The following is a 115,343-nucleotide window of genomic DNA, read 5'->3' as shown; positions in this document are numbered from 1 at the left end:
GCTGCGAACCTCCGTTTCAAGAAAGCGGAAATCCTCAATTGTAAACCCCTGCAGCCTGGAGGGGTCATGCGGCCAGATGAAAATCGAAACAACATCAAAAGAACGCTCTGTTTCGCCCAGATATTTTTCGCCCTGAAACATCAAACCTTTATAAGTAATAAAGAAGTTTTTACGTGGGTTATTTGAATCATCATGAAAATAATATTCTGCTTTTTCGTGGGCAAGCTCCAATTTCCTTTTCGGATCAAACAAATATTTAAATCCTTTATAAATAAGATAAAGAACAACTGCAAGTATAATCAGTCTCAGTACTAAAACAATCATTTTAACGCCCCCCAACAATCCTTGTCTTCTATACGTACCGGGGGATAGAAAGGTTCCAATTTTCTTTTCTTTTTTTGTGTTTTTGATACACTGAACAGAGAAGGAGAGGGAAAATGATGAACTGGACTAAATTGTATGATATGCAACATGAACTTGACCGCTTTATTGAGCGTGAAAATAACATTGAAAATCAGGAAGTAACGGATAAAAAAATACTGGCGCTGCTCGTTGAAGCAGGAGAACTGGCTAATGAAACGAGATGTTTTAAATTCTGGAGTAAAAAAGGCCCTTCTGAGAGATCAGCAATTCTTGAGGAATATGTGGACGGGATCCATTTTCTTTTGTCTATCGGGCTCGATCTGGAATTAAGATATACAGAGCAGGCAGAAGTGCATTCAGGCAGTGATTTGAGTGATTTGTTCCTTGACTTTTATCATTCAGTTACTCAATTCAGAAGCTATCAAAGCCAATTTAATTACGACGGAATGTGGGATCGGTATTTGAAAATCGGGACCGTACTCGGCTTTTCAGTTGATGATGTCATGAGTGCATATACTGACAAAAATGAAATCAATATTAAGCGTCAGCAGGATGGCTATTAATCAGCTTTGTGAATAATCTGACGAAATGGTATAATTTTGACTGATTGAAAAATTAGGGAGGCGAAGAAATGGCTGAATACAATGAACAGCTGACGATGCTTAAAGACTTAACGGATGCTAAAGGTATTCCGGGTAACGAACGTGAACCGAGAGAGGTTATGAAAAAATACATAGCACCATTTGCCGATGAAGTGACAACGGACGGAATCGGCAGTCTGATCGCCAAAAAAACAGGTGAGGCAAATGGACCGCGTGTGATGGTTGCCGGTCACCTGGATGAAGTCGGATTTATGATCACGCAGATTGATGATAAAGGATTTTTGCGCTTTCAAACCGTAGGTGGCTGGTGGTCACAGGTTATGCTCGCTCAGCGCGTAACGATCGTAACGAAAAAAGGGGATATTACCGGGGTCATTGGTTCTAAACCACCTCATATCCTCCCTCCGGAAGCGCGTAAAAAACCGGTTGATATTAAAGACATGTTTATTGATATCGGTGCTTCTTCCCGTGAAGAGGCAATGGAGTGGGGTGTCACACCTGGTGATATGGCCGTTCCTTATTTCGAATTTACTGTCATGAACAATGACAAGATGCTTCTTGCGAAAGCCTGGGATAACCGTATTGGCTGTGCGATTGCAATTGATGTGATGAGAGCATTGAAGGACCAGCAGCATCCGAATGAAGTGTTCGGAGTAGGTACGGTTCAGGAGGAAGTGGGCCTGCGTGGTGCACGTACGGCGGCAGCAACAGTGAAGCCGGATATCGGTATTGCGGTTGACGTAGGTATTGCCGGAGATACGCCTGGTATTTCGTCTAAAGAAGCCAGCTCTAAAATGGGTGACGGTCCGCAGATTATCCTTTATGATGCATCGATGGTTGGTCATAAGGGGCTGAGAGATTTTATTACGGATATTGCTGATGAGCATGGTATTCCGTATCAGTTTGATGCGATTGCAGGCGGAGGAACGGACGCTGGATCGATTCATCTTTCTGCGACAGGTGCACCGTCGATTGCGATTACGGTTGCTTCGCGTTATATTCATTCGCATGCTGCGATGATTCATAAGGATGATTATGAGAATGCGGTGAAGCTGATTGTGGAAGTGATTAAGAAGCTGGATCGCGATGCTGTGAATAAGATTACGTTTGATTAAGTGAAGAGAGGTTGTCGGGTGGTAAATGTGCCACTTGGCAGCCTTTTATTATTGGCAAGCGTGCCCCTGCGCTCCAGACGGCGCTTTATTGTCTAGCTGCGACGGACAGGGACTAGCAAACTTCCCGTCCCCTCGTCCGATAAGTCAACATCAGCTCACTTCGTTCGCTGTGTTTCCTTTATCTCCGTCGGGGCCGGTCCAGTTTGTACGTCCCAAAACGCCCGCCTCCGCTTTTCCTAATGTCTAGCTGCGGCGACTAGCCCCTCGAGGTCATAAGTCAAAGATGAAAGAGGGCAAAGGTCAGCCCTCTTTTCATCTTAGCCTTATGCTTGTCGGGGCTGGACGAGTCGCCTCCGCTTTTCGGTAGCCGCGCGGTGAGCCAAGCTTTTGCTTCGCATTACGCTGTCTCACCTGTCGCTTCTATGCCGCAGGAGTCGCCGTCTGCAGCGAAGGACCACTGATGTGGGTTTTAGAGAGTGTGTGGAATTCACCATAATTGTAGTGGTGAAGGAAAAGACAAGGGAAAACATGGCTCTCCGCTGCAGGAGTCGCTGACTTTCGCTCCGGACCATTAATGTGGATTTTATAGAGGTTGTGAAACTATTTTGCTGTTGGTTCGTAATGTAGTTTATACGAAGTTTGAGTGATGAGGGAGTGTATGGGTGTGGAATTGGTTGAATATGCGCTGATATTTTTGGCTGCCGCTACGCCGTGGCTGGAAATTGCATTGGTGGTTCCTTTGGGGATCGTGAGAGGATTGTCGCCATTCTGGGTGATGGTAACCGGGTTTACAGGGAATTTGTTAACGGTCTTTTTATTAATTGTTTTATTCCAGAGGGTAAGGGAGTATATGGAGAAGAGAAATAAAAGTGAAAAGAAAGAAGGGAAGAGGCAGACGAGAGCGCGTAATATTTGGAATAAATACGGGCTGCCGGGGCTGTCCCTTCTTGGGCCTATTCTGATTGGTACTCATATTGCCGCGTTTATCAGCATGTCACTTGGTGCGGATAAAGCAAGAGTGTTATTCTGGCAAATCGTCAGTATTGCCTTATGGACGCTGATCTTCGGGTATGCTGCGATTGCAGGCGTTGATTTCCTGATTCGTGAATCTTAATGTTTTAAGCCGTTTTCCAGAAGCTCAAGCATTTTCTGCTGGTCTTCTCCTGAACTTTCTTTCCAGATAATTTCAAACAGGACGCCGAGCCCTGGGAGTAATTCTTCCTTTTTGCGCTCGATGGAATCGGAAATCGTGTCCTCAAGCTGGGCGGTTGAATTATCCTTTACATTGTGAATAACGGTTTCGCGGATGTTTAAATTCATTTTGATTCCTCCTCTCATATGATCTGAACTATTTTTCCCTGGAATTGTTTTGTTTATGCGGAAAAACTCCGCTATAATGAGGAAATCGGATAATCAGAGGAGAGAATGGTATGAGTGTGATTCAGTCCATGCAAAATGGGAAGGTAAAAGAGTGGAAAAAGCTTTTGACGAAAAAGGGACGGGATAAATCCGGTTTATTTCTTGTTGAAGGATATCATTTGATTGAAGAAGCAATACTTGCGGGTGCAGTTTCCGAAGTGATTGTTCGTGAAGGTGTGGAGATACCTGAAAAAGCAGATGAGCTCCCGGTTTCGATCGTGACAGAGGAAATCAGTGCAGCCCTCGCCGAAACAGAGCATTCACAAGGTGTATTTGCTATTTGCAGACAGCCCGCTCTGAATGTGGCAACGCTGACAGGGAAGCAGCTGCTAATCCTTGATTCCGTTCAGGATCCCGGAAATATCGGGACGATGATCCGGACAGCGGACGCGGCGGGAATAGATGCTGTCATTTTAGGAAAAGGGACGGCGGATCCTTATAATGCTAAAATCCTGCGTGCTGCCCAGGGAAGTCATTTCCACCTTCCGATTGTTAAAGAGGACATTCCATCTGTTCTTGCGTATTGTAAAAACAACGGTATTTCTGTTTTCGGTACGTCACTGCAAGAGGCACTTCCGTATAGAGAAGTGGACAGCCAAAAAGAATTTGCCCTCATCATGGGTAATGAGGGAGCGGGAATGAAGCAGGAACTGCTTGAGCAGACCGATCAGAACCTGTATATTCCGATCTATGGAAAAAGTGAATCATTAAATGTGGCGATTGCTGCAGGTATTCTACTTTATCATTTAAAGGGATAGAGATTCCCTCTTTTAATAATGGGCGAATTAGTATATACTTGTTGAGGATAAATCATAAAGACTTTGACGGAGAAAAGTAATCATGTGTGACTGCAAAAAGGGAAGGCGGATCATAGACTGAAAATCTGCCTGCACGAACGATGATGAAGTTCACCTCCCGAGTCGGCATCGGGACCGCTTGGTTTGAGCGTAAAGATGCACCGGCTAAACGCCGTTATCAGTCAATTGAGAGGATCAGTCTTATAGATAAGCCTGATCAATCAGGGTGGTACCACGGAATCAAAGCACTTCGTCCCTAGTTTTAGGGGAGAAGTGCTTTTTTGTATGGAAAGCTTTGTTATCAGTTGTTGACAGAGCCATCAAAAGGAGGAAAGACAATGGAAGAACGCTTAAAAGAATTAAGCCAGCAGGCGCTGGCGCAGGTTGAAGAAGCGCAGGATCTGAAAGCAATCAACGATGTACGTGTAGCGTATCTCGGAAAAAAAGGTCCCATTACGGAAGTATTAAAAGGAATGGGTAAGTTATCTGCAGAAGAACGCCCGAAAATGGGTGCATTGGCGAATGAAGTGCGCGACGAGATTGCAAAAGCCATTGAAGTTAAGCAGGAGGAGCTTGAAAGACAGGCAGTGGAAAAACGTCTTGCAGAGGAAGCGATTGATGTTACCCTTCCAGGCCGCCCTGTGCCAGCAGGTCATGCTCATCCGCTCACGACAGTGATCAGTGAGATCGAAGACCTTTTTATTTCAATGGGTTATACCATTGAAGAAGGACCTGAAGTGGAAAAGGACTATTATAACTTTGAAGCACTGAACCTGCCGAAAGGCCATCCGGCTCGTGATATGCAGGATTCATTTTATATTACTGAGGACATTCTGCTTCGCACGCATACATCCCCTGTTCAGGCAAGAACGATGGAGCGTCATGCAGGTAAAGGTCCTGTAAAAATCATCTGCCCGGGTAAAGTGTACCGCCGTGATAATGATGATGCGACGCACTCACACCAGTTCATGCAAATCGAAGGCCTCGTAGTGGATGAGAATATCCGTATGAGTGATCTGAAAGGAACGCTGAACGTATTTGCCAAAAAGATGTTTGGTGAAGACCGTGAAATCCGTCTGCGCCCAAGCTTTTTCCCATTTACAGAGCCTTCTGTTGAAATGGATATTTCATGTAAAATCTGTGGCGGTAAAGGCTGCAGCGTATGTAAAGGAACAGGCTGGATTGAAATTCTGGGTGCCGGTATGGTTCACCCTAACGTACTGCGTATGGCAGGATTTGATCCTGAAAAATATACCGGTTTTGCATTCGGAATGGGACCGGAACGAATCGCGATGCTGAAGTATGGCATTGACGATATCCGTCATTTCTACACAAACGATTACCGCTTTTTAGATCAATTCGGACGAAAAGAAATTCGATAAGGAGGGCTCCAGATGTTTGTATCATATAAATGGTTAGAAGAATATGTAGATCTATCGGGCATTACACCTGAGGAGCTCGCAGATAAAATCACCCGCTCCGGCATCGAAGTGGAAGGAGTCGAGGTTCCAGGTGAAGGAATCAGCGGTGTTGTCGTTGGACACGTGCTGTCATGTGAAAAACATCCTGAGGCAGATAAACTGAATATTTGCCAGGTGGACGTTGGTGAAGAAGAGCCTGTACAGATTATCTGTGGCGCAGCGAACGTTGGCGCAGGTCAGAAGGTTGCTGCAGCTAAGGTTGGAGCTGTTCTGCCGGATAATTTTAAGATTAAAAAAGCGAAGCTTCGCGGTGAAGCTTCTCACGGAATGATTTGTTCCCTGCAGGAACTCGGTGTTGAAGGAAAGCTTGTGACAAAGGAGTATTCAGAAGGAATTTTCAACTTCCCTCAGGATGCTGAAGTTGGAGCGGATGCGATTGAAGCGCTGATGCTTGATGATTCTATCCTTGAACTTGGTTTGACACCGAACCGTGCGGATGCGATGAGCATGATCGGGGTAGCGTATGAGGTCGGTGCGATTTTAGATCGTCTGGTAAAGCTTCCTGATTTGAGTTATGACACGGTTTCAAAACAGGCAGCTGATGACGTTAAGCTGACGGTTGAGGCGAAAAAAGAAAATCCTGTTTACCTGGCGAAGGTCGTAAAAAACGTAAAGGTAAAGCCATCACCACAATGGATGCAGAATCGATTAGTTGCAGCTGGTATTCGTCCTCATAACAATATTGTGGACATTACCAACTATATTTTGATTGAATATGGTCAGCCTTTACATGCATTCGACCTTGATCAGGTTGGCACAGGTGAAATCCTGGTCCGCCTCGCAAATGAAGGCGAAAAAATTAAAACACTTGATGAAGCGGAGCGCACACTTCAGTCTCATCACCTCGTTATTACAAACGGCAAAGAGCCAATCGCGATTGCCGGTGTGATGGGCGGCTATGACAGTGAAGTAACGTCTGAAACTGTGAATGTTGTCATTGAATCAGCCTATTTTGCTCCGTCATCGGTCCGCCAGACTTCAAAGGATCTTGGACTGCGCAGTGAAGCAAGCTCCCGCTTTGAAAAAGGTGTGGATCCGAAACGTGTTGCCCTTGCTGCAGAACGTGCTGCCCAGCTGATGGCTCAGTACGCAGAAGGGGACGTTTCAGAAGGAACCGTTGCCTTTGATGAGCTTTCAAAGGAAGAGAAGAGAATCTCTGTTTCTCTTGAGAAAATCAATCGCGTAACAGGAACGGACCTTTCGGAAAATGAAGTTCTTGATCTGTTCCGCCGCCTGCAGATTACGGCAGAAGAATCAGATGGCGTGATCCATGTTTCAGCACCAACTCGACGTGGAGATCTGGAAATTGAAGAAGATCTGATTGAGGAAGTAGCGAGACTGTATGGATATGATCTTATTCCAATGACACTTCCGGTTCACGCGACAAATCCGGGCGGACTTTCTGCGAGACAGCAAAAGCGCCGCTTAATTCGCCAGACAGCTGAAGGAGCAGGCCTTACACAGGCTGTGACGTATTCTTTGACAAACGAACAGAAAGCGACTGAGTTTGCGCTTGATACGACTGAGACAGTGAAGCTGTTAATGCCTATGAGTGAGGAGCGCAGCCAGTTGCGACTGAGCATCATTCCACAGCTGCTTGAGAGTGTCTCCTATAATCGCGCAAGACAAAAAGACTCTTCAGCCTTTTATGAAATTGGCTCAGTGTTCTTGAAAACAGCTGATCAGGAGCTTCCAAAAGAAGAGGAGCATCTTGCCGGAGCACTGACAGGCCTGTGGCAGCTGCATCCGTGGCAGGGTGAGAAGAAGCCTGTTGACTTCTATGTAGTAAAAGGAATCCTTGATGCGATCTGGGACCGTCTTGGGATTAAGGAAGAGATTCGTTATGAAACAGCCAAAATGGATCAGCTTCATCCTGGACGGACTGCAGCGATTTACTTTAAAGAAGAGCAGATCGGTATCGTTGGTCAGGTTCATCCGGTGAAAGAAAAAGAGCTTGATTTAAAGGAAACGTACGTATTTGAAGTGAAGCTTGAATCTGTGTATGCACACGATGCGGAACCTCTTAAATACAGTGCCATTCCGCGTTATCCATCTATTACACGTGATATTGCACTTGTAACGGATCGCACAGTAAACGCAGGCACGCTTGAGACCATCATTAAAGAAGCGGGTGGTAAACTGCTGAAATCCGTTCAGCTGTTTGACCTTTATGAAGGGGATCGTATGGAAGAGGGCAAGAAGTCACTTGCTTTCTCACTTCTGTATATGGATCCTGAACGTACACTGACAGATGAAGAAGTCGGAAACGTTCACAACCGTGTTCTCGAAGCGGTAAAAGAAAAGGCAGGAGCAGAACTGCGTTCATAATTAAACGAAAACAGAGCCCGTACTCAGATGAGTGCGGGCCCGTTTTATGTTATATCAGCTTTTTCGCCTTCTGGGTATTCGCAAAATGAACCTTCGCAAATGTGTACAGCTCTTCTTCGCCAAACTTTCTGATCAACTTTGCGGCAGCCTGGTCAACCTTTGCGCCGGCACCTTTAGGAATCGTAAATCCTGCTTTTTCGCTGAGCTGGTCCATTGCTTTAATGAAGGCATAGCGGGCGATGATGGAAGCTGAAGCCACTGCTAAATGAATCCCTTCTGCTTTCGTACTGAAATACACATTCTGACGATAGATTGTTTTTTCATTTTGAATATGGCGGTAATACACCTGCTTTTCTGCAAACTGATCAATTAATACACCTTCAGGCTTTTCCTGATTCATTTTCTTCAGTAAATGAAGAATGGCCTGGTTATGTAGTACGGCTTTAATCTTCCCCTGACTCCAGCCCTGTGCCTGCTTTTCGTTATATTTCTCATTCGGGAGCGTCAGGAGACTGTAGGGAATGGTGCGGATCAGATCCTTGGCGATTTTGACAATCGTTTCATCCGTTAAGTGCTTGGAATCCTTTACTCCAAGTTCCTTCAAAAGAGGAATCTGCTCTTTTTTTACATAAGCTGCCACAACAGTGATTGGTCCGAAATAGTCACCTGTTCCAACTTCATCCGTTCCAATCAGTGACATCGTTGCAATGTTCTGAGGCAGATCAGCCGATGAGGCCGCCGCTTTGACAGTCCGTTTGGCATCGGCAGTTCCCCACTTTGCTGCTTCAGTCTCCCCGTCCTTGCCCTGAAACAATACTTTTCCGGATTTATAGGCGGTTACTGAATAGGTAGGTGTTTTTGCTGCAAAAACGGCACCTTGAGGTGGATTTGATTTTAAACTTCTTTTATAATAGTCCTGCATCTTCTGCAGATCGCTTTGTGAAACAGTTAAAACAGTGTTTGGCATTTGGAAACTCCTTATTGTCTATTTGTACAATGTTGATTCAGATAAACCATGATATCAATGGACTTTAGATCGTCACTGTCAAAAACCGGATTGGATAGATTCATAGGATGATAAGCCTTTATTTTAAAAGTATCATGCAGTCCAGTGCTGAATTTGTCAGTTTGTGAATTGAAAATCCAATAAAAAGTAAATAATATCAACTTTTATTTTGATCTGCAAAATGAACATGTTATGATAGTGATTAGGATTCTTGAGAATGGGGGCAGCTGCGTTGTCGAATAACGGTAAAAATCGAATAAACGTTGACATCTATGGACAATCATACTCCATCGTCGGCAGTGAGTCCACGTCTCACATCAGACTTGTTGCCTCAATGGTTGATGATAAAATGAGGGAGATCAGCTCGATCAACCCTTCACTTGATACATCAAAACTGGCCGTTTTAACGGCTGTGAATGCTGTCCATGATTTTTTAAAGTTAAAAGAAGAAATCGAAGAATTAGAGAACGAATTAAAAAAACTAAGGGATTGAATGCTTGATGCTGGATTTGCTGCTGTTAGTCTTTCTTGTGACCGGCTTTATCATCGGATTACGCCGGGGCTTTATCTTACAACTTATTCATCTGGTCGGCTTTTTTATTGCCTTTTTTCTGGCTTACAAATACTACAGTGTTCTGGCACCGAAGCTGACGTTGTGGATACCTTATCCTGCTTTTGACGCCGGGTCACAGCTGGCCTTTATTGCAGACACGGTTAACTTTGAAGAGGCCTACTACCGGATCATTGCTTTTGCCATCATCTTTTTCGGTGCGAAAATTGTGATGCAGCTGATTGGATCGATGTTTGATTCCGTGGCTCAATTCCCTATGTTACGCCCGCTTAATATATTTGGCGGTGGGATTTTAGGGTTTGTTGAAATGTATGTGATCTTATTTGTCCTCATTTATATTGCGGCCATGGTTCCGATGAATTCAATTCAGGATACTTTAGCCGGTTCAGGAATTGCAGAATTTATTTTGCAGCAGACGCCGGTATTTTCAGAACAGGTAAAAGATTGGTGGCTGAATGCACAGGAGCCTTCATCGTAACATTTTCAAAAGCCCGGAATTCCATAACAAGGATTCCGGGCTTTTTTAAGAGAAGATAAGGTAAATTGACTATAAAAGTATTTTATAAGGAAAGGAACCTGTCCCATGAACAAAAAAGAAATCATCAGACTGCTTGAGAAAATTGCGGTATATATGGAGCTGAAAGGGGAGAATCCGTTTAAAATCAGCGCGTTCAGAAAAGCAGCCCAGGCACTGGAGACAGATCAGAGAAGCCTCTCACAGATTGAAGATGTTAAAGCCTTGAAAGGAGTCGGTAAAGGCACGGCTGCTGTCATTGAAGAATACATGGAAACCGGTCAATCATCTGTCCTTGATTCGCTTAAGGAAGAAGTGCCGGAAGGGTTAATTCCACTATTAAAACTTCAGGGGCTTGGCGGAAAAAAGATTGCCCGCCTCTATCAGGAGCTCGGTGTGGAATCCGCCGAAGATTTGAAGCGTGTCTGTGAGGAAGGCAAGGTTCAGCAGCTATCCGGCTTCGGGGCAAAAACAGAGGAAAAAATACTGGCAGCGCTTTTGAATGCCGGCAGCCGCCCGGAGAGACTGCCGATTTCAGCAGTATTGCCAATAGCTGAAGAGTTGGATGGATTTCTTGCAGGGATTGATGAGATCAGCCGCTTTTCACGTGCCGGCAGTTTAAGACGAAACAGTGAGACCGTAAAAGACCTTGATTATATTGCCTCTACAGATCAGCCGGAGAAGGTTAAAGATCAGATTTTAACCATACCAGGTTTAAAGGAAGTACTGTCAGCAGGAAACACAAAAGTTTCTGTCGTTCTGGAACGTGAGTATGAGCTGTCGGTCGATATCCGGCTTGTAGAGGATCAGGCATTTGCTACAACGCTCCATCATTTTACGGGCTCAAAGGATCATAATGTAAAAATGCGCCAGATAGCGAAAGAACGCGGTGAGCGGATCAGTGAATATGGCGTTGAAAACCTTGAGACAGGAGAAGTGAAAACGTTCGAAAGCGAAGAAGCCTTTTTTGCCCACTTTGGCATGACATTTCTTTCGCCTGAACTGAGGGAAGATGGCACGGAAACATCCCGGCATGAAGAAGCTGAAGCTCTGATCACCCTTGATGACATCAGAGGTGATCTTCACATGCATACGACCTGGAGTGACGGTGCTTATTCTTTGGAGGAAATGATTGAAGCATGCCGCCAAAAAGGGTACGATTACATGGCTATCACAGATCACTCCCATTACTTGCGTGTTGCCAATGGGCTGTCAGCTGAACGCTTAAGAAATCAGATCAGTGAGATAAGAGCATTAAATGAAAAGTATGATGATATCGAGATTCTTGCAGGAATTGAAATGGATATCCTTCCGGATGGGTCGCTTGATTATGAGGATGAGCTTCTTAAAGAGCTCGACATTGTCATTGCCTCTATCCATTCCTCTTTTACACAGTCAGAGGAACAGATCAGGGAGAGACTTGAAACAGCTCTTGTGAACCCACATGTTGATTTTATTGCGCATCCGACCGGCCGTATTGTCGGAGAAAGAAAAGGGTATCGTGTCAATATGGACTGGCTCGTGAAAAGAGCGGCAGAAACAAATACAGGCCTTGAATTGAATGCGAATCCACACAGGTTTGATTTAAACAGTGAATACGTAGCGCTCGCTCAAAAGCACAACGTACCTGTATTCATTAATACGGATGCCCATGATACGATTCATCTGGAATTTATGGAGCTTGGTGTTAAAACAGGTCGAAAAGGCTGGCTGAAAAAAGAGTCCGTTATGAATGCAAAAACGTTTGATGAGCTTTCCCGTTTTCTGAAACGCCATCAATAAGGAGAGAAAGCAATTGAATGAAAAGACTTTAAAAACGCTTGAATTTATTAAAATCAGACAACAGGTGCTTGAATTCGCCGCTTCTTCACTTGGTGCATACCGTATTGAAAAGCTTGCGCCATCTTCAAATCTGGAGGATGTGCTGCGCTGGCAGGATGAAACGGACGAGGCAGCTACCATTCTGCGGGTCAAAGGCGGCATGCCGCTTGGCGGAATTTTTGATATCAGACCGCACATTAAACGCGCTCAGATTGGTGGGATGTTAAGTGCTGCTGAACTCGTACAGGTTGCAAGTACGATCCGGGCCGGTAAAAATATCCGAAACTTTGTTGATCATATGATGGAAGAAAGAGAAATCCATATTCCGATTATTCTCGAAAAAAAAGAGAGTCTCGTTGTTCTGACTCCGCTTGAACATAAAATTTTTGAATCGATTGATGAAAATGGCGAAGTGCTGGATTCGGCAAGCCATGAGCTCCGTTCCATCAGACAGAAAATCCGTACAAGTGAAAGCCGGGTACGTGAAAAGCTTGAAAGTGCGATTCGTTCAAAAAATGCGGCGACCATGCTGTCTGATGCGGTCATCACTATCAGAAATGACCGTTACGTTATACCTGTTAAGCAGGAGTATCGCAGTCATTATGGCGGGATTGTCCACGATCAGTCTTCATCGGGGCAGACTTTATTTATTGAACCCGAATCCATCGTACAATTTAACAATCAGCTCCGTGAACAGCGGTTAAAGGAACAGGAAGAAATCGAAAAAATCCTGCTCGCGCTGACCCAGGACGTTCAAGAGGAAGCAGACAGCCTCCTTTTAACAGTTGACATTCTTGGTGAACTTGACTTTATGTTTGCAAAAGCGAAATATGGCCGAAGTATTAAAGCCACAAAGCCTGAAGTAAACGGTGAAGGTATCATCAATCTGAATAAAGCGCGTCATCCGCTGCTACCTATGGATGAGGCAGTGGCCAACGATATATACCTCGGAGAAGATTTTTCCGCGATTGTAATCACCGGACCGAATACAGGGGGGAAAACAGTCACGCTGAAGACGATTGGCTTATGTACGCTGATGGCACAGGCAGGACTTCCTTTACCGGTTTTGGACGGATCAAAAATTGCCGTATTTGAGTCTGTCTATGCTGATATTGGAGATGAACAGTCGATTGAGCAGAGTTTAAGTACGTTTTCTTCGCACATGGTGAATATTGTGGATATATTAAAACAGGCAGATGAAGGGAGCCTTGTCCTGTTTGATGAGCTTGGCGCCGGGACAGATCCTCAGGAGGGAGCGGCACTTGCTATTTCCATTCTCGATGAAGTTCATGGAATGGGCGCACGCGTTGTGGCAACGACCCATTATCCGGAACTTAAAGCTTACGGTTATAACCGCGAAGGTGTTGTGAATGCCAGTGTTGAATTTGATGTTGATACGCTGAGCCCGACTTACCGTCTTTTAATCGGAGTGCCAGGGCGAAGTAATGCATTTGACATTTCAAAACGGCTTGGACTTAGCGACCATGTGATCAATCACGCAAAAACATTCATCGGTACAGACTCCAGGGCTGTTGAAACGATGATAGCCTCTCTTGAAGCAAGTCGTAAAAGCGCAGAGACGGATTACAGTGAAGCGCAGGAGCTGCTGAAGGACGCTGAAAATATCCATCGTGATCTTCAAAAGCAAATGGCTGATTATTATCAGCGAAAAGAAGATCTCTACGAAAAGGCCCGCATAAAAGCCAATGAGATTGTTGAACAGTCGAAGGCAGAAGCAGAAAAAATTATGTCTGAACTAAGACAATTGCGCTTCGAAAAGCACGCGGACATTAAAGAGCACGAGCTCATTGAAGCGCGCAAACGGCTCGAAGGTGCTGCGCCTGAGCTGAAAAAGTCAGGGAAGAAAAAACAGCCTGAACAAACTAAACGAAAACTTCAGCCCGGCGATGAAGTAAATGTATTAAGCTTCGGTCAAAAAGGGATTCTGCTTGATAAAACAGCTGATAAAGAATGGGCTGTCCAGATGGGTATTCTTAAAATGAAAGTGGAAGAAAAAGATCTTGAATTTATTAAGGGTGAGAAAAAACAGGAACCGAAGCCACTCGCTACAGTGAAAGGGAAAGATTTTCACGTCAGCCTGGAACTGGATCTGAGAGGAGAACGTTTTGAAAACGCCCTGATCCGCGTGGATAAATATATAGATGATGCGCTTTTGGCAGGTTATCCGAGAGTATCCATCATTCATGGCAAAGGAACCGGCGCATTGCGTTCAGGTGTTCAGGAAAAACTTAAAAATCACCGTTCTGTCAAAAGAGTTCGTCTTGGTGAAGATGGAGAAGGCGGCAGTGGCGTAACGATTGTAGAGTTCAAATAGCTTTTCAGCGACGAACAATCGGGAGGGGATGGACCTGTCACCTCCTGGGTTTTCAAATCGGTTTTGCGAATCTGTGAGATGCCCTGGACATTCGCATCTCTTAAATAAATGAAACAGCAGGTGAATAATGATGGAAGCCTTTTGGAGTCATCCACTCGTGGAATCAGCCGGTTATTACAGTGTCGTCGTTTTATGTATGATTTTATTTCTGGCTGTTTTTGAGCTGGTCACTAAATATAATAACTGGGAAGAAATTAAAAAAGGGAATATGGCTGTTGCCATGGCGACTGGCGGAAAGATATTCGGAATAGCAAACATTTTTACGAGCTCAATTGATCAGCATGATACCCTTTTGGCCATGATTGGCTGGGGCGTTTTCGGTTATGTATTGCTACTCATCGCTTACTTTATGTTTGAGTTTCTGACACCAAGATTTAACGTGGACACAGAAATTGGTAACGGCAATAAAGCTGTCGGGTTTATTTCAATGATTATCTCGGTTGGGTTATCTTTTGTAGTCGGCGCGAGTATCATGTAAAGGAGAACAGTAATGGAAACACTTTCAAAAATATTAATCGGCTGCTGCGCAGTTTTTATTGTCATCGGTATTGTATACTGGGTCACAATGTAAAAATGACACGGGAAAAGCTTTAGTTGAGGAAAAGTGCACCATTCAGAGCGCTTTTCCTTCAATCCAAAACTTTTTCTGTGTCTTTTTTCATAGAAAAAATTGTAACCGCTTTCTCTATTGGTTATAATGAAATCAGAAATGGGAATTTTCTAAAAATTATCTTAAGGAGGTTGTTCAATGTCTGCACAGCCATGGCTGAACTTATATCCAGACACGATTCCCACAACACTGCAGTATGATCCAAAACCTGTCCATGCATATTTGACAGAGGCAGCGGTCACGTACCCCGACAAAAAAGCTGTTCATTTCATGGGGAAGGAATTCACTTTTAAGGAAATGCATGAGTCATCCTTAAAAATGGCAAAGTATCTTCAGGATATCGGTATTAAAAAGGGAGACAGGGTAGCGATTATGCTGCCAAATACGCCGGCGTCTGTCATTGCCTACTATGGTATTCTGTATGCCGGGGGAGTTGTTGTACAAACAAACCCGCTTTATACGGAACGTGAAATTGAGTATCAAATGAAGGATTCTGGAGCAAAAGCCATTGTTACGCTGGATATTTTATTCCCGCGCGTGTCCAAGGTTTTTAACGATACTGACCTTGAGCATATGATCATTACAGGGATTAAGGATTTTCTGCCGTTTCCCAAAAACCTGATTTATCCTTTCATTCAAAAAAAGCAATATGGTATTACGGTAAAGGTGGAGCATGCAGGAAGCAATCATCTGTTAACAGAAATTCTTAAAACGGCTACCCCGGATCCGGAAGTGCCATCGCTGAATTTTGAAGAGGATGTAGCAATTCTGCAGTATACAGGTGGAACAACCGGCTTTCCTAAGGGCGTAATGCTCACTCATAAGAATCTGATTGCAAATGCGTCTATGTGTGATGCCTGGCTGTACAAAAATAAAAAGGGCGAAGAAAGCATCATGGGCATCCTGCCGTTTTTCCATGTGTATGGTATGACAACGGTCATGATTCTTTCCATTATGCAGGGATACAAAATGATCCTTCTTCCGAAATTCGATGTTGAAACAGCATTGAAGACGATTCATAAGCAAAAGCCGACGATTTTTCCGGGTGCACCTACCATTTACATCGGCATTTTAAATCACCCTGATCTTAAGAAATACGATTTAACGTCTGTTGAATCATGCATAAGCGGTTCAGCTCCTCTGCCGGTTGAAGTACAGGAAAAATTCGAAAAGCTGACAGGCGGAAAGCTGGTGGAAGGTTACGGTTTAACTGAATCCTCACCTGTTACACATGCCAATTTTATCTGGGATCAAAAGCGGATCAAAGGAAGTGTCGGTGTTCCATGGCCGGATACAGATTCGAAGATTGTATCGATGGAAACGGGACAGGAGCTTCCCCCGGGAGAAGTCGGTGAAATTATCGTGAAGGGTCCACAGGTCATGAAGGGATACTGGAATCAGCCGGAAGAAACTGCGGCAATTCTGCGTGACGGCTGGCTTTACACTGGAGACCTAGGTTATATGGATGAACAGGGTATGTTTTATGTAGTTGATCGTAAAAAGGATATGATTATCGCCGGTGGATTCAATATTTATCCACGTGAAATCGAAGAAGTGATGTACGAGCATCCTGCAGTACAGGAAGTGGTAGCTGTTGGGGTACCTGATGCATATCGCGGAGAAACGGTGAAGTTGTTTGTTGTTTTAAAACAGGGAGCGCAGGCAACCCAGGAAGAGCTCGATGAATTTGCCCGCAAGAATCTGGCAGCTTACAAGGTTCCGAGAATTTATGAATTCCGTGATGAGCTTCCTAAAACAGCGGTAGGTAAGATTTTAAGAAGAAAGCTTGTTGAAGAGGAAAAAGAGAAGCAGGAGCAGCAAAAATTCACGTCGTAATGGCCTGATTTTACATGCGATTTTGCTTGACGCAAATCGCATTTCTTAGTAAGATGAAAATATGAATGAATCATCATTCATATTTTCGTCTTTTATTTTGTCTGAAAGGTGATGGCCTGATGAAGAAAGATAAACCAAAATATAAAATGATTATTGATGCAGCCGTTGTGGTCATTGCCGAAAACGGCTACCATCATGCTCAGGTTTCAAAAATTGCCAAGCAGGCAGGTGTTGCGGACGGTACGATTTATCTGTATTTCAAAAATAAAGAAGATATACTGATTTCTTTATTTGAAGAAAAAATGGGTCAGTTTGTCCAGTCAATCAGGAAGAGAATGTCGGATAAAACCGATGCCATTGATCAGCTGAAAATACTGGTAGACAGCCATTTTAATATGCTTGCAGAGGATCATCACCTTGCTATTGTAACACAGCTTGAACTGAGGCAGTCCAACAAAGATATCAGACTCCGGATTAATAAAGTGCTGAAGGAGTATCTCGTACTCGTTGATGAGGTGCTTCAAAACGGCGTGGATAACGGGGTGCTGTCTGAGGACCTTGATATCAGATTGGCAAGACAAATGGTCTTTGGTACGATTGATGAGGTCGCCACGTCGTGGGTGATTAACGATCAGAAATATTCAATCACCGACCTGGCTCCGGGTGTACATACCCTTCTTGTTAAAGGATTGCGCAAATAAAGGGGGATAAGAACATGGGATTTTTACGATGGGAGAACAATGAATTTATTTCAACAGCGACGATCAGCCGTCCCCCGGCAAACGCTTTGTCGGGTGCGCTGATTGAAGAGATTGATTCGTGGCTTGATGCAGTGGAACATGATCAGGATGTAAGAGTCCTTCTCATCCACGGTGAAGGCAGATTTTTTTCTGCAGGCGCTGACATTAAGGAATTCACTGAGGTTCCTTCCGGGGCAGAGTTTACTAAACTGGCACAAAGGGGTCAACGCGTATTCGAAAGAATGGAAGCGTTCTCAAAACCAATTATTGCCTCTATCCATGGTGCCGCATTAGGCGGTGGACTTGAGCTCGCAATGGGCTGTCATATCCGCTACGTAAGCGACACGGCGAAGCTTGGTCTGCCTGAACTGCAACTCGGTTTAATTCCGGGGTTTGCAGGCTCTCAAAGACTGCCGAGATATGTCGGTTTTGCTAAAGCAGCAGAAATGCTTTTATCGAGCGATCCGATATCAGGTGAAGAAGCTGTGCGTTGGGGTCTGGCCAATCAGGCGTTCCCGGAAGAAGAAGTATTCGAAAAATCGAAAGCGCTTGCATTAAAGCTGGCCCAAAAGAGTCCTGTTTCAGTGAAAGCGGCGATCGAGCTTCTTCAATATTCAAAACGCGGTGAATTTCAGGCCGGTGTTGATAAAGAAGCTGAACTTTTTGGAGAAGTATTCGTATCAGAAGACGCAAAAGAAGGCATTGGCGCATTCATTGAAAAAAGAAAACCTGTTTTTAAAGGAAATTAATATAAATAAATTTTGATGAAAAATCGGAGGGAATAACATGAATATTTACGTACTGATGAAAAGAACGTTTGATACAGAGGAAAAAATCTCAGTTCAGGGTGGAAAAATTGCAGAAGACGGAGCAGAATTCATCATCAATCCTTACGATGAATATGCAATTGAAGAAGCAATCCAGCTTCGCGATGAGCACGGCGGAGAAGTAACGGTTGTATCCGTTGGAAATGAAGAAACAGAAAAGCAGCTCCGCACAGCACTGGCAATGGGTGCAGATAAGGCAGTACTGGTTAATGTTGAAGACGATCTTGATGAAACAGATCAGTTTACAACAGCAAAAATTCTTGCTGAATATCTAAAAGATAAAGAAGCAGATCTGATCATCGGAGGAAACGTGGCAATTGACGGCGGTTCAGGTCAGGTTGGACCACGTGTGGCTGAGCAGTTGAATATTCCTTACGTGACGACCATCACAAGCATCAAAATCGAGGGAGATACAGTCACGATCGTACGTGATGTAGAAGGAGATTCAGAAACGATTGAAACCTCTCTTCCATTACTCGTAACAGCACAGCAGGGTCTGAACGATCCTCGTTATCCATCACTTCCGGGTATCATGAAAGCAAAGAAAAAGCCGCTTGATGAGCTTGAGCTTGATGACCTTGATCTTGAGGAAGAAGACGTTGAACCGAAAACGGAAACAGTTGAAATTTACCTTCCACCAGCGAAAGAAGCAGGACGTATTCTCGAAGGAGACGTTGACGCTCAGGTAAGAGAACTTGTTGATCTTCTGAGAAAAGAAGCGAAAGTAATCTGATCAAATAATCAAAAAAATGGGCTGATAGACTCGGAATGTCAGAGTCAAAGTTAGTAATAAACATGACAATAACCAGGAGGTTTTATCATATGAGCAAAAAAGTAGTGGTTTTAGCAGAATCCAGAGAAGGTGCATTAAGAAATGTATCGTTTGAAGCAATCGCAGCCGGAAAAAAAATCTCAGATGGCGGCGAAGTTGTCAGTGTCCTGATTGGCAGCCAGGTATCAGGACTTGCAGATGAGCTTTTCGCATATGGAGCGGATAAAGTTGTAACAGTTGAAGATGCAAAGCTTGAGCAGTATTCTTCTGACGGTTACGCACAGGCATTGCTTGCAGTCATTGAGCAGGAGTCTCCGGAAGGACTTGTGTTTGGTCACACAGCACTCGGAAAAGATCTTTCACCTAAGATTGCCGGCAGACTGAACAGCGGACTTGTTTCAGACGTAACATCAATTGAAGACGGGCCGGTATTCATCCGTCCGATTTACAGTGGTAAGGCATTCGAAAAGAAAGTCATTAAAGATGGACTGACATTTATTACAATCAGACCAAACAACATTGCACCTCTTGAAAAAGAAGAAGGCCGTTCAGGTGAAGTATCATCTGTAAGTGTTGACATTAAGGACCTTCGCACAATCATTAAAGACGTTGTTCGTAAAGCAACGGATGGTGTTGACCTGTCAGAAGCGAAAGTTATCGTAGCAGGCGGACGCGGAGTAAAGAGTGAAGAAGGATTCGAGCCGCTAAAAGAACTCGCTGATCTTCTTGGCGGTGCAGTAGGTGCTTCACGTGGAGCATGTGACGCTGATTACTGTGACTACTCACTGCAAATCGGCCAGACAGGTAAAGTGGTTACACCGGATCTGTATATTGCATGCGGAATTTCAGGTGCCATTCAGCATATGGCCGGTATGTCAAACTCAAAAGTCATCGTGGCGATCAATAAGGATCCGGAAGCGAACATCTTTAAGGTGGCCGATTACGGAATCGTTGGAGACCTGTTTGAAGTCGTACCATTACTAATTGAAGAATTTAAAAAAGTAAAAGTTTCATAATTAAATAAATGGGTGGGGCTAACTCTCAACAGAGCGTCCTGCCCTTTTATTTTGAGTCCATGATGTTAAGCATAAAGGTGGCGAAACCTTTTTCTGCCTGCTATACTCATTTTAGATTCGGAACCAATAAGGAGGAATTACGAATGGCAATTGCACACGCAACTGATCAAACATTTACTGAAGAAACAAAAGACGGTCTAGTACTTGCTGATTTCTGGGCAACATGGTGCGGACCTTGTAAAATGATTGCACCCGTTCTTGAAGAACTTGATGCTGACATGGGCGATAAAGTGAAAATCGTAAAGCTTGATGTGGACGAAAATCAGGAAACAGCAAGCAAATTCGGCGTAATGAGCATCCCGACTCTAGTCGTATTCAAAGACGGAGAAATTGTGGACAAAGTAGTAGGCTTCCAGCCGAAAGAAGCACTAGAAGAGCTTCTAAACAAACACGCATAAAACAAACCAAAAACCGGGCCCAGTGCCCGGTTTTTTCAATTATGTTTGTTGATATAGAAAATTGTTTAATTACATACTCTTTACTAACAATTGGTGTTGAAAGGATTTTCGATTGTACATAAATTAAGGATGCCTCCAGCGCAGTTTATCATTGCAATGAATTATTTTTTTCGGTTTCTTATTTTTAAATATAGCTATTGATAGAGTCGAACCACATAGGGCAGGGGAGCATCCGCAGACTCCTGTGGCGGAGGAGCGACAGGTGAGACAGCATAGTGCGAAGCACTAGCTGGCTCACCGCGCGGCCACGGAAAGCGGAGGATGCTCCCCTGCCCGGTTTGCTATAAAGATAAATTCCTTTATTGTCCACATCATCCCCTCACAAAAAACAACTTTAATTTTTGATTAAACATAACACACTAAAGTAAAATGGTAGAATAAGCCGGTCATCCAAGACTCGCAGTAAACAAGAAAAAATACTTCGAAAACATTTACCAGGAGGCCATCGACATGAACGATTTACTCAAAAATAAACTGGCCGTCCTTCCTGACCAGCCGGGCTGTTATTTAATGAAAGACCGTCAGGGAACCATCATTTATGTTGGTAAAGCCAAAGTGCTGAAAAATCGGGTCAGGTCCTATTTTACAGGTTCGCATGACGGGAAAACCCAGCGGCTTGTATCAGAAATCGAGGACTTTGAATATATCGTTACTTCATCCAATATAGAGGCACTCATTCTTGAATTGAATCTGATTAAAAAGCATGATCCGAAATACAACGTCATGCTGAAGGATGATAAAACGTATCCATTTATCAAGGTGACTGCTGAGCGGCACCCGCGTCTTCTGATTACAAGAAAAGTTAAAAGAGATAAAGGGAAATATTTTGGTCCCTACCCAAATGCACAGGCAGCGAATGAAACAAAAAAACTCCTTGATCGCATGTATCCGCTGAGAAAGTGCTCCACACTTCCGGATAAAGTTTGTCTTTATTATCATATGGGTCAATGTCTTGCGCCGTGTGAGTTCAAAGTGGAGGAGAGCACATACCGTCAAATGACGGAGGATATTGCCCGTTTCCTTAACGGTGGGTTTAAGGAAGTGAAAAAAGAGCTGAAGGTGAAAATGGAAAAGGCTGCTGAGAACCTTGAGTTCGAGCGTGCAAAGGAATTCAGGGATCAGATTATTCACATTGAAGCGACAATGGAAAAGCAGAAAATGACGATGAATGATTTCACTAATCGTGATATTTTCGGCTATTCGGTTGATAAAGGCTGGATGTGTGTGCAGGTTTTCTTCATTCGTCAGGGGAAACTGATTGAACGCGACGTGTCACTTTTCCCGATTTACGATGAAGCAGAAGAGGAATTTCTCACCTTTCTGGGCCAGTTTTATATGAAAGCGAATCATTTTAAGCCAAAGGAAGTGCTTGTTCCTCAAACGATAAATCGGGATATGGCAGAGGAATTGCTGGAGGTAACAGTAAAGCAGCCGGTCAGAGGCCAGAAAAAAGATCTTGTAAATCTGGCTTCAAAAAATGCCAGGATTGCGCTGCATGAAAAATTCGCCTTAATTGAACGTGATGAAGACCGGACGATCCGTGCGGTTGAAAGTCTTGGAGAGGCGATGAATATTTATCCTCCTCTCAGAATTGAGGCATTTGACAACTCAAACATTCAGGGAGCGGATGCCGTTTCCGCAATGGTTGTTTTTCAGGACGGGAAGCCGGACCGGAAAGAATACAGGAAATATAAAATCAAAACGGTTCAGGGTCCTGACGATTATGAATCCATGCGTGAAGTCATCCGCAGGCGATATACACGTGTCTTAAAAGATCATCTTCCGTTACCCGATTTGATTCTGATCGATGGAGGGAAGGGCCAGATTGAAGCAGCACGGGAGATCGTGGAGGATGAACTTGGGATTGAGGTTCCGGTTGCCGGTCTCGCCAAGGACGACCGCCATAATACGTCGCAGCTGTTGTATGGAAATCCACTTGAGATCATTCCATTAAACAGGCGCAGTCAGGAATTTTATCTGTTGCAGAGAATACAGGATGAAGTTCACCGGTTTGCGATCACGTTTCACAGGCAGGTACGTGGAAAGAACTCTATCCAGTCTGTGCTCGATGAAATTCCCGGTGTGGGGCCTCAGAGAAAAAAGCAGATATTGCGTTATTTTGGCTCTGTGAAAAAACTGCGGGAAGCGCCGCTTGAGGAGATTGTTAAGGCGGGAATTCCTGCTGCGACAGCAGAGAAAATTGTGGAGAAATTAAAGGAATAGTGTTGCTGTCTAAAAAAAGCAGTGCTATAATAAGTGAAAATTATACACTTTTTCTAAAGTGGTGATAGAGGTGCGGACGTCAAAAGTAGCACAGCAGAGGATGATGAACTCCTTTGAAGCTGTGTGAAAGGGGCGGACCGCCGAAGTGATCAGCCATTCATCAAGCTGATTGCTGGTTCTGCATTTAAGAGGTGCAGGGCTGTCAGGACATTGACCTGTTCTGGAGAGCTATCTCACCTGTGCGATATACGGACGATGTCTGTTAAAAAGCAATGGGGATAGCCTTCCTCATTGCTTTTTTTATTTCGCGGAAGGCTGAGAAATACAATATGAGAGAAGGAAATTAAAGTGGGTTTAGTTGTTCAGAAGTTTGGAGGAACGTCAGTAGGATCAGTTGAAAAGATCCATCATGTAGCCAATCGCGTCATTCAGGAAAAAGAGCGCGGGAATGATGTGATTGTCGTTGTGTCTGCAATGGGAAAAACGACCGATGAACTTGTCAGACTGGCAGGGGAAATGACTTCAAGGCCTGAGAAACGTGAAATGGATATGCTGCTGACTACGGGTGAACAGATGTCGATTTCACTCTTATCCATGGCGCTTCAAAACAGAGGATATAAAAGTACGTCCTTAACGGGCTGGCAGGCAGGAATACGTACAGAAGCTGTCTTCAGCAATGCAAGAATTACAGATGTTAAGACGGAGCGGGTAAAGGGACTGCTGGCTGAAGGCCGTGTTCTTGTTGTAGCGGGTTTTCAGGGAATGGATGAAAACGGTGAAATTACGACACTTGGCCGGGGCGGCTCTGACACGACCGCTGTAGCACTCGCAGCAGCACTGCGCGCAGACAGATGTGATATTTATACAGATGTTGACGGAGTATACACAACAGATCCGAGATATGTGAAGGGTGCAAGGAAATTAACAGCTGTATCTTATGATGAAATGCTTGAGATGGCGAATCTTGGTGCAGGCGTTCTGCATCCAAGGGCGGTTGAGTTTGCTAAAAATCATCAGATTACACTAACAGTCCGTTCGAGTATGGAAGAAGTGGAAGGAACGATTATTGAGGAGGATGCACCAATGGAAGGAAATTTGGTTGTACGAGGAGTAGCATTTGATCAGGGGATTGTCAGAATGACCGTTGTCGGTTTGCAGGATGAATTAACAGGGATGTCATCTGTTTTCACCGTATTGGCTGACAATCATATTGATGTGGATATTATTATTCAAAGTAAAACAGATACAGGGAAGGTTAATCTTTCATTCTCTATCAAAGAGGCTGCATTGCATGATGCGCTTGAAGTACTTGAGCAGCACAGAGAGCAGATCGGATTTGATCAGATTGAGCACGAGTCAGGATTAGCGAAGGTTTCCATCGTTGGGTCCGGCATGGTATCAAATCCGGGTGTGGCAGCGAAAATGTTCAGCGTACTTGCCTCAAACGGAATTCAAATGAAAATGGTCAGCACGTCTGAGATTAAGGTTTCTGCACTGGTAGATATGGAGAAGATGCAGGATGCGGCACAAATTCTGCATGACAGCTTCAGTCTGAGTGAGCTTTCAGCCGGGCAGGCACAATAAAATAAAGCGCCTGAGTTTTGCTCCAGGCGCTTTTATGTATGCTCAGACGCGGCTGTTGGCCTTTCTGGATGGAAGAGAATAAGGATCTCTTGAGTCAGACTTCAATTCAAACTGCACTTTGTTTTTCTTCTCTTTCTGAAAGACAGCTTCTGTCTGATACTGCTTCATCATCGCTATTTGTTCAGCGAGGAATCCGGCTTCAAGTGAAAATTGGCTTTCCTTTATTTTTAATCGTTCCTCGACGATAGAGCCGGACAATTCAAAGTGCATCTCATCATTTTTCTGACGGGTGATCGTCAGGCTGCCCCAGTTTGCGCGTTCGAAAAAGGCGATCAGTTCACCTTCATTTTCACATGGATATTTCCGGGCCATATTTTTTCCGGCCCAATACAGGATGTCCTTTGTATGCGTACCCAGCAGATCCGGGATAAGCTCGTCCCTAATCATGGTGAAGCCGAAATAATCGATTGGTGTTTCGTGTTCATTTGACATAAATAACCCTCACTTTCCACACATTTATTATATCGGGTCTCTGTTGAAAGTGTAAGGGCTGAAGGTGGAAATGGTTCATTTTAATTAAAAGGTCGAGAGAATATGCTTTTTTGCGATAATAGATTGTGAAAAATGTTTAATTGTGAATTTTGTGTGAACAAAACGCCCGGAACATGCATGATGAGTGTTTTTGAAGCGCTGTAAAGACAGAGTGTTCAGAATCGTTTTTATGTATACGTTTTCTTGACGCTCTAAACATAGAGGAGTACAATAAATTTGTCACATAAATGTTATACTGTGCGAAATTTTGTTGTCTGTGTTTTAATCTGGGGAACATTGGCAGCAGCTTTACTTAATCAAGAGGGGGTTTCATTCGATGGCAGAAAATCGAGAGTTTTACTGGAGGAGGCTGCATTCCTTAATGGGAGTCATTCCTGTTGGGATCTTCCTGATTGTACACTTAGTCGTTAACCATTTCGCAACTCGGGGTGAACAGGCTTTTAACGACGCAGCACACTTTATGGAAAGTTTACCATTTAGAATTTTCCTTGAACTATTTATTATTTTTATTCCATTATACTTCCACGCAATCTACGGAGTATACATCGCATTCACTTCGAAAAACAACACAAGACGTTACGGAACACTTCGAAACTATATGTTCATGCTCCAGCGTCTGACAGGGATCTTTACCCTGATTTTCGTTACATGGCACGTTTGGGAAACGCGTATCCAGGCAGCAATGGGAGCGGAAGTTAACTTCAACATGATGGAATCCATCCTGTCGAATCCATGGATGTTGGCCTTCTATATTGCTGGTGTAGTATCCACAACATTCCACTTTGCTAATGGACTATGGTCATTCTTCGTTTCATGGGGAATTACAGTAAGTCCTCGTTCACAAGTGATCTCAACATATGCAACAATGCTGGTATTTGTTGCACTTACAGTAATTGGTATTCGTGCAATTTTTGCATTCGTATAAATCGATCGGTATAGAAGTTAAGGGTTGAAATCAGTAAGGAGAGTGACAAAATGAGTAAAGGGAAAATTATCGTTGTAGGCGGCGGACTTGCCGGACTGATGGCAACGATTAAAGCAGCTGAAGCCGGAATGTCAGTAGATTTATTCTCTCTCGTTCCAGTAAAGCGTTCACACTCTGTATGTGCCCAGGGCGGCATTAACGGAGCGGTAAATACAAAAGGTGAAGGGGATTCTCCTTGGGAACACTTTGATGATACAGTTTATGGAGGAGACTTCCTTGCGAACCAGCCTCCTGTTAAAGCAATGTGTGAGGCAGCGCCTGGTATCATCCACCTTCTTGACCGTATGGGCGTTATGTTCAACCGTACACCTGAAGGTCTGCTTGACTTCAGACGTTTCGGGGGCACACAGCATCACCGTACAGCATTTGCAGGGGCGACAACAGGCCAGCAGCTGCTATATGCACTTGATGAGCAGGTAAGACGTCATGAAGTAGCCGGCCTTGTAACAAAATATGAAGGCTGGGAATTCCTCGGTTCTGTACTTGACGACGATGGCGTATGCCGCGGCGTTGTATCTCAGGATCTGAAAACAATGGAAATTAAAGCTTTCCGTGGAGACGCGGTGATTCTTGCGACAGGTGGTCCTGGAATCATCTTCGGTAAATCAACGAACTCTGTCATCAACACTGGAGCAGCAGCTTCTGTTGCTTATCAGCAAGGCGTGTATTATTCGAATGGTGAATTCATTCAAATCCACCCAACTGCGATCCCGGGTGATGATAAACTTCGTCTCATGAGTGAGTCAGCACGTGGTGAAGGTGGACGTGTATGGACGTATAAGGATGGAAAGCCGTGGTACTTCCTTGAAGAGAAGTATCCTGCCTACGGAAACCTTGTACCTCGTGACATTGCCACACGTGAAATTTTCGACGTGTGCGTGCGTCAAAAACTAGGTATCAACGGAGAAAACATGGTTTACCTTGATCTTTCACATAAAGATCCTAAAGAGCTTGACATTAAGCTTGGTGGAATCATTGAGATCTATGAGAAATTCATGGGTGATGACCCTCGTAAAGTACCGATGAAAATCTTCCCGGCTGTTCACTATTCAATGGGTGGATTATGGGTAGATTATGACCAGATGACAAACATTCCTGGCCTGTTCGCAGCCGGTGAGTGTGATTACTCGATTCACGGTGCAAACCGTCTTGGCGCAAACTCCCTGTTATCTTCTATTTACGGTGGGATGGTTGCCGGACCGAATGCAGTGAAATATATTAACGGACTTGAGCAGACAGCTGAAGATATGCCGGAAGAAATCTACACACGTTTTGTGAAAGAAAAGCAGGACGAGTGGGATGAAATCATGGCAATGGACGGCGACGAAAATGCTTATGTGATTCACAAAGAGCTTGGTGAGTGGATGACGGACAACGTAACGGTTGTACGCTACAACGACAAGCTGCGTGAAACAGATGAGAAAATTCAGGAGCTTCAGGAACGCTTCAAGCGCATTAATATCAACGATACAGCGAAATGGAGCAACCAGGGAGCAGTATTTACCCGCCAGTTAAAAGGCATGCTTCACCTTTCACGTGTTGTGACAATCGGTGCTCTAAAGCGTGATGAGAGCCGCGGTGCTCATTATAAGCCGGAATTCCCGGAACGTAATGACGCTGACTTCCTTAAAACGACAATGGCGAAATTCAATCCTGCGACGAACGCACCTGAATTCCATTTTGAAGAAGTAGACGTGTCACTGATTGAGCCGCGTAAGCGCGATTACTCCAAGAAGAAAGGAGCAAAATAATCATGACAACAGCAGATACAATGACAGAAAATAAGGTGATTAAGTTTGAGATTCACCGTCAGGATGATGGTCAGTCAGAACCTTATTTCGAAGAGTTTGAGATTCCTTACCGTCCAAATATGAACGTGATCTCGGCGCTGATGGAAATCCGTCGTAACCCTTTTAATAAAAAAGGTGAAAAGACGCAGCCGGTAGCCTGGGACATGGGCTGTCTGGAAGAGGTTTGCGGAGCGTGTTCAATGGTCATCAATGGCAAGCCTCGCCAATCTTGTACAGCACTTGTTGATCAGCTTGAACAGCCGATTCGCCTTGAGCCGATGAAAACATTCCCGGTCGTGCGTGACCTTCAGGTTGACCGCAGCCGCATGTTCGATTCACTGAAAAAAGTAAAAGCATGGATCCCGATCGACGGTACGTACGACCTTGGTCCTGGACCACGTATGCCTGAGAAAAAACGTCAGTGGGCATATGAGCTGTCAAAATGTATGACATGTGGTGTATGTCTTGAAGCATGTCCAAACGTAAACAGCAAATCCGACTTCATCGGACCTGCTCCGCTTTCACAGGTTCGTCTGTTCAATGCTCACCCAACAGGTTCAATGAACAAAAACGAACGTCTTGAAGCAATCATGGGTGAAGGCGGCCTTGCAAACTGTGGTAACTCACAAAACTGCGTGCAGGCTTGCCCGAAAGGCATTCCATTAACAACGTCTATCGCTGCACTAAATCGTGATACAAGCTTCCAGATGTTCAGAAGCTTCTTCGGTAGTGACAGAGAAGTATAATTAAATATCAGATCAGCCGGTTTCCTTTTGGGAGCCGGCTGTTTTTTGAGTTTGTGAGTTTGGAAGAGAAGTTTGTGAGGTTAACGGAAGAGTTCGTGAGGTTAGCCGGTGAGTTCGTGAGCTCCTGGGGAGAATTCGTCAGCTTGTATGAGAATTTGTGAGTTCCGTGACTAATAGACCGGGTTATGACAGTCTGAATTTGTCATTCTGCTCGTGGTTCGCAAAATTTTAGTAATGTTTCTAAAAATGTGCGGTGTGTTTCAAAATATTTTGCTCTGGGTTCGTATGATTATCCTGTCCTTTCCTCAAATTTCAATCGAGTTTCACGGGATTGTGTAAATAGACCCGCTGCTCTTTCCGGCTCTCCACATTTAAGGAGGTAGAAGTCTGTGAACCCTCATCTAAACTAAGTACCAATATAAAACTGACCCGCTTCATCAAACCTGTCACTTCTAACAAGCCCCGGATCTTAAAAGACCACCAATTAACTCCTCATTTGATGAAAAGACTTTCAATATAAGCATATTTAAGGTAAAATCAAGAAAATGAATGATCATTCATAAAAAGGGGAATCAACCATGAAAATCAGTTATATTGAAGATTTTGAAGCCTGGCAAAAGGAATTTACCTTTTCTTATCCTGTAAAGGTCCGCTTTTCAGAGACAGACCTTTTCGGGCATTTAAATAATACGGTACCGTTTGTTTATTTTGAGCAGGCGCGTATTGAATATTTAAAATCACTCGGTTTCATGCAGGATTGGGTCAACCCGTCTAACGAGACGATCCCGGTCGTAGCCAATCTGCAGTGTGATTATTTAAAACAGGTATTTTTCGATGAAGACATCAATGTGTTTGTAAAGGCCAATTCAGTTGGAAATTCTTCTGTTGATATCCATTACCTCGGTTTAAACCGTAAAAATGTCCCGGTTTTTGTTGGTCGGGGAACAATGGTTCAAATTTCAAAGACGACCGGTAAAGGAGTCGCCTGGACAGATTCAGAAAAAGAGCAGCTTCGTCCAACAGAGCAGCTGCAAAAATAGACCCGTAATCGTTCACTTCTTTACCCCTCACCTCATAAACTGAAGAAACGGGCTTCGGCAGGTGAGGGGGATACAGATGATGACGAGAAAAACATCGATTTTAACTAAGCGTGAAAAAGAGGTTTTTATTTTACTTTTAAAAGATAAAACAACGAAGGATATTGCGTCCGAACTTTTTATCAGTGAAAAAACGGTGCGTAACCATATTTCCAACACAATACAAAAGCTTGGTGTGAAGGGCAGATCGCAGGCGATTGTGGAGCTTCTCCGGCTGGGAGAGCTTTCTTTATAAGAGGAATATCAAGCTGATCAGGTGAGAGCTGTCTTTTTAAGGCAGTTTCTTTTTATTTATATGAAGTTCCGCTAAAAAGATTCTTGATCTTTATCGGTAAAAAGGTGACAATGACAGTAGAATGAAACGTTAGGAGTGTGTATGCTGATGGAAACGAAAGGTACTCAGGAGCTTCACCCAAAAGAGGTTGTAGCGGATATTGAGAAGGATCTTCGCTATATTTCCGGCATTATTAAACAAAAGGGAAGAGAGATCTTAAGCCAATATACGATTACGCCGCCTCAATTTATTGCGCTTCAGTGGCTTTTTGAGGATGGGGACATGACAATTGGGGAACTCTCGACTAAAATGTATCTTGCGTGCAGTACAACGACAGACCTTGTTGACCGGATGGAGCGCAACAGCCTTGTCATGAGAGTGAAGGATGAGAACGACCGCAGGGTTGTAAGAATTCACCTTCTTGAAGAGGGAGAACGTATTATCGAAGAAGTGATCAAAAAGCGTCAGCATGATCTCAATGAAGTGCTTTCTGATTTTTCAACAGAAGAAGTTGACGCACTGGCAAAGGCTCTGAATAAACTGCATGGTGAAATGAGATAAGAGTGAGGCGCTAGTATTGAGTAAAGCAATCGGAATTATGGATTCAGGCGTTGGGGGACTGACTGTTGCAAAAGAAGTGAGTCACCAGCTGCCAAACGAGACAATTTATTATCTTGGTGATACAGCACGCTGCCCTTATGGCCCGAGACCGGTGGAAGAGGTCAGGAGATATACATGGGAAATGGCGGAGTTCCTTTACCGTCAGGATATCAAAATGCTGATTATTGCCTGCAATACAGCCACGGCTGTTGCGCTTGAGGAAATTAAAACCGCTTTCGATATCCCGGTTATTGGTGTCATTTCCCCTGGAGCGAGATCAGCGGTTAAGTACACAAAAAACGATACGGTCGGGATTTTAGGTACGGTTGGTACGATCAAAAGTAAGGCGTATGAAGAGGCCCTTAAAGATTTGAGGCCGACAACGGTTACATATCCTCTGGCCTGTCCGAAGTTTGTGCCGCTCGTGGAAAGTGGAGAGTACAACAGCTCAATGGCGAAAAAAATTGTCGCTGAAACACTTTACGGGCTGAAGCAGACGAACATCGATACGCTCATTCTCGGCTGTACACACTATCCACTGCTGCAACCGCTCATTGAGCAGTATCTTGGGGGCGGTGTAAAAGTGATCAGCTCCGGTGATGAGACGGCAAGAGAAGTCAGTGCGATCCTTGCATACAGGGACGAACTGAATTCCCGACACGAAAAAATGAAAAACAAGTATTATACAACAGGCTCCCCTGTCATTTTCGGACAAGTTGCCCGGGAATGGATGAATGACCAACATATGACCATTCAGCAGATTAAATTACCGTGAGCCGATCACGGTTTTTCTATTTAAAAAAAACCTCTTAAAAGGTTGCGTATATACGTATAGAGTGGCTGAATGAAGCGAAAATAAAGGGAATCAGATTAAGTAGGAGGAATCATCATGCGTCCTGATGGAAGAAAACCGGCAGAGCTGAGAGAAATTAAAATTGATAAGGATTACCTCATTCATCCCGAAGGATCCGTGCTCATATCTGCAGGCAATACAAAAGTGATCTGTACGGCAAGTGTAGATGATCGGGTCCCTCCATTTATGAGAGGGCAGGGAAAAGGGTGGATCACTGCAGAATATTCCATGTTGCCTAGAGCGACTGGTCAACGTACGATCCGTGAATCCTCAAAAGGCAAGGTCGCCGGTCGAACAATGGAAATACAAAGGCTGATTGGAAGAGCGCTGCGTTCAGTCGTAGATCTTGAAGCACTTGGTGAGCGTACAGTCTGGATTGACTGTGATGTCATCCAGGCAGATGGTGGTACGCGAACAGCTTCTATTACAGGTGCTTTTGTGGCGATGACGCTGGCCATTGCGAAAATTGCTGAAGAAAAAAAGCTCGAGACGTTCCCTGTAAAAGACTTCCTCGCAGCCATCTCAGTCGGCATGACGGAAGAGGACGGAGCAGTGCTTGATCTTAATTACATTGAAGACAGCAAGGCAGATGTTGATATGAATGTCGTGATGACCGGAACAGGTCAGTTTGTTGAGCTTCAGGGTACGGGAGAAGAAGCGACTTTCTCTCACCAGGAACTGCTTTCCATGCTCGACATTGCACAAAAAGGTATTCAAGAAATTATTAAAATACAGGCTGAAAGCATCGGGGAAGCTGCTGATAAAATCAACCCGGGTGTCAATATATGAATACGATCATCGTTGCCACAAATAATGCAGGTAAAGCAGCAGAATTTGAAGCCATGTTTGCACCGCTCGGCTTTCAGGTAAAGACCTTAAAAGACTTTCCTGAGCTTGGTGAAGTGGAAGAAACAGGTGTCACCTTTGAAGAAAATGCCGTTCTAAAAGCTGAAACCATCGCAAAAAAGCTCGGCATCCCCGTTATCGCGGATGACAGCGGACTTTTAGTAGATGCACTCGATGGTGAGCCGGGTGTTTATTCAGCGCGTTATGCAGGTGAAGACAAAGATGATGAGGCGAATATTAATAAGGTACTCTCGAAGCTCGAGGGTATTCCTGATGAAAAAAGAACAGCCCATTTTCATTGTACGCTGGCCTTTGCATCACCCGACGTGCCAACCCGTACCTATACAGGCGTTTGCTCAGGCAGAATCACGCATGAAAAGATTGGGCAGGAAGGCTTCGGCTACGATCCGATTTTCTGGAGGGACGAAGAGCAAAAAACACTTGCCCAAATGACAAAAGATCAAAAAGCTCAAATCAGCCACAGAGGTAATGCCCTTAAAGAATTGAAAAAGGACCTGCAAAATCTGCTTAAATGAGGTGTTTGAATGAAAATACTTGTTGTGAGCGATAACCATGGTGACCGCACGATTCTTCAAAATGTGAAAGACTACTGGCGAGATCAGGTCGACTGGATGTTCCATGCCGGAGATTCTGAACTTCCGTTTGAATCAGAGGAAATGAGCGGCTTTGAAAAAGTCAGGGGGAACTGCGACTTTGACGTGATGTATCCTGAAGAGCGTGTAGTGGATACTGGACATCTCAAGGTATTTATTACCCATGGACATCTGTTTGGTATTAAATCATCTTTGAACAAGATCAGGTACCGGGCGGAAGAAACAGAGGCAAATATTATCTTATTTGGTCATTCCCATATGCTCGGAGCGGAGCTTGTGGATGGACGTCTGTATCTGAATCCGGGAAGCATCCGCCTGCCAAGAGACCGCAATGAACCAACCTATGCCGTCATTTCCGTAGAAGGGTCTGCGGTTGAAGTGGATTTTTATACAGACAAACATGAAAAGCTTCTTGATTGGAATGGAGAGTTAAGGGTAAACTGATAACGAGTCATTTCAGGCCTGCTGTATCAGGTCTGAAATGATCCATTTCATGAAGAGAAAAACAAATTGATAAAAGGTATTGACTTTTAAATGCTGTATTAATATAATAATAATTGTCCTTAACGGACGCCTACATAATGTCCCAGTAGCTCAGCAGGATAGAGCAACGGCCTTCTAAGCCGTCGGTCGGGAGTTCGAATCTCTCCTGGGACGCCATTATAATATCACTAACGCCTGCCATGCAGGGTTACATAAAGATCAAAGCGCTGCCGCAGGATAATCCTGCGGCAGTTTTTTTATAAAGTCAGTATTTATTGTTACGTAATGCAGACAAAAATAAATTTGTTTATATTTAAGCTTTTAAAGGGGAGATTCGGGTTGAATGATCAAAGTGCACAGAATAAAAAAGCCTGGGAATACAGAGCTTATGAATTTTGGATCCGAAGAGATGGTTTGCCGGAAAACAAAGCCCGAGAGATTTTAATTAATCCAATGTTACAGCTGAAAAAACATAAAATGTATTTCGCTGATGCAGCTGGAAAAAGGGTCGCTAATCTTTGCGGTTCTAATGGAAGAAAAGCTGTTCCACTCGCATTATTAGGTGCTGAAGTCACTGTTTTTGATCAATCCGAAGAAAATAAAAAATATGCTCTTGAATTAGCAGAGCACGCAAATACGTCTATAGAATACATCATTACTGATATTTATGACATTGACCTCAAAAAGTATACCGCCTATTTTGATATGCTTTATTTAGAAGGAGGGATATTACATTACTTTCATGATATTGAAAAGCTGATGTCTAAACTCTTTTCCCTTTTGAATGTAGGAGGATCAATCGTACTGAGTGACTACCACCCTGCTGGCAGATGTATTACCAGGAATTTAGACAATGAAAACAATTTTCACTTCAGTCCTTTTTATTTTGATGAAAAAATACAGCACGCTGATATTTCTTACAAACGTTTTTTTGATGAAGAGGAGCAGGAGTTCTTTCCGGATGTGTTAATCAAGCAGCACACTTTAAGTGATATCATTAATGCGTTGATTTCATCTGGTTTCACACTTAACAAATTTGATGAACATAAAGGCTGGGGTAACGAAAATATTCCGTGGGAGTTTACAATTATAGCTGGCAAGGAGGAAATGTCTTGAAGGTAAAAGCACTTTTCTTAGATTTTTACGGCACTGTCGTACATGAAGATGATGTCATTGTCAGAGATATTTGCAATCGGATTAAAGAAAGCTCGAATACCAACGCAACTGTTTCTGAAATCGGAGGTTACTGGTGGAAAGTTTTCTCTGATTCATTTACACAAAGTTTTGGTGATGATTTTCAAACACAAAGAGACCTTGAAATACAATCATTAAGACAGACACTCGCCCATTTCGATTCATCATTAGATGAAATTACGCTAAGTGAATGGATGTTTGAGCATTGGCAAAAACCGATGATCTTTACTGATGCAATCGAGTTTATTGAAGGTCTTCAGAATAAGCTTCCCGTTTACATCCTCTCAAACATTGACCGGACAGACATCTTATCAGCAATCTCTCTTCATCACCTGCCCTTTCAAGAAGTGATCACAAGTGAAGATGTAAATTCATACAAACCCCGCTCCGAAATGTTTGACTATGCGCTCAAGAAATATAACTTGTCGGCAGAAGAGGTTCTACATATAGGTGATTCCTTAAGAAGTGACATTGCCGGTGCCCAGAACCTTGGAATCAAAACCGTCTGGATTAACCGGACAAATAAACCCTCAGCAAAAAACATACAACCCGACTTCACAATTTCAAAACTGACCGAGATCCTGAACATTATCTAATTTGCAGGATCTTTTAAGGATTTACCTGTGTAATCTGACTGTGTAGTAGTCATTTTTCAAAAAAATCCTTAAGAAGTTTATCTATACAGAGGGCTGGACTCACCCGTAGACTCCTGCGGCAGAGAAGCGACAGGTGAGACGGCGTAGTGCGAAGCACTAGCCGGCTCACCGCGCGGCCGCGGAAAGCGAAGGGTGAGTCCAGCCCGGTTTTAAAAATCCATTTAACTCAAGCGAACTCCCCTATACTCAGCGCATTTCTGGATTTTTATTTTACCCAGTGCTACACTCAATGAACAGATAAGATTGACACGGAAGGTGGATCCGGTATGGATGATCAAACGAAATTTAAAGAAAACGTCATTCCGTTTCCAGGGTTAAAAGAACGTCTGGTAGAGCAGGCGCTGGAGCTTTTGCAGGGGCAGTACCATACAGAAGCGATACAGCTTTTAGAACAGGCAATAGAGATGGACCCGAATGACCAGGCTGTATGCACATCGCTTGCAGTCGCCTACTACGAAGACCGTCAATGGATGGATTCAAAATCAGTTTGCGAACGGATGCTGCGGGAAGGAATCGGGGAATACGAAGAAATTCTCGAGCTTCTTGTTATGAACCTCATACAATTAAGGAAACATGATGAAATCAAATCACTCATTCAGCCTCTGATTGATGAAGGAACACTTGCGGGTGAGCGTGCTGAACGCTTTACTCACTTGATGAACATCAGTGAAAAGAAAGCGAATGATTCCGAACGCGAGGAGAAATCGTTCGAATCCTTTCATTTAGAGAAAGGACTTGAACAGCAGACCATTCAGCTCGCTGCCTTATCAAGACAAAACATTCATCCGATCAAACAGGATCTGATTGATGCAGCTGAACACGATGATACACATCCCTTTATCAAAACTATGCTGCTTAACATTATGAGGGAGCAGTCGGTGAATGATGAAGTGGTTATCCGTAAATGGGGAATTGAGATTTCGGTTTGCCCGTCAGAACTCGTTGATCCATTTGATCAGGAACAGATTGATCGTGCAATCAGGTTGATTGAAGAGGAAGGACAGGAGCCTCATCTCGTCAATATTGCAATAGATCTCTTGAAGAAACACATTTTCCTGCTCTATCCTCTTTTATGGAGAGAGACGAAACCAGAGGCGATCGCTGAAGGATATGTTCGTCTTGCGAAGGAATATCTCGGGACTGAGGATGCCTGGGACGGCTATCAATTCAGTGGTCTGAAGCAGGAAATACAGTCTGTTGAAAAAGAAAATGACCTGTAATGGTTTGCGGTTGAAACACGTATAACCTGTGTTATAATTAAATGGTTGCATAATGGGATTCTTGATGTCAAAATTCAAAGAATCATTGATTTCATGAATTAAACATGAAACCATTAACTTAATAATAGATGTTTTGGAGGGAATTATTTATGTCAGCAAAATGGGAAAAGCAAGAAGGAAATGTAGGAGTTTTAACGGTTGAAGTTGACGCTGCTACTGTAAACAGCGGATTAGACGCTGCATTCAAAAAAGTTGTTAAACAAATCAACGTACCTGGATTCCGTAAAGGGAAAATGCCTCGTCAAATGTTCGAAAAGCGTTTCGGCGTAGAGTCTCTTTATCAGGATGCTTTAGATGAAATTCTTCCTGAAGCGTATGCAAAAGCTGTTGAAGAAACGGGTATTACACCAGTGGATCGTCCTGAAATCGATGTTGAGCAGATCGAAAAAGGCAAAGAACTGATCTTTACTGCTAAAGTAACAGTAAAGCCAGAAGTAAAACTTGGTGAATACAAAGGCTTAGAAGTGGAAAAGATGGATACTGAAGTGACTGATGGGGATGTTGATGCTGAACTGAAGGCACTTCAGGAACGTCAGGCTGAGCTTGTTGTGAAAGAAGAAGGAAATGTTGAAAACGGCGATACTGTTGTTCTTGACTTTGAAGGTTTCGTTGGAGACGAAGCGTTTGAAGGAGGTCAGGCAGATAACTACTCTCTTGAAATCGGTTCAGGTTCATTCATTCCTGGATTTGAAGAGCAGCTTGTAGGTCTTGCAGCTGGAGAAGAAAAGGACGTTGAAGTAACGTTCCCTGAAGAGTACCATGCTGAAGAGCTTGCTGGTAAGCCTGCAGTATTTAAAGTGAAAATCCACGAAATCAAAGCGAAGGAACTTCCTGAGCTTAACGATGAGTTTGCTAAAGATGCAGACGAAGAAGTGGAAACACTTGCAGAACTGAAAGAAAAGACGAAAAAGCGTCTTGAAGAAGACAAGAAAAACGCTGCTGAAACAGAGCTTCGTGACACGCTTGTGGAAAAAGCTTCTGACAACGCAGAAATCGACGTTCCAGACGCAATGGTTGACACTGAAGTTGACCGCATGATGCAGGAATTCGAACAGCGTCTAGGCGCACAGGGCATGAATCTTGAGCTTTACTTCCAGTTCAGCGGTCAGGACGAAGCAACACTTCGCGGTCAGATGAAAGAAGACGCAGCAAAGCGTGTTCGTGTGAACCTAGTTCTAGAAGCGATTGCTAACGAAGAGAACATTACGGTTACAGAAGAAGATGTAAACGAAGAGCTTTCAAGCATGACACAGCAGTTCAATATGACAGTTGATCAGATCAAAGCAGCGCTTGGTGGATCTACTGAAATCCTTGAAAATGACCTTCGCGTTCAAAAAGCGATCGATTTTCTTGTAGATAACAGCAAAACTGTTGCATAATAGTATATAGAGATGAAGCAAGGCGCGATCATATCGTGCCTTGTTTTATAACATAAGACCTACAATTGTTATACATAACTCGTTTTTTGGCAGCATATTGAAGAAATCATGTTAGTTTCGTCTTAGGTTTCACTGTGGTACAATTCATGCTACAGACAGTCACGGAGTTCCTGCGGCCTGCGGATCAAGATCCTGGCTGCGCGTCATACTGCGGTATGAGACTGAAAAAGGGGTGAATGGAATGTTCAAATTTAATGATGAAAAAGGACAGCTGAAATGTTCTTTTTGCGGAAAAACTCAAGAACAGGTTCGAAAGCTTGTAGCTGGTCCTGGCGTATATATTTGTGATGAATGTATTGAGCTTTGCACAGAAATCGTGGAAGAAGAGCTTGGTACAGAAGAAGAAGTGGAATTTAAAGACGTTCCTAAGCCAAAGGAAATCCTATCTATTTTAGGGGATTACGTAATTGGTCAGGAACGGGCTAAAAAGTCCCTTTCTGTTGCTGTATATAACCACTATAAACGGATTAAATCCAACAGCAAGGTTGATGATGTAGAACTTGCGAAAAGTAATATCTGCCTGATCGGTCCAACCGGTTCCGGTAAGACTCTGCTTGCGCAGACGCTGGCCAGAATTCTTAATGTACCTTTCGCAATTGCGGATGCAACATCACTGACTGAAGCGGGTTATGTTGGTGAAGATGTGGAAAACATTCTTCTGAAGCTGATCCAGGCTGCAGACTATGATGTGGAACGCGCTGAAAAGGGAATTATTTATATTGATGAAATCGATAAAGTGGCACGTAAATCTGAAAATCCTTCTATTACAAGGGATGTTTCAGGTGAAGGTGTACAGCAGGCGCTATTAAAAATCCTTGAAGGAACAACAGCAAGCGTTCCTCCACAGGGTGGACGTAAGCACCCGCATCAGGAATTTATTCAGATCGATACGACGAACATTCTGTTTATCGTCGGCGGTGCCTTTGACGGAGTCGATCAGATTATCAAACGCCGTCTTGGACAGAAAGTGATCGGATTTGGTTCCGGTGGCAGTAAAGATGATGTAACTGAACGTGAACTTCTTGCCAAGCTCGTTCCGGAAGACCTGTTAAAATTCGGTTTGATCCCTGAATTTATCGGACGTCTGCCTGTAACGGCAACGCTTGAGCAGCTTGATGAAGAAGCGCTAGTATCTATTTTAACCCAGCCGAAAAATGCTCTTGTTAAGCAGTATCAGAAGATGCTTGAGCTGGATGATGTTGAACTTGAGTTTGAAGAAGAAGCGCTGCGCGAAATTTCCCGTAAAGCCATTGAGCGCAAAACGGGCGCACGTGGTCTTCGCTCCATTATTGAGAATCTGATGCTTGACGTCATGTTTGATCTTCCATCCCGTGAAGATATTAAGAAATGTATCATCACTAAAGGGGCAGTGGATCAGACAGAGAGACCGATTCTTATTCTTGAAGATGGTACGAGACTCGAGCCTGATGATGAACAACGAACATCTGCCTAACGCTTAAGATACGAAAGCTGACTCGTTAAATTGCTTATCGAGTCAGCTTTTTTCTTCATGAAAACTCGTTTTGACGGATGTCGCATGCAATTAAGGGTAAAGTAACACTACTTGAGTTTTTCAGGCAGAATCGCCTGTTATGGAGGTGCCTTATCAATGACTGAAAAAAAACAATACACATTACCACTGCTTCCTTTACGCGGACTTCTCGTTTATCCTTCGATGGTTCTTCATATTGACGTCGGCAGAGAAAAATCCATTGCGGCACTGGAAAAAGCAATGATGGAAGATCACCTGATTTTCCTTTCAACTCAAAAAGACATGGCGATCGATCAGCCTGACGAAAATGATTTAGCTGAAATGGGTACTTTAACAAAAGTAAAGCAGATGCTTAAGCTCCCTAATGGCACGATTCGTGTGCTTGTTGAAGGGCTGGAGCGTGCCGCTATTACTTCTTACTCAGAAAAAGAGCCGTTTTTCACTGTGGAAATTGAAACGAAACCTGACGATCCTGAAAAAACACCAGAGCTTGAAGCGCTGATGAGAACGCTGACGGATTATTTTGAACAGTACATTTCTCTTTCTAAAAAGATTTCCAAGGAAACGTTAAATACCGTTCTGGATATCGAAGAGCCGGGGAGACTGGCTGATATTATTGCATCCCACCTGCCATTAAAGCTGAAAATGAAGCAGGAAATACTTGATACAACTAATATCAAGCAAAGATTAAACCGTTTAATCGAAACGATTAACAATGAAAAAGAAGTGCTCAGCCTGGAGAAGAAAATTGGTCAGCGCGTGAAGAAGTCTATGGAACGCACGCAAAAAGAATATTATCTTCGCGAGCAAATGAAGGCGATCCAAAAGGAACTTGGCGACCGTGATGGAAAAACAGGTGAAATTTCAGAGCTGACAAAGCGGATCCGTAAAGCTGAGATGCCTGAATCTGTTGAGAAAATCGCTATGAAAGAGCTGGACAGATACGAAAAAGTACCTGCCACATCAGCAGAAAGCTCTGTTATCCGTAACTATCTTGAATGGCTGATTACCGTTCCGTGGACGAATGCGACAGACGATGACCTGGACATCAAACGTGCTGAGAAAATTCTTGACCGTGACCACTATGGTCTTGAAAAAGTAAAAGAACGTGTTCTTGAATATCTGGCAGTCCAGCAAATGACGCAGTCACTAAAGGGGCCTATTTTATGTCTCGCAGGACCTCCGGGAGTTGGTAAGACAAGTCTTGCCCGTTCGATTGCTGAATCTATCGGACGAAAATTTGTCAGGGTATCACTGGGTGGTGTCCGTGATGAATCAGAAATCAGAGGTCACAGAAGAACCTATGTCGGTGCAATGCCTGGAAGAATCATTCAGGGAATGAAAAAAGCAACGACTGTCAATCCGGTTTTCCTTCTGGATGAAATTGATAAGATGTCCAATGATTTCAGAGGAGATCCGTCTTCTGCCATGCTTGAGGTGCTGGACCCTGAACAGAATAATACTTTCAGTGATCATTTCATTGAAGAGCCGTATGACCTTTCGAAGGTATTGTTCATTGCAACAGCCAATAACCTGGCGACGATTCCAGGTCCATTGCGTGACCGTATGGAAATCATCACAATCGCCGGTTATACCGAAATTGAAAAAATCAACATCGCTAAAAATCATTTATTGCCTAAGCAGCTGAAGGAGCACGGACTGTCAAAATCCCACCTTCAGATTAGAGATGAAGCGATCAAAGATATCGTTCGTTATTACACGAGAGAAGCTGGTGTACGTAGTCTCGAAAGACAGCTCGCAGCCATCTGCCGGAAAACGGCGAAAATCGTTGTCAGCGGAGAGAAGAAAAAAGTGGTTGTGACAACAAAGAGCCTTTCGGATTACCTTGGTAAAAAGAAATTCCGTTATGGACAGGCTGAAACTGAGGATCAGATCGGTGTGGCAACCGGACTGGCGTATACAACAGTAGGCGGCGACACGCTTCAGATAGAAGTTTCACTCTCTCCTGGTAAAGGGAAACTCGTGTTAACCGGGAAGCTGGGAGATGTGATGAAGGAGTCTGCACAGACAGCCTTTTCATTTGTCCGCTCTAAAGCAGAGCAGCTTAACCTTGAAGAGAATTTCCATGAAAAGCATGACATTCATATTCACGTACCAGAAGGCGCTGTTCCAAAAGACGGTCCTTCAGCAGGTATCACCATTGTCACAGCTCTTGTTTCGGCCCTCACGGATCGTCCAATCAGACGGGAAGTCGGGATGACAGGTGAAGTGACACTCCGTGGCCGCGTCCTGCCGATCGGGGGTCTCAAGGAAAAAGCACTCAGCGCCCACCGTGCAGGTCTGACAACCATTATTATTCCAAAAGAAAATGAGCGTGACATCGACGATATTCCAGAAAGTGTCCGTGAAGAATTAACATTTATACCCGTTACTCATGTAGATGAAGTATTAGAAAAGGCATTAGCAGGTGAATCAAAATGAAAATTACACAATCTGAAATCGTGATCAGTGCGGTAAAACCAGAGCAATATCCGGAAGGTGGACTTCCGGAATTTGCTCTGGCAGGCCGTTCTAACGTTGGTAAATCATCATTCATCAACAAGATGATTAACCGTAAAGCACTGGCGCGTATTTCATCAAAACCGGGTAAAACCCAGACATTAAACTTTTATCTTCTCAATGAAGCACTCTACTTTGTCGATGTACCGGGCTACGGCTACGCCAAAGTTTCTAAAACAGAACGTGCTGCATGGGGTAAAATGATTGAAACATACATGACCGGAAGACAACCGCTCAAAGCCGTCATCATGATCGTCGACCTCCGTCATCCGCCAACAAACGACGACATCATGATGTACGATTTTCTAAAGCATTTTGGAATTCCATGCCTGATCGTCGCAACAAAAGCCGATAAAATTCCAAAAGGTAAATGGCAAAAACACCTGAGCGTCACAAGAAAAACACTCGAAATCGAACCGGGAGACGAACTCATCATGTTCTCCTCAGAAACCGGCCTCGGCAAAGACGAAGCATGGAAATTTATCGAACGCAAAATGAAAGATAAGTAGAACAAGAGATTTCACAAGAGCATTATAAGAAGACAGTAAACTTAATGCCTTGTCGTGTCTGTCAGACAGTATCACTTCGATGATCAGAGATAAATATGTTATTTGTTTAACTTCCTTCTTTTTTTATAGGACTGATACGGAGAATTGCTACACCTTAGCGACGGGGACATCCGCAGACTCCTGTGGCGGAAAGGGTCAAGTGAACCCGAATGTGCGAAGCACAGGCGGGTTCACCGCGCGGCCGCGGAAAGCGGAGGATGTCCCCGTCGCGGTTTTTAGATAATAAACAAAAAGGAACAACGCCATAACAGGCTTGTTCCTTTTTTTGTTTCAATTTTGTCACATTCGGGCATACCTGTAACATAGAAGGTTCTGAAAATGAGCTGAACAGTTGAATTCAACATACCGGTCTGGTACTCTTGACTCAGAAGTCATCGTTATGCAGCCGTGCGAACCGGATTCAGTCCGGATGCTGCATAAGATCGTCAGTGAACGGGTTTCAATGCTTGTTCACATTTAAGCTCATGAAAGTGGTTACAGCATGTTATAATAGAAATAGTGATTAACTTCTGGGGGTGTCTTTCAAACATGCACATTTTAGTTGTAGGATTGAATTACAAAACGGCCCCTGTAGAGATTAGAGAGCGTCTTTCTTTTCAGGAAGCGGATCTAAGTAAAGCAATGACGGAGCTCCAGGCGAGAAAGAGCATTCTGGAAAACGTCATTGTTTCAACGTGTAACCGAACGGAAATTTACGCAGTCGTAGATCAGCTTCATACAGGTCGTTATTATATAAAGCAGTTTCTTGCTGACTGGTTTCAGCTTGATAAAGATGAATTCAGCCCTTATCTATTTATTTATGAAAAAGATGGTGCGATGGAGCACCTGTTTAAAGTAAGCTGCGGACTCGATTCTATGATCGTTGGAGAGACGCAGATTTTGGGACAGGTTCGTAAAAGCTTCCTTACTTCTCAGGAAAACGGCGCAACAGGTACTGTTTTTAATGAGTTGTTTAAGCAGGCGATTACACTGGCTAAAAAAGCACATGCTGAAACGGATATTGCATCCAATGCAGTTTCTGTGTCATATGCTGCTGTTGAGCTTGCCAAAAAGATTTTTGGCGATTTAAATAAAAAGCATGTATTAATCCTTGGTGCAGGAAAAATGGGTGAGCTTGCGATTCAGAATCTGCAGGGAAGCGGCGCAACAAAAGTAACGGTGATTAACCGCACGTTTGAAAAAGCTGTAGCACTTGCAGATAAATTTTCCGGAAGTGCAAAAGAATTGCGTGAGCTTCAATGTGCACTTGTTGAAGCGGATATTCTGATTACTTCAACCGGTGCAAAAGAAGCCCTCATTGATAAAGAAATGATGATTCACGTTGAGAGAATGAGAAAGGGTCGTCCTTTCTTTATGGTAGATATTGCGGTACCGCGTGACCTTGACCCATCAATAAATGAGCTGGACAACGTATTTCTTTATGATATTGACGATCTTGAAGGAATTGTTCAGGCGAATCTTGAAGAACGTAAACAGGCAGCTGAACAGATTGAAATCATGGTTGAAGAAACCATCGTTGCCTTCAAAGAGTGGCTTAATATGCTTGGTGTTGTTCCAGTCATTTCCGCTCTTCGTGAGAAAGCGCTGGCCATTCAGGCTGAGACAATGGAAAGCATCGAACGTAAGATGCCGAGTCTGACAGATCGCGAACGCAAAGTATTAAGCAAGCATACAAAGAGCATTATTAATCAGCTGCTGAAGGATCCGATCTTGCAGGCAAAAGAACTCGCTGCATTACCGGACGGTGACGAAAAACTTGAGCTGTTCATGAAAATCTTTAACCTGGAAGATCAGGTAAGAGATGCTGTTCAGCCGGTTAAATCTGTTGAAAAATCAACGTCAGCGGTTCGTCAGCCGGAGCTGTCCTTACAGCCATAGCTTGGGGGATTACAGATGTTTGAACTGTCCATGACCCGCCTTCATGAAGTCATGCTCATCCTTTATGCGGTGAGCGTACTGTTATACTTTATGGATTATCTGCAAAAAGACCAGAAGGCTAACCGTTTAGCCTTCTGGCTTTTAACGATTGTTTGGGTTCTTCAAACAATCTTTTTATTTTTATATATGATGAGAACAGGCAGATTTCCTGTTTTAACCTTGTTTGAAGGCATCTATTTTTACGCATGGGTGTTAGTCACACTGTCATTAGCGATTAATCGTGTAATGCGTGTAGACTTCACCGTTTTTTTTGTCAACGTCATCGGTTTTACTTTTATGGCGATTCATACTTTTGCGCCGGTTCAGGCATCCACCAATGCAGCGGCAGAGCGTCTGATGTCGGAGCTTTTACTGATTCATATAACGATGGCGATTGTTTCCTACGCGGCATTTTCGGTATCTGTCGTTTTTTCCATTTTATATTTGCTGCAGTACAGATTGCTGAAAAAGAAAAAGTGGGGACAGAAGCTTCAAAGAATTACAGATTTATCAAAGCTTGAAAAGGGCTCAGTTATATTAAACATAATCGGATTCCCGCTCTTACTTTTAAGCCTTATTCTCGGGGTTCAGTGGGCGGTCATTTCGTTACCTTATATGATTTGGTATGATGTGAAAATTATCGGGTCGTTTTTACTGCTTGGTATTTACGGTGTCTTTTTGTACCGGAGATTTGGCAGAGGGGAATCCGGCAGAACACTTGCCATTTTTAACACGATGGCTTTTCTCTGTCTGATTATTAACTTCCTGCTTGGAAGCCGATTATCGTCCTTTCATTTCTGGTATTCTTAAAAAAGCTTTATTAATCCGTTTACACAGGATATAAGGATAAAAAATTCTTAGTTGAAGATGAACAAAGTGGAGGTTTCTTTCATGCGAAAAATTATTGTAGGTTCCAGAAGAAGTAAGCTGGCCATTACACAGACAAAATGGGTGATTGAGCAGCTTAAACAGCTTGAGCCGGGAACAGAATTTGAAATTAAAGAAATCGTAACAAAAGGAGACCAGATTCAGAATGTCCAGCTTTCAAAGGTTGGCGGGAAAGGTCTCTTTGTAAAAGAAATCGAACAGGCAATGTATGACCATGAAATTGACATGGCTGTTCATAGTATGAAGGATATGCCTGCTGAGCTTCCTGAAGGATTGGTGATCGGCAGTATTCCTGTGCGTGAGGATGCACGCGACGCGCTGATTTCGAAAAACGGTGAGACATTGGCTGAGCTTCCTGCAGGAGCCATTGTGGGAACGAGCAGTCTTCGACGCAGTGCTCAGATTTTGGCTAAAAGGCCGGACCTGAATATTCAGTGGATCCGTGGAAATATCGATACGCGCCTAAAGAAGCTTGAAACAGAAAACTTTGATGCGATTATTCTCGCAGCTGCCGGTCTTTCCAGAATGGGTTGGTCAAAAGATATCGTTTCTGAGTTTTTATCTACGGAGGATTGTTTGCCTGCGATCGGGCAGGGTGCACTGTCGATCGAATGCCGTGAGGATGACACAGAGCTCCGCACACTTCTGGACCGTTTTACAGATCGTGAAACGTCTGCCACAGTGACAGCTGAACGTGCCTTCCTTCATAAAATGGAAGGTGGATGTCAGGTGCCGATTGCCGGTTTTGCTGAACTGTCAGGTAATGAAGTCACGCTCACGGCCCTCGTGGCATCTCCCGATGGACAGACGGTTTACAAAGAAGTGGTTTCCGGATCGGATCCAATGGAAGTAGGGTTAAGTGCAGCAGCGCTGATGACTGAAAAAGGGGCGAAAAAGCTGATTGATCAGGTAAAAGAAGAACAGGGAGAGTAAATGATGACAGGCTCCCTTTCGAACAAAACCATCCTGCTGACGCGTCCGATTGATCAGGCGAAAAGGGATCAGTTCATGATTGAAGAGCTGGGAGGAACAGCGTTGATTCTCCCAATGATCGAGACAAGAGCTTTGCACGGCAGCCATGGACAGTCAATGATTAATCAGCTCGGCACATTTGACTGGGTGATTCTGACCAGCCGTAATGCAGCGAAGTATTTCCTTGACCGGTTGACGGAAGCAGATGCTGTATCTGAATTACGGTTATGTAAAGTAGGAGCAGTTGGTCAAAAAACAGCTGCTTTTCTTTATGATCACGGGATAGAAGCTGATTTTGTTCCGTCGAGCTTCAAGGGTGCTGACTTTATTAAAGAATTTCCGGCTGATGAGGTAAGGGGATTGAACATGCTCTTTCCACAGGGGAATATTGCACGGGGTGAAATTGCTGCTGCTTTTGAGAAGGAAGGGGCAACCTGCAAAGTCTGGACGCTATACGAAACGTTCAAGCCAGACATTGACACAGAAAAGCTGTCGTCCATCACTCAAGTGGATGTTGTCACTTTTGCCAGTCCTTCAGCAGTGAGGCATTTTGTAGAAAGTGCAGAAAAAGCTGGTGCGCCGATTTTAACGCGTATGAAGGAAGGACGCGTTAAAATTGCCAGTATTGGGCCAACGACATCCTCAGAACTATTCAAAAGAGGTCTGCCTGTACATATGGAACCGGCAGACTATACAATAAAAGCGATGATAGAAAAAATAGCAGCGTGTATGGAATAACAGGAGGTTTTTGATGATGAAGGAACTTCAATTTGATCGTCACAGACGGTTGCGTTCTACTGATGGAATGCGTGCAATGGTAAGGGAAACCTGGCTTCGTCCTGAGGATTTCATCTATCCTTTATTTGTTGTGGAGGGTGAAGGAATCAGAAAAGAGGTTCCATCTATGCCTGGTGTGTATCACGTTTCCTTAGATGGTGTAATGGATGAGATTAACCAGCTGACTGAGTTGGGTATTCCTTCCGTCATTTTGTTTGGCGTGCCGAAGGAAAAAGACGCAGTGGGCAGTCAGGCTTATGCTGAAGAGGGAATTGTTCAGCAGGCAACCCGTTTAATTAAAGAGAAAGCACCTGAAATGGTCGTTGTAGCGGATACGTGTCTCTGTCAGTATACAGATCACGGTCACTGCGGCATTGTAGAAGGCGGAAAAGTGCTGAACGATCCAACGCTTGATCTGCTTGCTAAAACGGCTGTCAGTCAGGCGAAGGCAGGAGCGGATATTATTGCTCCTTCAAATATGATGGACGGCTTTGTTGCAGCGATTCGTCACGGTCTGGATGAAGCAGGTTTTTATGATGTTCCGATTATGAGTTATGCGGTGAAATATTCATCCAGCTTTTACGGACCGTTTCGTGATGCAGCGCACAGCTCACCGCAATTCGGAGATCGCAAAACGTATCAGATGGACCCTGCGAACAGACTGGAAGCGTTGAGAGAAGCAGAGTCTGACGTCCATGAAGGCGCAGATTTTCTCATTGTAAAACCTGCACTTTCTTACCTGGACATCATGAGAGATGTAAAGGACCGCTTTAACCAGCCGGTCGTTGCCTATAATGTCAGCGGTGAGTATTCCATGATTAAAGCGGCAGCAGCAAACGGATGGATCAATGAAAAAGAAATCATTCTGGAAAAGCTGACGAGCATGAAGCGTGCAGGGGCAGACCTGATAATTACGTATCATGCAAAAGAAGCAGCTGCATGGCTTCAGGAAAAGTAATCTATTCACATAAAGGAGCGGTACTATGCGTTCGTATTCGAATTCAAAAGAAGCTTTTGAGACAGCTTCAGCATTAATGCCGGGCGGTGTGAACAGTCCGGTCCGTGCATTTAAATCGGTTAATATGGATCCGATTTTCATGGAAAAAGGTAAAGGATCAAAAATTTACGACATAGATGGCAATGAGTATATTGATTATGTACTGTCATGGGGTCCTTTAATTTTAGGTCACGCAGATGATCACGTAGTCAGTGAAATTCAACAAACGGCTTTATCCGGTACAAGCTTTGGTGCGCCAAGCTTGTCTGAGAATAAGCTGGCACAGCTCGTCATTGACCGTGTCCCTTCTATTGAAAAAGTAAGAATGGTATCATCAGGTACGGAAGCGACAATGAGTGCCCTTCGTCTGGCACGCGGGTATACGGGCAGAGATAAAATCGTCAAGTTTGAAGGATGCTATCACGGTCACGGAGACAGCCTCCTGATTAAGGCGGGATCCGGTGTTGCGACACTCGGTTTACCTGATTCACCAGGCGTTCCGGCAAGCGTGGCGCAAAATACGATCACGGTTCCATACAATGATTTTGAATCCATTCAATATGTTTTTAAAGAATACGGCCATGAAATTGCAGGTGTAATTGTAGAACCTGTGGCTGGAAATATGGGCGTTGTTCCTCCGGTTGAAGGCTACCTTGAAGAACTGCGCAGCCTGACTGAACAGCACGGTTCACTGCTGATCTTTGATGAAGTCATGACCGGTTTCCGTGTCGGGTTTAATTGTGCCCAGGGCCATCTTGGAGTAACGCCTGATCTGACGTGTCTTGGTAAAGTAATCGGCGGCGGACTTCCAGTAGGTGCTTTCGGCGGTAAAAAGGAAATTATGGACCACATTGCACCGGCAGGGCCGATTTACCAGGCAGGCACCCTTTCAGGAAACCCGCTTGCGATGGCTGCAGGTTATGCAACGTTGTCTCAGCTGACAGAAGAAAGCTATGACCATTTTATCAAAGTGGGAGATCAGCTTGAGGAAGGCTTTACAAGACTTGCTGAGCAATATGGTATTCCACATTCTGTTAACCGTGCGGGGTCAATGTTAGGCTTCTTCTTTACAAATGAGAAGGTCATCAACTTTGAAACGGCAAAATCTTCTGATCTGAACATGTTTGGTGAGTTCTACCGTCTGATGGCGGAAAATGGTGTATTCCTTCCGCCTTCCCAGTTTGAAGGCTGGTTCCTGTCCACCGTTCATTCTGATGAAGATGTAGCAAAAACACTTGAGGCAGTAGAGACAGCATTTAAGCAGCTGTCAACAAAATAAAAAAGTGGGAAGAGAGTGAAACCGGCTGTTGGTTTCACTCTCTTATTCGTTTTTATATCATTCATCGGAGCATGCTCATTCAAAAATAGTTTGATACACTAAAAGAATACATAGCAGGAAGCGGGATGAATGACATGAAAGTTCGTTTTATTGTAACACTGGTTATCGCTGTGATAGCAGGATGGCTGTTTACTATATTAAATATATTTTTACCCTGGCTCCTTGGGCCCTTGATGGTAATGATCATCTTGAAGAACACGGTTTCTTATGAATTTGTCTGGCCGGATATCCTGCGGAGTATCGGGCTTGTGATTATTGGGATTCAGATGGGTACTTCTTTTACAGCGGAGGCAGTAAAGCTGATGGGTCTGAATTTGCCGCTAATGCTTGTCCTGACACTGCTTGTAACCGGTTTTGCCACGGTATGTGCGTGGTTTTTAGCAAGGCTCACCGGTTATTCATTTGAAACGGCAGTACTTGGCGGTTTTCCGGGAGGACTTTCACAAATGGTGTTGCTGAGTGAGGAGATTAAAGGGGCGGACGTATCGGCGGTTGCTTTTATGCAGACGATCCGGATTCTGATGGTTATTACCGTAGTTCCGTTTCTTGCAACCTATTTTTTCCCCGGTGGTTTATCATCTCAGGTGGATTCAACCGTTACAGTTATTCCCCAAATAAGAGATCTGATTATTCTGGGTGCTGGAATTACGCTGCTGATCCTTATCATGAAGAAGCTGCACTTTCCCATTCCCTTCATGCTCGGACCGCTTTTGGCAGTCACTCTTTTTAATGTTTTTATCGGAAATGAATTTCTTGTGCTGGATCCGCTCGTAGCAGCAGCACAGGTAATGCTCGGCACTCATCTCGGGCTTCAGATGACCGGCCTCAGAAAGCTGATCTCGGTCAAACCGCTGGCCTATGTTGTGATGATTAACCTGCTGCTCATTACATTTTGTATTTTTCTTGCGTGGGTGATGAATCAGCTGTTTTCTTTTACACTGATTGATACGTTTCTGAGCGCGGCTCCAGGGGGGGTTGCGGAGATGGCGATTACGGCTTATGAGGTTGGTGCAGATGTATCAACGGTGACAAGCTTTCATTTGTTCAGGATCTTTTTTATTTTATTTGCTGCAGCACCGCTGACTGTTTATCTACTTAAAAGGAGGAAAGTGGTCTGATAAAATCATCATGATTCCTTTCATTTGAACATAGATTAAAAGGAAATGTTTAAATGAGAAGGAGGATACGATGAACAAAAAAATGTCGTATACGTTGAGTGAGACGATCCGTTTTGATCAAAACCATATTCTGAGTGAGCTAAGATCCCTTTCTTTTGAACCGAGTGTATCCATTACCGAACACCAGGATCAGGTGCTGGTGGAAGGAACGCTATTACTCGCGGGTGATGGTCTGTTTCATCAGGGTGAAGACCTGTCCGAGCAGTACCGTTCAGCTGCTCTTGTACAAAAAGTAAAAACAGATGAAAGTAAAATGACCTTTGAGCATCATTTTCCGCTTTCGATCTCTATTGCTTCAGAGAGGGTAGCGAATAAGCACGATGTAGAGGTTTATATTGAGCACATTGATTATGAAATGCCGGTTGAAGGGATCCTTCATTTAACCGCGGAGCTGGCTGTTGAAGGGGTAGCTGAAAAAAAGGAAGTGCCGAAAAAAGAAGCAGCTGCCGAGGTGAGGGTGCTGCCAAATCCATTAAATGACTGGAATGGGGAACAACCAAAAACCCGTACAGAAGTGAAGCCTGAAGAGCAGGAGTCAGTAGCCCTCGAAGAATCAGCACAGGCAGAAGCTGAGCCTGAAGTGCAGGAAGTTGAACAGAGTGACTTCCAGGAAGAGCCTGTGACGAGTGATGAAGAAGAGCTGATAGAAGAAATAGTGGAAGAAGTTTTAGCAGAAGCTGAAGTTGAAGAAGCACTGGCACTCATTGCTGAGGAAGTCAGAGAGGCTGAGGTTGTGGCTGAGATTGAGGTCGAAGAGGAAAAGGAAACCGCTGACATAGATGAGCAGGAGGACAGTGCCTTTTCAAGATTTATTCATACGCTTGAGGATCAGCAGGCGCAAATAAAGATACATATCGCTCAGCAGGATGAAACACTTGAGATGGTCGCTGAACGATATGGTGTCACGCTGATTCAGCTCATGAAGACGAATCAGTTTGAGTCCAGAAGACCGTTTAATCGCGGTGAGCTGATCTGGGTGCCTTCTGTTCAGACCCATTCAAAATAAAGAACACAGGCGACTCCTGCTAAAAACGCCAGCAGCAGTACATCAAAAGTCGTTGGCAGAATAATGAGCCTTACACTCTGAAATACACAGAGCGGGATGATAAACACCTGGCATGTATCACGGCATTTTCTCCACCAGGGTGGCTTTGGTTTTGGAAACAGACGCTTTTTCCCCATTGTATCGATCCTTTCTATTCATTCCTTTATCGTATGATGAGAGAATGAATTTTGCGATTTTATTTGACTCCTGGATTGAAAATCGATTAAGATAAGGTATATATACGATGCATTGACCGGGAAGAGTAAGCGACCCATCGTTCTTCAGAGAAGAAATTCATTTGGTGAGAGAATTTCCAGATCAGATCCCGCTGAAGTCACCCGTTAGCAGCCTTGATGAAATGACTTGTATGGTCAGATTAGTTACAGGCCGGTTTGAAGCCGTTATTTGAATTAAGTGCACGGGCATAAGTCTGTGTAAAAAGGTGGTACCGCGAATCCAAATCCCTTCGTCCTTTTATGGCGAAAGGGATTTTTTTGTTTTTCCGGAATTTCCGTAAATGATGTTATGTACACAATTCAACTGAACTGGAGGAAGCAATATGACAATGAATGAGACAACCATGCCGACGAAATATGATCCGAAGGCAATAGAAGAGGGCCGTTATGAATGGTGGCTGAAAGAAAAAGTATTTGAGGCAAAGAGTGAAGCTGATAAAACTCCTTACACGATCGTCATTCCGCCTCCGAATGTAACAGGAAAGCTGCACCTTGGACATGCCTGGGATACAGCGCTTCAGGATATTTTAACGCGTATGAAGCGGATGCAGGGATACGATGTTCTATGGCTTCCGGGTATGGACCACGCAGGGATTGCCACTCAGGCGAAAGTGGAGCAGAAGCTGCGTGAACAGGGTACAACACGCTACGATCTTGGACGTGAAAAATTCCTTGAAGAATCATGGAAGTGGAAGGATGAATATGCGGGTCATATCCGCGAACAGTGGTCGAAGCTGGGACTTGGACTCGATTATTCACGTGAACGTTTTACACTTGATGAAGGCTTATCGAAAGCTGTTCAAAAGGTGTTTGTGAACCTTTATGAAAAAGGGCTGATCTACCGTGGTGAGTATATTATCAACTGGGATCCCGCGACTAAAACGGCTCTATCTGACATCGAGGTTATTCATAAGGATGTACAGGGTGCGTTTTATCACATGCGCTATCCTTTAACGGACGGCAGCGGATCGATTGAGATTGCGACAACCCGTCCTGAAACCATGCTTGGTGATACTGCGGTTGCGGTACACCCGAATGATGAGCGCTATCAGCATTTAATCGGAAAAACAGTTACGCTTCCAATCGTTGGCCGTGAAATTCCGATTGTCGCTGATGACTATGTGGATATGGAATTTGGATCAGGAGCGGTAAAAATCACCCCTGCGCATGATCCTAATGACTTTGAAATCGGGAACCGTCATGATCTTGAACGTGTTCTGGTCATGAACGAAGATGGCAGCATGAATGACAATGCCGGAAAGTATAAAGGCATGGACCGTTTTGAATGCCGCAAGCAGATCGTCAAGGATCTTCAGGAGTCAGGCGTGCTGTTTGAAATTGAAGATCACCTTCACTCTGTTGGTCACTCGGAACGAAGCGGAGCGGTCGTTGAGCCGTACCTTTCAACGCAGTGGTTTGTTAAGATGGAGCCGCTTGCCAAGCAGGCGATTGAACTGCAAAGTCAGGAGGATAAAGTAAACTTTGTTCCTTCGCGTTTTGAGAATACGTATTTACGCTGGATGGAAAATATCCGTGACTGGTGTATTTCACGTCAGCTCTGGTGGGGTCACCGTATTCCTGCCTGGTACCATAAAGAGACAGGGGAAATTTATGTAGGTGAAGAGGCACCTTCTGATTCTGAGAACTGGGAGCAGGACAACGATGTGCTTGATACATGGTTCTCATCAGCTTTATGGCCGTTTTCAACAATGGGCTGGCCGGATGAGGAGTCAGCGGATTATAAGCGCTACTATCCTACCTCTGCCCTTGTAACAGGCTACGATATCATCGCGTTCTGGGTATCCCGTATGATTTTCCAGGGAATTGAATTCACAGGCGGCCGTCCGTTCAAGGATGTGCTGATTCATGGGCTTGTCCGTGATGAAGAAGGACGTAAGATGTCCAAGTCACTCGGCAATGGGGTGGATCCGATGGACGTAATTGCTGATTACGGTGCCGACTCTCTTCGTTACGTGCTGACAACCGGCTCCTCACCGGGTCAGGATCTGCGTTTCTCTATGGATAAAGTAGAGTCCATCTGGAACTTTGCCAATAAGATCTGGAATGCATCCCGCTTTGCCCTCATGAACATGGACGGGCTGAAGTATGAAGAAATCGACCTTTCAGGCGAAAAGTCAGTGGCGGATAAATGGATTCTAACCCGTCTGAACGATACGATTGAAAACGTAACGAGTCTTGCTGACCGCTATGAGTTCGGGGAAGTTGGACGTACGTTATACAACTTCATCTGGGATGACTTCTGCAGCTGGTATATTGAGATGGCGAAGCTTCCATTAAACGGTGAAAATGAAGAGGCGAAGAAAACAACACGTTCAATTCTTGCTTATGTGCTGGACCAGACGATGAGACTGCTTCACCCGTTCATGCCGTTTATCACGGAGGAAATCTGGCAGAACCTTCCTCACGAAGGGAAGTCCATTACAGAGGCTGCATGGCCAACAGTGAACGAACAGTTTACAGATCGTGCTGCTGAAGAAGAAATGAAACTGCTGATTGATATTATCCGTTCCGTACGTAACATCAGAGCGGAAGTAAATACACCAATGAGTAAGCCGATTCAGCTGATGATCCGGACATCGTCTGAAGAGACGACAGACAGACTGAAGAAAAATGAAGCGTATTTAGAGCGTTTCTGTCATCCTGAAAATCTTCAAATCGGTACAGACATTCAGTCTCCGGATAAAGCTATGACAGCAGTCGTAACCGGTGCAGAGCTGTTCCTTCCACTCGAAGGTCTGATTAATCTCGACGAAGAAATTGCCCGTCTTGAAAAAGAGCTTGATAAATGGACAAAAGAAGTAGAGCGCGTGGAGAAAAAACTTAGCAACGAACGCTTTGTCAGCAAAGCACCGGAAGCTGTCGTAAATGAAGAGCGCGAAAAACAAAAGGACTATATGTCTAAACAGGAAGCAGTCAAAACACGTATTGCTGAACTGAAAAATAACTGATTTTTATGAGGGACGGACGGATTAGATGTCTGTCCCTTTTCCTGTAAAATTCAATGAATGTGAAAGGGAGAAATAAGATGATCACATCCTATGAGGAAGCAATCAACTGGATCCACGGGCGGCTTCGCCTTGGCGTTAAGCCAGGTTTATCAAGAATGGAATGGATGATGGAACGGCTCGGAAATCCTGAGAGGAAAATAAGAGCCGTCCATATTGGTGGAACGAATGGCAAGGGGTCAACAGTGACCTTTTTAAGAAATATTCTGCAGGCTTCAGGAAAAACAGTGGGAACCTTCACCTCACCTTATTTCGAAGTATTTAATGAGCGGATTGCAGTGAATGGGGCGCCAGTCCGTGATGAGGAATGGGTGAGCCTTACGCAGGACATTAAACGACTTGCAGATGAACTGGAGGAAACGGAACTCGGCGGGCCAACAGAATTTGAAGTCATTACAGCCATGATGTTTCACTACTTCGGCAACATCCGGGAGGTTGACTATGTATTAGTTGAAGTCGGTCTTGGCGGGAGACTTGATTCAACGAATATCGTTGTTCCCCTTTGTACATGCATTACTTCAATCGGTCTTGATCATACAGCGATTCTCGGTGACACATATGAGGAAATTGCTTTTGAAAAAGCCGGAATCATTAAGGAATCGGTACCGCTCATTTATTGTGTTAAGCATGCAGGTGCTAAACAGGTGATCAAAGAAACAGCTGATTCAAAACATGCAGCCGCTTATGAAGTCGGTGTTGATCCTGTACTGACTCCTTTAGACAAAGGAGGCCACGGTGAGTCATTCCTTTATCAGGATTCCATCCATCTGACAACAAGAATGAACGGACTTCACCAGATTGAAAATGCAGCGATTGCCATTAAGACGGCTGAAATTTTATCAGGAGCGGATTTATCCAAAGAGGCTATTCAAAAAGGAGTCGGGCACGCCTATTGGCCCGGAAGAATGGAAACGCTCAGCACCCGCCCACTCGTGATCATGGATGGCGCACATAATCCTGAGGGCATTGAATCATTGATTGACACAGTCAAAAGAAAATATGCCGATAAAAAAGTACACCTTCTTTTCGCAGCAGTGTCGGATAAAGATACATCAGGGATGATTCAACAGCTGGATAAGCTGGCAGATGAAATATCATTTACAACCTTTGATTTTCCAAGAGCGGCTAAGGCTGAAGCTTTATGTGAAAAGAGTACGCATCCTAATAAACGGATTGTCACTGCTGAGAGATGGATCAGTGAGATGAAGTCCGGAGAAGATCACTTATATCTGCTCACAGGGTCGCTTTATTTTCTTTCATCGGTTTATCACGAAATCAAGAAAATTCAAACTAGTGAAAATTAACGTGACGGAAGTCTCTTTTTTTGGTAATATCATTATATCGTGACTATTATCATATAAAAGCGGGGTGATATAAGATGAAAGATGTATCTGTAAAAGTAAAATGGGTATTATGGATTATGTGGGGTGTAATATTTCCGGCAGGTCTTTATTTTGCCTATCAGATCGACCCGATTGAACGTTTTGACTGGCAGATCGTTCTCAGTCTGATTGTCCTTGCTGTCATTTCTGCATATTTCCCTTTTAAAGTTGATAACTCGACCATCTTCATCATTCACTGGATCAACCTTGCCGCTTTTTTAATGTATGGGTTGCTGTATGAAATCATTTTAATGCAGCTCGTTCTGATTCCGCTTTTAATCCGTTCGAAAATGACGTGGAGGACACTTTACCGATTTGCTTTGAATTCAACCATGTTTATGATCATCAGTCTCATAGCCGGGACAGTTTTTTATGCAACCGGTGTTACTCCGGATGATCCTGTTCTGGCAGTCACGGCAGTATCTGCAGTCTATATTTTTATCCATATTTTTGTTAACCATATTTATTTATATTCTTTTCACTGGTTCGTAGGCAATCGCTATTCATTCTGGAGCTATGATACGAAGCTGGACTATGTGGCCACCATGCTGAGCATGCCGTTCGGTCTGGCGTATTTTTATCTTCTCATTACAATCGGAGCAGGTGCTACCTTTTTACTGGGTATCCCGTTTCTGGCTATTTCTATGATTTTACGTCTTTATAATACGTCTGAAAGAGTGAATACAGATTTAGCTAAATCAGCTCAAATCGGTCATCAGCTCGCTGAAAGATTAAAAGTAAATGAAGTGTTGGACTTATTTACAAATAAATTATCAGATTTAATGCCAATCGATTATTTGTATATTCTGGATGTTGAAACACAAAATAATCAGCTTGTTCTCCTGCGGAGAATGGAAAATGGCAAAATTGAATCGAACAACCTGTCACCTGTCCGTCTGGGAGAAGGGATTGCAGGTAAGGTTTGGGCATCTGGGAAAGCAAAGCTGTACAGTAAAAAAAGTGAATGGAACGAAGAAGTCGAGGGGTATATCCCTTCGGACATTGAAAGCATTATTTGTGTGCCGATCCAGAGAAATAAAAAAACAGTTGCTGTTCTGATGGCGGCTTCGAAAAAGAAAAACGCTTTTGGTGCTCATTTAATCGCAATACTTGAAATTTTATGCTCCTATCTTGCTGTAGCGATACAAAATGCAAGGAATCATCAGCGTACAGTCAAGCAGAGTGAGCGCTGTGCTCTAACCGGACTATACAATTTCCGTTATTTTGATGAAAAACTGAATGAAGAATTTGAAGCTTTACAGCGCGGGAAACTGAATGTGCTCTCACTCATTTTGCTTGATATAGACCATTTTAAGAGTATCAATGATACGTATGGGCATCAAAGTGGAAATGATCTGCTGCTCGAGCTTGCAAATATGCTTGTTGAGATTGCCGGGGAAGTAGGAGTCATCGCCAGATACGGCGGTGAGGAATTCGTCATCCTGTTGAGTGATATCTCTAAAGAAGAAGCAAAAATGATCAGTGAAAAAATCAGGAGAGAAGTTGAAAATAAAGTTTTTGAAATCAGGCATGACCTCAGTAAGAAACGGGAAAAATTGAATGTGAAATTCACCGTCAGCATTGGTGTTTCCTCTGCTCCGGGGGATACTGATTCAGCGAAGTCACTTTTAAGAAATGCTGATCGTGCGTTATATATTGGAGCAAAACAAAAGGGACGAAACAAAGTGGCAACTTATTCAAAATGAGCATTCAATCTATGGATGCTCATTTTTATGTATATAGAACTAAACATCTACTGTTGTTCGTTCTTTAATCACAGGATATACTAGTACCATAGTTAAATGTCTTTACATGTATTTATTTCCAAAAAATGAGCTTAAGGATTCATTCTCTATATTGATAATTTATTTCATGCAGAAGAAGTGTGGGTGAAGAAATGAACTGGTTAAAAATATCTATAACTATCGCTACTGCAATTACACTGGTCACGATGATTGTGATGTACCTTCATAACCCTGCATCTTATTCCAAGGCAGCTAACTCCTCCTTTTCATTAACAAAAGGGCCTTATGACGAAATGAAGGCTGATTTAACCAGTCAGATTGCAGAATGGAAAAACAGTGGAGATATTACTGTTACATATCAAAATGGATCATTTGCTGTATCGCGTTCATCATTTGAATTTGATTTAAGTGAGAGTTTTCAGACTATGAAAAACAGTTCAGAAAGTCCCTGGTATGCATTCTGGGACAGAACAGATGAAGTGGCTTTTCCTTTAACTGTTGAACTGGGTGATCTGCAAGTTTTAAATGAATACGATCAGGTCATTGATGTGGATGCGACTGTCGGGATGTTAAACGAAAACGCTTCCCGTCTGTCTTATGAAAACATTGCGGCTGTATCAGCAAGCGATGCCGATCAGCCCGGTGTTGTTTCGTTTTTTTCATTCAATACGCCTGATGCCGGCAAAACAGCTGACATTATACAGTCATTTGAAATAAGCGGTAAAACAACTTTTTCTTTTAATGAAACCTTTTCATCTGCTGATGATCAGTCTTTGCAGATTGCAGCGTCTTCACTGTACCAGGCTTTCTTAATGACGGATGCTTTGATTCAGGAGCGCCATACCATGTCAGAGCCGCCTGAATTTATCAAAGCCGGCATGGAAGCCTGGGTTTCTTCTCGGATGAACAGGGATCTGAAAGTTTATAATCCTTTTTCCTATCCGATGATGATAAAAGCTGACTCAGCAGGGGATCAGCTTGAGATTCAGATCAGCATGGTTGGAGGTACTCAAAAATATCAGGTTGAAACGACACATAATCAATTTATCGAGCCTAGAGTCATTCAGCGCTACAACCCTCTTTTGAAGCCTGGACAAAAAGTGAAAATCAGTTCAGGGAAAGAGGGGTTTCAATCTGAAACGATCCGTTACAGCCTGTTATCAGGAATTGACCCTGAAGTTGTGACTGCCGATTTTTATCCGCCTGTTCCTGCTATTACTGAGGTTTCACCTGAACAGGCTATACAGACTTCCGATGCACCTGTTGATGCTGCACCTGCACAAGGCGCAGTCAATGAAAGCCCATCAACAGGAGAAACGCAGTCAGGTTCAGAAGCAGATGAGGGTACAGTAACTTCCACGGTTGAGCCTGATGAAGAAAAAGTCACAGTTAAGCAAGAGGATCCTCCTAAATAGGAAAGGTTGAGTAGTAATGAGTATGGTAAATCGAAAGCGGCTTGGCGATCTTCTCACTGAGTCCGGTATGGTTACAGTTGAAGAAGTGAACAGAGCGCTTAATGAAAAGTCACAGAGCGAAAAGCTCGGGGACTGGCTGATTAAAGAGAGCATCATTACGGAACGGCAACTGATCGAGGTACTTGAATTTCAGCTTGGTATTCCTCATGTTGAACTAAACAGATACAAAATTGATACTGATTTAATACAGCTTATCCCGTCCGAACTGGCTAAGGAAAACCTCATTATTCCATTAAAGAAGGAAAGAAATAAACTTTATGTTGCAATGGCCGACCCGATGGATTATTTCGCAATTGAAGAATTAAGAATGGCGACGGGCTGTCAGATTGAACCGAGTATTGCTGCAAAAGACGATCTGAACCGTAACGTGATGAAATTTTATGATATTCAGAACTCAATGAATGAAGCACTTATGGACCTGGCTATGAATGAAAACGAATCGGAAGCCGATCTGACAAATCTTGATTCACCGATCGTCCGGCTTGTCAATCAAATCATTGCCGGGGCAGCGGCCCAGCAGTCAAGTGATATTCATTTTGATCCGCATGAAGATGAAGTGCTTGTCAGGTATAGAGTGGACGGCATGATGCAGACTGAGCGATCACTTCCTAAGCATATGCAAAATATTGTGATTGCCAGGTTGAAAATAATGGGCGGATTGAATATTACAGAAAGCAGGATTCCTCAGGACGGAAGAATTAAATCAGTGATCAATGACCATACGATAGATATCAGGATTTCTTCCCTGCCAACAATTTATGGTGAAAAGATCGTACTGAGAATTCATGATTTGAATAATGCTCTTACCGATTTATCTAAGCTTGATTTCACTACTGAAAATTACAGTCTTTTTCTGAATATGATATCTAAGCCAAATGGAATTGTATTAATTACAGGTCCTACAGGTTCTGGTAAATCGTCTACGCTTTATTCCGCCCTTCATTATTTAAACGAAGAGTCGGTTAACATTCTCACAGTAGAAGACCCGGTTGAATATCAATTGAAAGGCATTAATCAAATTCAGATGAATGAAGAGATCGGATTTACCTTCGCCTCCGGTTTAAGAAGTATACTTCGCCAGGATCCTGATATTGTCATGTTAGGAGAGATCCGTGACCAGGAAACAGCCGAGATTGCGATCAGAGCCTCACTTACAGGACATCTTGTTTTGAGTACATTGCACACGAACAGTTCAATTGAAACCGTTACCAGATTAATTGATATGGGCATTCAGCCGTTTCTGCTGTCTTCGTCACTAAGTGGAATAGTTGCACAAAGACTTGTCCGTAAAATCTGCCGGGACTGTAAAGAAAGTTATGTGCCCGATGAGAGAGAAAAAGCCCTCTTTGCAAAAGAAGGCGTGCACTACACTGAGCTATTCAGAGGAAAAGGATGTTCGTCCTGTAACGGAACAGGCTATAAAGGGCGGATGGCGATTCATGAGGTGCTTGAAGTGGATGATGAACTGAAGGATCTGATCATCAAAAAAGCCGGTTCAACCGCTATTAAAGCACATGCAGAACGTAAAAAGACTCCCTTTCTCGTTAAAGACGGTCTGCAGAAAGCAGCCGACGGTTTGACTACATTGAAGGAAGTTCTCCGTGTCACAACATTATCGTAGGGTGGGTTAACATGAGTCACTATGAAATCGATGATCTACTGATCAAAGCCTATAATCTTAAAGCTTCAGACCTGCATTTAACCGTGGCATCGCCTCCGATCTGCCGGTCAAACGGAGGCTTGAAGCCGCTTGGGGAAGCTACATTTATACCCGGAGATCTTCAGACGATAGCAAAACAGATGATTCCAAAGCACAGATACGAAGAATTTCTCCAAAAAGGGGAGATTGATTTCAGCTACAGTATCCAGAACGTATCAAGGTTCAGAGTGAATGTTTATAAGCAGCGAAACTCTATTGCCATTGCGATCCGCATCATTACCAATCTGATTCCGGATTTTACCGAATTGAAGCTGCCGCCTGTTATCAGAGGGTTATGTACAAAACCGCAGGGGCTCATTCTCGTAACCGGCCCGACCGGATCCGGAAAATCCACGACACTAGCAGCGATGATTGATTTCATCAATAAGCACCAGTCAAAGCATATTATTACTCTTGAAGATCCGATTGAGTATTTACATAACCATCAGCAGTCAATGGTCAATCAGCGTGAAGTCGGACTGGATACTCATACATTTGCCAACGGACTGCGGTCTGCTTTGCGTCAGGACCCTGATATTATTCTCGTTGGAGAAATGAGAGACCTTGAAACGATTTCTACGGCGATTACAGCAGCTGAAACGGGGCATCTTGTACTTGCCACTCTTCATACGAGCGGAGCAGCCCAGACAATAGACCGGATCATTGATGTATTTGAACCTCATCAGCAGGGACAGATCCGCACTCAGCTTGCCTCTGTTCTTCAGGCAGTCATCTCACAAAGGCTTTTTCCAAGTGCACGTGGAGACGGCAGAATGGCAGGGATTGAAGTGTTGATCAACCTTCCTTCCGTTGCAAACCTGATCCGGAGTGAAAAAACCCACCAGATCGCAAATGTCATTCAGACTGGACGTTCTCATGGTATGCAGTCGATGACAATGGCCATCCAGCAGCTTGTTCAATCCGGACAGGTAGATTATAAAGAGGTGCAGGCTTTCCTGACCACGGGTGATTACACATGACGGTATATAAATATACCGGCCGTACCTCTAAAGGTGTGCTGAAAAAAGGAACAATTGATTCCATTAATGAACAGGAAGCTAAAACAAAGCTGAGGGAACAGGGAATCAACGCAAGGGAAATAAAACCATCCAACAGCATTCTGCACAAGGAGATTTATTTAACTCCACCAGTCAGTCAGAAAGACTTCGTTCTTTTCTGCCGTCAGTTTGCAACGCTGATCAAAGCAGGGATTTCAATTGTTGAATCAACAGGAATCCTGGCCAATCAGGTCTCAGGAAAAGTGCTGAAAAAAACGTTGTGGCTCGTAAAGGATGAAATCCAGTCCGGTACGCCTTTTTCAACGGCTGTTGCCAAATATCCAAAAGTGTTTCCTCCAATTTTTATCAACCTCATCCGGGCTGGAGAGGCGACAGGGCGCATGGATGAAACGCTTGACCGGCTGGCGTCCTATTTTGAAAAACAATACACCCTGAAGAAAAAAGTGCAGTCAGCTCTCGCCTATCCAATTCTGTTATCTATTCTGACGGTCGGGGTTGTCATTTTCTTAATGACCACAATTGTTCCGAGATTCACCGTCATGTTTGAACAGGCAGGAAGTGAACTGCCTGCTATAACAGCTTTTATATTGTCGATCAGTGAGTTTATTCAATCGTTCTGGTGGCTCTTAGCCATCATCCTGATCGTAGTGGTTGGAGGTTCTGTCTATTTATATCAGTCCAACCCATCTGTAAGGTATTATGTCTCAGTATTTATCATTCGTATCCCGCTGTTTGGACCGCTTTTACAAAAAGCACTTATAGCAAGAATGGCAAGAACATTATCATCACTATTTTCAAGCTCTGTACCTATCTTACAGGCAATCTCCATTGTTCAAAGGGTCGTCAACAACCCGCCAATGGAAAAGGTGTTAGCAGAAGCCCGTACAAATCTTGAATCCGGTGGACGGCTTTCAGAGCCCTTTGAAAAAAGCTGGCTGTTTCCTCCTCTCGTTCATCAGATGACTGCAATCGGGGAAAAAACAGGGTCACTTGATTTCATGCTGGAAAACATCGCTTCTTTTTACGAAGCAGAAGTAGACAGAAGCGTGGACACGCTTAAGACACTCATTGAGCCCATCATGATCGTGATACTGGCAGCAGTGGTCGGAACCATCGTTCTCGCCATCATGATCCCGCTCTTCAGCTTATATAATCAGATCTGATCAAAACCGTATTTTAAGGAGGTGAACCTGCATTTCAAGGTCAATTGGATTTACTCTATGAATCTTTTAAAATTGCTGGAGGGGAAAAATATGAGAAAAATGTTTAAAACACTTAAAAACCAAAAAGGACTTACACTAGTCGAGCTGCTCGCTGTACTCGTAATTCTAGCCATCATCGCAGCCATTGCCGTACCAATTATTACAGGAATCATCAATGATTCACAAGAACGAGCAGATGCAGCAGAAGCACTAAACGTTATTCAGGCAGCAAAACTGGCTGAAAACGCCGGTGGGTTGGATTGTGCTGCTACCCCTGTAGAATGTACACCTGATGGTTTGGAAGACTATATTGATGCAGGTAATTTCACTTCTGTAACATCAAATGCAGCTGGTTTGTATACTATCAACGCGTACGTAGATTCTGATGGAGTTAACCAAGATTGGGATGAAAATAGATTAGCGGAAATTTTAGAATAAATTTTTTCGTTATTGATCTAATCTAGGCAATAGTATCAAAATCTTAATAAGTGGTTTCACACTATTTATTCCATTTTGAAATAGCACTTATGAAAGTTAAAACAATCAGTGCCGGGGACATCCGAAGACTCCTGCGGCAGAGAAGAGACAGGTGAGACAGCGTAATGCGAAGCATTAGCTGGCTCACCGCGCGGCCAAGGAAAAGCGGAGGCGGGCGTTTAGGGACGTGCAAACTGGACCGGCCCCGACGGAGATAAAGGAAACACAGTGAACGCAGTGAGCTGATGTTGACTTATCGGACGAGGGGACGGGAAGTTTGCTAGTCCCTGCCCGCCGCAGCTAGACAATGGAAAGCGAAGGAATGTCCCGGCACGGTTGATAAAATTCACCTTGATTAATAAAACACACCTAACTCGTCAGACAGGAGCGAATCACATGATTTTTCAAAAGAAAAAAACAGTCAGCATATTGATCCAGGATTACGTCATCAGACTCGCGATGACAGATAAACAAACATCCGGATCCATAGAAATTATTGAAAAAGTGATTCCCTCCGGTCTGATCGAAGAAGGTCAAATAACGGATGAATCGGGTTTTTATGATTTTTTTAAAAAACTAGTAGAGGAATGGGGCATAAAAAAACATAAAGTGCGTTTTTTTGTTCCCGATTCCTCTGTCCTGATGAAACCCGTTTCCATTCCAGCAGGGTTGAAGGGAACGGCAATCAGTGAACATTTCATGATGGAAACCGGACAGTCCATTCATTTTCCCTTTGAAAATCCACTGATTGATGTGATCCGTCTGGATTCACAGAGCAGAAGTGAGCCGGATGAAGTCCCGGGAATATTATTCGCTTCTCCGGAAGAAGATGTACAAACGTTTACCAATGTATTTGAAGATGTGAAGTTAATTCCCGAAGCGGCAGAAGTGAAAGCACTTGCTCTGCACCGCCTGCTTTTCTCTATGAATGCCCTCGACACAAGCAGGACGTATTTGATCAGTGACTGGTCGGTCAACGGATTGAATATAACGATCTTTTCAAATGGAATCATTGACTTTATGAGATACCAGCCAATTGAAACGATACTTGGGAACTGGGAGATTGAGCAGGACGGTAAACAAGTTCATATCAGGTTACCCGGCGATTCATTTTTATATGAGCAGCAGCTTGAGGACCGCATTACAGAACTGGAAAGACTGATGAATTTCTATCGTTTCTCATTACATAAAGGGGAAAAATCAGTTAATGAGCTGATTATTTCCGGAGATAATCCATTCCTTGAATGGATTACAGAAAAAGTGAATGAACGTTATGAGATCCCTGTGCAAATGATTGATCATCAGCGACTGCTGCCTCACTTTCAGGGGATGGAAGCGAAGCATGCCGCATTGCTTGGACTTTTTTTGAAAGGAGCAACCCGCTGAATGATTCATGAAATTAACCTTTTACCAAGAAAAGAACCTGCCATTACAGCAAAAAAACTGATTTTGATCATTGCCGCTGCTGTTTGGTTACTCGTCATGATCTTATTGGTTGTCAGCTTTTTCTCACATAAATCCGATATTCTCGTGCTTAATTCGGAACAGAGCAGACTGACGACAGAGCTGGCGCTGTTAAATTCAGCTGAACCGGCTGTGTTAACCGAGGGATCTAATTATTCAACTGCATTGAATGAGGCAGGGGAACTGGATAATGTGGTGTCTGTGTATTTAAAAGAGTTGGTACGCTATTTGCCGGAGAACGGGTATCTTATTCAATTTGAATGGAATGAAGATCTTTTAGTTGTTCAGCATCAGTTTGAAACACTGAATCATGCTACTTCATACATAAGCGGAATAAAAGAGTCTGACAAGTTTTCAAACGTAGCAGTGGAGAAATTGGAATCTTATTTCCCGGGTAATGAGCCGGAGGACTTTGATCAAATTCCAAGATATTTAGTAACACTGCACCTTACTATTCTTGAGGAGGAGGAAACAGATGGAGCTGAGTAAAAAAGATACCATCGTCATCATGTTAATTTTTCTCCTCTTTCTTCAATTAATTGTTTTTTGGCTGTTTTTTGTCCGTCCGCTTAATGAAGAAGCAGATAAACTGTCTGAACAAGTGGAAGGCCTGGAGGATCAGGTGGCGTTGAAAGGGCTTGAAAGTCAGCCGGCTGATCAAAATCAAAATAACACGCCTGTATCCATTGATAACAGGTTTCCTGTTACGCCTTCAGAAGAGCAGTTGTTGCTGGGAATGCAGCAAGCAGAATTAATGAGTAACACGAGGCTTGAGACAGTAGATTTTGTGATGGAGGACCCCGAGCTTACCGGGCTTGAAAGTGAGGAAGATTCTGCAGACCTGATTGATGGGGTAGTGCCGGATGACGATGTGACGGATTCACAGGAAGAAGATAAGCTTTTTAATCAGATGAATGGGTATGAGCAGTTAACATTTGAATCTGTCGTTTCAGCAGGTGATTACACGAGTCTTCTGATATTCATTGAGGAAATGGAGCGGCTCGAAAGGTTCATTCGCTTTAACGAACTTTATTTCACCCAGTCAACCTTGGAAGATATGCTCGTAAATGATTTGGATGAACCGATCATTTCATTGGAAATGGAAGTTTCCACTTATTATTACGGAAATGAACCTGGCCGGTAAAGGGGGGGCGAATAAATGACAATACTATTTACAGGTTATTTTACGGTCCTTGGGTTGATTTTCGGTTCGTTTTTTAATGTAGCCGGACTTCGGATTCCGAAGAAACAATCGATCGTTTCGCCCGGTTCCAGCTGTCCGGTTTGCAGACATAAACTGAGATGGTTTGAGCTCATTCCTTTTTTTTCGTACTTGATTCAAAAAGGGGTTTGCCGATCCTGCGGAACGCGCATTTCCCCGATTTATCCGGTGATGGAGCTGATCACGGGCATAAGCTTTGGTTATGCCTTTTATACAATTGGATTTTCACCCGAACTGGCAGTAGCGGTCGTTTTTATTTCTTTGTTAGTCATCATTTCTGTTTCTGATATGGCCTATATGCTTATCCCCGACAAAATCCTGCTGTTTTTTGCGGTAATCCTTGTACCTTTAAGGTTATTAGTTCCACTTGATCCATGGTGGGATGCACTTGCAGGCGCAGTGGCAGGTTTTGGCCTGTTGTTTCTCATTGCCGTTTTATCAAAAGGAGGCATGGGCGGCGGCGATATTAAGCTGTATGGTGTAATCGGCCTCGTACTTGGCGTGAAGCTGACGTTGCTTTCTTTCTTTTTCGCTACGCTGATTGGCACGGTGGCAGGCTTATTTATGATTTATTTTAAGAAGAAATCGAGAAAAGAACCTGTTCCTTTTGGTCCTTCGATTGCAGCAGGCTCGTTGATTGTTTATTTTTTTGGAGAGAAATTGCTTGAGTGGTACTGGTCTTACTTTATAATGTAATCGAATTATGTCACACCTTTTTCAGAACAGGACGACACGAGTCTTGTTCTTTTTTATTTTCTGCGTGTTAGGCTCTTGTTTACATGGACTAAAAGGAGCTGCTCAAATGAAACAGGGACCTCTCTCGAATCGAACAGAAAAGAAAGTCATCCGGTTTCCGGTAAACAGAAAACCCTCCACTCATAAAAAGAAATTCGTATTTATTCCAATTATTGCTGCAGCTGTCTGTTCAACTTTATTTGCCGTTCTCATTTTCAGTCTGACTGAATATCCGGACCAGGCCGAACCTGTCATTATGCTGTCAGAGCCTGGTGAAGCTGAGCCGGCAGTAAAGCAGGTATCTGAAACTGCGGAGATCCCGTCAATTGCTGTCTGGGTAGTGCAGGGTGGGGTGTTTAATGAAGCAGGAACAGCTGAGGAAATTTATCGTAAGCTCGCTGAAAAAGGTCCGGTTATCCAGACGATTCACGAGGAAAAATATGCGCTCTGGCTTTTTACAGGAGCCATTGAACAACAGGCGAAAGCATACGCAGAGAAAGTCGGAGGGGAAATTTATATAAAGGAAGTTCATAATCCCGCAGTCATGCTGACACTGACGGCTGAAGACAGACAATGGATGGAAGCTGCTTTTCAGGAGATCACAAGACAGCTTGCAGCACCTCAGCCATTCGAGCTGTCACTGAAAGATTATGAGCCTGTTCATCCTTCCCTTCAAACGCTGTGGACCAGGCTTACTCATCTGGAAAAATCAGATTCATCCACTCGCCATCAATCTCTGCTGGAAACCGTTAAGTCGATCTGGGATATGAAAGAAGAATGAAACGCAGGGGATATGCTATACTATAGCAGTCTCCTTTTTTAATTCCACGCAGAGGTGAAATCAATGATTATTTTAGCTTCACAGTCCCCCAGAAGAAAAGAATTAATGCAGCATCTGAACCTTCCTTTTACAGTGATTCCGTCATCGTTTGATGAGTCTTCCGTTACTGCAACATCACCGGAAAAGACGGTAGAAATACTGGCAGAGGAAAAAGCCCGCACTGTTGCAGCAGATTATCCCGAACAGATTGTCATTGGCTGTGACACAGTCGTATATGATCAAAAAATATTAGGCAAACCGGCTGATCAGAATCAGGCAAGGGACATGCTGCGGTCTCTCTCAGGAAATACCCACACCGTTTATACAGGCGTCTCAATCCAGAAAGGAAGTATTGTTAAAACCTTTACTGAAGCGGTTGACGTGACGTTCTGGCCTTTATCGGATCAGGAGATCGAAGACTACATCCTTACCTCCGATCCATACGATAAAGCCGGAGCTTACGGTATTCAGACAGGCGGCTCCCTTTTCGTGAAGAAAATTGAGGGGGATTATTACGCCGTTGTCGGATTACCGGTTTCCCGATTGAAAAGAGAACTTCTGCCTTTTCTTGACTGATGAGCCGTATGCCGTCAGGAGGAAACGATTTGGTATTAATTCCGCAATCCACACTGATGATCCGAGATTTTAAGGACGAAGACAGGCCCCGGGAGCGATTAAAAATGCAGGGGCCCCAGAGTCTGTCGAATCAGGAGCTCATCGCCATCCTTCTTAGAACGGGTTCGAAGCAGGAATCCGTCCTCACCCTTGCGAACAAACTTCTCCACGAATTTAATGGTCTCCGATCACTTAAAGAAGCATCTTTCGAAGAAATCACCACACTAAAAGGAATCGGTGATGCAAAAGCGATTCAGATTCTTGCCGCAGTTGAAATTGGCAGAAGAATTGCCAATATCACATTTGAAGACCGGTTCACCATCCGTTCACCTGAAGACGGGGCATCGATGCTGATGAATGAAATGCGGTTTCTCACACAGGAGCATTTCGTCGCCCTTTATTTAAATACAAAAAATCAGGTTATTCATCAGCAGACCATTTTTATCGGAAGCCTGAATGCCTCGATTGTGCATCCGCGTGAGGTTTTTAAAGAAGCTTTTAAACGTTCAGCAGCTTCTATTATATGCGCCCATAATCACCCGAGTGGCGATCCGTCCCCGTCAAAAGAGGATATTGATGTAACCAGACGACTCGTTGAATGCGGTAAGATGATCGGGATTGAGGTGCTTGACCATTTAATCATCGGAGAAAAGAAGTATGTCAGCCTGAAGGAAAAAGGATATATGTAACGTTGTTAATTTGGGTTCTGGTAGGCTATAATTAAAGCTATGGTTTTTGCCTTCAGGGCAATTTGTGGATTAGAAAGGGAGATACTCCATGTTTGGATCAAAAGATATTGGGATTGACTTAGGAACGGCAAATACACTCGTTTACATAAAGGGGAAGGGGATCGTATTAAGAGAGCCTTCTGTTGTAGCGTTGCGTCAGGATACAAGAGATATTGTAGCAGTTGGAAATGAAGCAAGAAACATGATCGGAAGAACGCCAGGAAACATTGTGGCACTGCGTCCAATGAAGGATGGTGTTATTGCAGATTTTGAAACGACATCAACCATGATGAAATATTATATGAACCAGGCGTTGAAAAATACCGGATCATTTGCTAGAAAGCCTTATGTGATGGTGTGCGTGCCATCCGGTATCACATCTGTTGAGAGAAGAGCGGTTGTTGACGCAGCCCGTTCTGCAGGTGCAAAGGATGCATTTCCGATTGAAGAGCCTTTTGCAGCAGCAATTGGGGCCGGTCTTCCGGTATGGGAGCCGACAGGAAGTATGGTCGTGGATATCGGTGGCGGGACAACTGAAGTTGCCGTTATTTCCCTTGGAGGAATTGTGACAAGTGAGTCCATTCGTGTAGCCGGTGATGAGCTTGATGATGCGATCATCTCTTATATCAGAAAGCAGTACAATCTGATGATCGGTGAAAGAACAGCCGAAGCGATTAAAATGGAAATTGGATCTGCTGTTGCATCAGAAAATGAAAGCTCTATGGAAATCAGAGGGCGTGATCTGTTAACAGGTCTGCCAAAAACAATTGAAATTTCTGAAGAGGAAATTCGCAAAGCACTTGCGGATACGATTGCCGTTATTATTGAATCTGTGAAAAGCACACTGGAGCATACGCCACCGGAACTTTCAGCGGACATTATGGATCGTGGTATTGTCTTAACAGGTGGTGGAGCACTCCTTAGAGGACTTGATCAGCTGATCACGGAAGAAACAGCGATGCCGGTCCATATCGCAGAGGAACCGCTTGATTGTGTAGCAATCGGAACTGGAAAAGCACTGGATAATATCGACTATTTCAAGAAGCAGAAGTAGGGAATACAGTTAATTGAGGTGTACAGGACATGCCATCGTTTTTTATGAATAAAAGGCTGATCGTGCTGCTTGTCAGTATTATTCTGCTTGTTGCACTGATCGGTTTTTCCACGCGGGAGAGAGAAAACATTTCATGGCCGGAGCAGTTTGTGAAGGATATTGTCGGATTTGGACAAAATATTGCCTCTAAACCAACCGGCTTTGCAGAAGGAATGGTTGAAAACGTTCAGGATTTGCTGAATACGTACACGGAAAACAAAAAACTGAAGGCCCGGCTTGAAGAATTGGCTCTACTTGAAACACAGGTGGCTGATTTAACGAGAGACAATGAAGAGCTTAGAGCCATGAACAACATCGACAGTAATATCCGTGAAATGGAAAGCGTTAATGCTACTGTTATTGCAAGAAACCCGGACCAGTGGCAGGAATCCATTATTATTGATAAAGGTCAGGTCAACGGGATCGAGACAGACATGGCAGTCAGAACGTCCGGCGGTATGATTGGACGCGTCAAGGATACAAGTCAGTTCACATCCACCGTTGAGCTGTTAAGCGCACGTAACGAAAACAACCGTGTGTCCGCTCTTATTCAGTCAGGGGAAAATAATATTTATGGACTTGTAGAAGGATTTGACCTTGAGCGGGATGAATTAATGGTAAGGAAAATTCCTTTTGACCAGGAAGTAGAGGTTGGATCCAATGTCATCACTTCCGGACTGGGAGGCGTTTTCCCAAGAGGGTTGCTGATTGGTGAAGTGACAGAGGTTACACCTGATGAGTACGGACTGACACAAACGGCCTATGTAAAACCGGCTGCGAGCCTGTATGATATCGAACACGTGATGGTCATTGAAAGAATGGCTGCCGGAGAAGATGAAATCGAACAGGAAGCAACAGAGGAGGAAGAGGAATGAGACGATTTCTTCTTCCTTTTCTCGCCACCGTGATTTTTTACAGTGAAAGTATTTTTGCCACGTTTTCCCCTGTAGAAATGTTTGGGGATACCCGGTTTCTCGTTCCCCGCTTTCTTTTTGTATTTTTAATTTTTTTGAGTATTTATTATCAGCGTAACGCCGGATACATATACGGATTTGTATTTGGATTTTTATATGATGTCTTTTTCACAGGCGTCATTGGTGTTTATATGTTTCTTTTTCCTGCTTTAATTTATGCCGCCAGATTTATTTTGCGCTACATTAATCAAAATATCGTTGTAACCGGATTAATCGGGCTGCTTTTAATTACTGCATTGGAATTTCTCGTTTATCAGTTTAATCTTCTGATCGGTATTGCAGGAATCAATTTTCAGACGTTTTTAAATCAAAGGCTTTATTCAACATTGCTATTTAATGCACTATTCATTCTTATTGCGGCACTTCCGCTGAAATACTGGATGACAGCACTGCGCAAAAGTCAATTTGATGATTAAATTGCTTAGGGTTTGGGGTGAATGATAATGAGTCAAAAGCGCCAGAACGTAATGATTAAAGGAACCAAGGATGGCTTTATTTTAAAGCTTGATGATCAGTGCGGTTATGATGTGCTGAAAGAAGAAATGGTTGAAAAACTGTCTGTTCAGTACAATTCCATTGAAGATCATGCGGTAAAAGCAAAAATCGAAGTGGGTAACCGCTTTTTAACAGATGATCAAAAAGAAGAGCTGAAAGAAATTGTCCATCGTCAAAAAAGTCTGATCGTTGAAGAAATCTACAGCAATGTGTTGACTGTCGAAGAGTCGAATCAGCTGATCAGAGAACGTGAAATGTCTTCTCTAACAGGGATTGTCCGTTCGGGACAAGTTATCGAAGTTGAAGGTGACTTTCTTCTGATTGGTGACGTCAACCCTGGCGGAATGATCATGGCCGGAGGGAATATTTTTATTCTCGGCGCACTCAAGGGAGTGGCACACGCCGGATGTTACGGAAACAATGAGGCTGTCATCGTCGCGTCTCAAATGACACCTGCGCAGCTGAGGATTTCTACAAGGCTGAACCGTGCCCCTGATCAGGATGATGAATCGCATGAAATGGAATGTGCCTATATAGATGAAAATGACCAGATCGTTGTGGATCGGTTACAAGTATTGCGTCATGTCCGTCCTGGAATGACCAAGTTTGAAGGAGGAAGATAACGTGGGTGATGCAATCGTCATAACGTCAGGAAAAGGGGGAGTCGGGAAAACGACTACCACTGCAAACCTGGGTACTGCAATCGCAATGCAGGGAAAGAAGGTCTGTCTGATCGATACAGATATTGGCCTTCGTAATCTGGATGTCGTGCTGGGGCTTGAAAACCGGATCATCTATGATCTGGTAGACGTCGTGGAAGGCCGCTGTAAGGTTCATCAGGCGCTTGTCAAAGATAAGCGTTTTGATGATTTACTATACTTATTGCCTGCAGCACAGACGAGTGATAAGTCTGCTGTAACACCGGAGCAGATGAAAGAACTGGTGGAACAGCTGAAGCAGGATTATGATTATATTCTGATCGACTGTCCGGCAGGGATTGAGCAGGGCTATAAAAACGCCATCGCCGGAGCTAATCGCGCGATCGTTGTGACAACGCCTGAACGTTCTGCTGTCAGAGATGCAGACCGGATTGTCGGCCTGCTTGAGCAGGAAGAGGTAGATCCGCCTGTACTGATTATTAACCGGATCCGAAATCATTTAATGGAATCAGGAGAGATGCTCGACATTGACGAGGTAACAACACACCTGTCTATTGATCTTCTCGGCATCGTAGTAGATGATGATCAGGTCATTACGGCTGCAAATAAAGGTGAACCTGTCACATTAAATCCTGACAGTAAAGCCTCAATTGCTTATCGCAATATTGCCAGACGTATTCTCGGTGAATCTGTACCACTGATGGCTATTGCAGAAGAAAAACCTTCTTTTTTCCAGAAGATCTTCAGTCTGATCGGCAAGAAGTAACATAAGATGAAACACTAAAACCGGCATGAGTTGCCGGTTTTTTCATATACTCTTGTAAACCAAATGGCGGATGAAAAGAGTGATGTGATGAATCGGACAACACCCTTAAAGCTGGAAATGGACAGGAAGCGCAGACAGAGATCCGTCCCGAAAAAAAAACATGATTTACGGTACCCGTTTGTTCAAAAACTGCTGGTGAAGATTGTTCTGTCTGGTTTGATTGTGGTTTTGTTCTCAGTGGACCATATGATCCCTTTACTTAAATCACCTGTGTCCGAGATGAGAAGCGCGATGCATTCAACCTTCAATTTTGCGGAAGGTTATCAGAAATGGGGAACACTGACCGGACTCGTAAATGAACAAACGGTAATGGATTCAGGGAGGTATGCCATCCCTGTCACACTTTCGCAGGATCAGGTGCTTGAAGCAGGAGCGCTGGTTTTTATTCCGGCAGAGACGAATGAACAGGTAATAGCATTGCGGGCAGGGATGGTTCTCTTTACTGGATTAATAGATGGAGAAGGAGCGGTTGTTATTCAGCATACTGATTCAAAACAGACGGTTTATACTCCGGTCATAACGAACAGTCTGAAACCGTTTGATTATGTGAAAACCGGACAGGTTATTGGAACATCTGCTGGTGAATCCGGCTTTCACTTCAAGGTCAGCGGGAGTGATTCATTGATTCATGATGTTGAAGTGCAGACGACATCGGATGAGTAGGGTTATCCCTAAAATTTCCATTCATCCATCACTGTGGATTTTTGCCCTTCTATCATTTCTGAGCGGACAATTTTCTTCCTTTTTCCTGCTCTTCTTTTATATCTGCCTCCATGAAATCGGACATGTTCTTGCAGCATGGCTCTTAGGGTGGAAGATTGAAAAAGTGGCGCTTTTACCTTTTGGGGGTCAGATGCAGGCTCGTGGTATTCTGGACAGGGAGATTCTGGAGGAGTCGGTCGTGACGCTGTCGGGTCCTTTTGTAAATGTGTTGATCATTGTAATTCTTTCCGTTTTTTTTCATGACTGGTCAGGTTTTCATGAAAGTATCAGAATGAATCTTCAGCTTTTAGTATTTAACATGCTGCCGATATGGCCGCTTGATGGTGGCAGGCTTGTCTATTTATTTGCGGCATCCTTTCTTCCGTTTAAAAAAGCGAACCTGTGGGTGTGCCGGATCAGTTTGTTCGGCATTGCCCTTTTATTTTTGATGATCCTGCAGCAATCGTTTCAGCTGCAGTGGTTACTTCTTCTTGGATATACCTTGTTTTGCTGTCTGGATCATCTGAAAAATCTGCCTGTGATCGAGCAGCAGTTTTTCCTTGAAAGATGGAAGTCTGATCAGGGGCGTGGTAAAATGATCCCGGAAATCGTTCAGCAGGAGCTGACGGTAAAAGATTTGGTAAAGAAATTAAAAAAGGGGAAGCGGCAAACATTTATTCTGACATGGAATGGGAACATCAGAAAAATGAATGACACCGAGATCGCCAGGATCTACTTCCGGCTGCCGCCCTCATCATACAGGTGATAAAATGTTAAAACGACTGTTAATCAGCACGCGGACAACTGAAAAAAAGTGGGCGCTGCTGTATGATCATAAACCCGAAAAAATAGCACTGTATCCTGCCTTCCGTCAAACGAAGATTGGAAACGTCTACAGTGGCTATGTGACAAGCGTAAAAGCATCGCTGAATGCCGCCTTCGTCTCATTTGACCATGGAGTAAACGGCTATCTGTCCCTGAAAGATGTGCCGGGCGGGAAAGTTCATCAGGGTCAGCGTTTGCTCGTTCAGGTAAAAAAAGATGAGGAAGGGACAAAGGGTCCAGTACTGACGGCTAACCTAGAATGTCAGGGAAAATGGCTCGTGTATTTTCCATACGGTGAAACGGTGCATCTGTCTAAAAAGATCACCGACCGGACTGTGCGGCAAAACCTGACAGACTGGGCGAAAACGTCTTTAACCAGTACTGAAGGGCTTCTTGTGCGGACTGAGGCTCAGGTCGCACCGGTTCAGGAGCTGATGGATGAGTTAACATCGTTACGCTCAACTGTGACAGGGTGGGAACAATCTTTTTCTTCTGGAAAAGGTGAATTTCTCATTAAAGAAGAGACACTGTATTTAAAAGAATTAAAAGAACTCATAAAAAAAGAAAATCCTGATGAAATCGTTTCAGATGACAGTGAAGTTGCAGTCAGGCTGAAAAACCTCACTGACAAAGAAATCGAACTTTATCTGGATGATGTGGATCTCTTTTCAGCTTTTATGAAAGATGATGTGCATGAGCTCATGACCAGACAGCACGTCTGGCTGGATGGAGGCAGTTCGATTGTCATTGATTCACTTGAAGCGCTAACGGTCATTGATGTGAACTCCGGTAAAAACGCCGGACAAAAGGAGCAGCAGCGAGCAATTATGTCCATCAACCGGAAGGCGGCAGCTGAGGTCATGAGACAAATCAGACTGCGTGATCTCCACGGAATCATGATCATCGATTTTATCAACCTTAAAAGTGAACGTGATAAGCAGGAGATTGAACAGCTGCTGAAGAAGGAATCTGAAAAAGACGATAAACATGTTCATTTCGCCGGATATACTGAGCTGAACCTGTATCAGCTGACCCGAAAAAAAACCCGGCCATCCTACGAATCCGTTTATCTCGTTCCTTGTAAAGCTTGCGGAGGGAGCGGGAAAGTCCGTTCTGCGGAAGCTGTCCTGCTTGAAATGGAGCAGGAGCTGCTTGAAAAACGCCGCACGCTGGACAAGGCGGTCATTTACCTGACTGCTGACTTACATGAATGCATGCAAAAGGATCCTTCCTTTATCAACTGGATTCGGGACCAATTAAATATTGACGTTACTTTTAAAGAGATCTCACATAGTCATCCTTATTATGAAATTATGCAGTAAAAAGCCGGTGACCATTCTGTGTCATAAAGAAAACGTTTTTGCCAGTCATGAAAAGTGAAATATCCGGAAAAGCACATTGACACCATGATTCCAATTGTGATAGTATTCATATGTTACTGTTTGTAGCACCCGTGCTACAACCGCTCATTACAGGTCTTAAGCGCTTTTAAAGCCACCTGGCAAATGGCGAGTCTGAGTGAATTGAGGAGGTGCATTGGAATGTACGCAATTATCGAAACTGGCGGTAAGCAGATCAGAGTCGTTGAAGGTCAAGAGATCTACATCGAGAAGCTTAACGCTGAAGCAGGCGAAGAAATCACGTTTGACAAAGTTCTTTTCGTAGGTGGAGACAGCGTAAAGGTAGGAAGCCCATTAGTATCAGGCGCTACAGTTACAGCTAAAGTTGAAAAACAGGGTCGCGCTAAAAAGATCACTGTATTCAAATACAAGCCGAAGAAAAATCAACACCGCAAGCTTGGTCACCGCCAGCCTTACACTAAAGTTGTAATCGGCAAGATCAACGCTTAAGGATTTCTATGATACGAGTGATCGTTGAACGAAATTCTGACGGTATGATTAGCGCTTTTCAAATGGATGGACATGCCGACTTTGCCGAACATGGCAAGGATCTGGTATGTGCCGGTGCCTCAGCAGTTTCATTTGGTGCGGTAAATGCTGTGTTCAGCCTTACGTCAGTGGAACCAGCCATTGAACAGGGAGAAGACGGCGGCTATCTCCGGGTAGAATTTCCGCAGCATATGGATCAGGCTGAAGCCGGTAAAGTTCAGCTGATTATGGAAAGCATGATTGTCTCACTTGAGACGATTCAACAGGAATACGGGCAATACATTAAAATAACCTTCAAATAGTGGGAGGTGGAGTACATGCTAAGATTAGATCTTCAATTTTTCGCATCGAAAAAGGGAGTAGGTTCTACAAAGAACGGTCGTGATTCAATCTCTAAGCGTCTAGGCGCTAAGCGTGCGGACGGTCAGTTCGTAACAGGTGGTTCTATCCTTTTCCGTCAGCGCGGAACTAAGATTTATCCTGGAGTCAACGTTGGCCGCGGAGGAGACGACACTCTTTTCGCTAAGACAGACGGCGTTGTTCGCTTTGAGCGTATGGGCCGCGACAAGAAAAAAGTCAGCGTATATCCAGCTGCACAGGAAGCGTAAGCATCCAGAAACTCTGGCCATTTTCGGTCAGAGTTTCTTTTTTTGTTTAGAAGTACCGTCATTCTTTTGATATACTAGACTACAAGTTAACATGACAGGCAAAGGAGGGGACCGATGAAACGTTCAAAGCAAAAGCTTGAGCTTCTGCAGCATAGCCGCCATGACTGGCTTAATAAACTGCAGATCATAAAGGGAAACCTGGAGCTGTCAAATGTAGACCGCGCTAGAAAAATTATTGATGATATCATCATTGAAGCCAGACAGGAAGCACACCTGACATCATTTGGTGTCCCGGGATTTGCTGAATGGCTTTTAACGTATAACTGGTATAGGACAGGTCCTCTTAAAATAGGGTATGAATTTATGGATCAGATGAATATTCCGGAACATTTTGATTCGGTTCTGCTTTCCTGGGCTGAATCATGTGCAGCCTCGCTTGAACAGGCAGCACCTGACTCAGTTGATCATGAACTTTACTTTATTTTTCAAAAAGAAGAGGATGGCTGTTTCTCAATCACAGTCGAATTTGACGGGGGAGAACTGCAGCAGCCGCCATCATCCCTTGTGCCGAAACCGGACCGGGCAGAGGTTGAATGGATTAGCGATTCACGCACATCCTTTACAGTACAGGTAAAGTTTAGTGATGAGAACACAGAAATTGAAAGCAAGAAATAGGAGGATTCATACATGTTTGTAGATCAGGTCAAGATATATGTAAAAGGCGGAGACGGTGGCGATGGAATGGTCGCTTTCCGCCGTGAGAAATACGTGCCGATGGGAGGACCTGCCGGCGGTGATGGCGGAAGAGGAGCTAACGTCGTATTCATCGTGGAAGAAGGCTTAAGAACCCTCATGGACTTCAGATACCAGCGTCATTTCAAGGCGCCTAAAGGTGAAAACGGAATGTCCAAAAATCAGCATGGCCGCGGAGCCGACGATATGGTCGTGAAAGTACCGCCTGGCACAGTCGTGAAAGATGAATCAACAGGTGAAGTAATTGCCGATCTGACAGAGCACGGACAGACAGCGATTATTGCAAAGGGTGGACGAGGCGGCCGCGGTAATTCCCGTTTTGCATCTCCTTCTAACCCGGCACCTGAGCTTTCTGAAAAAGGAGAGCCAGGGCAGGAACGCAATGTCGTTATGGAGCTGAAGCTGCTCGCTGATGTTGGTCTTGTCGGTTTCCCAAGTGTAGGGAAATCCACGTTGCTGTCAGTTGTATCAGCTGCAAAGCCGAAAATTGCAGAGTATCACTTTACAACGATTGCACCTAACCTTGGAATGGTTGAAACAGAAGATAACCGTACGTTCGTAATGGCAGATCTTCCGGGACTGATCGAAGGGGCACACTCAGGTGTCGGACTGGGACATCAGTTCCTGCGACATATCGAACGGACTCGGGTTATTGTTCACGTGGTAGACATGTCAGCTCTTGAAGGGCGCGACCCGTATGAAGATTATCTGACGATTAATAACGAGCTGAAAGAATATAATCTCCGTTTAACGGAACGTCCACAGGTCGTTGTGGCGAACAAAATGGATATGCCGGATGCAGAAGAAAACCTGCAAGCTTTCCGTGAAAAGGTCGGTGAAGAAGTTCAGATCTTCCCGATTTCAGCCATTTCACGTCAAGGCTTGAAAGAGCTTCTTTATACGGTTGCTGATCTGATTGAAAGCACGCCGGAATTCCCTCTTCAGGAAGCGGAAAAGGATGAAACGATCAACCGCGTTCTTTATAAGCACGAAGGGAAACAGGATGATTTTGTCATCACCCGTGATCCGGACGGAAGCTTCGTGATTACCGGTGATTCGATTGAACGTCTGTTTAAGATGACTGATTTCAGCCGTGAAGAGTCCATCCGCCGTTTTGCGCGTCAGCTGCGTGCAATGGGTGTGGATGATGCCCTGCGCGAACGCGGTGCTGAGAACGGCGATACCGTGAAGATTATTGAATTCGAATTTGACTTTGTAGAATAAGGCGGGAGTGAAGAAGGTGCCAAAGAAAACGATTGATGAAAAATTTTATCTGGTCCGGGAGGATGTCCTTCCGGAAGCGATGCAAAAAACGCTTGAAGCCAAACAGCTTCTTGAGAGAGGAAAAGCAGGCTCGGTATGGGAAGCAGTTCGCGAGGTGGATTTAAGCAGAAGTGCGTTCTACAAATACCGGGATACTGTATTTCCTTTTCATACCATCGTTAAGGAAAGAATCATTACTCTTTTCTTTCATTTAGAGGATCGTTCAGGCACCTTATCACAGCTCCTAGGTCTTGTCGCTTCCTGTCAGTGCAACATCCTGACGATTCACCAGACCATTCCGTTGCAGGGAAGGGCGAATGTGACCCTGTCATTGAACGTCACAGATATGAATGTCAGTTTGGACGAAATGCTGACACGACTGAAGAAACTTGAGTTTGTTGAAAAAGTGGAGGTTCTCGGTTCGGGTGCCTGATTTTGAAATAGAGAAGGTGTAATCGTGAAAATAGCTTACTTAGGTCCTGAAGCATCTTTTACCCACCATGCAGTAAAGAGTGCTTTCACAAATGAAGATTTAATTCCTTTTGCTACGATTCCGGACTGCCTGGAGGCGTTATCTGAAGGGAAGGTTGATCGCGCTGCAGTGCCGCTTGAAAATGCACTGGAAGGATCTGTACCGATTACGGTGGATTATTTATTTCATGATGCCGATCTTCATATAACAGCAGAGCTGGTCTCTCCAATTGAACAGCATTTAATGGTTCATCCCGACAACCTGTCGAGATGGCAGGATGTTGAAAAAATTCTGTCTCACTCACATGCGCTTGCCCAATGTCATAAATATCTCTACTACCGTTTTCGCGGTAGAGAGCTCGAGCCTGTTACATCAACGGCTGCAGCAGCTAAATATGTCGGTGAACATCCTGAGGAAAATATCGCAGCAATCGGCAACAGTCTTGCTGCCCATACATACGGATTAAAAATCGTAGAAGAAAACATTCATGACTTTCACTTTAACCATACACGGTTTGTTGTGCTCTCTAGAGATCCTGTAACTGAGACTTTAACGCTCGATGGAAGTGCTGCCAAGGCAACACTCATGATTACACTGCCATCCGACGACCGTCCCGGAGCCCTGCATCAGGTATTGTCAGCATTTGCATGGCGCCAGCTTAGTCTGAGTAAAATTGAATCAAGACCGCTGAAAACCGGACTTGGCAACTACTTCTTTATCGTAGATGTGGAACAGGCTGCTGACAGCATACTTGTTCAGGGAGCCATCGAAGAACTTGAAGCACTTGGCTGCAAAGTGAAAATTCTCGGCAGCTATAAAAAATATCCGATACAATCGTGATGAATGTAGCGGTTTATAAAAACAAAAGCGGAACAAACTGAATATCGTTTGTTCCGCTTTATTTTGTTTCTTGATTTTTCTTAAGTGGGCTTCACTCAGTAAGAGTAAGTTTTATGCAATAAAGGCCCGGGTTGAGGAAAGTCAGGAGGAAGCTTTTATAGCTAAGAACAGTTTCGATGTTTCTAACAACAAATCCGGAAGGGCTATCGACAGAAAATAGATGTCTATCAACATCATTAGTCATGCTATCGACGAAACAAGCTTTCTGAAATAGTCTATCGACATAAACTGCTTACCTAACGACAGAAATGGTCGTGTGATCGACATCAGCAATCGTTATTGACAAGGTTATTCTGCTAGAGGGTATGGCAGGGGCGGCTCTCTAATTATAAAAATGGTCTGGACAAACATGACAACGTTTGTCCAGACCATTTTTTATTCTTCAATCAGAATCCCTGCTTCAAGCAGCTCCTTTTCCACCTTTTCAATAATAGAAGCATGATCTGCTTCGATCTCGTGAAGGTGTATACCCTCGGTCAGCTCAGATAAAAGTCCAGCTTCGGTTTCCTTCACCTGCTCCATGAAGCGCTTCACCTCATTTGGTGAGTGCAGCATAAGTGAAGCAGTCAAATCTCCGTATAAGGGATGTTCAATGGATACATTCTTAACAGTCGCACCATTATTCACAATTATTAAAAGCTCAGTTTCTGCCTGAGCCGGGGTATGCTTGCATACAATTTTTTTTGTCACCCGCACAGATGGGGTGGACGGCATATATAAATAACCCTGACTCGTCGCCAGAATAGGTTCTTCTTTTGCTTTTAACAGGTTGATGTCACTGACAATCACCTGTCGGCTGACATTCATTCTCTCAGCAAGCGTACTACCCGTGATGGGACTGATCGAATCACGCAGTGTCAATAAAATTTGCTGGCGTCTCTGTTCACCTGCTGTCTTGCGGTCACTTGGCATTCCTCTAACCTCTTTCTTGTAAGTCTCTGACGATATTGTATCATAAATGAAATCTTTTCATAGGATATATGGAACGATTCATGGAGGTGGCAAAATGAAAATTCATATTGTCCAAAAGGGTGACACCTTATGGAATATCGCAAAACAATACAATGTTCCTTTCGATCAGCTGAAGGCAGCCAATACACAACTTGCAAATCCGGATATGATTATGCCGGGAATGAAAATTAAAGTCCCGTCAGCCGCAGCAAAAAAAGAACTGAAGATGGAAATGACCCACCCTTATGCAGAGGTGAAACCAGCCTACCCTGAGATGAAAGAGCAGATGCAATATCCGGTTTATACACATCCCGAAATTGATCTTCATCAGACTTACAACATTCATATGCAGCAGCTGGCAGGTCAAATGCCGTCCTTCATGATGCCGACGCCTCCGCCATTCCCGGCTCCGGTGCAGGCTCCGGAAATGGTGAGTGAAAAAGCAAAAGAAGAAGTGGCAGAAGAACCAATGGTGATGGGAGTGCAGGAAATGCCGTATGGGTGTCCGTCGGATCACTGCTGGCCAATTTCACCGGTCATGCCAGGCTCAGGCCTCGATTGTCCAATGCCATACGGCGTCCCATTTTCTCCAATGATGGGGCCGAACCAAATGGAGATGCCTCAAATGCAGGAAGTTGCAGGCGTCCAGCAGCAACCACCTTATAACGGACAAATGCCAATGCAGGAAGCCGCTCAATTGCAAATGATGCCATACCAAAATTCGCCGATGATGATGCCGCCTCAAGGCCATATGATGCCACCACATCACTACTGTCAATGCGGCTGCAACAAACCCCATCAAGGCATGCCATACCCAATGCCGTTTCGGGGATACTAAGCAGTAAATTGATATTAATTTATTAAGCAGTCATGTCTGTTCTATATTATTCAGAGGGACGGGGACATCCGAAGACTCCTGCGGCAGAGAAGCGACAGGTGAGACAGCGTAGTGCGAAGCACTAGCTGGCTCACCGCGCGGCCGCGGAAAGCGAAGGATGTCCCCGTCCCGGCTTTCGAAAAGCGGAAGCGACTCGTCCAACCCCAGTTTCATGAATAAAAAACAACATCAACCGCAAACTAAGTAACAAAAAAGCAGGTGAACACATTGAAGTATTTCATCCTATCAGCAGCCCTACTCACTATACTCAGCATTCCGCAACACACATCAGCCCATACCATCACCATTGATTTCGAAACAATCTTCCTCGACGGAGAAAAAGGAACAGAAACACGTCAGGAAAACTTTGAAGCCATGGAAGATTTCTGGTCCCTTTACGAAGGGTGGCAGCTGGTAGACATGTCAGAAGAGAAAGTCGTTCTCAGAAAAAGCAGGGAAGAGCTTTCCCCACTCAGCGCAATGAACGGCTATACACCGCTCATCACAAAAGAATAAAGGTGAAAACGAAAAGTGGTCCCCCGGGCCGCTTTTTTTTGTCTAGCTCCGGCGACTAGCCCCTCGAGGTCATAAGCCAAAAATGAACGAGGGTAAAGAGCAACCCTCTTTTCATTTTTGTCTTATGCTTGTCGGGGCTGGGCGAGTCGCCTGCGCTTTTCTAGATGTCCAGCTCCGGTTCGCAGCGGCTAATGCGCTTCCCTCAGCTCATTTCGATAAGTCAACATCGGATCGCTAACGCTCTCCGTGTTTCCTTTATCTTAATCGCTTCAGTCCACCGCATACGCCGCTAAACGCTCACCTCCGCTTTTCTCGATGTCTAGCTTCGGCGGGCAGGGACTAGCAAACTTCCCGTCCTCTCGTTCGATAAGTCAACATCGGTTCACTTCGTTCACCGTGTTTCCTTTATCTTCGTCGAGTCCGGTCCAGTTTGTACGTCCCTAAACGCCCGCCTGCGCTTTTCTTTAACGATTTCAACGGTTCGTGCGCTCTGTTCTGAAATCTGTTAAAATAGAACGGATGTTTCTATTTATCTTAAATAGTCAGATTTTAAAGCGTTAAAAATATGGTACAATGGAGAATGGACTGAAAGGAAGATACCTTGATGTATGAATATATAAAAGGCGAAATTGCATATATTGCAACCGAATATGTTGTGTCGGATCATCATGGACTTGGTTATAAAATATATATGCCAAATCCATTTATTATGGCGTCGAAAAAAGGGCAGACTGTTCAAATTTTTACATACCAGCATGTTCGCGAGGACCAGCTGACGTTATTCGGTTTCCCGACAATGGAAGAGAAGCTGCTTTTTACAAAGCTCCTAAGTGTTTCGGGGATTGGACCTAAGGGGGCACTTGCCGTTTTGGCTTCCGGTGCACCTGAACAGGTTATTGAAGCGATTGAAAATGAGAATGAAACACTGCTTGTAAAATTCCCGGGGGTCGGCAAGAAAACGGCCCGTCAGATGATTTTAGATCTGAAAGGAAAACTTCAGGATGTCGTCCCTGATTACTTCCCTAACCTGTTTACAGAACCGGCTGAGGAGAAGAATGAAGCTGAGACTGCACTGGAAGAAGCGATGCTCGCGCTTGAAGCACTCGGGTATTCCGAGAGGGAAACAAAGAAAATAAAACCTGTCCTGCTAAAAGAAGTGATGACAACCGATCAATATATTAAAAAAGGGCTGCAGCTCATGTTAAAACTGAAGTAAAGGAGGGGACAGCATGGAAGAGCGCATCATGACCGGTGAAGCAAACCTGGAAGACCAGACGCTTGAGCAATCAATCAGGCCACAGCTGCTGAGTACGTATATTGGTCAGGACCAGGTGAAAAAGAACCTTGAAATCTATATCGAAGCAGCTAAAAACAGGCAGGAGACTCTTGACCATGTCCTTCTTTACGGACCGCCGGGGCTTGGGAAAACAACGCTTGCCGCGGTTATTGCCAATGAAATGAATGTGAACCTCAGGACGACTGCAGGACCGGCGATTGAACGTCCAGGTGATCTTGCCGCCATTTTATCAGCGCTTGAACCGGGGGATGTTCTATTCATAGATGAGATTCACAGACTGCCGCGTGCGATTGAAGAAGTATTGTATCCTGCAATGGAGGATTTCTGTCTGGATATCGTGATCGGTACCGGTCCGAGTGCACGGTCAGTGAGACTGGATTTACCACCATTTACGCTGGTTGGTGCTACGACAAGAGCAGGTGCGATTTCTGCGCCGCTCAGAGATCGTTTCGGTGTCCTCAGCCGCCTGGAATATTATAATGAAGAGCAGTTAATTGATATAGTATGCCGTACAGCTGATATTTTTAATACGGAGATTGATGAACAGGGCGCTGCTGAAATTGCCCGTCGTTCAAGAGGAACACCGCGTATCGCGAACCGTCTGTTGCGACGTGTACGTGATTATGCACAGGTACGGGGAAACGGGGATATTACGCTTCCGATTGCACAATCATCTCTCGAACTATTGCAGGTGGACCGAATGGGGCTTGATCATATCGATCATAAGCTATTGACAGGCATTATTGAGCGGTTCCGGGGTGGCCCGGTAGGACTTGATACGATTGCTGCGAGTATTGGCGAGGAATCTACGACGATTGAAGATGTGTATGAACCTTATCTGCTGCAAATCGGTTTTCTGCAGCGCACACCGAGGGGCCGTATTGTAACGCCACTTGTTTATCAGCATTTTAATATGGAGGTACCCGAGTGAGTCTTCCAAAAATGATGATGGTTGCCGGTGCGGCTTTACTCATTGCAGGGTTTTTACTGCAATTTATAAAAGCGGGCCGTCTGCCTGGAGATATTGTGATTAAACGGGAAAATTTCACGGTTTATTTTCCGATCGTGACATCGATTCTGCTCAGTCTTATTTTGACGGGGATCTTTTTTCTGATCGGAAGGTTTCGATAATAAGGAGCTGTAAGGAAAATGAATATCAATGATTTTGATTTTGAACTGCCTGAAGAACTGATTGCACAGGTTCCGCTTGAGGATCGGACTTCGAGCAGGTTAATGGTTCTAGATAAGAAAACAGGTAAGGTGGAGCATCACTCATTTCGTGAAATACTGCAGTATTTAAACGAGGGTGACTGCCTTGTCCTGAATGATACGAAAGTGCTGCCTGCCCGCCTGATCGGTGAAAAGGAAGAAACGGGCGCGGCTATTGAAGTGCTGCTTCTGAAACAGATTGAAGGGGACAAGTGGGAAACGCTTGTGAAACCTGCTAAAAGAATCAAGCCGGGAACGAAAATCTCATTTGGCAACGGTTTGCTGACAGCTGAGTGTCTGGAGACAGGTGAGCAGGGAGGAAGAATACTGGAATTTTCCTATGACGGTATTTTTTATGAACTGCTGGACGAGTTAGGTGATATGCCACTGCCTCCTTACATTAAGGAAAAGCTGGATGACAGAGACCGTTATCAGACCGTTTTTGCCAAAGAGAGAGGTTCTGCCGCTGCCCCGACTGCAGGTCTTCATTTCACGGAAGAGCTGCTTGAGGAAATTCAGAAAAAAGGCGTAAAGCTTGCTTTTATTACACTGCACGTCGGTCTTGGCACATTCCGCCCTGTATCAGTGGACAGCATTGAAGAGCATGACATGCACAGTGAGTATTATCTGTTGTCTGAAGAAAATGCGGACATTCTGAATGTAACGCGTGAAAACGGCGGGCGGATTATTACCGTTGGCACGACCTCAACACGCACGCTTGAAACGATTGCGGATGAAGAGGGAAGGTTTAATGCTCAATCGGGCTGGACCGATATTTTTATTTATCCGGGGTATAAGTTCAAAGCGTCTGATGTCTTATTAACGAATTTTCATTTACCCAAATCCACACTGATTATGCTCGTGAGCGCAATGGCTGGAAGAGAACATACGCTGAACGCCTATCATGAAGCAGTAAAAGAAAAGTATCGCTTTTTCAGTTTTGGCGATGCGATGCTGATTAAGTAGAGAGGAGCATTCTCCATTGAGTGCAATACGATATGAACATATAAAAACATGTAAACAAACTGGTGCAAGGCTCGGAATCGTGCATACACCGCACGGATCATTTGAAACACCGACCTTTATGCCGGTTGGAACAATGGCAACGGTTAAAACGATGTCACCTGAAGATTTGAAGGAATTGAATGCGGGCATTATTTTAAGTAATACGTATCACCTCTGGCTGCGTCCGGGCCATGACATTATCAGAGAAGCAGGCGGCCTTCATAAATTTATGAACTGGGATCGTCCGATTTTAACGGATTCAGGCGGTTTTCAGGTGTTTTCATTAAGTAAATTCCGTGATATCAAAGAAGAAGGCGTGCATTTCAGAAATCATATTAATGGAGACAAGCTGTTTTTAAGTCCTGAAAAAGCAATGGAAATTCAAAATGCGCTCGGTTCCGATATCATGATGGCTTTTGATGAGTGCCCGCCTTATCCGGCTGAAGAAAAGTATATGAAGGATTCTGTTGAGCGGACAACCAGATGGGCAGAGCGCTGCCTTGAAGCGCATGCAAGACCTCATGATCAGGGGCTGTTCGGCATTATTCAGGGTGGCGAATATGAGCACCTGCGTCGTCAAAGTGCCCGCGATCTTGTGTCTATGGATTTCCCTGGCTATGCGGTTGGGGGATTATCAGTAGGTGAACCGAAGGACGTGATGAATCGCGTGCTTGAATTCACAACACCGTGGATGCCTGAAGATAAGCCGCGTTATCTGATGGGAGTCGGTTCTCCGGATTCACTGATTGATGGGGCAATCCGCGGAATTGATATGTTCGACTGTGTGCTGCCGACACGTATCGCTCGAAATGGTACCCTGATGACAAGTGAAGGAAGACTTGTTGTAAAAAATGCGAAGTATGCCCGTGACTTTGGACCGCTGGATCCTAACTGTGATTGCCATGTTTGTAAAAATTATTCACGTGCATATATCCGTCACTTAATTAAATGTGAAGAAACGTTCGGAATCAGGTTAACTACTTATCATAACCTGCATTTTCTGATAAACTTAATGGGGCAAGTCCGCCAGGCGATCAGAGAAGATAGACTTGGCGATTTCCGCGAAGAGTTTTTTGAACAGTACGGTTTTAACCAGCCGAATGCAAAAAACTTCTAATAGATAACTGCACGAAGGGAGGAGTTAAATCAGTATGGATATGTTATTGACGTTGGCACCGCTTATTCTGATGTTCGGTTTGATGTACCTTTTCTTAATCCGTCCACAGCAAAAGCGCCAGAAGAAAGTAATGGAAATGCAAAACAGCTTAAGCAAAGGTGATAAGATTGTCACGATTGGCGGTCTTCACGGTATCATTGATGCGCTTGACGAAGGTCAGGTTGTCATTAAGTGTGGAGACGGAAGCCGTTTAACTTATGATCGCAATGCGATTCGTGAGGTTGTAGAGAAAAATTCTGCTATGTAAATAGGGGATCGACTGCTTAAAGAAAAAAAGCTGCCTGAGGGCGGCTTTTTTTCTTTTTATATATTTTTAATACATAAACCCGGGGCTGGGGCACCCTACGCTTTCCTTTGTCTAGCTCCGGCGGGCAGGGACTAGCAAACTTCCCGTCCCCTCGTCCGATAAGTCAACATCAACTCACTCTGTTCGCTGTGTTTCCTTTATCTCCGTCGGGGCCAGTCCAGTTTGTACGTCCCTGAACGCCCGCCTCCGCTTTTCCAAGGCCGAGCGGTGAACCCCTTGTGCTCCGCACAATGGTTTCACCTGTCCCTTTCCGCCACAGGAGTCTTCGGGTGCCCCAGCCCCTCTGAATATCAAAAGTCCCCCTGCCTTAAGATATAATGTTTATTAATAAACCGGGGGCTGTGCGACTTTTCAGTGTATGGTATAGAATAACTGCAAGCTGTATTGAGTCTGAAGTGACTGATATTCAGGATTTGTTAAACAGGTTGACGCCGGCGACTCCTCCGGTGCAGGAGAGGAGGAGGAGGCCGGTGTAGTGGAAGAGGTGAGACCATTCAAACTGGATGGGCCAGGCTGTCCATATGGATAAGGTGATGAGTAAAAGTCCTGTGATGACGCCAACGATCCAGCCGTGACTTTTGGAGAAAGCGCCGCCTGCCATGCTGCCGATGACGGCAAAAACAAAGACGGATCCGTTGAGCCATTTTGATGCGGTTGTTTCGGTCATGGATGTGAAGTGGAGAAGGGTGGCAAAGAGACAGGATGACAGGAGTGCAAGGATTAAGATGGTAATGATTGCACCGCTTGTACCTTTAAAGACATTGATCCAGGAAGACATGTGATCCCTTCTTTCTGAGTAGTTTCTTAAATTTCGGGAACGCTATCGTTGAAGGATGGTGACCGTGATGATTGAGTTTTACAGTCTTGTTGCACTACGGGCCGTATTATTATATATATTGATTTTTATTATTTTCAGGCTCATGGGCAAAAGGGAGGTTGGGGAACTGAGCCTGCTTGATCTCGTTGTTTTTATGATGATTGCTGAGGTGGCTGTGTTTGCGATTGAAGATCCTTATATGAGTATGTTTCAGGCAGCCTTCCCCATGGTTCTGTTAATGATATTGCAGATTATTCTCTCCTGGGTTTCTCTTAAATCAAAGAGGATACGTGAGCTTTTTGATGGAAGACCTTCAATTCTAATCAAAGATGGCGAACTGGATAAAAGTGAAATGAGAAAAAACAGATACAACATTGATGATTTGATGCAGCAGCTCCGTGAAAAAGAAGTGTTTAACCTTCATGAAGTTTCCTATGCCATTTTAGAGCCTTCAGGCAGTTTGACGGTTTTAAGAAAGGGACGTGAAGAAGGCAGCCTTTCGCTTCCGTTAGTAATGGATGGAAGGGTTCAGCAAAGACATCTGGATCTGATCGGAAAGGATGAAACTTGGTTGAAAAATGAACTCGAGCAAATGGGTTACACATCCTGTAAAGATATTTTCTTTTGCTCTTTTGAGGATGGAAGATGGTATATCAGCTCTTCCTGAAAGACTTGCCGAAAATAAACCAGTCCTCTTTTTTTATAAGCTGAAGACCGGATGCGAACACGATGAAACATACCGTTAAAATGAAAATGCGTTCCGGAGAAGATGCATATGGAACGATTAACTGATGGATCAGGTAGCACAGCACGAGTAAAAACCCAGTCGCCACATACTGTCCATAAGGAATCGTCAGTTTGATCATCGTGCGTATGGAGTGAAAGTGTAAAAAGGTGACGGTGATCACACCGGCTGCTATCCCGATCGCCGCACCAATAATGTTTTCCATTTGCAGCAGTAAGATGGCCATGACGGCCAATTTGACAATTGCGCCAATAATGCTGTTGATCATGGCTGTTCCCGCTGCTTCGAATGCCTGCATGACAGCATGAAGGGGGCCCTGATAATAATAAAAAATGAAAAGCGCAGATAAAAGTTTTAATATATCCTGCCCGTTTGATGTGTGATAGAGCAGCTGAAGGAAATACTCTCCTTCCATAAACAGCAGCAGGGAAAACAGTGCACCGGTTACAAGTGAAATTCTGAGTGCCTGATGAACCCTGTGTTCAACGGTCTGCAGCTGCTTTTTTGCCAGAGCCTCACTGATCGATGGGACGAGAGCGGTACTGAGTGAGACCGTAATAAAAGATGGCAGTAAAAGGACAGGAAGAATAAATCCTGTCAGCAATCCGTATTGTCCTGTTACATATGATGCAGTTAAACCCGTCATCATCAGACATTTCATTACAATAATCGGTTCAAGAAACCACGCTGCAGAACCGACCATCCTGCTGCCTGCAGAAGGAAGCGCGATGCTGAGAAGTTTTTTTGATGTAGCTGTAAACATGACCGGCTTTTTCATTCTGACCGGTCTTTTTGTTATGTAAAAAACAGTTAGAAGAAAGAGTAGTGAAACGAGTTCACCTGCAACGGAGGCAATCATAGCCCCTGCCGCTGCATATTCAATCCCGCGTTCCATCAGTGCTGAAACAATCCATGTTAACAGGAATATCCTTACCAGCTGTTCAATGACGGACCCTGTTGCCGTGACACCCATTTTTTGTTTCCCCATGAAGTACCCCCGCAGGACAGCTGAAAAGGCTGCGATCGGTACAACCGGAAGTACGGCAATAAAGGGGATAAGTGTACGGTTGTTGTCCAAAAGCACATTAGCAATGAAGGGTGCGGAGAAAAACAGGACAGGTGTTAATAAACAGGCCAGTGATCCTGTAATCCACAACGATGCAGTCAGAATATTTCTGACTTCGTGAGGTTTTTTTTTGGCTTCCGCTTCGGATACATATTTTGAAATGGCGATCGGAAGACCGAGCTGGGTGACTGTAATGGCAAGCATCAGGGCAGGAAAGGTCATCATATACAATCCCACGCCCTCTTCCCCGGTCAGCCCTGCAAGCATAATCCGGTGAACAAACCCCAGTATTTTTGTAGCCAGCGCGGCCACCATCAGTAAAAGTGTTCCTTTAATAAATGTCGACACAGCGTCCTCCATCTTCTCAAACGTCGTTATTTCAGCTACAATGAATCATATGCACAAAGAGAGATTGGTTAGTACAACAAGATGGACAGGAGGAGAATGTGTGAATAAGGAAATGTCATTTGAAGAAGCATTTAAAGTGGCTGGTCCGGCACTTGTCAGTAAAGCGCAGGAATTACAGCTTTACGGATATGACTCGGCTACCCCTGAGCTTCTTTGGAAATACATACAGACAAAGAAGTGGAAAAGAGAACAGGGAGAGATCCGCATTCACCGCGCAATCAATGATATTTTAACAATTAAAGCCGGTGATTTTATGAATTTTATGGCGAATCAGGAATACCGCTCATTTTCAGTAGGAAATGGTCTCAATGATGACGAGGTAGAACTGCTGCTCTATGGAGAACAAAACGGAAACTTGAACAAGTCCTGACAAATTTTATAGGTCATTGACACGTGTTCTCAACTGTTACATAATAAGTCTGTTGCTGAAATTTCAGACGTTTTACAAGTTTGTTACAAGCCGGAGCAATGTTCTGGCTGAAGTTTTCTTGCACACCGTGTGCATGTAATTGAGGAGGATTTTTACATAATGATAAAGCGCAGCAGGATTGTCGCTTTTTTTCTATTAGTCATTCTAATAGGCGGCACAATGGGATTGACCTCTCAGACGATACTTAACAACATTAAGCTTGGACTTGACCTCCAGGGTGGATTTGAAGTTCTTTATGAAGTGGAGCCCGCTGAAGATGGGCAGGAAATAACGGATTCAGTTGTAGCCGATACGGCTCAAGCTCTTGATCGCCGTGTCAACGTGCTTGGTGTAAGTGAACCGGTGATTCAGGTTGAAGATGGAAACCGGATCCGCGTTCAGCTTGCAGGAATAGAAGATCAGAATCAGGCAAGAGAGATTCTCTCGACTGAAGCGAATCTGACATTCCGTGATGTTAATGATGAAGTTCAGATGACCGGTGCGGATCTTGTTGAGGGTGGTGCTACACAGACCTTTGATCCGAATACAAATGCGCCGATCGTGCAGGTTCAGCTGAAAGATGCTGCGCAGTTTGGTGAGATTACGACCCGTATTTTAGGTATGGCACCTGAAAATCAGCTTGTCATCTGGCTTGATTATGAAGAAGGTGACTCTTTCCGTGAAGAAGTTGGGAAAGAAGAGCCGAAATTTATTTCAGCACCAAATGTAAATGAAGTGCTGAATACTGATACGGTAACCATCTCAGGAAGTTTTACGCTTGAGGAAGCGCAAAACCTGGCAGACTTGCTTAATGCAGGTTCTCTGCCGGTTGAACTCGTTGAAGTGTACTCTACTTCTGTTGGTGCTTCATTTGGTCTGATGGCGATGGATCAGACGATTTTAGCAGGGATTATTGGTATTTCACTGATCTTCCTGTTTATGCTTGTTGTTTATCGTTTCCCTGGATTCATTGGAATCCTGACCCTATCTGTATACATTTACTTAATTCTGCTGATTTTTGACTGGCTGAATGGTGTCCTCACATTACCGGGTATTGCAGCCCTGATTCTCGGGGTTGGTATGGCGATTGATGCTAATATCATCACTTACGAGCGGGTGAAAGAAGAACTCCGCGTCGGCCGTTCAGTTAAAGATGCCTGGAAAAAAGGTAGCGGATCTTCACTTTGGACGATCTTCGATGCGAATATTACAACGCTTCTTGCAGGGATTGTGCTGTTTGCATTCGGAACAAGCTCCGTAAAAGGATTTGCGACGATGCTTCTGATCAGTATTCTGACAAGTTTTATCACTGCAGTTTTCGGTACCCGACTGTTTATGAGCCTCTGGGTGAAGAGTAAATTCCTTGAACAGCGGAAGAGCTGGTTTGGAGTTAAGCAGTCAGAGATTCTTGAATACAAAGAAGAGGAAGAGCCTGATTCACTTGATCTTCCTACGAAATTTGACCGTTTTGATTTCGTGAAAAACCGGAAGAAATTCTTTATTTTATCTGCTCTTCTTCTTTTAGCGGGGCTTGCTGTCTTGTCTGTTTTCCGTTTAAATCTGGGTATTGATTTCCTTGCTGGAACCCGGGTTGAAGTGATGGCTGAATCTTCTTTTGAAGAAGGACAGCTGGAAGAGGATCTTCAGCAATTCGGTCTGGAAGCATCAAGTATTGTGATTTCTGGTGAAAATCAGGAAATCGGGGTTGCCCGATTTACGGATGATCTGAGCCCTGATCAAATTGCCGAATTGAGAACCTTCTTTAACGAAGAATATGGAAGTGATCCGAACATTTCCACGGTTAATCCGGTTATTGGTAAGGAATTAACTGAAAATGCATTATATGCAGTAGGGATTGCCTCATTGGGAATCATTCTTTACGTAACTGTCCGATTCGAATGGCGAATGGCAGCGGCGTCTATTGTCGCTCTTGTTCACGATGCATTTTTCATCATTGCAGTGTTCAGTCTGACACGCCTTGAAGTGGATATTACCTTTATCGCGGCCGTTCTGACCATCATCGGTTATTCGATCAATGATACGATCGTTACATTTGACCGTATTCGTGAGAACATGAGAAAAATGAAGCGTATTGAAACGAAAGAAGAGCTTGCGTCAATTGTGAATAATTCATTGAGACAAACACTTGGGCGTTCGGTGAATACTGTTATGACGGTTGTGCTTGTTGTTGTTGCGCTGATTATTTTTGGTGCGACTTCGATTCTTAACTTCTCGATCGCCCTGTTGATCGGATTGATTGCAGGAACGTATTCTTCTGTGTTTATTGCTGCGCAGCTTTGGTATGTGCTGAAGAAGCGTCAGTTGAAGAAGAAGGGTGTATTGATTACGTATAAAGAGAAGCAGGATTGGGCTTCAGATGAGCCTGTTGTGTAAGATGAATAGATGATTTGAAACCGGGATGACTCTTGAGGGAGTTGTTCCGGTTTTTTACTAAAACGGGTCTGGCGTACCTTTCGCTTTCCGCTGTCTAGCTCCGACGGCTAGCCCCTCGAGGTCATAAGTCAAAACTGAACGAGGGCGAAGGTCAGCCCTCTTTTCATCTTTGCCTTATGCTTGTCGGGGCTGGACAAGCCGCCTCCGCTTTTCCTGATGTCTAGCTCCGGCGCGCAGGGACTAGCAAACTTCCCGTCCTCTCGTTCGATAAGTCAACATCAGCTCATTGCGTTCGCTGTGTTTCCTTTATCTTCGTCGAGGCCGGTCCAGTTTGTACGTCCCTAAACGCCCGCCTCCGCTTTTCCTGATGTCTAGCTCCGGCGCGCAGGGACTAGCAAACTTCCCGTCCTCTCGTTCGATAAGTCAACATCAGCTCACTGCGTTCGCTGTGTTTCCTTTATCTTCGTCGAGGCCGGTCCAGTTTGTACGTCCCTAAACGCCCGCCTCCGCTTTTCCTGGTGTCCAGCTCCGGTTCGCAGCGCCTAGTGCGCTTCCCTCAGCTCATTTCGATAAGTCAACATCGGATCGCTAACGCTCTCCGTGTTTCCTTTATCTTAATCGCTTCAGTCCACCGCATACTCCGCTAAACGCGAACCTTCGCTTTTCGAAATAGGGTTAAGAACACTCATATTAGGGTAAAAAGAAATAATTCTTTATACTGATAAAGGGTTTTTGACAAAATTCGCAGAATTAAATCATGTAAATAAAAATGGGGTGAGAAGATGAAATTTCAATGGACTTTAATTTTAGGGATTGTTTTTGCACTAATTGTTGCTATTTTTGCTGTTATCAATGTTGATCCTGTGACGGTTAACTTTGGTTTTGCTGAGACGGATCTTCCGCTGATTCTTGTTATTCTCGGGTCTGTTTTAATGGGTGGAATCATAATTGGTTCTGTTGGCTTGTTCCGTCTGTTTATTGCGCAGCGGAAAGTGAAGCAGCTGGAGGTTGAAAACCAGCGTCTGAATGACCGTGTGACAGAGCTTGAATCAAAAAATCCGGAACCGTTGCCTACGCGGACGGATTACAGGAAAACGGCTCCTGACAGTGCGGGTGACTCTGCAGCAGAATAAAGAAAATGTTTATTGATCAACAACCCTCTCAATGTCATGTCATTGAGAGGGTTGTTTTTGCTATTTAATCCTGATTGTATTAAGAGGATGATAAGGACGACCGATTGAAACACGTATTCGCCTCCTGTATAATAAAAGAATCTGACGAGGTGAATAAAATGCTAACATCTAAAACTAGATGGAATGTTAAGGAAACCAGCGGCGAACAATCCAAGAGGCTTGCTGAAGCACTTAACATTCCACTTTTTATTGCAAATTTACTTATACAAAGAGGCATAGCAGAGCCTGATGCTGCATCTGATTTCTTATATGCAGATAAAAAAGAAGTGCACGATCCGTTTCTGATGAAAGATATGGATAAGGCAGTGGATCGCATCAAACGGGCAATTAGTGAACAGGAAATGATTCTTGTGTATGGGGATTATGATGCGGACGGTGTAACGAGCACATCAGTATTACTGACGGCATTAAGGGAATTAGGTGCTGAAGCTGAATTTTACATACCGAACCGATTTACTGAAGGCTATGGTCCGAATGAAGGTGCTTTCCGCGATGCTGTTGCACAGGGGTTTTCATTAATCATTACAGTCGATAATGGTATTTCCGGTGTTCATGAAGCGCAGGTATTGAAAGAACTGAATACAGATCTGATTATCACGGATCACCATGAACCGGGTCCGGAGCTGCCGGAAGCTTTAGCAATCATTCATCCGAATCATCCTGAAAGTAATTACCCATTTAAAGAATTGGCAGGGGTCGGTGTTGCTTTTAAGCTGGCTCATGCGCTGCTCGGAAGGGTTCCGGATGAATTGCTTGATCTTGTGGCGATTGGTACGATTGCTGATCTCGTTCCTCTCCATGGAGAAAACCGGATTCTTGTTAAAAAAGGGTTAAAACAGTTAAGAGCAACAAGACGTCCCGGCATTCATGCCATTCTGAAAAAAGCAGGTTCAAATGTATCTGAAGCGGATGAAGAAACGGTCGGTTTTGCAATCGGACCGCGTCTGAATGCAGTAGGAAGGCTGTCTGATGCAGATCCGGCGGTTGATCTTCTAATGACTGAGGACACAGGTGAAGCAGAAGGGATCGCAGCTGAAATCGACAGGCTGAATAAAGAGCGTCAGTCTATTGTTGCTGAGATTACGAAAGAAGCGACAGAGATCGTGGAAGAACATTACCGCTCTGAAGGAAACCGGGTACTTGTCCTGGCTAAAGCAGGATGGAATCCGGGTGTAGTCGGGATCGTGGCCTCAAAACTTGTAGAAAAGTATTACAGGCCGGTCATCATCCTCTGCATTGATGAGGATAGCGGCAAGGCAAAAGGATCTGCCCGAAGCATTGAAGGATTTAATATGTTTCAGGAGCTTTCTAAAAACCGTGAAATCCTTCCGCATTTTGGCGGACACCCGATGGCAGCAGGAATGACTTTGTCGGCTGAGCATGTTGATCTGCTCAGGGAGAACCTGAATCGCCAGGCGGAATCAATGCGTGATGAGGATTTTATTCCTGTCACACATATTGATGTACCGATTAAAATTGAAGATACGGATTTGAAAGCGATTGAACAGCTCAATATGCTGTCTCCATTCGGGATGAAAAATGCGAAACCGAAAGTACTGGTTGAACAGGCAGCCATTTCTTCCATCAGAAAAATAGGTGCCAATCAAAATCATTTAAAAGTCACCTTAAAACAGGATGATTATTCTCTTGATGCGATTGCTTTTCAACTTGGGGAAGCGGCAGACCATATTTCGCCATTGGCTTCAATCGACGTAATTGGTGAACTTTCAGTGAATGAATGGAACAATACGCGGAAGCCGCAGCTTTTTATTAAGGATCTCCGTGTGAAGGAGTGGCAATTGTTTGATGTCAGAGGGATTACACAGCCGGCAAGGTGGGTGTCGCTCGTTCCTGAAAATGCAGTGGCTGTTTCCTTTAAAAAAGGAACGTATGACAGGTTTTGTGATTTATTTTCCGGTCACGAACTGCACCTGATTGAAGACCATGAGCAGGCAAAGCAAACGGATTTGATGCAGAGACCGCTTGTTCTGCTTGATCTGCCAGAAGAGGAGCGTGTACTGGTCAACCTGATTAATAATGAGCGTCCTTCCAGATTGTATGCTCATTTTTATCATGAAGATCCTCAATTTTTCAGTGCGGTTCCCGGAAGAGATCAGTTTGCGTGGTTTTTTGCATTTCTGAAGAAGAGAGGCACGTTCAACCTGAAAAACCAGGGACAGGCACTTGCTTCCCACCGCGGTTGGTCAATTGACACAATTAATTTTATGACAAAGGTGTTTTTTGAACTTGATTTTGTTACAATAAACGATGGATTCGTTTCGATAAATGAGCATATACAAAAGCGGGATTTAACTGAATCCCCTGCTTATCAGCGCAAGACACAGTCTGTAAAGATGGAGCAGGAGCTTTTATATTCTTCGTTTCATGATTTGAAGCGATGGTTTGAAGAGCGCTCCGGCTGGACGGGGCAACTTGAGGAGGAAAAGGTATGGATTTAAAACAATACGTGACGATCGTTGAAGACTGGCCGAAAGAAGGTATTCGCTTCAAGGACATTACGACTTTAATGGACAACGGCGATGCTTACCGTTACGCAACGGATCAGATCGTTGAATATGCAAAAGATAAGCAGATTGATTTAATCGTAGGACCGGAAGCGCGCGGCTTTATTATCGGCTGTCCGGTTGCTTATGCACTTGGTGTCGGTTTCGCACCTGTACGTAAGGAAGGAAAGCTCCCACGTGAGACAGTAAAAGTAGATTATGGATTAGAATACGGAAAAGACGTCCTGACGATTCACCGTGATGCAATCAAGCCTGGACAGCGCGTGCTGATTACAGATGACCTGCTTGCAACTGGCGGTACGATCGAAGCAACGATCAAGCTGGTTGAAGAGCTTGGCGGAGTAGTCGCAGGCTGTGCTTTCCTGATCGAGCTTACTTATCTTAACGGCCGTGAAAAGCTGAACGGTTATGATATGCTGAGATTAATGGAATACTGAGGTTAAGCAGCAAAGAGTCCTGATCAAAAGGGACTCTTTTTCATATCCCGAATCACATAATATGAAAGAAGACGATTAAGCCAGGATACATTTTTTTTTCAATCTTTAGCTGAACATAGAATTAGAAGTAAAATTTCGTTAATTTTACCGGCGGCTTTGTGCTTATTTTACGAAAACAGCCGGAATTGCTTTACATAAATTGATTTTTTATTAATAATAGAAACAATACTCAAAACTATTAAGAATGATAAAGGTGATAAAACGTATGGCAAATGATCGGGTGCTTACCGCGGAAGAAGTGTTCGAGATTACGGCAACCTATATGAATGATCAGCAGGTTGACCTTGTAAAAAAAGCCTATGAGCTGGCTAAAGAGGCCCATAAAGAACAGTTCAGAAAATCGGGTGAGCCTTACATCATACACCCTGTTCAGGTGGCAGGCATCCTGGCAAACCTTCAAATGGATCCCTCAACCGTTGCAGCAGGATTTCTGCACGATGTGATTGAGGATACAATATATACGTATGATGATTTACGCGAACGGTTCAACGAAGAAGTGGCAATGCTCGTTGACGGCGTGACCAAGCTTGGAAAAATCAAATATAAATCAAAAGAGGCGCAGCAGGCGGAGAATCACCGGAAAATGTTCATTGCCATGGCACAGGATATTCGGGTTATTCTGATCAAGCTTGCTGACCGTCTTCATAATATGAGAACACTGAAGCATATGCCGGTGGAAAAGCAGATTCGGATTTCGAACGAAACGCTCGAAATTTTCGCTCCTCTTGCTCACCGCCTCGGTATATCCGCTATTAAATGGGAACTTGAGGATACAGCGCTCAGATATTTAAATCCTCAGCAATACTACCGAATCGTTAACCTGATGAAAAAGAAACGTAACGAACGGGAAGAGTACGTCAATAACGTCATTGATGAAATTAACCAGCAGGTAAATGAAGTAGGCATTGATGCGGAAATTTATGGCCGTCCGAAGCACATTTATTCGATCTATAAAAAAATGGCGATGCAAAATAAACAGTTTAATGAAATCTATGACCTTCTTGCTGTGCGTGTTCTGGTTGACAGTATTAAGGACTGTTATGCTGTGCTCGGAATTATCCATACGTGCTGGAAGCCGATGCCTGGTCGATTTAAAGATTATATCGCCATGCCGAAACCGAATATGTACCAGTCTCTCCATACGACCGTCATTGGTCCAAAAGGGGATCCGCTTGAAGTTCAGATCCGTACGTCCGATATGCACCGCATTGCAGAATACGGGGTAGCGGCTCACTGGGCTTATAAAGAAGGAACTGTTGTCAATGAAGACAATAAACAGTCAATTGAAAAGAAATTAACCTGGTTCCGTGAAATTCTTGAATTTCAGCAGGATTCGTCTGATGCTGAGGAGTTTATGGATGCGCTTAAGTTCGATCTGTTCTCTGATATGGTGTATGTGTTCACCCCAAAAGGAGATGTTATGGAGCTTCCTGCAGGATCGGTTCCAATTGATTTTGCTTACAGGGTTCACTCTGAAATCGGAAATAAAACAATTGGTGCCAAGGTGAACGGTAAAATGGTACCGCTCGATTCAACGTTGAAGACTGGCGACATTATAGAAATCATGACTTCCAAGCATTCTTACGGCCCAAGTCAGGACTGGCTCAAGCTGGCACAGACTTCCCAGGCTAAGCACAAGATCAAAGCGTTCTTTAAGAAACAGCGGCGTGAGGAAAATGTGGAAAAAGGCCGCGATGTCGTTGACCGTGAAATCCGTGCGCTTGATTTTGACCCTAAAATTGTTTTAACAGATGAAAATATGAAGCGCGTTTACGAGAAATTTAATTTTGCCAGTGAAGAAGATCTTTATGCGGCTGTAGGATACGGCGGGATCACGGGGGCACAGATTGCCAACCGTTTAACGGATCGTCTCCGCAGGCTCCGTGATGAAGAAGACACGCTTGAAAAAGCAATGGCAGATATTAAACCGCCTTCTCCGAAGAAAAAGAAGGATGCAGGCGTAACGGTAAAAGGAATCGATAATCTTCTCGTGCGTCTGTCAAAATGCTGCAGCCCCGTGCCTGGAGATGAGATCATCGGTTTTATCACAAGAGGCCGCGGCGTCTCTGTTCACCGTCATGACTGTCCGAATATTCAGGGGGATTCAGAAGCGCGCTTAATTCCCGTCGAGTGGGAAGGTACTACCGATAACCGCAAGGAATACAACGTTGATATTGAAATCTCCGGTTACGACCGCAGAGGTTTATTAAACGAGGTCCTGCAGGCGGTGAATGAAACAAAAACCAATATCTCTGCTGTCAGCGGCCGAAGCGACCGTAATAAAATCGCGACGATTAACATGTCCATCATGATTCAAAACATTACCCACCTGCAACGGGTAGTGGACCGGATCAAGCAAATACCGGACATCTACGCTGTTCAGCGAATTGTAAACTGATACTGGAGGCTTTTAACAGTGAAAGTGGTCGTACAAAGAAGTAAAAAAGCACAAGTAACCGTTGATGGAAATGTAACAGGACAGATCCCTCATGGTCTTGTCCTGTTAGTTGGAATCAGTCAGGATGACAGTGAGGCGGACTGTGCTTATGCTGCTGAGAAAATCGCTAATCTGCGAATTTTTGAAGATAAGGACGGGAAAATGAACCATTCTGTCCTGGATCGTGAAGGGCAGATTTTATCCATTTCACAATTCACTTTATACGGGGATACGAAAAAAGGACGCAGACCTAATTTTATGGCTGCTGCGAGACCTGATCATGCCGAGCCTTTATACGAACATTTTAACGAATTGCTGAGAGAAAAAGGGCTTCAGGTGGAAACCGGCGTATTCGGTGCGATGATGGATGTATCTCTCACAAATGATGGTCCTGTCACACTCATTGTAGAAAGTAAATAACAAAGACCGTACAAGCTCTTTTGAATCAGGAAGAACTTGTGCGGTCTTTTAATTTTAGGCGAATTGATTTATTCATTCATGAAGCTCTTTATTGAAAAAAAGATATACAGCGTAAAGGTCCCGGTCAAACACCTGACCGGGACCTTTACCTGCCTTTAATCAGTTTTCATTACCTGAAAAATATTCTGTTAATCCATTGTAAATCCCGGTTGCGGCGATTTCCCTGAAGCGATCATTCGTTACAGACGCTTCCTCTGACGGGTTACTGATAAAACCGAGTTCAATTAAAGCAGATGGCGCTGTGTTATCACGTAAAACAAGGAAATTTCCGAATTGGACACCGCGATTGCGGATCGTCATCTGATCTTCAAGACCTGTATGAATCGCACTGGCCAGCTCCTCATCCGGGCCTCCGTAAAAATAGGTAGTGTACCCGCGAACACTGCGATCATCAACTGAATCATAATGAATAGACACAAATGCATCCGCATTATGCTCCTGTGAAATGGCCACACGCTGATGGAGCGCAATGTAGCGGTCATCCTGGCGCGTCATAATGACATTTGCTCCTGCACTTGACAGCTTATGGTACAAAATCTCAGCTGTGCGAAGCGTAATGGATTTTTCCAGTGTACCTGAAGCACCAATGGTTCCGCCATCACGGCCTCCATGTCCTGCATCAATCACAATGGTGGCATCAGCTATTGAAGTAACGGGTTCACTGTCATTCTCCGGTTCTTCAGTTACTCCGGGACTGTCAGCTTCATTATCGGGCTTGGCATCTGATGAAACGATCCAATTTGCAATAAAACCTGACGTTCCATCAGCCAGTTTAATTTCAATCCAGTCACCTTCATGTGAAAGAGCTGAAAAGACTTCCCCCGCCTGAGCGCGGTAGACAATTTCTGCATTTGTGGAAGCTTCGCGGCGGATATTGGAGCCGTTATAAAGAATCGTAATGCTCTCTTCCTGCCCGGTTGTAACGCTTGAGCTGCCTGCGTGTCTGCCGGGAGCGGTGTACCATGAAGCGATCCAGCCCTGCTCGCCTTCCCCAAGTTCAATCAGTATCCATTCTCCTGATTGATCAAGTACCGTGTACGATTCGTATAATGAAACCGTTCCGATTGATTCAGACGTTCTGTCAGGTTCGCTTCTGACGTTTAAGCCATCAGCTGTGATGTGTATATCTGACTGCTGTGGCTCATCAGCCGGGACTTCCTCTGAAGCATTGCTGCCCTGAAGATTGTATTCGACATATGACGAGCTGACCCAGCCTTTAATGGACGCGGTTTCGACCTCCAGCCAGCCGTACTGCTCATCCAATACATTTACCTGATCCCCGCTGTTTAACGTTCCGATGACAGCACCTTCTGCTGAGGCGTCACTTCTTACATTCAAACGGTCGACTAGAATGGTTCCGTATGCTCCGTCTGTTGAGTGATCTGATTCCGCTTCACCTGCATCCTGCACGTCTATGTATGCTGAAAATACCCATCCTTCAGTTCCGTCTGATGTCTTGATTTCAAACCAATCACCTTCTTCAGAAACGATTTGTAACGCTTCGCCTGCAGCAAGAACGGTCAGAATTTCTCCCTCTTCAGACGGTGTGCTTCTTACCCGGAGCTGGTCGGTTGTTACAGCTGAAGAAGCTGGATTCTCTGTATCTCCGGTTTCCGGCTGTGCCCCGGAAATTTCAGTTAACAGCCACTCGGCTATCCAACCCGTCTGTCCGTCTGACGTTTCAACCTGTACCCATCCAAACTCTCTGGCAATTTCGGTAAAACGGTCACCTTCTGATCCGGATGCTATTGGTGGATAAGCCAGCCCGGGGCCTTCTCTTATCTGGATAGAAGGGTAAGCGGGTGTTAATGTACCTTCTTCTGCAGATACACCCTGATACGGAACAAACGAACTTAATAGCAGAAGGATAATAAAAATATTAATCCGTTGTTTCATCACTTCACCTCAGTCTCTTGTTGCGGATATTCCTAATAGTCATTATGATATAGAAAATGATGCTTGAAGTCATTAGAATTTTCAAAAAAGAAGGATCTGTGGATTCCTCTTGACAACAATGGATTACGTTATTATGATTGATAACATCATTATAAACGCACAAACAGCTGTTGATGGAGAACAGTAGGTAAGATCCCGCATGAAAAGAGAGAGTCTGCCGCGGCTGAGATCAGACTCACATGACGCCTTATTGAATGAACACTCCGTAGGCTTTTTTCTGAACAGTGGATGATCACTTATTAGGAAGAAACGTAGGCAGGCGTTAACTGCTTAAAGTGGAAGCTTATGCTTCAATTAGGGTGGCACCACGGGAAATCAAATCCCGTCCCTTGTTTTCGGACAAGGGACGGGATTTTTTTGTGTTTGCTGGAAATTTAAAGGAGGAATTGATGTGACCATTAATATACCAAGAGGAACGCAGGACCTGCTTCCGGATGTGACAGGCCGCTGGCAACTGATTGAGCAGACTGCAGCTGAAATATGCCGCCAGTATCAATATAAGGAAATCAGAACCCCTATTTTTGAACACACTGAATTATTTGAGCGCGGTGTGGGAGATACAACGGATATCGTACAAAAAGAAATGTATACCTTTAAAGACCGCGGTGACAGAAATCTGACGTTGCGCCCTGAAGGAACTGCAGGAGTTGTCCGCTCCTACGTTCAGCACAAAATGCACGGTCAAGCCGTTCAGCCCGTCAAGCTTTTCTACAGCGGTCCGATGTTTCGCTATGAACGTCCGCAGGCTGGCCGTTTCAGACAGTTTGTCCAGTTCGGCGTAGAGGCGATCGGAAGTGACGATCCGGCGATTGACGCAGAAGTGATCTCACTGGCGATGGAGCTTTACAGCCGTATGGGATTGAAAAAACTGAAGCTTGTCCTGAACAGCCTTGGAGATACAGAAAGCAGACTGGCGCATAAAGATGCACTTATTAAGCACTTTGAACCGAGAATTGATGAATTCTGCTCTGACTGTCAGGTCCGTCTTAAGAAGAATCCTTTACGTATTCTCGACTGCAAAAAAGACCGGGATCACGAACTGATTGCAAATGCTCCTTCACTTAAGGATTTCTTAAATGAAGAATCGAAAGCCTATTTTGAAAAGGTTCAGCACTATTTGGACATTATGGGTATCGAGTATGAACTGGATCCTAATCTCGTTCGCGGACTTGATTACTACAACCACACTGCTTTTGAAATTATGAGTAATGCGGAAGGCTTTGGCGCGATTACGACACTCTGTGGTGGTGGAAGATACAACGGTCTTACTGAGCAGATCGGCGGACCAACTGCGCCGGGTATCGGATTTGCCCTCAGTATTGAACGCCTGATGGCAGCGCTTGATGCTGAACAGGTTGAGCTCGAAGTCAATGATCAGGTGGATGCTTATTTTGTAGCGATGGGTGAGGAAGCGAAGGACAAAGTAGTGGAGCTGAATTACACTTCACGCCGCAGTGGCCTCAGCACCGAAATGGACTTTTTGAATCGGAAAATGAAGGGGCAGCTAAAAGCAGCAGACCGTATTCAGGCGAAATATGTGGTCATCATTGGTGAAAATGAACTGCAGGAAGGCAAGGCAGCCGTTAAAAATATGCACGATGGTACACAGGAAACCGTACCTTTAGACGAAGTCATCAACTACATCAGAAAAGCGTGAGGAGAGGGATTAATATGTTTGGACGATCATTTTATTGTGGAGAAGTACCGGAAGCGGCGATTGGTGAGAAAATCACCCTAAAAGGATGGGTTCAGAAAAGACGTGACCTTGGTGGACTGATTTTCGTAGACCTGCGTGACAGAAGCGGGATTGTCCAGGTTGTTTTCAATCCGGATTTTTCAAAAGAGGCACTTGAAACAGCTGAAACGATCCGTAGTGAATATGTACTGAGCATTGAGGGAACGGTTCAGGCGAGACAGGAAGGAACCGTGAACCCGAATCTTGCAACAGGTGCCATTGAAATTCACGCAGAATCCGTGACGATTATCAGTGAAGCCAAAACACCTCCTTTTGCAATTGAAGATAAGGCGGAAACTGCAGAAGAGATCCGACTGAAGCATCGTTACCTTGACCTGCGCCGCCCTGTAATGGCAGAAACATTCAAGATGCGTCATGCGATTACAAAATCAGTTCGACGCTTCCTTGATGATGCACAGTTCATTGAGGTGGAAACACCGATGCTGACGAAGAGTACACCTGAGGGAGCGCGTGACTATCTTGTACCAAGCCGCGTTCATGAAGGAGAATTTTACGCACTTCCCCAGTCACCTCAGCTTTTTAAACAGCTGTTAATGGTCGGCGGATTTGACCGCTATTATCAGATTGCTCGCTGCTTCCGCGATGAGGATCTGCGTGCAGACCGTCAGCCTGAATTTACACAGATCGATATAGAAACGAGCTTCATGAGTCAGGAAGAGATTATGGCCATGAATGAGCAAATGCTGTTCGAGATGATGAAGGATGTAAAGGGTCTTGAAATTCAGCTGCCAATCCCAAGAATGACTTATCAGGATGCGATGGAGCGTTACGGTTCTGATAAGCCGGATACACGTTTTGGTATGGAACTGACGGATGTTTCAGCGCTGGTTAAAGAATCAGGCTTTAAAGTATTCAGCGGAGCCGTTGCCAATGGTGGTCAGGTTAAGCTGATTAATGCCAAAGGTGCAGCAGAGCAATATTCACGTAAGGACATTGATGCACTTGGTGAATTTGCAGGCCGCTACGGAGCAAAAGGGCTGGCATGGCTGAAAGTAACAGCTGACGGCATTGCAGGACCAATTGCGAAGTTCTTTAATGAAGAAGAGCAACAGGCGCTCATTTCAGCTGCTGATGCTTCTGAAGGAGATCTATTACTGTTTGTAGCGGATAAAAAATCAGTGGTAGCAGATGCACTTGGTGCATTGAGATCCAAACTTGGTAAAGATCTTGGCCTGATTGATGAGAAAGCATTCAATTTCCTTTGGGTGACAGACTGGCCATTACTTGAATATGACGAAGAAGCGGGCCGCTATTTTGCAGCGCACCATCCATTCACGATGCCTGTAAGAGAAGATCTTCCTTTACTTGAGACAGACCCGGGTGCTGTCCGTGCCCAGGCTTATGATATTGTATTAAACGGTTACGAGCTTGGTGGAGGCTCACTGCGTATTTTTGAACGTGGAATTCAGGAGAAAATGTTCGAGGTGCTTGGCTTCAGCGAGGAAGAAGCGCGTGAACAATTCGGTTTCCTTCTTGAAGCTTTTGAATACGGAACTCCTCCACATGGTGGTATCGCGCTTGGACTTGACCGTCTTGTCATGTTGCTTGCAGGCAGAACGAACCTTCGTGACACAATTGCTTTCCCTAAAACAGCGAGCGCAAGCTGTGTGCTGACAGATGCTCCGGGTGAAGTAAGTGAAGCTCAGCTGGATGAATTAAGGTTATCACTGAATCTTCAGAAAAATTAATGAATATAAATTGTATTATATATACTGTTATGCTATGATGAAATCACAAGGTAAGTCCTGAAGTGCACGTTACCCAAATCTTCAGTTTTGACCGAACACTTCAATAACCGGGAGTTCACGTTTTTCTGCGGCGTGCATCCCTTTGCGGGGAAACACCAATCAGAAAACAGGGCACCCACCTGCTGAGACCGGGTTCAAAACGTAAGATCCTTACATCTGACGGCACAATTGGGATTTACCGAACCGTACATAGCATAAAAAGTCCGGAGCATTCGTGCTCCGGACTTTTTACATGTTTAAGATGTCACAAAAGCGAAGGGCATTGAATCCATGTTTCATTTCTAATTCTTATTGCACTTATCGGAAAAATACGCTATTCTATTACCGCTAAAGAAACCATTTGGAGTTGATTAATATGCTTCACCAATTTTCAAGAAATGAACTTGCGATCGGCCGTGAAGGGATCGATCTTTTAAAAGGAAAAACAGTTGCAGTCCTCGGCATTGGCGGTGTTGGATCTTTCGCAGCAGAAGCACTGGCACGAAGCGGCGTGGGAAGGCTCATTCTCGTTGATAAAGATGATGTGGATATTACAAACGTAAACCGTCAGATAATTGCTTTATTGTCAACAGTCGGTCAGCCAAAAGCTGATTTGATGAAAGCACGTATTGCTGACATCAATCCAGAATGTGAAGTGATTTCACTGAAAATGTTCTATACAGAAGAAACGTATGAAGAATTTTTCAGCTATGGCCTGGATTTTGTAGTCGATGCGTCTGATACGATCGCCTACAAAATTCATTTGATGAAGGAATGTATCGCACGTAATATCCCTGTTATTTCGAGTATGGGTGCTGCAAATAAAATGGATCCGACAAGATTCCAGATTGCCGATATTTCAAAAACGCATACCGATCCGATTGCCAAAGTAATCAGACGTGAGCTTCGCAAGCAGGGCATTAAAAAAGGCATACCGGTCATCTTTTCTGATGAGAGCCCGATTGTCACAAGAGAAGAAGTGAACAAAACAGTCGGCAAAGAAAACGCCCCGATCCGTAAAGCCAAAATGCCGCCATCATCAAACGCATTTGTGCCATCCGTCGCTGGACTAGTTGCAGCAAGTCATGTCATTAACACTTTATTGAAAGATATAGAAATTAAAAGAGTACGGTAATTAGTAGGGCATCCCTGATAATAGGGGATGCCCTAACTTGTTAAAAAGTTTTTAAAGACGGCCTTGTGCCGTTTTTTTATTTTCCTGAAACTTTTTTCCAAGTAGTCCGTAAATAGGTTGAGCAACGAAAAAGGAGAGGTGAATATGAGCGGGAAAACGGTGGTTGAACTAAAAAATGTAACAAAACAAATTCGCAGCAAAAAGATTATCGACAACATATCTTTTAACGTTTACAGCGGCGAAGTATTCGGGTTTCTAGGACCGAACGGAGCTGGTAAAACGACCACAATCAGAATGATTGTCGGTTTAATGAAACTCTCAGATGGAGATGTCATCATTGACGGTAAAAGCATCAAAACGGATTTTGAAGGAGCGGTCCAGCATGTCGGGGCCATTGTAGAAAATCCGGAAATGTATAAGTTTATGTCAGGCTATAAAAACCTTGTGCATTACGCCAGGATGTATAAAGGCATTTCAAAAGATAAAATTGATGAAGTCGTCAAGCTTGTCGGACTCGAAAAGAGAATTAACGATAAGGTAAAAACGTATTCTCTGGGGATGAGACAAAGACTTGGCATAGCGCAGAGCTTACTCCATGATCCAAAAGTGCTCATTTTAGATGAGCCGACAAATGGACTTGACCCTGCAGGAATCAGGGAAATCCGTGACTACATAAGAAAATTGGCAAAAGAAAGAGACATGGCTGTGATCGTATCGAGTCACCTGCTCTCTGAAATGGAAATGATGTGTGACCGAATCGGAATCATTCAGGACGGAAAGCTTGTTGATGTTCAGACGGTGAACGACTTTATGTCTGAACAGACGCAGGTATTTAAGCTAGAGGTTGAAAATCCGGAGCAGGTCATCGGACGAATGCAGGCGATCTTTGAAGAATGGAAAATAGAGCTGGTTGACCAGTCACTTCTTATCAGCTGTACAAAAGAAGATGTTCCTCAAATCGTTAAATGGTGTGTTCATGAAAATGTTGATATTTATGGAGTCGCTCCTGCAGCTAAAACGCTTGAAGACCGATTCCTTGAAGTGACGAGCAGGAAGGGGGAGCCTGTCAATGTTTAATTTAATTCGTAACGAATGGATGAAGCTGTTCAGCCGTGTTGCAACCTATATTATGATTGGTCTATTAGTCGTTGCAGTTGCGGGGTCCACTGTGATTTATGCTTTTATTTCCAACCTGGAGTCAACAGATGGAGAGACATGGCAAGCACAGCTTGAAACTCAAAATGCGCAGATCGAAGCCGGTGAAGCTTTTGTGGTAGATCCTGAAGCGCAGGTGGCCATCAATAATTATGCGCTTGAAAATGATATTGAACCAAACACGTCCGGAACGGTATGGTCTTATCTGGAGAACAATGCATTATTAATTTCACTTATTGGATTGTTTGCCATTATCGTAGCTTCCGGAATTGTGGCAGGCGAGTTCTCATGGGGAACGATCAAGCTGCTGATGATCCGTCCGATTTCAAGATGGAAGATACTTTTATCGAAGTTTTTGACTGTTGGTGCGTTCGGTATGCTGCTCGTTGCGATTACCGCTGTTTTATCCGTTATTTTAGGTTTTATTTTCTTCGATTCCGGTTCTTCAGTAAGACTTGCTTACGTAGACGGAGTAGTGGAAGAAAGCAACATGATTTTCTACCTTGTGAAGATTTATTTCTACAGCTCCATTGATGTAATATTGCTGACGGCGATGGCGTTTATGATTTCAGCTGTGTTCAGAAACAGCTCGCTTGCGATTGGAATCAGTCTGTTCCTGTTGTTTGTGGGTGGCACGGTTACAGGATTTATCGCCATGTATTATGATTGGGCTAAATACAGCCTTTTTGCCAACACGAGTCTTGCGATGTATGAGATGAACATGCCGCTTGTAGAAGGGATGACGATGACGTTCTCTGTGATCATGATTCTGATTTACTTTACGATCTTTATGGTGCTGGCGTTTACAGTGTTTACGAAAAGAGATATTGCAAGCTGATGAAAAAAGGACCGGACTGTTTCATATGTCCGGTCCTTTTTAATTGTATTCACTTTTTGTTCATGTTTCCGTATATCTGTTTCAGTGCCTGTTCGAACTTCCCGGTTTCTTTTGGTTCGTAATATCTCGCCGATTTCAAATTGTCAGGCAGATATTGCTGTTCCACCCAGCCGCTTGGGTAGCTGTGTGGGTATTTGTATTCGGTTCCGCGTCCGAGTTTTTCAGCACCTTTGTAATGAGCATCTTTTAAATGGTTCGGTACTGACCCTGCTTTTCCTTTTCTTATATCTGACAGTGCTTTGTCGATCGCTGAAATAGCGGAGTTGGATTTCGGCGTCAGGCAGAGTTCGATGACTGCCGCAGCAAGTGGAATTCGAGCTTCAGGAAAGCCGAGCCGTTCAGCGGATTCAATCGCAGCCAGGGTCCGATGGCCGGCCTGCGGATTGGCGAGTCCGACATCTTCATAGGCAATGACAAGAAGTCTTCTTGCGATTGTGGGCAGGTCTCCTGCTTCAATCAACCGGGCAAGATAATGAAGGGCTGCATTGACATCGCTGCCTCTGATGGATTTTTGAAAAGCGCTCATCACATCATAGTGTGCGTCTCCGTCCTTGTCGTGTGCGAAGTAATTTTTCTGCAGACACTCTTCAGCCGTTTCAACATCAATCATGATTTCCCCGTCTTTTTCCTCTGTTGACATCACTGCGAGCTCGAGGGCGTTCAGTGCACTTCTGACATCCCCATTGCTGGCGTTAGAAAAATGATCGAGTGCCTCATCAGTCAGCCTGACCTGCTGAGCGCCAAGTCCGCGTTCCTCATCATCAAGTGCACGTAAAATCGCTTTTTTCATTTCATCAGGTGTTAAAGGGTTCAGTTCAAATATCTGACATCGGCTCCTGATCGCAGGGTTAATGGCATGATAAGGGTTACTTGTGGTTGCCCCGATCATGACAATCAATCCGCTTTCTAAATGTGGTAAGAGAAAATCCTGCTTCGTTTTATCAAGCCGGTGGACTTCATCAAGCAAAAGAATGACGCGGCCTGACATTTTAGCCTCCTGCACGACAATTTCCATATCCTTTTTATTGTTCGTCACGGCATTCAGAGAACGGAATGCATATTTCGTGCTCCCTGCAATCGCTGAAGCAATCGACGTTTTACCGATTCCAGGTGGTCCGTATAGAATCATGGATGAAAGCTGTTTCGCTTTCACCATTCGTCTGATGATTTTCCCTTCTCCGACAAGGTGCTGCTGACCGATGATTTCATCAATATCAGCTGGTCTCATCCGAAAGGCAAGCGGTTTTTTCGCCATAGTTATCACTCCTGTAAGATCACTTCTTCCATCATAGTCTATCAGCCACCCTTAATGCCAATCGAAGCGGTTATATGCTATAATTGCTAAAGCAAAAAAGACGTTAACAAAGGTGGAGACAAGATGAAGATTTCGACAAAGGGCCGTTACGGATTAACAATCATGATTGAACTTGCTAAAAATCATGGTGAAGGGCCAACGTCATTAAAATCAATTGCCAAAACACATGATCTTTCCGAGCATTACCTTGAGCAGCTTATTGCGCCGCTTCGTAATGCCGGATTTGTAAAAAGTATCAGAGGTGCCTACGGCGGTTACGTACTGGCTGATGAACCTGGGAATATCACAGCCGGTGATGTAATCCGTGTACTGGAAGGACCGATCAGTCCAGTCGAAGGAATTGAAGATGAAGCACCGCCTCAAAGAGAGCTGTGGATCCGGATTCGTGACGCAGTGAAAAATGTTCTGGATCATACAACGATTGAAGATCTGGCAAACTATACAGAAGAAGGCGAATCTGACGCCTATATGTTTTATATTTAATTGGAGGGACAACGATCATGAATCACATTTATGCTGATCATGCAGCTACAACCCCTGTCCATCCGGAAGTGGCTGATGTTCTTGTTCAAACACTGACGTCGAGCTACGGGAATCCGTCCAGTATTCATGGAACAGGCAGGGAAGCAAGGAAAATTCTTGACGATGCAAGAACATCGATTGCAAGACAGATCGGTGTTCATTTTAATGAGATCATCTTTACAAGCGGCGGGACGGAAGCGGATAACCTGGCGATTTTCGGAACGGCAGAATCAATGAAATCAAAAGGCAATCACATCATTACGACTGCTGTTGAACACCACGCGGTTTTACACCCGTGCCAGGAGCTTGAGAAAAAGGGATATGACGTTACGTATCTTCCGGTTGATCAAGATGGGAAAATCAGCGTTGATGATGTTAGAAAAGCGTTAAGAGAAGACACAATTCTGGTTACGGTTATGTTTGGTAATAACGAAGTAGGAACGATACAGCCGATTGAGGAAATTGGCGCGCTGCTGAAGGATCATCAGGCAGTGTTTCACACGGATGCTGTTCAGGCGTTTGGCCTCTTGTTATTTGATCCAAAAGAACTTGGTATTGATCTATTCTCGGTTTCGGCCCATAAAATTAACGGCCCTAAGGGAATCGGCTTTTTATATGCAAGAGAAGGAATCTCGCTTTCCCCTGGTCTTTTTGGTGGTGAGCAGGAGCGTAAAAAGAGAGCAGGCACTGAAAATACAGCGGCGATTGCAGCGCTCTCAAAAGCAGTGGAAATGGCCTTTCAGAACAGGGAAGAAAAGATTGCTGAACTGAATGCGATCCGTTATGCAATGATTGAAGAATTAAACAGCCTGAATGTCCGTTATGAGCAGAACGGTTCACTTGAGGACAGTCTTCCACACGTGCTAAACTTAAGCATTCATGGTGCTGACGTTGAATCTCTTCTGGTCAACCTTGATCTTGAAGGGGTTGCAGTCTCAAGCGGTTCCGCATGTACAGCTGGTTCAATCGAGCCTTCACATGTTTTATCCGCTATGTTTGGAGAAGGGAATGAGAAGCTTTTTAACTCCATTCGATTCAGCTTTGGATATGGCAATACAGTTGAAGATGGTAAAAAGATTGCTCAGACTCTGAAAAAAATCATGGACCGTTTTACAAAATAGTCACGGTTAATCTATAGAATAAAAGGTGAGGAAAATGACAAAAACACCGGAAAACACCCGTGTTGTCGTTGGAATGTCAGGAGGTGTGGATTCCTCAGTCGCAGCGCTGCTTTTAAAACAGCAGGGGTACGATGTGATTGGAATCTTCATGAAGAACTGGGATGACACTGACGAGAATGGTGTATGCACAGCAACAGAAGATTATAACGATGTAATAAGAGTCTGCAACCAGATTGGCATTCCTTATTATGCTGTAAACTTTGAAAAACAGTACTGGGATAAAGTATTTACGTACTTCCTGGACGAATATAAAGCAGGCAGAACACCAAATCCTGATGTGATGTGTAATAAGGAAATTAAGTTCAAGGCATTTCTTGATCATGCGATGAAGCTTGGTGCGGACTACCTTGCAACCGGGCATTATGCACGGGTTGAGGAACAGGACGGGGAAGTGAAAATGCTTCGCGGTCTGGATCAGAATAAAGACCAGACGTACTTCCTGAACCAGCTTTCACAGGATCAGCTGTCAAAAGTGATGTTCCCGATCGGAAATATCGATAAAAAAGAAGTGCGGAAAATTGCCGCTGAAGCAGGTCTTGCCACAGCAACTAAAAAAGACAGTACGGGCATCTGCTTTATTGGTGAACGGAATTTTAAGGAGTTTTTAGGTCAGTACCTGCCTGCACAGCCAGGTGATATGGTGACGATGGATGGCGAAAAAGTCGGCCGTCATGACGGTCTGATGTATTACACAATCGGCCAGCGTCACGGACTCGGAATCGGTGGTTCAGGTGAGCCGTGGTTCGTGTTAGGGAAAGACCTGAAAACAAATGAACTGCTTGTCGGGCAGGGCTTTGACAATGATGCGCTGTATTCGGATTCCATCACAGCTGTAGATATGGGCTTTACCTCAGCCAGCCAGCCGGAAGCAACATTTCATTGTACAGCGAAGTTCCGCTACCGTCAGCCTGATCAGGGAGTAACGGTTCATCTTAAAGAAAATGGTGAAGCGGAGATCGTGTTTGATCAGCCTGTACGCGCAGTAACACCGGGACAGGCTGTTGTGCTGTATGATGGTGATGTGTGTTTAGGTGGCGGTACGATTGATAAGATTTTCAAGAAGTCTGAACAGCTGATGTATGTAGGCTGATACAGGAAGCGGAACATGTGATGTGTTCCGCTTTTGTTTTTTATTATTGGAGAACCGGGCCTGGGGCATCCTTCGCTTTCCGCGGCCGCGCGGTGAGCCAGCTGTGCTTCGCACATCTGTCTCACCTGTCGCTTCTCTGCCGCAGGAGTCTACGGATGCCCCAGGCCCTTTAAGTTTTTATATACAACTTATCTTTTTGAAAAGGAAAGAAAAAACCCGTTTCTTTAGACGGAGAAGCTTCCGAATATCCAGTCTCTTTTTTATGTATCTTCAAAATGATATAAAATCAGACTTGGTTAAATATATTGCCATTTACATAAGCCATGAGTCAGTTTTTACCGAACATATGTTATACTGATGGCACAAATTTAATCAGATTCAGGAGTGGAAAGATGAGTTCTTTAAATGATCAGGCGATTGCATTAATACAGGAAGGAAAGTATGAGGAGGCGCTTCAGCTGTTGAATCAGCAGATTGAAGAGGATCCGAATGATGCAGCGGCTTATATTAACTTTGGTAATATTCTTGCGCAGTTTAATGAAATTGAAAAAGCGGAGCGTTTTTATCAGAAGGCGATTACGCTTGATGAGAAAGCAGGAGCGGCTTATTATTCGCTGGCAAACTTGTATTATAATCAGGAGCGTTTTAAGGAGGCTGCGGTGCTGTATGAGAAGGCTGTTCACCATGGCATTCAGGACAGCGACGCTTATTTTATGCTCGGTATGTCTTTTGTGAATCAGGATCAGACGAAGCTTGCTTTACCTTATTTGCAGCGGGCTTCTGAGCTGACTGAAGAGGATGCGGAAGTGTTTTTTCAGTATGGTCTTGCCCTTGCGAAGATTGAGCAGGGAGAAGAGGCGATCAGAAATCTGAAGCTGGCCGTTGAGTTAGATGCTGAGCACGCAGATGCTCTGTACAATCTCGGTGTCGCTTATGCTGGCTTTGTGGAGGATGCCAGGGCGGCACTTGACTGTTTTGAGCGTGCAATTGATGTTCAGCCCGATCATTATCTGGCATTAAACGGACGTCAGATTATGAAGCAGGCACTTGAACAATAATTCGGGAGGATTCGGGATGAAGGCACAGCAGACAGATCTGTTCACAGAAGAAGAGCTGTATGTGAAAGGAAGAATGATTGTTACCATTTTTCATAACGAAGATAATATGTATTCCGTGGTCAGAATTCGTGTTGCGGAAACAAACCTTCAAAATGTGGAAAATGAAATGGTTGTGACGGGTCACTTTCCTGCGATGCAGGAGGAGGATACTTATCTTTTTTATGGACATGTGAAAGAACATCCCCGTTTTGGCCCGCAATTTATCGCATCCCGCTTTAAAAAAGAACTCCCGCAG

General features: G+C 44.2%; 111 protein-coding genes, 1 tRNA gene, 1 other RNA gene, 1 riboswitch and 4 other annotated features (1 of these 118 running past the window's edge). Of the genes, 103 read left to right on the top strand and 10 right to left on the bottom strand.

Going from position 1 to position 115,343, the window contains the following annotated elements; all coding sequences use genetic code 11:
- Positions 1-324: the 5' portion of a sigma-w pathway protein ysdB gene (locus tag E2491_RS17000; RefSeq protein WP_208528091.1), read on the bottom strand. It extends 72 nt beyond the left edge of the window; 324 of the gene's 396 nt are visible here — the first part of the coding sequence; the start codon lies at positions 322-324; its stop codon lies beyond the left edge, outside the window.
- Between the two features lie 113 nt (positions 325-437).
- On the opposite strand from E2491_RS17000, the gene E2491_RS16995 reads away from it, so the two are divergent.
- The 3 genes from E2491_RS16995 (at position 438) to E2491_RS16985 (ending at position 3,194) form a co-directional block, all read left to right on the top strand.
- Positions 438-926: a dUTP diphosphatase gene (locus tag E2491_RS16995; protein WP_244093983.1), complete on the top strand. Its 489-nt coding sequence runs from the start codon at positions 438-440 to the stop codon at positions 924-926.
- 68 nt (positions 927-994) lie between these two features.
- Positions 995-2,080, top strand: a complete 1,086-nt coding sequence (locus E2491_RS16990; RefSeq protein ID WP_134376808.1) for a M42 family metallopeptidase — start codon at positions 995-997, stop codon at positions 2,078-2,080.
- 658 nt (positions 2,081-2,738) lie between these two features.
- Positions 2,739-3,194, top strand: coding sequence for a small multi-drug export protein (locus tag E2491_RS16985; RefSeq protein WP_166805924.1), 456 nt, complete (start codon positions 2,739-2,741; stop codon positions 3,192-3,194).
- Here E2491_RS16985 and sspI read toward each other — a convergent pair.
- On the bottom strand, positions 3,191-3,400 hold the full coding sequence (gene sspI / locus E2491_RS16980) for a small acid-soluble spore protein SspI (protein ID WP_134376807.1): 210 nt from the start codon (positions 3,398-3,400) through the stop codon (positions 3,191-3,193). The genes E2491_RS16985 and sspI overlap by 4 nt on opposite strands.
- A 110-nt stretch (positions 3,401-3,510) precedes the next feature.
- On the opposite strand from sspI, the gene E2491_RS16975 reads away from it, so the two are divergent.
- The 3 genes from E2491_RS16975 to pheT all read left to right on the top strand — a co-directional run bounded on the left by E2491_RS16975 (position 3,511) and on the right by pheT (position 8,105).
- Entirely contained in the window at positions 3,511-4,257 is a 747-nt protein-coding gene (locus E2491_RS16975; protein ID WP_134376806.1) for a TrmH family RNA methyltransferase, read from the top strand.
- Positions 4,258-4,311: 54 nt separating this feature from the next.
- Positions 4,312-4,557 (top strand) — a binding site (T-box leader).
- Positions 4,558-4,634: 77 nt separating this feature from the next.
- Positions 4,635-5,678 (top strand): phenylalanine--tRNA ligase subunit alpha, encoded by a 1,044-nt coding sequence (gene pheS, locus E2491_RS16970; RefSeq protein ID WP_134376805.1) that lies wholly within the window; start codon positions 4,635-4,637, stop codon positions 5,676-5,678.
- Between the two features lie 12 nt (positions 5,679-5,690).
- Positions 5,691-8,105 carry a phenylalanine--tRNA ligase subunit beta gene (pheT, locus tag E2491_RS16965; RefSeq protein ID WP_134376804.1) on the top strand — a complete coding sequence of 805 codons (2,415 nt, stop codon included), beginning with the start codon at positions 5,691-5,693 and terminating at the stop codon, positions 8,103-8,105.
- Between the two features lie 49 nt (positions 8,106-8,154).
- On the opposite strand, the gene rnhC is transcribed toward pheT, so the two are convergent.
- Positions 8,155-9,072 carry a ribonuclease HIII gene (rnhC, locus tag E2491_RS16960; RefSeq protein WP_134376803.1) on the bottom strand — a complete coding sequence of 306 codons (918 nt, stop codon included), beginning with the start codon at positions 9,070-9,072 and terminating at the stop codon, positions 8,155-8,157.
- A 256-nt stretch (positions 9,073-9,328) separates the two neighbouring features.
- Between rnhC and zapA the strand changes: the two genes are divergently transcribed.
- The 13 genes from zapA to E2491_RS16895 all read left to right on the top strand — a co-directional run bounded on the left by zapA (position 9,329) and on the right by E2491_RS16895 (position 24,538).
- Positions 9,329-9,604 (top strand): cell division protein ZapA, encoded by a 276-nt coding sequence (zapA, locus tag E2491_RS16955; protein WP_208528090.1) that lies wholly within the window; start codon positions 9,329-9,331, stop codon positions 9,602-9,604.
- A gap of 7 nt (positions 9,605-9,611) precedes the next feature.
- Positions 9,612-10,160 (top strand): CvpA family protein, encoded by a 549-nt coding sequence (locus E2491_RS16950; RefSeq protein WP_134376802.1) that lies wholly within the window; start codon positions 9,612-9,614, stop codon positions 10,158-10,160.
- A 105-nt stretch (positions 10,161-10,265) separates the two neighbouring features.
- Positions 10,266-11,978, top strand: a complete 1,713-nt coding sequence (gene polX / locus E2491_RS16945; RefSeq protein WP_134376801.1) for a DNA polymerase/3'-5' exonuclease PolX — start codon at positions 10,266-10,268, stop codon at positions 11,976-11,978.
- A gap of 13 nt (positions 11,979-11,991) precedes the next feature.
- A complete protein-coding gene (locus tag E2491_RS16940) occupies positions 11,992-14,352 on the top strand; it encodes an endonuclease MutS2 (RefSeq protein WP_134376800.1) in 2,361 nt (786 codons plus the stop codon).
- A gap of 130 nt (positions 14,353-14,482) precedes the next feature.
- Positions 14,483-14,890 carry a DUF350 domain-containing protein gene (locus E2491_RS16935; protein ID WP_134376906.1) on the top strand — a complete coding sequence of 136 codons (408 nt, stop codon included), beginning with the start codon at positions 14,483-14,485 and terminating at the stop codon, positions 14,888-14,890.
- A 270-nt stretch (positions 14,891-15,160) separates the two neighbouring features.
- The gene (locus tag E2491_RS16930; protein ID WP_134376799.1) at positions 15,161-16,858 is read left to right on the top strand and encodes a long-chain-fatty-acid--CoA ligase; all 1,698 of its coding nucleotides are present in this window, start codon (positions 15,161-15,163) and stop codon (positions 16,856-16,858) included.
- Between the two features lie 119 nt (positions 16,859-16,977).
- Positions 16,978-17,559 carry a fatty acid metabolism transcriptional regulator FadR gene (locus E2491_RS16925; RefSeq protein WP_134376798.1) on the top strand — a complete coding sequence of 194 codons (582 nt, stop codon included), beginning with the start codon at positions 16,978-16,980 and terminating at the stop codon, positions 17,557-17,559.
- 14 nt (positions 17,560-17,573) lie between these two features.
- Entirely contained in the window at positions 17,574-18,347 is a 774-nt protein-coding gene (locus tag E2491_RS16920; protein WP_134376797.1) for an enoyl-CoA hydratase, read from the top strand.
- Between the two features lie 37 nt (positions 18,348-18,384).
- Entirely contained in the window at positions 18,385-19,158 is a 774-nt protein-coding gene (locus E2491_RS16915; RefSeq protein WP_134376796.1) for an electron transfer flavoprotein subunit beta/FixA family protein, read from the top strand.
- Between the two features lie 89 nt (positions 19,159-19,247).
- A complete protein-coding gene (locus E2491_RS16910; protein ID WP_134376795.1) occupies positions 19,248-20,213 on the top strand; it encodes an electron transfer flavoprotein subunit alpha/FixB family protein in 966 nt (321 codons plus the stop codon).
- A gap of 143 nt (positions 20,214-20,356) precedes the next feature.
- The gene (gene trxA, locus E2491_RS16905; protein WP_134376794.1) at positions 20,357-20,671 is read left to right on the top strand and encodes a thioredoxin; all 315 of its coding nucleotides are present in this window, start codon (positions 20,357-20,359) and stop codon (positions 20,669-20,671) included.
- Between the two features lie 510 nt (positions 20,672-21,181).
- Positions 21,182-22,954 carry an excinuclease ABC subunit UvrC gene (gene uvrC, locus E2491_RS16900; RefSeq protein ID WP_134376793.1) on the top strand — a complete coding sequence of 591 codons (1,773 nt, stop codon included), beginning with the start codon at positions 21,182-21,184 and terminating at the stop codon, positions 22,952-22,954.
- 57 nt (positions 22,955-23,011) lie between these two features.
- Positions 23,012-23,193, top strand: a riboswitch (Lysine riboswitch).
- Positions 23,194-23,302: 109 nt separating this feature from the next.
- Positions 23,303-24,538: an aspartate kinase gene (locus tag E2491_RS16895; RefSeq protein ID WP_134376792.1), complete on the top strand. Its 1,236-nt coding sequence runs from the start codon at positions 23,303-23,305 to the stop codon at positions 24,536-24,538.
- A 42-nt stretch (positions 24,539-24,580) separates the two neighbouring features.
- Here the strand turns inward: E2491_RS16895 and E2491_RS16890 are convergent, their stop codons facing one another.
- Complete coding sequence (locus E2491_RS16890) at positions 24,581-25,030, bottom strand: YslB family protein (RefSeq protein ID WP_134376791.1); 450 nt, start codon at positions 25,028-25,030, stop codon at positions 24,581-24,583.
- Between the two features lie 376 nt (positions 25,031-25,406).
- Here E2491_RS16890 and E2491_RS16885 point away from each other — a divergent pair, with 376 nt between their 5' ends.
- From E2491_RS16885 to E2491_RS16760, 27 genes are all read left to right on the top strand, one after another.
- Positions 25,407-26,015 (top strand): succinate dehydrogenase cytochrome b558 subunit, encoded by a 609-nt coding sequence (locus E2491_RS16885; protein WP_134376790.1) that lies wholly within the window; start codon positions 25,407-25,409, stop codon positions 26,013-26,015.
- Positions 26,016-26,065: 50 nt separating this feature from the next.
- On the top strand, positions 26,066-27,826 hold the full coding sequence (sdhA, locus tag E2491_RS16880; RefSeq protein WP_134376789.1) for a succinate dehydrogenase flavoprotein subunit: 1,761 nt from the start codon (positions 26,066-26,068) through the stop codon (positions 27,824-27,826).
- Between the two features lie 20 nt (positions 27,827-27,846).
- Positions 27,847-28,611: a succinate dehydrogenase iron-sulfur subunit gene (gene sdhB / locus E2491_RS16875; RefSeq protein WP_134376904.1), complete on the top strand. Its 765-nt coding sequence runs from the start codon at positions 27,847-27,849 to the stop codon at positions 28,609-28,611.
- Between the two features lie 578 nt (positions 28,612-29,189).
- Positions 29,190-29,651: an acyl-CoA thioesterase gene (locus E2491_RS16870; RefSeq protein WP_134376788.1), complete on the top strand. Its 462-nt coding sequence runs from the start codon at positions 29,190-29,192 to the stop codon at positions 29,649-29,651.
- A 76-nt stretch (positions 29,652-29,727) separates the two neighbouring features.
- Positions 29,728-29,943, top strand: a complete 216-nt coding sequence (locus E2491_RS16865) for a helix-turn-helix domain-containing protein (RefSeq protein WP_227396689.1) — start codon at positions 29,728-29,730, stop codon at positions 29,941-29,943.
- A gap of 147 nt (positions 29,944-30,090) precedes the next feature.
- Entirely contained in the window at positions 30,091-30,543 is a 453-nt protein-coding gene (locus tag E2491_RS16860) for a MarR family winged helix-turn-helix transcriptional regulator (protein WP_134376787.1), read from the top strand.
- 16 nt (positions 30,544-30,559) lie between these two features.
- Positions 30,560-31,357, top strand: coding sequence for a glutamate racemase (gene racE, locus E2491_RS16855; RefSeq protein ID WP_134376786.1), 798 nt, complete (start codon positions 30,560-30,562; stop codon positions 31,355-31,357).
- Positions 31,358-31,471: 114 nt separating this feature from the next.
- On the top strand, positions 31,472-32,224 hold the full coding sequence (gene rph, locus E2491_RS16850; protein WP_134376785.1) for a ribonuclease PH: 753 nt from the start codon (positions 31,472-31,474) through the stop codon (positions 32,222-32,224).
- On the top strand, positions 32,221-32,817 hold the full coding sequence (locus tag E2491_RS16845) for an XTP/dITP diphosphatase (RefSeq protein ID WP_134376784.1): 597 nt from the start codon (positions 32,221-32,223) through the stop codon (positions 32,815-32,817). Before rph ends, E2491_RS16845 begins: the two co-directional genes overlap by 4 nt.
- 9 nt (positions 32,818-32,826) lie before the next feature.
- Entirely contained in the window at positions 32,827-33,339 is a 513-nt protein-coding gene (locus E2491_RS16840; protein WP_134376783.1) for a metallophosphoesterase, read from the top strand.
- Between the two features lie 139 nt (positions 33,340-33,478).
- Positions 33,479-33,555 (top strand) — tRNA-Arg (locus E2491_RS16835).
- Positions 33,556-33,717: 162 nt separating this feature from the next.
- The gene (locus tag E2491_RS16830) at positions 33,718-34,494 is read left to right on the top strand and encodes a class I SAM-dependent methyltransferase (RefSeq protein ID WP_134376782.1); all 777 of its coding nucleotides are present in this window, start codon (positions 33,718-33,720) and stop codon (positions 34,492-34,494) included.
- Positions 34,491-35,168: an HAD family hydrolase gene (locus E2491_RS16825; protein ID WP_134376781.1), complete on the top strand. Its 678-nt coding sequence runs from the start codon at positions 34,491-34,493 to the stop codon at positions 35,166-35,168. Before E2491_RS16830 ends, E2491_RS16825 begins: the two co-directional genes overlap by 4 nt.
- Before the next feature lie 326 nt (positions 35,169-35,494).
- Positions 35,495-36,448 carry a tetratricopeptide repeat protein gene (locus tag E2491_RS16820; RefSeq protein WP_134376780.1) on the top strand — a complete coding sequence of 318 codons (954 nt, stop codon included), beginning with the start codon at positions 35,495-35,497 and terminating at the stop codon, positions 36,446-36,448.
- Between the two features lie 149 nt (positions 36,449-36,597).
- On the top strand, positions 36,598-37,887 hold the full coding sequence (tig, locus tag E2491_RS16815; protein ID WP_134376779.1) for a trigger factor: 1,290 nt from the start codon (positions 36,598-36,600) through the stop codon (positions 37,885-37,887).
- Between the two features lie 241 nt (positions 37,888-38,128).
- Complete coding sequence (gene clpX / locus E2491_RS16810) at positions 38,129-39,400, top strand: ATP-dependent protease ATP-binding subunit ClpX (protein WP_134376778.1); 1,272 nt, start codon at positions 38,129-38,131, stop codon at positions 39,398-39,400.
- Between the two features lie 156 nt (positions 39,401-39,556).
- On the top strand, positions 39,557-41,881 hold the full coding sequence (lon, locus tag E2491_RS16805; RefSeq protein WP_134376777.1) for an endopeptidase La: 2,325 nt from the start codon (positions 39,557-39,559) through the stop codon (positions 41,879-41,881).
- The gene (gene yihA / locus E2491_RS16800; RefSeq protein ID WP_134376776.1) at positions 41,878-42,468 is read left to right on the top strand and encodes a ribosome biogenesis GTP-binding protein YihA/YsxC; all 591 of its coding nucleotides are present in this window, start codon (positions 41,878-41,880) and stop codon (positions 42,466-42,468) included. Before lon ends, yihA begins: the two co-directional genes overlap by 4 nt.
- 391 nt (positions 42,469-42,859) lie before the next feature.
- Positions 42,860-42,988 carry a hypothetical protein gene (locus tag E2491_RS17780; protein ID WP_256369362.1) on the top strand — a complete coding sequence of 43 codons (129 nt, stop codon included), beginning with the start codon at positions 42,860-42,862 and terminating at the stop codon, positions 42,986-42,988.
- A gap of 68 nt (positions 42,989-43,056) precedes the next feature.
- Complete coding sequence (hemA, locus tag E2491_RS16795) at positions 43,057-44,406, top strand: glutamyl-tRNA reductase (protein WP_134376775.1); 1,350 nt, start codon at positions 43,057-43,059, stop codon at positions 44,404-44,406.
- A gap of 15 nt (positions 44,407-44,421) precedes the next feature.
- Positions 44,422-45,255 carry a cytochrome c biogenesis protein gene (locus tag E2491_RS16790; protein ID WP_134376774.1) on the top strand — a complete coding sequence of 278 codons (834 nt, stop codon included), beginning with the start codon at positions 44,422-44,424 and terminating at the stop codon, positions 45,253-45,255.
- A gap of 81 nt (positions 45,256-45,336) precedes the next feature.
- The gene (hemC, locus tag E2491_RS16785; protein WP_134376773.1) at positions 45,337-46,266 is read left to right on the top strand and encodes a hydroxymethylbilane synthase; all 930 of its coding nucleotides are present in this window, start codon (positions 45,337-45,339) and stop codon (positions 46,264-46,266) included.
- Positions 46,267-47,043 carry a uroporphyrinogen-III synthase gene (locus tag E2491_RS16780; protein ID WP_134376772.1) on the top strand — a complete coding sequence of 259 codons (777 nt, stop codon included), beginning with the start codon at positions 46,267-46,269 and terminating at the stop codon, positions 47,041-47,043.
- Positions 47,044-47,059: 16 nt separating this feature from the next.
- Positions 47,060-48,040, top strand: a complete 981-nt coding sequence (gene hemB, locus E2491_RS16775; protein WP_134376900.1) for a porphobilinogen synthase — start codon at positions 47,060-47,062, stop codon at positions 48,038-48,040.
- A gap of 25 nt (positions 48,041-48,065) precedes the next feature.
- Complete coding sequence (gene hemL, locus E2491_RS16770) at positions 48,066-49,358, top strand: glutamate-1-semialdehyde 2,1-aminomutase (RefSeq protein WP_134376771.1); 1,293 nt, start codon at positions 48,066-48,068, stop codon at positions 49,356-49,358.
- Positions 49,359-49,483: 125 nt separating this feature from the next.
- Entirely contained in the window at positions 49,484-50,536 is a 1,053-nt protein-coding gene (locus tag E2491_RS16765; RefSeq protein ID WP_134376770.1) for an AbrB family transcriptional regulator, read from the top strand.
- Positions 50,537-50,606: 70 nt separating this feature from the next.
- Positions 50,607-51,602 carry a hypothetical protein gene (locus tag E2491_RS16760; protein ID WP_134376769.1) on the top strand — a complete coding sequence of 332 codons (996 nt, stop codon included), beginning with the start codon at positions 50,607-50,609 and terminating at the stop codon, positions 51,600-51,602.
- Here the strand turns inward: E2491_RS16760 and E2491_RS16755 are convergent.
- Positions 51,584-51,778, bottom strand: coding sequence for a hypothetical protein (locus E2491_RS16755; protein WP_134376768.1), 195 nt, complete (start codon positions 51,776-51,778; stop codon positions 51,584-51,586). The two genes, E2491_RS16760 and E2491_RS16755, sit on opposite strands and share 19 nt — an antisense overlap.
- A 103-nt stretch (positions 51,779-51,881) precedes the next feature.
- Positions 51,882-52,118 (top strand) — a binding site (T-box leader).
- A gap of 82 nt (positions 52,119-52,200) precedes the next feature.
- Between E2491_RS16755 and E2491_RS16750 the strand changes: the two genes are divergently transcribed.
- The 30 genes from E2491_RS16750 to pheA all read left to right on the top strand — a co-directional run bounded on the left by E2491_RS16750 (position 52,201) and on the right by pheA (position 80,885).
- Positions 52,201-54,846 (top strand): valine--tRNA ligase, encoded by a 2,646-nt coding sequence (locus E2491_RS16750; RefSeq protein WP_134376767.1) that lies wholly within the window; start codon positions 52,201-52,203, stop codon positions 54,844-54,846.
- Between the two features lie 77 nt (positions 54,847-54,923).
- Entirely contained in the window at positions 54,924-56,207 is a 1,284-nt protein-coding gene (locus E2491_RS16745; protein ID WP_134376766.1) for a bifunctional folylpolyglutamate synthase/dihydrofolate synthase, read from the top strand.
- 74 nt (positions 56,208-56,281) lie between these two features.
- On the top strand, positions 56,282-57,991 hold the full coding sequence (locus E2491_RS16740; protein ID WP_134376765.1) for a sensor domain-containing diguanylate cyclase: 1,710 nt from the start codon (positions 56,282-56,284) through the stop codon (positions 57,989-57,991).
- A 191-nt stretch (positions 57,992-58,182) separates the two neighbouring features.
- Complete coding sequence (locus tag E2491_RS16735; RefSeq protein WP_134376764.1) at positions 58,183-59,445, top strand: VanW family protein; 1,263 nt, start codon at positions 58,183-58,185, stop codon at positions 59,443-59,445.
- A 16-nt stretch (positions 59,446-59,461) separates the two neighbouring features.
- Positions 59,462-61,126, top strand: a complete 1,665-nt coding sequence (locus E2491_RS16730; protein ID WP_134376763.1) for a GspE/PulE family protein — start codon at positions 59,462-59,464, stop codon at positions 61,124-61,126.
- Positions 61,127-61,137: 11 nt separating this feature from the next.
- Positions 61,138-62,184 carry a type IV pilus twitching motility protein PilT gene (locus tag E2491_RS16725; protein WP_134376762.1) on the top strand — a complete coding sequence of 349 codons (1,047 nt, stop codon included), beginning with the start codon at positions 61,138-61,140 and terminating at the stop codon, positions 62,182-62,184.
- Positions 62,181-63,386, top strand: coding sequence for a type II secretion system F family protein (locus tag E2491_RS16720; RefSeq protein ID WP_134376761.1), 1,206 nt, complete (start codon positions 62,181-62,183; stop codon positions 63,384-63,386). The genes E2491_RS16725 and E2491_RS16720 overlap by 4 nt, the downstream gene beginning before the upstream one ends.
- A gap of 90 nt (positions 63,387-63,476) precedes the next feature.
- A complete protein-coding gene (locus E2491_RS16715) occupies positions 63,477-63,863 on the top strand; it encodes a prepilin-type N-terminal cleavage/methylation domain-containing protein (protein ID WP_134376760.1) in 387 nt (128 codons plus the stop codon).
- A 435-nt stretch (positions 63,864-64,298) separates the two neighbouring features.
- Entirely contained in the window at positions 64,299-65,288 is a 990-nt protein-coding gene (gene pilM, locus E2491_RS16710) for a type IV pilus biogenesis protein PilM (protein ID WP_134376759.1), read from the top strand.
- Positions 65,289-65,855, top strand: a complete 567-nt coding sequence (locus tag E2491_RS16705) for a hypothetical protein (protein ID WP_134376758.1) — start codon at positions 65,289-65,291, stop codon at positions 65,853-65,855. It begins immediately after the preceding gene.
- Positions 65,842-66,510 (top strand): hypothetical protein, encoded by a 669-nt coding sequence (locus tag E2491_RS16700; RefSeq protein WP_134376757.1) that lies wholly within the window; start codon positions 65,842-65,844, stop codon positions 66,508-66,510. Before E2491_RS16705 ends, E2491_RS16700 begins: the two co-directional genes overlap by 14 nt.
- A gap of 15 nt (positions 66,511-66,525) precedes the next feature.
- Complete coding sequence (locus E2491_RS16695) at positions 66,526-67,284, top strand: prepilin peptidase (RefSeq protein ID WP_134376756.1); 759 nt, start codon at positions 66,526-66,528, stop codon at positions 67,282-67,284.
- Between the two features lie 106 nt (positions 67,285-67,390).
- A complete protein-coding gene (locus tag E2491_RS16690) occupies positions 67,391-68,104 on the top strand; it encodes a hypothetical protein (RefSeq protein ID WP_134376755.1) in 714 nt (237 codons plus the stop codon).
- A 54-nt stretch (positions 68,105-68,158) separates the two neighbouring features.
- Positions 68,159-68,719: a Maf family protein gene (locus E2491_RS16685; protein ID WP_134376754.1), complete on the top strand. Its 561-nt coding sequence runs from the start codon at positions 68,159-68,161 to the stop codon at positions 68,717-68,719.
- Between the two features lie 56 nt (positions 68,720-68,775).
- Positions 68,776-69,447, top strand: a complete 672-nt coding sequence (gene radC / locus E2491_RS16680) for a RadC family protein (RefSeq protein WP_208528098.1) — start codon at positions 68,776-68,778, stop codon at positions 69,445-69,447.
- Between the two features lie 88 nt (positions 69,448-69,535).
- Positions 69,536-70,540 (top strand): rod shape-determining protein, encoded by a 1,005-nt coding sequence (locus E2491_RS16675; RefSeq protein WP_134376753.1) that lies wholly within the window; start codon positions 69,536-69,538, stop codon positions 70,538-70,540.
- Positions 70,541-70,569: 29 nt separating this feature from the next.
- Complete coding sequence (gene mreC, locus E2491_RS16670) at positions 70,570-71,454, top strand: rod shape-determining protein MreC (protein ID WP_134376752.1); 885 nt, start codon at positions 70,570-70,572, stop codon at positions 71,452-71,454.
- Positions 71,451-71,969 carry a rod shape-determining protein MreD gene (gene mreD / locus E2491_RS16665; RefSeq protein ID WP_134376751.1) on the top strand — a complete coding sequence of 173 codons (519 nt, stop codon included), beginning with the start codon at positions 71,451-71,453 and terminating at the stop codon, positions 71,967-71,969. Before mreC ends, mreD begins: the two co-directional genes overlap by 4 nt.
- Positions 71,970-71,996: 27 nt before the next feature.
- On the top strand, positions 71,997-72,671 hold the full coding sequence (gene minC / locus E2491_RS16660; protein WP_305778196.1) for a septum site-determining protein MinC: 675 nt from the start codon (positions 71,997-71,999) through the stop codon (positions 72,669-72,671).
- Position 72,672: 1 nt separating this feature from the next.
- Complete coding sequence (gene minD, locus E2491_RS16655; protein ID WP_134376749.1) at positions 72,673-73,473, top strand: septum site-determining protein MinD; 801 nt, start codon at positions 72,673-72,675, stop codon at positions 73,471-73,473.
- A gap of 87 nt (positions 73,474-73,560) precedes the next feature.
- Complete coding sequence (locus E2491_RS16650; protein ID WP_166805923.1) at positions 73,561-74,196, top strand: M23 family metallopeptidase; 636 nt, start codon at positions 73,561-73,563, stop codon at positions 74,194-74,196.
- Positions 74,189-75,001: a site-2 protease family protein gene (locus E2491_RS16645; RefSeq protein ID WP_134376747.1), complete on the top strand. Its 813-nt coding sequence runs from the start codon at positions 74,189-74,191 to the stop codon at positions 74,999-75,001. The genes E2491_RS16650 and E2491_RS16645 overlap by 8 nt, the downstream gene beginning before the upstream one ends.
- Before the next feature lie 4 nt (positions 75,002-75,005).
- The gene (locus E2491_RS16640) at positions 75,006-76,382 is read left to right on the top strand and encodes a ribonuclease E/G (protein WP_166805922.1); all 1,377 of its coding nucleotides are present in this window, start codon (positions 75,006-75,008) and stop codon (positions 76,380-76,382) included.
- A 128-nt stretch (positions 76,383-76,510) separates the two neighbouring features.
- Positions 76,511-76,586, top strand: a sequence feature (ribosomal protein L21 leader region).
- Between the two features lie 15 nt (positions 76,587-76,601).
- Positions 76,602-76,910, top strand: coding sequence for a 50S ribosomal protein L21 (gene rplU / locus E2491_RS16635; RefSeq protein ID WP_134376745.1), 309 nt, complete (start codon positions 76,602-76,604; stop codon positions 76,908-76,910).
- An 8-nt stretch (positions 76,911-76,918) separates the two neighbouring features.
- Positions 76,919-77,251: a ribosomal-processing cysteine protease Prp gene (locus tag E2491_RS16630; protein ID WP_134376744.1), complete on the top strand. Its 333-nt coding sequence runs from the start codon at positions 76,919-76,921 to the stop codon at positions 77,249-77,251.
- 15 nt (positions 77,252-77,266) lie between these two features.
- Positions 77,267-77,557 (top strand): 50S ribosomal protein L27, encoded by a 291-nt coding sequence (rpmA, locus tag E2491_RS16625; protein WP_134376743.1) that lies wholly within the window; start codon positions 77,267-77,269, stop codon positions 77,555-77,557.
- Positions 77,558-77,671: 114 nt separating this feature from the next.
- A complete protein-coding gene (locus E2491_RS16620) occupies positions 77,672-78,232 on the top strand; it encodes a Spo0B domain-containing protein (protein WP_134376742.1) in 561 nt (186 codons plus the stop codon).
- Between the two features lie 12 nt (positions 78,233-78,244).
- The gene (obgE, locus tag E2491_RS16615; RefSeq protein WP_134376741.1) at positions 78,245-79,534 is read left to right on the top strand and encodes a GTPase ObgE; all 1,290 of its coding nucleotides are present in this window, start codon (positions 78,245-78,247) and stop codon (positions 79,532-79,534) included.
- Positions 79,535-79,550: 16 nt separating this feature from the next.
- Complete coding sequence (locus E2491_RS16610; protein ID WP_134376740.1) at positions 79,551-80,006, top strand: ACT domain-containing protein; 456 nt, start codon at positions 79,551-79,553, stop codon at positions 80,004-80,006.
- A 24-nt stretch (positions 80,007-80,030) separates the two neighbouring features.
- A complete protein-coding gene (pheA, locus tag E2491_RS16605) occupies positions 80,031-80,885 on the top strand; it encodes a prephenate dehydratase (RefSeq protein WP_134376739.1) in 855 nt (284 codons plus the stop codon).
- Positions 80,886-81,320: 435 nt separating this feature from the next.
- Here pheA and E2491_RS16600 read toward each other — a convergent pair whose 3' ends face one another.
- The gene (locus tag E2491_RS16600; protein ID WP_134376738.1) at positions 81,321-81,857 is read right to left on the bottom strand and encodes a transcription repressor NadR; all 537 of its coding nucleotides are present in this window, start codon (positions 81,855-81,857) and stop codon (positions 81,321-81,323) included.
- A gap of 94 nt (positions 81,858-81,951) precedes the next feature.
- Here E2491_RS16600 and safA point away from each other — a divergent pair, with 94 nt between their 5' ends.
- The 8 genes from safA (at position 81,952) to yajC (ending at position 88,224) form a co-directional block, all read left to right on the top strand.
- A complete protein-coding gene (gene safA, locus E2491_RS17805; RefSeq protein WP_134376737.1) occupies positions 81,952-82,734 on the top strand; it encodes a SafA/ExsA family spore coat assembly protein in 783 nt (260 codons plus the stop codon).
- A gap of 267 nt (positions 82,735-83,001) precedes the next feature.
- Positions 83,002-83,289 carry a BofC N-terminal domain-containing protein gene (locus E2491_RS16590; RefSeq protein ID WP_166805921.1) on the top strand — a complete coding sequence of 96 codons (288 nt, stop codon included), beginning with the start codon at positions 83,002-83,004 and terminating at the stop codon, positions 83,287-83,289.
- A 604-nt stretch (positions 83,290-83,893) separates the two neighbouring features.
- Positions 83,894-84,505, top strand: a complete 612-nt coding sequence (gene ruvA, locus E2491_RS16585; protein WP_134376735.1) for a Holliday junction branch migration protein RuvA — start codon at positions 83,894-83,896, stop codon at positions 84,503-84,505.
- A gap of 13 nt (positions 84,506-84,518) precedes the next feature.
- Complete coding sequence (ruvB, locus tag E2491_RS16580; protein WP_134376734.1) at positions 84,519-85,517, top strand: Holliday junction branch migration DNA helicase RuvB; 999 nt, start codon at positions 84,519-84,521, stop codon at positions 85,515-85,517.
- Positions 85,518-85,528: 11 nt separating this feature from the next.
- The gene (locus tag E2491_RS16575; protein WP_134376896.1) at positions 85,529-85,717 is read left to right on the top strand and encodes a DUF2905 domain-containing protein; all 189 of its coding nucleotides are present in this window, start codon (positions 85,529-85,531) and stop codon (positions 85,715-85,717) included.
- Between the two features lie 18 nt (positions 85,718-85,735).
- On the top strand, positions 85,736-86,761 hold the full coding sequence (gene queA / locus E2491_RS16570) for a tRNA preQ1(34) S-adenosylmethionine ribosyltransferase-isomerase QueA (RefSeq protein WP_134376733.1): 1,026 nt from the start codon (positions 85,736-85,738) through the stop codon (positions 86,759-86,761).
- Between the two features lie 16 nt (positions 86,762-86,777).
- Positions 86,778-87,917 carry a tRNA guanosine(34) transglycosylase Tgt gene (gene tgt / locus E2491_RS16565; protein WP_134376732.1) on the top strand — a complete coding sequence of 380 codons (1,140 nt, stop codon included), beginning with the start codon at positions 86,778-86,780 and terminating at the stop codon, positions 87,915-87,917.
- Positions 87,918-87,951: 34 nt separating this feature from the next.
- Positions 87,952-88,224 (top strand): preprotein translocase subunit YajC, encoded by a 273-nt coding sequence (yajC, locus tag E2491_RS16560; protein WP_134376731.1) that lies wholly within the window; start codon positions 87,952-87,954, stop codon positions 88,222-88,224.
- Positions 88,225-88,690: 466 nt separating this feature from the next.
- On the opposite strand, the gene E2491_RS16555 is transcribed toward yajC, so the two are convergent.
- A complete protein-coding gene (locus tag E2491_RS16555) occupies positions 88,691-89,062 on the bottom strand; it encodes a TIGR04086 family membrane protein (RefSeq protein WP_134376730.1) in 372 nt (123 codons plus the stop codon).
- Positions 89,063-89,132: 70 nt separating this feature from the next.
- Between E2491_RS16555 and E2491_RS16550 the strand changes: the two genes are divergently transcribed.
- On the top strand, positions 89,133-89,768 hold the full coding sequence (locus tag E2491_RS16550) for a DUF421 domain-containing protein (protein ID WP_134376894.1): 636 nt from the start codon (positions 89,133-89,135) through the stop codon (positions 89,766-89,768).
- Here the strand turns inward: E2491_RS16550 and spoVB are convergent.
- On the bottom strand, positions 89,755-91,260 hold the full coding sequence (spoVB, locus tag E2491_RS16545) for a stage V sporulation protein B (protein WP_166805920.1): 1,506 nt from the start codon (positions 91,258-91,260) through the stop codon (positions 89,755-89,757). The genes E2491_RS16550 and spoVB overlap by 14 nt on opposite strands.
- A gap of 100 nt (positions 91,261-91,360) precedes the next feature.
- On the opposite strand from spoVB, the gene E2491_RS16540 reads away from it, so the two are divergent.
- The 7 genes from E2491_RS16540 (at position 91,361) to dtd (ending at position 101,195) form a co-directional block, all read left to right on the top strand.
- A complete protein-coding gene (locus E2491_RS16540) occupies positions 91,361-91,690 on the top strand; it encodes a post-transcriptional regulator (RefSeq protein ID WP_166805919.1) in 330 nt (109 codons plus the stop codon).
- Positions 91,691-91,849: 159 nt separating this feature from the next.
- Positions 91,850-94,123 (top strand): protein translocase subunit SecDF, encoded by a 2,274-nt coding sequence (gene secDF, locus E2491_RS16535; protein WP_134376727.1) that lies wholly within the window; start codon positions 91,850-91,852, stop codon positions 94,121-94,123.
- A gap of 782 nt (positions 94,124-94,905) precedes the next feature.
- Entirely contained in the window at positions 94,906-95,256 is a 351-nt protein-coding gene (locus E2491_RS16530) for a LapA family protein (protein ID WP_134376726.1), read from the top strand.
- Positions 95,257-95,414: 158 nt separating this feature from the next.
- Positions 95,415-97,775, top strand: coding sequence for a single-stranded-DNA-specific exonuclease RecJ (gene recJ / locus E2491_RS16525; RefSeq protein WP_134376725.1), 2,361 nt, complete (start codon positions 95,415-95,417; stop codon positions 97,773-97,775).
- Positions 97,766-98,278, top strand: a complete 513-nt coding sequence (locus E2491_RS16520; RefSeq protein ID WP_134376724.1) for an adenine phosphoribosyltransferase — start codon at positions 97,766-97,768, stop codon at positions 98,276-98,278. Before recJ ends, E2491_RS16520 begins: the two co-directional genes overlap by 10 nt.
- Before the next feature lie 265 nt (positions 98,279-98,543).
- Positions 98,544-100,736 (top strand): RelA/SpoT family protein, encoded by a 2,193-nt coding sequence (locus E2491_RS16515; RefSeq protein ID WP_134376723.1) that lies wholly within the window; start codon positions 98,544-98,546, stop codon positions 100,734-100,736.
- A gap of 18 nt (positions 100,737-100,754) precedes the next feature.
- Positions 100,755-101,195, top strand: a complete 441-nt coding sequence (gene dtd / locus E2491_RS16510) for a D-aminoacyl-tRNA deacylase (RefSeq protein ID WP_134376722.1) — start codon at positions 100,755-100,757, stop codon at positions 101,193-101,195.
- Between the two features lie 159 nt (positions 101,196-101,354).
- On the opposite strand, the gene E2491_RS16505 is transcribed toward dtd, so the two are convergent.
- Positions 101,355-103,151, bottom strand: a complete 1,797-nt coding sequence (locus E2491_RS16505; protein WP_134376721.1) for an N-acetylmuramoyl-L-alanine amidase family protein — start codon at positions 103,149-103,151, stop codon at positions 101,355-101,357.
- A gap of 161 nt (positions 103,152-103,312) precedes the next feature.
- Positions 103,313-103,544, top strand: a binding site (T-box leader).
- Positions 103,545-103,602: 58 nt separating this feature from the next.
- On the opposite strand from E2491_RS16505, the gene hisS reads away from it, so the two are divergent.
- The 6 genes from hisS (at position 103,603) to E2491_RS16475 (ending at position 109,822) form a co-directional block, all read left to right on the top strand.
- Entirely contained in the window at positions 103,603-104,868 is a 1,266-nt protein-coding gene (gene hisS, locus E2491_RS16500) for a histidine--tRNA ligase (protein ID WP_134376720.1), read from the top strand.
- A gap of 14 nt (positions 104,869-104,882) precedes the next feature.
- Positions 104,883-106,655, top strand: coding sequence for an aspartate--tRNA ligase (aspS, locus tag E2491_RS16495; protein WP_134376719.1), 1,773 nt, complete (start codon positions 104,883-104,885; stop codon positions 106,653-106,655).
- A 51-nt stretch (positions 106,656-106,706) separates the two neighbouring features.
- Positions 106,707-106,894: non-coding RNA, 6S RNA (gene ssrS / locus E2491_RS16490), on the top strand.
- Positions 106,895-107,070: 176 nt separating this feature from the next.
- Positions 107,071-107,829 (top strand): tRNA threonylcarbamoyladenosine dehydratase, encoded by a 759-nt coding sequence (locus E2491_RS16485; RefSeq protein WP_134376718.1) that lies wholly within the window; start codon positions 107,071-107,073, stop codon positions 107,827-107,829.
- Positions 107,830-107,973: 144 nt separating this feature from the next.
- Entirely contained in the window at positions 107,974-108,906 is a 933-nt protein-coding gene (locus E2491_RS16480) for an ABC transporter ATP-binding protein (protein ID WP_134376717.1), read from the top strand.
- Positions 108,899-109,822: an ABC transporter permease gene (locus E2491_RS16475; RefSeq protein ID WP_134376716.1), complete on the top strand. Its 924-nt coding sequence runs from the start codon at positions 108,899-108,901 to the stop codon at positions 109,820-109,822. Before E2491_RS16480 ends, E2491_RS16475 begins: the two co-directional genes overlap by 8 nt.
- A 49-nt stretch (positions 109,823-109,871) precedes the next feature.
- Here E2491_RS16475 and E2491_RS16470 read toward each other — a convergent pair whose 3' ends face one another.
- Positions 109,872-111,137, bottom strand: coding sequence for a replication-associated recombination protein A (locus E2491_RS16470; protein WP_134376715.1), 1,266 nt, complete (start codon positions 111,135-111,137; stop codon positions 109,872-109,874).
- 123 nt (positions 111,138-111,260) lie between these two features.
- Here E2491_RS16470 and cymR point away from each other — a divergent pair, with 123 nt between their 5' ends.
- From cymR to E2491_RS17685, 5 genes are all read left to right on the top strand, one after another.
- The gene (gene cymR / locus E2491_RS16465; protein ID WP_134376714.1) at positions 111,261-111,680 is read left to right on the top strand and encodes a cysteine metabolism transcriptional regulator CymR; all 420 of its coding nucleotides are present in this window, start codon (positions 111,261-111,263) and stop codon (positions 111,678-111,680) included.
- Between the two features lie 17 nt (positions 111,681-111,697).
- Entirely contained in the window at positions 111,698-112,840 is a 1,143-nt protein-coding gene (locus E2491_RS16460; RefSeq protein ID WP_134376713.1) for a cysteine desulfurase family protein, read from the top strand.
- Positions 112,841-112,874: 34 nt separating this feature from the next.
- Positions 112,875-113,990: a tRNA 2-thiouridine(34) synthase MnmA gene (gene mnmA / locus E2491_RS16455; RefSeq protein WP_134376712.1), complete on the top strand. Its 1,116-nt coding sequence runs from the start codon at positions 112,875-112,877 to the stop codon at positions 113,988-113,990.
- Between the two features lie 392 nt (positions 113,991-114,382).
- Positions 114,383-115,048 (top strand): tetratricopeptide repeat protein, encoded by a 666-nt coding sequence (locus E2491_RS16450; protein WP_134376711.1) that lies wholly within the window; start codon positions 114,383-114,385, stop codon positions 115,046-115,048.
- A 16-nt stretch (positions 115,049-115,064) separates the two neighbouring features.
- Positions 115,065-115,343 (top strand): YrrC family ATP-dependent DNA helicase (locus tag E2491_RS17685; RefSeq protein WP_483299884.1); only part of this gene is annotated, 279 nt, incomplete at its 3' end.

It is taken from the genome of Jeotgalibacillus sp. R-1-5s-1, assembly GCF_004405105.1.
GTDB lineage: Bacteria > Bacillota > Bacilli > Bacillales > Jeotgalibacillaceae > Jeotgalibacillus.
Note: the sequence above shows the minus strand (reverse complement) of the source record. Positions and strands in the feature narration are given on the sequence as shown.

Coding starts and splice junctions, on each gene's coding strand:
- E2491_RS16935 (WP_134376906.1), top strand. CDS start 14,483: ATGGAAGCCTTTTGGAGTCATCCACTCGTGGAATCAGCCGGTTATTAC.
- E2491_RS16470 (WP_134376715.1), bottom strand. CDS start 111,137: ATGGCGAAAAAACCGCTTGCCTTTCGGATGAGACCAGCTGATATTGAT.
- E2491_RS16910 (WP_134376795.1), top strand. CDS start 19,248: ATGAGCAAAAAAGTAGTGGTTTTAGCAGAATCCAGAGAAGGTGCATTA.
- E2491_RS16840 (WP_134376783.1), top strand. CDS start 32,827: ATGAAAATACTTGTTGTGAGCGATAACCATGGTGACCGCACGATTCTT.
- queA (WP_134376733.1), top strand. CDS start 85,736: ATGAATATCAATGATTTTGATTTTGAACTGCCTGAAGAACTGATTGCA.
- E2491_RS16740 (WP_134376765.1), top strand. CDS start 56,282: ATGAAAGATGTATCTGTAAAAGTAAAATGGGTATTATGGATTATGTGG.
- E2491_RS16675 (WP_134376753.1), top strand. CDS start 69,536: ATGTTTGGATCAAAAGATATTGGGATTGACTTAGGAACGGCAAATACA.
- tig (WP_134376779.1), top strand. CDS start 36,598: ATGTCAGCAAAATGGGAAAAGCAAGAAGGAAATGTAGGAGTTTTAACG.
- cymR (WP_134376714.1), top strand. CDS start 111,261: ATGAAGATTTCGACAAAGGGCCGTTACGGATTAACAATCATGATTGAA.
- E2491_RS16820 (WP_134376780.1), top strand. CDS start 35,495: ATGGATGATCAAACGAAATTTAAAGAAAACGTCATTCCGTTTCCAGGG.
- E2491_RS16505 (WP_134376721.1), bottom strand. CDS start 103,151: ATGAAACAACGGATTAATATTTTTATTATCCTTCTGCTATTAAGTTCG.
- E2491_RS16865 (WP_227396689.1), top strand. CDS start 29,728: ATGATGACGAGAAAAACATCGATTTTAACTAAGCGTGAAAAAGAGGTT.
- sspI (WP_134376807.1), bottom strand. CDS start 3,400: ATGAATTTAAACATCCGCGAAACCGTTATTCACAATGTAAAGGATAAT.
- lon (WP_134376777.1), top strand. CDS start 39,557: ATGACTGAAAAAAAACAATACACATTACCACTGCTTCCTTTACGCGGA.
- E2491_RS16790 (WP_134376774.1), top strand. CDS start 44,422: ATGTTTGAACTGTCCATGACCCGCCTTCATGAAGTCATGCTCATCCTT.
- E2491_RS16725 (WP_134376762.1), top strand. CDS start 61,138: ATGAGTCACTATGAAATCGATGATCTACTGATCAAAGCCTATAATCTT.
- E2491_RS16845 (WP_134376784.1), top strand. CDS start 32,221: ATGAATACGATCATCGTTGCCACAAATAATGCAGGTAAAGCAGCAGAA.
- mreD (WP_134376751.1), top strand. CDS start 71,451: ATGAGACGATTTCTTCTTCCTTTTCTCGCCACCGTGATTTTTTACAGT.
- E2491_RS16890 (WP_134376791.1), bottom strand. CDS start 25,030: ATGTCAAATGAACACGAAACACCAATCGATTATTTCGGCTTCACCATG.
- rph (WP_134376785.1), top strand. CDS start 31,472: ATGCGTCCTGATGGAAGAAAACCGGCAGAGCTGAGAGAAATTAAAATT.
- rplU (WP_134376745.1), top strand. CDS start 76,602: ATGTACGCAATTATCGAAACTGGCGGTAAGCAGATCAGAGTCGTTGAA.
- E2491_RS16460 (WP_134376713.1), top strand. CDS start 111,698: ATGAATCACATTTATGCTGATCATGCAGCTACAACCCCTGTCCATCCG.
- E2491_RS16950 (WP_134376802.1), top strand. CDS start 9,612: ATGCTGGATTTGCTGCTGTTAGTCTTTCTTGTGACCGGCTTTATCATC.
- E2491_RS16930 (WP_134376799.1), top strand. CDS start 15,161: ATGTCTGCACAGCCATGGCTGAACTTATATCCAGACACGATTCCCACA.
- E2491_RS16530 (WP_134376726.1), top strand. CDS start 94,906: ATGAAATTTCAATGGACTTTAATTTTAGGGATTGTTTTTGCACTAATT.
- clpX (WP_134376778.1), top strand. CDS start 38,129: ATGTTCAAATTTAATGATGAAAAAGGACAGCTGAAATGTTCTTTTTGC.
- E2491_RS16780 (WP_134376772.1), top strand. CDS start 46,267: ATGATGACAGGCTCCCTTTCGAACAAAACCATCCTGCTGACGCGTCCG.
- pheS (WP_134376805.1), top strand. CDS start 4,635: ATGGAAGAACGCTTAAAAGAATTAAGCCAGCAGGCGCTGGCGCAGGTT.
- E2491_RS16885 (WP_134376790.1), top strand. CDS start 25,407: ATGGCAGAAAATCGAGAGTTTTACTGGAGGAGGCTGCATTCCTTAATG.
- E2491_RS16730 (WP_134376763.1), top strand. CDS start 59,462: ATGAGTATGGTAAATCGAAAGCGGCTTGGCGATCTTCTCACTGAGTCC.
- ruvA (WP_134376735.1), top strand. CDS start 83,894: ATGTATGAATATATAAAAGGCGAAATTGCATATATTGCAACCGAATAT.
- E2491_RS16645 (WP_134376747.1), top strand. CDS start 74,189: ATGAGTAGGGTTATCCCTAAAATTTCCATTCATCCATCACTGTGGATT.
- E2491_RS16555 (WP_134376730.1), bottom strand. CDS start 89,062: ATGTCTTCCTGGATCAATGTCTTTAAAGGTACAAGCGGTGCAATCATT.
- E2491_RS16990 (WP_134376808.1), top strand. CDS start 995: ATGGCTGAATACAATGAACAGCTGACGATGCTTAAAGACTTAACGGAT.
- E2491_RS16920 (WP_134376797.1), top strand. CDS start 17,574: ATGGGATTTTTACGATGGGAGAACAATGAATTTATTTCAACAGCGACG.
- E2491_RS16720 (WP_134376761.1), top strand. CDS start 62,181: ATGACGGTATATAAATATACCGGCCGTACCTCTAAAGGTGTGCTGAAA.
- E2491_RS16520 (WP_134376724.1), top strand. CDS start 97,766: ATGGATTTAAAACAATACGTGACGATCGTTGAAGACTGGCCGAAAGAA.
- E2491_RS16975 (WP_134376806.1), top strand. CDS start 3,511: ATGAGTGTGATTCAGTCCATGCAAAATGGGAAGGTAAAAGAGTGGAAA.
- E2491_RS16630 (WP_134376744.1), top strand. CDS start 76,919: ATGATACGAGTGATCGTTGAACGAAATTCTGACGGTATGATTAGCGCT.
- E2491_RS16515 (WP_134376723.1), top strand. CDS start 98,544: ATGGCAAATGATCGGGTGCTTACCGCGGAAGAAGTGTTCGAGATTACG.
- E2491_RS16700 (WP_134376757.1), top strand. CDS start 65,842: ATGGAGCTGAGTAAAAAAGATACCATCGTCATCATGTTAATTTTTCTC.
- hemL (WP_134376771.1), top strand. CDS start 48,066: ATGCGTTCGTATTCGAATTCAAAAGAAGCTTTTGAGACAGCTTCAGCA.
- E2491_RS16915 (WP_134376796.1), top strand. CDS start 18,385: ATGAATATTTACGTACTGATGAAAAGAACGTTTGATACAGAGGAAAAA.
- minC (WP_305778196.1), top strand. CDS start 71,997: ATGAGTCAAAAGCGCCAGAACGTAATGATTAAAGGAACCAAGGATGGC.
- obgE (WP_134376741.1), top strand. CDS start 78,245: ATGTTTGTAGATCAGGTCAAGATATATGTAAAAGGCGGAGACGGTGGC.
- E2491_RS16765 (WP_134376770.1), top strand. CDS start 49,484: ATGAATGACATGAAAGTTCGTTTTATTGTAACACTGGTTATCGCTGTG.
- E2491_RS16690 (WP_134376755.1), top strand. CDS start 67,391: ATGAAACAGGGACCTCTCTCGAATCGAACAGAAAAGAAAGTCATCCGG.
- E2491_RS16995 (WP_244093983.1), top strand. CDS start 438: ATGATGAACTGGACTAAATTGTATGATATGCAACATGAACTTGACCGC.
- E2491_RS16695 (WP_134376756.1), top strand. CDS start 66,526: ATGACAATACTATTTACAGGTTATTTTACGGTCCTTGGGTTGATTTTC.
- pilM (WP_134376759.1), top strand. CDS start 64,299: ATGATTTTTCAAAAGAAAAAAACAGTCAGCATATTGATCCAGGATTAC.
- yihA (WP_134376776.1), top strand. CDS start 41,878: ATGAAAATTACACAATCTGAAATCGTGATCAGTGCGGTAAAACCAGAG.
- yajC (WP_134376731.1), top strand. CDS start 87,952: ATGGATATGTTATTGACGTTGGCACCGCTTATTCTGATGTTCGGTTTG.
- hemB (WP_134376900.1), top strand. CDS start 47,060: ATGAAGGAACTTCAATTTGATCGTCACAGACGGTTGCGTTCTACTGAT.
- E2491_RS16620 (WP_134376742.1), top strand. CDS start 77,672: ATGAAACGTTCAAAGCAAAAGCTTGAGCTTCTGCAGCATAGCCGCCAT.
- E2491_RS16750 (WP_134376767.1), top strand. CDS start 52,201: ATGACAATGAATGAGACAACCATGCCGACGAAATATGATCCGAAGGCA.
- radC (WP_208528098.1), top strand. CDS start 68,776: ATGATCCGAGATTTTAAGGACGAAGACAGGCCCCGGGAGCGATTAAAA.
- rpmA (WP_134376743.1), top strand. CDS start 77,267: ATGCTAAGATTAGATCTTCAATTTTTCGCATCGAAAAAGGGAGTAGGT.
- sdhA (WP_134376789.1), top strand. CDS start 26,066: ATGAGTAAAGGGAAAATTATCGTTGTAGGCGGCGGACTTGCCGGACTG.
- recJ (WP_134376725.1), top strand. CDS start 95,415: ATGCTAACATCTAAAACTAGATGGAATGTTAAGGAAACCAGCGGCGAA.
- zapA (WP_208528090.1), top strand. CDS start 9,329: ATGGGGGCAGCTGCGTTGTCGAATAACGGTAAAAATCGAATAAACGTT.
- trxA (WP_134376794.1), top strand. CDS start 20,357: ATGGCAATTGCACACGCAACTGATCAAACATTTACTGAAGAAACAAAA.
- hemC (WP_134376773.1), top strand. CDS start 45,337: ATGCGAAAAATTATTGTAGGTTCCAGAAGAAGTAAGCTGGCCATTACA.
- E2491_RS16485 (WP_134376718.1), top strand. CDS start 107,071: ATGCTTCACCAATTTTCAAGAAATGAACTTGCGATCGGCCGTGAAGGG.
- E2491_RS16715 (WP_134376760.1), top strand. CDS start 63,477: ATGAGAAAAATGTTTAAAACACTTAAAAACCAAAAAGGACTTACACTA.
- mnmA (WP_134376712.1), top strand. CDS start 112,875: ATGACAAAAACACCGGAAAACACCCGTGTTGTCGTTGGAATGTCAGGA.
- E2491_RS16650 (WP_166805923.1), top strand. CDS start 73,561: ATGAATCGGACAACACCCTTAAAGCTGGAAATGGACAGGAAGCGCAGA.
- E2491_RS16475 (WP_134376716.1), top strand. CDS start 108,899: ATGTTTAATTTAATTCGTAACGAATGGATGAAGCTGTTCAGCCGTGTT.
- aspS (WP_134376719.1), top strand. CDS start 104,883: ATGTTTGGACGATCATTTTATTGTGGAGAAGTACCGGAAGCGGCGATT.
- safA (WP_134376737.1), top strand. CDS start 81,952: ATGAAAATTCATATTGTCCAAAAGGGTGACACCTTATGGAATATCGCA.
- rnhC (WP_134376803.1), bottom strand. CDS start 9,072: ATGCCAAACACTGTTTTAACTGTTTCACAAAGCGATCTGCAGAAGATG.
- E2491_RS16450 (WP_134376711.1), top strand. CDS start 114,383: ATGAGTTCTTTAAATGATCAGGCGATTGCATTAATACAGGAAGGAAAG.
- E2491_RS16760 (WP_134376769.1), top strand. CDS start 50,607: ATGAACAAAAAAATGTCGTATACGTTGAGTGAGACGATCCGTTTTGAT.
- polX (WP_134376801.1), top strand. CDS start 10,266: ATGAACAAAAAAGAAATCATCAGACTGCTTGAGAAAATTGCGGTATAT.
- pheT (WP_134376804.1), top strand. CDS start 5,691: ATGTTTGTATCATATAAATGGTTAGAAGAATATGTAGATCTATCGGGC.
- E2491_RS16870 (WP_134376788.1), top strand. CDS start 29,190: ATGAAAATCAGTTATATTGAAGATTTTGAAGCCTGGCAAAAGGAATTT.
- E2491_RS16860 (WP_134376787.1), top strand. CDS start 30,091: ATGGAAACGAAAGGTACTCAGGAGCTTCACCCAAAAGAGGTTGTAGCG.
- E2491_RS16735 (WP_134376764.1), top strand. CDS start 58,183: ATGAACTGGTTAAAAATATCTATAACTATCGCTACTGCAATTACACTG.
- sdhB (WP_134376904.1), top strand. CDS start 27,847: ATGACAGAAAATAAGGTGATTAAGTTTGAGATTCACCGTCAGGATGAT.
- E2491_RS16745 (WP_134376766.1), top strand. CDS start 54,924: ATGATCACATCCTATGAGGAAGCAATCAACTGGATCCACGGGCGGCTT.
- hemA (WP_134376775.1), top strand. CDS start 43,057: ATGCACATTTTAGTTGTAGGATTGAATTACAAAACGGCCCCTGTAGAG.
- E2491_RS16480 (WP_134376717.1), top strand. CDS start 107,974: ATGAGCGGGAAAACGGTGGTTGAACTAAAAAATGTAACAAAACAAATT.
- E2491_RS16600 (WP_134376738.1), bottom strand. CDS start 81,857: ATGCCAAGTGACCGCAAGACAGCAGGTGAACAGAGACGCCAGCAAATT.
- ruvB (WP_134376734.1), top strand. CDS start 84,519: ATGGAAGAGCGCATCATGACCGGTGAAGCAAACCTGGAAGACCAGACG.
- E2491_RS16705 (WP_134376758.1), top strand. CDS start 65,289: ATGATTCATGAAATTAACCTTTTACCAAGAAAAGAACCTGCCATTACA.
- E2491_RS16755 (WP_134376768.1), bottom strand. CDS start 51,778: ATGGGGAAAAAGCGTCTGTTTCCAAAACCAAAGCCACCCTGGTGGAGA.
- E2491_RS16575 (WP_134376896.1), top strand. CDS start 85,529: ATGATGATGGTTGCCGGTGCGGCTTTACTCATTGCAGGGTTTTTACTG.
- mreC (WP_134376752.1), top strand. CDS start 70,570: ATGCCATCGTTTTTTATGAATAAAAGGCTGATCGTGCTGCTTGTCAGT.
- secDF (WP_134376727.1), top strand. CDS start 91,850: ATGATAAAGCGCAGCAGGATTGTCGCTTTTTTTCTATTAGTCATTCTA.
- E2491_RS16925 (WP_134376798.1), top strand. CDS start 16,978: ATGAAGAAAGATAAACCAAAATATAAAATGATTATTGATGCAGCCGTT.
- E2491_RS16985 (WP_166805924.1), top strand. CDS start 2,739: ATGGGTGTGGAATTGGTTGAATATGCGCTGATATTTTTGGCTGCCGCT.
- uvrC (WP_134376793.1), top strand. CDS start 21,182: ATGAACGATTTACTCAAAAATAAACTGGCCGTCCTTCCTGACCAGCCG.
- E2491_RS16640 (WP_166805922.1), top strand. CDS start 75,006: ATGTTAAAACGACTGTTAATCAGCACGCGGACAACTGAAAAAAAGTGG.